The following is a 109762-nucleotide window of genomic DNA, read 5'->3' on the forward strand; positions in this document are numbered from 1 at the left end:
GAGCGGCGCGCCGCGCCCTCGGACGAGAGCTACCTGCGGGTGCAGACGGGCCGCCAGTTCGGCCCCTTTGCCGAGGCCGCGGGGCTGTCTTCCGATGAACATGGCGCGACCTGGCTCGGCTACGGCCTGACATGGCCGGTGCGGCTGGGACCGTTCTACGCGGAACTTCACCTGATGCCCGGGCTCTACTGGCCCGGCGACGGGTTCGACCTGGGCGGACCGATGGTGTTCCGCTCCGGCATCGAGCTGGGGGTGGAGCTGTTCGGCCACGGGGTGGGGATCGGCTACGATCACCGCTCGCATGCCGGGATCTTCGGAAGAAACCCCGGGATCGAGACCGTGATGCTGCGCCTGGGGCGCAGGGTCGACTAGACGCGACGCGTCAGGGTTATCATAAGTGTCCAGTCTTGTGACGGCGTACCTTTTGTATAATGGGTCATCGACTTGGTCTAACATGCAAGCTTAAGCCGATAGGTGTAGGCGCAGCGAAAGCGAGTCTTAATAGGGCGTCGAGTATGTTGGATCAGACCCGAAACCGAGTGATCTAGGCATGTCCAGGATGAAGGTTGGGTAACACCAACTGGAGGTCCGAACCCACACCTGTTGAAAAAGGTCGGGATGAGGTGTGCCTAGGGGTGAAAGGCCAATCAAACTCGGAGATAGCTGGTTCTCCGCGAAATCTATTTAGGTAGAGCGTCATCCGAATACCCCGGGGGGTAGAGCACTGGATGGGTAATGGGGCCCCACAGGCTTACTGATCCTAACCAAACTCCGAATACCCGGGAGTAGTAGATGGCAGACACACTGCGGATGCTAACGTCCGTAGTGGAGAGGGAAACAACCCTGACCTACAGCTAAGGCCCCCAATTCGTGGCTAAGTGGGAAAGCAGGTGGGACGACCAAAACAACCAGGAGGTTGGCTTAGAAGCAGCCATCCTTTAAAGATAGCGTAACAGCTCACTGGTCTAATCAAGTTGTCCTGCGGCGAAGATGTAACGGGGCTCAAGCCACGAGCCGAAGCTTAGGATGCGTATGCATGGTAGCGGAGCGTCGTGTGATATAGCACTTATCTTTACTGCCGCACTTCGGGTACCGGGCACGTTAAAACGTGCTCAAGTAGCCGATAGGCGGTAGCACAAGATAAAGTGCTTTCGATGAAGCCGGGGCGTGAGCCATCCGGTGGAGAGATCACGAGCGAGAATGATGACATGAGTAGCGACAAAGAGTGTGAGAGACACTCTCGCCGAAAGTCCAAGGGTTCCTGCTTAAAGCTAATCTGAGCAGGGTAAGCCGGCCCCTAAGGCGAGGCCGAAAGGCGTAGTCGATGGGAACCAGGTTAATATTCCTGGGCCAGGAGATGGTGACGGATTGTGGCGACGGGCGTGCCTTATCGGATTGGCGCGTCTTCAAGACAGTCCCTGGAAACAGCCCTCCATCAGACCGTACCCGAAACCGACACAGGTGGACTGGTAGAGAATACCAAGGCGCTTGAGAGAACGATGTTGAAGGAACTCGGCAAAATACCTCCGTAAGTTCGCGAGAAGGAGGCCCGGTGTTCGATCACCGGGGGCACAAACCAGGGGGTGGCGACTGTTTACTAAAAACACAGGGCTCTGCGAAGTCGCAAGACGACGTATAGGGTCTGACGCCTGCCCGGTGCCTGAAGGTTAAAAGGAGGAGTGCAAGCTCCGAATTGAAGCCCAGGTAAACGGCGGCCGTAACTATAACGGTCCTAAGGTAGCGAAATTCCTTGTCGGGTAAGTTCCGACCTGCACGAATGGCGTAACGACTTCCCCGCTGTCTCCAACATCGACTCAGCGAAATTGAATTGCCTGTCAAGATGCAGGCTTCCCGCGGTTAGACGGAAAGACCCCGTGCACCTTCACTACAGCTTCGCACTGGCATCAGGCACAACATGTGCAGGATAGGTGGTAGGCTTTGAAACCGTGACGCCAGTCGCGGTGGAGCCACCCTTGAGATACCACCCTTGTTCTGCTTGATGTCTAACCGCGGCCCGTTATCCGGGTCCGGGACCCTGCGTGGTGGGTAGTTTGACTGGGGCGGTCGCCTCCTAAATCGTAACGGAGGCGCGCGAAGGTTGGCTCAGAGCGGTCGGAAATCGCTCGTTGAGTGCAATGGCAGAAGCCAGCCTGACTGCGAGACTGACAAGTCGAGCAGAGTCGAAAGACGGCCATAGTGATCCGGTGGTCCCGAGTGGAAGGGCCATCGCTCAACGGATAAAAGGTACGCCGGGGATAACAGGCTGATACTGCCCAAGAGTCCATATCGACGGCAGTGTTTGGCACCTCGATGTCGGCTCATCTCATCCTGGGGCTGGAGCAGGTCCCAAGGGTACGGCTGTTCGCCGTTTAAAGAGGTACGTGAGCTGGGTTTAGAACGTCGTGAGACAGTTCGGTCCCTATCTGCCGTGGGTGTAGGATACTTGAGAGGAGTTGCCCCTAGTACGAGAGGACCGGGGTGAACGATCCACTGGTGGACCTGTTGTTGCGCCAGCAGCAGTGCAGGGTAGCTATGATCGGACAGGATAACCGCTGAAGGCATCTAAGCGGGAAGCCCCCCTCAAAACAAGGTATCCCTGAGGACCGTGGAAGACCACCACGTCGATAGGCCGGAGATGTAAGCACAGCAATGTGTTCAGTTGACCGGTACTAATGGTCCGACAGGCTTGATTTGATCCAGTAACAGCAAGGTTACTCAGGACAATAAGCATACACACCGTAACAGTGTCGCTCGGACAACGGCTCGAAAGAGTGTTGATTGAATTGCACCTGGAATGGACGGGTGTGGGGCCCGCGTTGTCGCCTTCGGCGAAACGCTACACCCCACCAGTCGCCCCTTCCGGGGCAACTTGGTTCTTCCTCGGTTTGGTGGTCATAGCACGAGCAAAACACCCGGCTCCATTCCGAACCCGGCCGTTAAGTGCCGTCGCGCCAATGGTACTGCGTCTCAAGACGTGGGAGAGTAGGTCACCGCCAAACCTAGTAAGAACCAAGAAAACACTCTCAATACGATAAAAAACAAACAAAACAAAAGGCCCCGCCAGAAAAACTGGCGGGGCCTTTTGACGTTTGACGTTCCAAACAGAAAACACCACCGCGAAACGCGCGATCCTTCCCGGGAAACCCGGGACAAGTCGGTGAACCGAAACCGTGCGCAACGCTCGGACCACCGGGGAACCGCCGGCGTCAAAACCGGGCGAGCGCCCGGGCGGGACACCGCCACATTGACCTTCCAAGAACCTCGGGCACGCACAACCCGGTTGCGCACGCGATTGCAGGGAAGGGTGCTGTGCCATGGCGGGCCTGTGTGGCTATCACCCACGCCCAAAGGACGATGGCCCCAAGGCCACCTCTCACGTGCAGAGGGGGCGGCCAACCCGGCTGCCCGGCTCAGTAATCCCGTTCGAAGAAGATCCCGATCCCGCTGTCGCCGTCCGAGCCCAGCCGGCCCCGGACCGTCACGTCGGAATTGATGTTCAGGTTCAGGTTGATCTCGCTCTCGCCCTCGGCATTTACCGTCACATCCGTGTAGATGTTGTCCGAGATGTACTTGCCCACGCGCGCCTGCGCCGTGCCGTCGGCATCCGTCCCGATATCGAGATCATCGACGCCCAGCCCGCCGCGCAGCTGTTCGGTCAGGCCAAGACCTCCTTCACCCGACAGGGTCCGCACCGCCGCGGCCAGCTGCACCGCCTGCAGGGCGGAGAGGCTCGACAGGTCCCGGCCGAACAGAAACAGCGCCAGCACCTCGTCCTGTGGCAGCGAGGGGGTCGAGGACACGATCAGCTCGGGTGCCGAGGCCGGCCCGGCGATGCGGATCTCGATGGCGACATCCTCGACCTCGGAACTGGCGAGGAAATCGATCACCGGGTCGAAGCTGCCCCGCAGGCTGACCGAGCCCTCGTCCAGCGTCAGCCGGCGGCCCAGAAGGTCCAGCCGGCCGCGGATCAGGTCGAACTGCCCGACCGGCAGGATGTCATTGGTCGTTCCCGTCAGCCGCAGGCTGCCGCCCAGCTCGGCATCCAGGCCCCGGCCGCGCACGAAGATCCGGCTGGGCGCGTTGACCAGCAGGTTCAGCGGATAGGCGGGGCCGCTTCCGGCCTCGGCCTCACCGCTCTCGGTCAGCCCCGCGAACATCAGCGTGCGCTGAACATCCGCCGGCGGGTTGCGGTGCTCCAGCCCGTCCAGCACCGAATAGGAGGGGCCGATCTGCGGGATGCGCAGCTCCACCGTGTCGAGATCGATCGCCCCGCCGATCCGCGCGCCCCCGGCCAGCCCGCCGGTGATCGTCACCCGGCCATTGGCCGTGGTCTCGAACAGGCTCTGCCGCCGCAGATCCGCCTCGACCAGACGCACCACCAGCTCGGACGTGAACGGCGGCGCCAGCCCGATCGGACCGGAAACCTCCACACGTCCGCCCGTCGACAAACGCCCCCCAAGACCAAGCCGAACCTGCCCGCCAGACAGACGCGCCTCACCCGACAGACCCGCAATGCTGAGATTGTTGGACGGGTCGGTCAGCCGTGCGCCCTCGGTGCGCAGCACGCCCGAGACCGAGCTCAGTGCCGGGGGACCGTTGACCGACAGATCCACGCGCAACGGCCCGCTCAGAGTGCGCGGCGCCAGCCGGCGATTGGCCAGCGACAAGGGCGCCGTGCCGGTGACCGAGAGGTTCAGCCGGCTGCCCGCGGTGCCCGCCACGTCCAGCGAAATGCCCCCCGGCCCGCTGCCCGAGAGGTCGATCCGCCACGGCCCGCCCGATTGCGTGGCGGTGCCGGTGACGGTTGCGCCGCCCGGCAGGTCCGAGGAGATCCGGCGCAGATCGGCCACCGACAGGCGAAAGTCCAGCGCGCTGCTGGTGCCGCCAATGCGGCCATCGACGCGCCCGTCCAGTTCGGGGCTGGCCAGCGTCGCGCTGGCAATCTCGATCACGCCATCGCTGCGCCGCGTGGCGCGTGCGTTCAGCCGCAGCGGCCCGCGCAGGAAGGGATCCAGCGTCGGGTTGTTAAGCGACAGGCCCGAGGCCGTCGCCTCGGCCGCCAGCGTCAGCGGCCCGGCCAGCGCATCGCCCTCGGCCTGCACGTCGAAATCGAGCCCTCCGCCCAGCCGGATTCCCGTCAGGCCGGACAGTGCCGACAGCCGCGCGATCCGCCCGGTGGCGCGGCCGTCCACGACCAGCGAGTCGGTGCCCCGGGACTCGAGCGTGCCGTCGAAATCCAGCACCAGCGTCCCGTCTGTCGACAGCCGGTCCACCACCAGCAGGCCCGCATCGTCGCGGCGTGCGGCAAGGTCGAAGCGGGTCGTGCCCTGCAGCAGCGGGTCGAGCTGCGGCACAGAGAGGCCCAGGTTCGTGACCTGTCCCTCGGCCGTGGCGTCGAAGCTCAGCGCCGCAAGGTCACCCTCGCCCTCGACGGTGACCTGCGCCGCGCCCGACAGGCGACGGTCGGCGAGGTTCGAGAACAGCGACAGCTGCGGCGCATCGGCAAAGAGCCGGCCCGAGACCGTTTCGGGCGTGGTGCCGCGCACCGTCAGCGCGCCATCGAAATCCACCGTGGCCGGGCCGTCGATGCGCAGCCGGTCCACTGTCAGCAGCCCGCCGGCATCGCGGCTGGCCGACAGGTCGATCCGCGCCTGCCCGCGCAGGATCGGGTCCACCTGCGGCACCGAGAGACTCAGCGCATTGGTCGTGCCGGTCGCGTCAATATCGAAGCTTTGCGCCAGCGCGTCGCCCGTGCCGGTGACACGCAGCGTGGCAGCACCGGACAGGGGCCGCCCGGCAAGGTCCGAGAAGACCTGAGCGCGCGAGATCTCGGCGTCCAGCTCGCCCTCGACGGCCAGCGCCTCGCGCCCGTCGCCGGTGAGCGTGCCGTCAAAGCGCAGCCGCGCGGCATCGGGCACCTGCCCATCGGCCACCACGGTCCAGACCGTATCGTCCTGCGTGGCGTCCAGCGCCAGCGTGCTGCGCCCCGTGACGCCGGGCAGGACCAGCCCGGTCTCGGCGATCTCGGCATCCAGCGCGATCCGGCTGGCGCCGGTGTTCAGCCGCGCGGTGCCCTCGATCCGGGCGGCTTCGGTGGCGATGCGGATCAGTTCGGCGGTCAGCCCGGCCTCGCTGCGCCGCGCCTCAACCCGCAACGCGCCGACGCCTGCCAGAAGCGGGTCGGCCTGCGGAATGCCGGTGGACAGCCCGCGCGTCGTGCCGTCGAGCACAAGGTCGAAGCCGCCCGAGACGGGCTGTACCTGTCCGGTGACGTCCAGCCGCGCGGCGCCGCCCAGTTCCACCCCGGCCAGCGGGGCGAAACGGCCCAGGTCCTCGGCGGTGACGCTCAGATCGGGGCGCACGTCCAGCTCGATCCGGCCATCCAGCCCGGCGATCTCGACCCGGCCCGTCAGGCCGTAATCCGCGCCGGCGAGGTCCATCTCCTCCAGCACGAAGGGTGTGCCCTGCTCCCAGTCGAAAGAGACCTCGCCGCGCAGCGTCTCTCCAAGCGCGGCGGCCAGCGCATCATCGTCGGGCACCACGCCGCCGGCATCCAGCGTCAAGGCGCCCTCGACGGCCCGGCTGTCACGCGACAGCGTGCCGGTGCCGGAAAAGACCACCTGCTCGATCGTGATGTCGTCGCGCTGCAGCCGTTCGACCCGCGCCTCGATCTGCCAGCCATTGCTCTGCGTTCCGTCGAAGCGCCCCGACAGGTCCACGCGGCCCACCCGGGTCGGCGTGCCGGGCAGGGGCAGCAGGACGCGTTGGCTTTCGGGCGGCACGATCTGCCCGTCGAGGTCCAGCCGCACCGGCCAGCCATCGGGCGCGAGCTCGGCCGCGCCCTGCAGGTCCAGCGCCTCGGCCGACAGCTCCAGCGGGTCGAGCGTGATCGCCCCGTCCGCGCCGCGCGCGCCCTCGGCGACCAGCCGCACGTCGCGGCCCAGGAATTCACGATAGGCGGGGGTGAAGACCGGGGCGAGATCGCCGCCGATATCCACGGCAAAGCTTTGCGACTGGTCATCGCCATCGGCCCGCAGCGTGACCGAGCCGGCCAGCCGTTCCTGCCCGTCCGTGTCCAGCCGCACGCGGGCCTCGAAATCGTCGATCGGCGCCTCGCCTTCGACGGAAAGCGCCAGCGAGGGGCGGCCGGGCAGGGTCAGCGCGTTGGCGACGATGCCGTCGGCGGGTTCGGTCAGCGACAGGTCCAACCCCAGCACGCGCGAGGCGTTGGAATACGCGCCGTCCAGCGTCAGCGCGCCGCCCTCGTCCAGCCGGTCGATGCTCAGCTGCGCATTGCCTTCGCCATCGGCCAGCTCGGCCGCGCCGCTCAGAGTGACCACCGCCGCCTCGCCAAACAGCGGCGCGCCCAGTTCGGCGCGCTCGATCGTCAGGTCGGCCAGCCGGATCGAGACCGGCAGCTCGGGCAGCGAGAAGGGGCTGCGCGCCTCGGGCGAGGGCAGCGGCTCGGGCCCCGCGACGGGCAACCGTGGCAGAGACAGCGTGCCGACCGAGATCTCGTCGATCTCGATCCGCCCCTGCAGCAGCGCGCTGCGCGTCCAGACCAGCGCCACCTCGTCCAGCACCAGCCATTCGCCCTCGGGATCGGTGACGACGATCCGGTCGATCGTGGCGCGCGAGCTGAGCGCGCCGGCAAACCCCTCGAGCCGCACGGTGCGGCCGGGGCCCGACAGCGCATCCTCCAGCAGGCCCTGGATGAAGCCGCGGTCGCTGTCCTGCGCCTGCGCGCTCAGCGAGCCGGGCAGAAGGAGAAGCAGGAGGGAAACCAGAAGATGTCGCATCAAAACGCCTGACCGATACCAAGATAGAACTGAACGCCGTCGCCCGTCTCGCCGGCCACCGGCCCGGCCACGTCGAGGCGGATCGGGCCGACCACGGTGTTGTAGCGCAGGCCCAGACCGGCACCCGCGTGCCAGTCGCCGCTGCCGTCCACAAGGCTTTCGGGGCCGACATAGCCGGCATCGGCAAAGGCCACGACGCCGAAGGTGTCGCTCAGCTTGACCCGTGCCTCGCCCGACAGGCCGGCAAAGCTGCGCCCGCCAAGCCGCGTGCCGCCGTAATCCACGTCGAGCGACTCGAAGGGCTGGCCGCGCACCGTGCCGCCGCCGCCGGAATAGAACAGGTAGTCGGGCGGGGCGTCCTGCGCCGAGGGCCCGAACAGCGCGCCCAGCTGCGCCCGCCCGGCAAGGACCAGCCCGTCATCCTCGCCGAAGGCCCGGTAAGTGCGGGCATCGAAATAGAGCCGCGCGCCATTCTCGCCGCTGTCGAACTCGGTGAAGGGCTCCAGCTCGGTGCGCAGGTAATAGCCCTCGGTCGGGTTCACCTGGTTGTCGCGCGCGTCATAGGTCAGCGCAAAGGGGATCGAGAAGACCGTCAGCTCGCGCGTGGGATATTCGCCATTGGGCAGCTTGGGCAGGTAGCGGTCGGTGACGCGCGAATAGCTGAGCGCGATACCCAGCTCGCCCTGCAGCCGGTCCGAGAAGGTACGGCTGACGCCGATGCCCAGGTTCGCCTTCTCCTCGATGAAATCCGGCTCGTCGCTATAGCTCAGCCCGGCCTCGGCATAGGCCAGCGTCTCGGCGCCGTAGACGGCGGGCTTCTCCAGCCGCGTGTTCAGGCTGTAATCCGGCCCGCTTTCGGTGCCGCCCAGCTGGCTGATCTCGGCATCGAAGCGGAACCGCTCGGCCCCGCCGAAGAAGTTCCGATGCAGCCAGAAGCCCGACAGGGTCAGCCCCTCGAGCGAGCTCAGCTCGATCCCGGCGCCGAAACGGCGCGGCTTGCGGTCGACCACGTCGATGCGGATGTCCATGCTGCCATCGGCGCCCACCGCCTCGCCCTCGGTCAGGTCGACCGAGCGGAAGGTGCCGGTGCGGCGCAGCCGTTCGGCCGCATCCTCGACCTCGCCCGGGGCAAAGACCGCGCCGCGCGGGATGCCCGCGATCTGGCGCACGCGGCCCGGTTTCACGTCGGTCTCGCCGGTCACCACCACGTCGCCGAAGCTGACCCGCGGCCCCGGGGAGACGTCCACCGCCACGTCCAGCCGTGCATCGCCATGCCGCGCCGTGATCGACTGGCCCGAGATCGCCGCCTTGGCATGGCCGGCCTCGCGCCATCCCGTCACGGCGCCCTGCGCGGCATCCCGCACCACGGTGGCCAGCGCCGGGGCGCCGCGGTTGAACTCGGACACCGGCGCATCCCCGGGGGCCAGCGGCGCGACCGAGACCTGGCCGAAGCGGAAGGGCCGGCCGGGGTCGATCACCACGTCGACGCGACCGATCCGGTCGGGCACGGACAGCGGCTCGATCAGCGCGGCCTCGCGCCCGTCGATCAGGATGCGCACCGAGGCCGAGTAGTAGCCCTGCGCGTAAAGCGCCTCGACCAGCCGGGTGTAGTCGGACAGCGCGGCGGCAAACACGTCCTGCGCGGGCTCGCTGCCATCCTCGGGCAGCTGCGCCAGAAGCGACGCGTCCCGCAGCCGCTCCAGCAGCGCTGGCCCCGAGGCGTTCTGCAGCCGGAAATCCAGCTTGTTCATCGCCCCGGCACCGGGGGCGCTGGACAGAAGCGCAGCGCCAATCACCACCAGACCCCACCGCCGCATGCCCGTCATCCTGTCAATAAAACCTGCTCGCATGGCCCGAATCGTAGTGCATGACTGCCCCGCCTGCCATGCAAATCACCGGCATCGCGCCCCGTTGGGCAGAAACCGGCAGGGCAGGGCGGGCGCCGGCGGCGCCCCCCCATGTCACAGGACACAGCGTTACCCCCGGGGCCCCGCGGCCGACACGATACTTGACGCTCCGGGGACGATGACATATCCCTTCCGTCAGCCCGAGCGGGCGTTGTGTAATGGTAAGACCCTTGCCTTCCAAGCAAGAGATACGGGTTCGATTCCCGTCGCCCGCTCCATCTCCTCGCCCCTGCACCGCCGCGGCCCGCGTCAACTGGGCGCTTGACCCCCGGGACAGGCGTGGCACAAACCGGCGGCGCAACAGGAGGAGGCGAGATGGCCCGCACCCAAGACACGTCCGGCACCAGGGACGAGCGCGCGAAATCGCGCAAGCTGGGATCGCTCGCGGCGTTGTGGCCGTTCATGCGCCCCTATGGCGCGCTGATGACGGCTGCGTTGGTCGCGCTGGTGGCGACCGCCTGCGTGTCACTGGCCCTGCCGCTGGCCGTGCGCCGCGTGGTCGACAATTTCCGGGTCGAGGACGGCGCCCTGCTGGACCAGTATTTCGGCGCCGCGCTGGGGCTGGCCGCGCTGCTGGCCCTGGGCACCGCGCTGCGCTACGCGCTGGTCTCGCGGCTGGGCGAGCGCGTGGTCGCCGATATCCGCAAGGGCGTGTTCGACAAGGTGATCGGCCTCAGCCCCTCCTTTTACGAGAAGATCATGACCGGCGAGGTGCTCAGCCGGATCACCACCGACACGACGCTGATCCAGTCGGTGATCGGCTCGTCGGTGTCGGTCGCGCTGCGCAACATCCTGCTGTTCATCGGCGGGCTGATCCTGATGCTGTTCACCTCGCCCAAGCTGACCGGGCTGGTGCTGCTGATCGTGCCGGCGGTGGTGGTGCCGATCCTCGTGCTGGGCCGCCGCCTGCGCCGGCTCAGCCGCGAGAACCAGGACTGGATCGCGGAATCCTCGGGCAATGCCTCCGAGGCGCTGACCAGCGTGCAGACCGTGCAGGCCTATACCCACGAGGCGCTGTCGCGCGCCGCCTTCTCGGACGTGACCGAGAAGAGCTTTGACGCCGCGCGCCGCCGGATCTGGACCCGCGCCGGCATGACGGCCATCGTGATCTTCCTCGTCTTCACCGGCATCGTGGGCGTGCTCTGGGTCGGGGCCTGGGACGTGCGTGCCGGCGGCATGAGCGCGGGCTCGCTGATCCAGTTCGTGATCTACGCGGTGATGGTGGCCGGCGCCGTGGGCGCGCTGTCCGAGATCTTCGGCGAGTTGCAGCGCGCCGCCGGCGCGACCGAGCGGCTGGTGGACCTGCTGCAGGCCGAGGACAGCGTCGAGGACCCCGCCACCCCGCGTCATCTGCCGCAGCCCGTGCGCGGCGAGATCACGTTTGACGACGTCTCCTTCGCCTACCCGGCGCGGCCCGACATCGCGGCGCTGGACCATGTCTCGCTGACCATCGCGCCGGGCGAGACGGTGGCGCTGGTCGGGCCTTCGGGGGCCGGCAAGACCACGATCATCCAGCTGATCCAGCGCTTCTACGACCCGGCCTCGGGGCAGGTCTGCCTCGACGGGGTGCCGCTGGCCGAGATGGAGCGCCCGGCCTTCCGCCAGCACCTTGCGCTGGTGCCGCAGGACCCGGTGATCTTTGCCGCCTCGGCGCGCGAGAACATCCGCTTCGGCCGCCCCGACGCCACCGCCGAAGAGGTCGAGGCCGCGGCCCGCGCCGCAGCGGCGCATGACTTCCTCGCCGCCCTGCCGCAGGGCTACGACACCTGGCTGGGCGAGCGCGGCGTCATGCTGTCGGGCGGGCAGAAGCAGCGCGTGGCCATCGCGCGCGCCATCCTGCGCGACGCCCCGGTTCTGCTTCTGGACGAGGCGACCAGCGCGCTGGACGCCGCCAGCGAGCGCGCCGTGCAGCAGGCGGTCGACCGGCTGTCTCAGGGCCGCACCACCATCATCGTGGCGCACCGTCTGGCCACGGTGAAGAAGGCCGACCGGATCGTGGTCATGGAAGAGGGCCGGATCGTCGCCACCGGCACCCATGGCGAGCTGGTGGCCGAGGACGGGCTCTATGCGCGTCTCGCCCGGCTGCAATTCACCGACGGGCTTGCCGCCGAGTAGGCGTACGTGCGGCCCGGTTTACAACCGGGCCAGCAGCTCCTGCTTCTTGGCGGTGAATTCCTCCTCCGAGAGGATCCCCTTGTCGCGCAGCGCGGCCAGTTTCTCGAGCTTGGCAAAGATCGCGTCGCTCTCCTCGCCCCCCGCCGCAGGCGCGGCCTGCACGGGCGCCGATGTCGGGACAGGGCCGGGCGTGGCCTGCGCGGGCGCGGGTTGAAAAGGCTCCGGCGCCGGGACAGGATCGAGCCGGTGCGCGGCGGGCGCCTCGTCCTGAGCCGGGGTCACGTCCGGAGCGATCTCATCCGGGGCCGCCGCGCCATCTTGTACCACTGGCAGGTCCGCCAGCCGCACGAGGCCCATCTGGCTGGTGAAGGTGACCGACTGGTCGCCGCCCTGCTGCTGCGACACGCCGCCGATCTGGTGCGCGCCGGTGTCATAGACCGTCAGGTCTCCGCCGATCCGGACGGCCAGCCGCCGCGTCGCCGGGAAATAGGCGTAATGCAGGTCGTTCTGGCTGCCCGAGGCGGCGGGCTGGCCCAGCTCCTCGGGCCACCACGCGGCACTGCTGCCCGGCACGAAGAGGCTCGCCCCGCCCGCTTCCGGTTGGAAGAGGGTACGTGTCGCCAGCGCACCCGACAGCTCGGCGCAGAGCGCATCGACCCGCGCCTTGAGCGTATTGTTGAACATGTCCCCGATCATGGTCATCCCGCCCGAGGACCACTGGCCCATGCCACCGAATTCGGGATGCGAGAACTGCGCCTGCGTGCCGCCGCCCTGCGCGACGGCCCGCAGCATCTGGGTGACCGCCTCGGGGCTGAACCCGTGCCGGGCGGCCACGTCCTCGACCAATGCCTGGCCGTCTTCCGTCAATCCATTCATGCGGGCCTCCGTGACCGGGCTGCGAGCGCTTCGCCTTGCCATGGCCCTAGCATGCCGCCCCTTGTCCCGACAGCGCAAACGCATGAAAAAAGGCGCAAGGGTTTCCCCCTGCGCCCGGTCCGCGAGATGTCGCGCGGCTCAGAGCTTGAGATTCGGGATGATCTGCTTCTTGCGGCTCATCACGCCGGGCAGGACCACCGTGTCACCGCCCACCGTGGCGCCAAAGCTCTTTTCGGCCACGGTCTTGACCAGGTCGTTGGGCACAAGCAGCGTGGCTTCCTCGTTGAGGATGTCGACCACGAAAAGCAGCACCTGGTCGACCCCGTCCTCCTGCGCGACCTGCGTCATCGATGCCATCAGGCTGTCCTTGCGGTCCAGCACCATGCGCGGCGCCGTGGTCTCCAGCACCGAGACACGGAACTTGGTGCCCTCGACGGCATATTCCTTGCTGTCCATGCGCAGCAGCTCGGCATCCGAGAAGGCCGAGACGTCGGACTTGGCGGCGAACATGTCGGCTGCATAGGCTGAGATGTCGACGCCCAGGTCCTCGGCCAGCGCATAGGCAATGGCCTTGTCTTCCTGCGTGGTGGTGGGCGAGCGGAATTCCAGCGTGTCGGACAGGATGCAGGTCAGCATCGCGCCCTTCACCGCCTTCGGGGCCTGCGCGAGGTCGTCGCCGATCATCTTGTACATGATGGTGGCGGTGCAGGCGAGCGGCTCGATCCGGATGTCAATCGGGCCCTTGGTCTCCAGCCCGCCGACCAGCTTGTGGTGGTCGATGATGGCGCGGATGTCGGCGGCGTTGATGTTCTCCGGCAGCTCGGCAGGGTTGTTGGTGTCCACGATCACGACCGGCGCATCGGCCTCGACGCCCGAGATGATCTCGGGCTTGTCCAGGCCCCAGTGGCTGAGCATGAAGGCGGCCTCGGTATTGGGTTCGCCCAGCAGGACTGGCTTGGCGGCCTCGCCCTTGATCTCGCTGAGATACCAGGCCCAGATGATCGGGCTGCCGGTGGAGTCGGTGTCGGGGGACTTGTGGCCGAATACCTGGATGGTCATGGGATGTCCTCGTTCAGGGAATATGATTTGCGCGCCTTCTAGCGATCCGCCGGCGGAATGTCACCCCGGCACGGGGGCAGTGCGACGCCATGGGCGCGGCGGCAAATTTCATGTATGAAATTTGCAAATTCCGTTCACGGAATTTGTCGCTCAGCGTGGCAGCGGGGTCGCGGCCCTGTTGTAGGGTGTCCAGTCGGTGATGTCGGGATAGTAGCGGCGCCGCCACGCCCGGACCCGGGGGTTCATGATCCGGCGCCAGAGCGGCGGGACCATGGCCGCGATCGCCATCACCGCGTAGCCATAGGGCAGCTGCGGCGCCTCGTCCTCGGAATAGGTCTGCAGCAGCGGGAAGCGGCGGTCGGGCTTGTAGTGGTGGTCGGAATGGCGCTGCAGGTTGATCATCAGCCAGTTCGTCGCCTTGTGCGCCGCGTTCCAGCTGTGGTGCGGCTGGACATGTTCGTACCGGCCCTCTCCGAGGTGCCGGCGGGTCAGCCCGTAGTGTTCCACGTAATTGACCACTTCCAGCTGCCAGATGGCGGTGCCGGCCTGCACGAGGAACAGCGTCAGCCCGGTCCAGCCGCCCAGCCCCAGCGCCAGCGCCAGCATCGCGCCCTGCAGCCCGGCATAGGTCCAGAACGGGTTCTGCCGGTGCCACCAGGGCCGGCCCCTGCGCGCCAGCATGGCGCGTTCGGCGCGGAAGGCCGAGATCAGGCTTTCGCGCAGCACCCGCGGGTAGAAGCGGTGGAACCCCTCGTTGTAGCGCGCCGTCACCGGGTCGCGCGGCGTGCCGACATAGCGATGATGCACCAGCAGGTGTTCCGAGCGGAAATGCCCGTAGAGCACCATGGCCAGCAGCAGGTCGCCCAGCAGCCGCTCGCGCCGGTTGCGCTGGTGCAGCAGCTCATGCGCGTAGACGATGCCCACCGTGCCGGTCATCACGCCGGTGCCGAAGAAGACGCCGAATTTCTCCAGTCCCGACAGGTGCGTGGCCCGACCAACATACCAGACCAGCCCGAACAGGGTGAGCGCCTGCAGCGGCACCCAGACCTGCGTCAGCGCCTTGTACCAGAAAAGCTGCGCCTCGGGCGTCTCGGGATCGGCATTCGCGGTGTTCAGCCCCACGGCCAGGTCGATGGCCGAGAACAGGTACCAGGTGCAGAGCGGCGTCAGCAGGATCCACCAGCCGCCCATGATCGCCCCGGTCCAGACCAGCGGGATCAGCAGGAAGGACAGCCCGAAGGGCAGGGCGGCGGTAAAGCTGGCGACCTGGCGCGCGGGGATCATGTCTGTCTGCGGTGTTCCTGTCATGGTCTCCTCCGCCTGCCAGCCTGCCGCATCCCGGTCTCAGCCGCCTTGCGCAAGGTCAAACGCCTTGCGCATCACCGTTGGCAGATCGGCGGGGCGAAAATCGGGCGGTTCGATGAATTCTCCGCGGCCGGGCTGGCGGTCCATGGGCACCAGCGCGGTCTTCACCGTCAGGCGCAGGTGGAAATGGGTGAAGGTGTGGCGCGCCTCCTCGGACAGGGTCTTCCACTCGGCGCGGATCGGCGGCGCCTCTTCCGGCGCCGCGCCCCAGTCCGAGCCGGGCCAGCCCAGCATCCCGCCCAGGAGCCCCTTGTCGGGGCGCCGCTCCAGCAGCCAGGCGCCATCCACCCGCCGCGCGAGATAGGCGATGCCCAGCCGCACCGGCTTGCGCGCCTTGGGCGCCTTCTTCGGCAGTTCGGCCATGGTGCCGGCGGCCCAGGCGGCGCAGGCGGTGCGCCAGGGGCAGAGCCCGCAGGCCGGGCGGCGCGGCGTGCAGATCGTGGCGCCCAGATCCATCACCGCCTGCGCGTAATCGCCGGGGCGCGCCTCGGGCGTCAGCCGCGCGGCATGCTCGGTCAGGATCGGTTTGGCGGCGGGCAGAGGGGTGTGCTCGTCGAAGACCCGCGCCATCACCCGCTCGACATTGCCGTCCACCACGGTCTGCGGATCGTCGAAGGCGATGGCGGCGATGGCGGCGGCCGTGTAGGGCCCGATGCCGGGCAGGCGCAGCAGCGTCGCGTGATCCCGCGGGAAGCGCCCGCCATGGTCCTCGCTCACCACGCGGGCGCATTTCAGCAGGTTGCGGGCGCGCGCGTAATAGCCCAGCCCGGCCCAGGCGGCCATGACATCGCCATCCTCGGCCGCGGCCAGCGCCTCGACCGTGGGCCAGCGCGTGGTGAAGGCGTGGAAATAGTCGCGCACCGCCGCCACGGTGGTCTGCTGCAGCATGATCTCGGACAGCCAGACCCGGTAGGGATCGGGCGCCACGCCACGTGCCCGCGCGGCCGGGCCGACGCGCCAGGGCAGGTCGCGCGCGTGGCGGTCATACCAGTCCAGCAGGTCCCCGGCATCGGGAATGTGGCAGGCGGTTTCACGCAAGGGTGAGGGTCCTTCCCGGTTTTGGGGGCTGGCACGCCCCCGGGCGCTGCCACTACAATAGCCTGTGACGAGAGGATTCAAGCCATGCCGAAACGCAGCACGACGACCTACGGCTTCGCGCGTACATCCAAGCTGCTCGAGAAGCGGATTCGCAACGCGTCCGAGAGCCGCGGCTTCGCCCAGTCGCGCGTGCTGACCCACTGGGAGGAGGTCGCCGGCGCCGAGATCGCCGCGATTGCCCGCCCGGTCGAGGTCAGCTATGCCCGGGGCGGCTTCGGCGCCACGCTGACCGTGCTGACCACCGGCGCCAATGCCCCGGTGCTGGACATGCAGCGCGAGCAGTTGCGCGACCGGATCAACGCGGTCTACGGCTACAACGCCATAGCGCGGATCCGCGTCACCCAGACCGCGGCCAGCGGCTTTGCCGAGGGGCAGGTGGATTTCGTCCACCGCAAGACGCCGGAGCAGCCGGCCGAACCCTCGCCCGAGGTGCAGGCCCGCGCCCGCGACGTGGCCGACGGGGTCGGCGATCCCACGCTGAGGGCGGCGCTTGAACGGCTGGCGGCAAACGTCATATCGAAACAGGGCCGGAACGGACCGGCCCAGTGATCCAGGCAGGAAAGAGGCTTACAAGATGAACAGGATGCTTCCCGCGGGCGCGCTCGCGCTGGCTCTGATCGGTGGCGGCGCATGGTACGTCACCCAAGGCAGCGGTGCGGCAAATGTCAGCCAGGCCCCCTTGCCCGGTGCGGCGCAGGCACAGCAGGCGGCGGATGTGGACACCTCGGGCATCACCGAGATGACGCTGGGCGATGCCGAGGCGCCGGTCGAGGTGATCGAGTATGCCTCCTTCACCTGCCCGCATTGCGCCACCTTCCACACCGAGGTCTTCAAGGATCTCAAGGAAGACTATGTCGACACCGGCAAGGTCAGCTTCACCTACCGCGAGGTCTATTTCGACAAGTACGGCATGTGGGCCTCGCTGATCGCGCGCTGCGCCGGCGAAGACCGTTTCTTCGGCATTGTCGACCTGATCTACAAGGGCCAGAGCACCTGGTCGCGGGCCGGCTCGGATGCGGCGATCGCCGACGAGTTGCGCAAGATCGGCCGGCTGGCGGGCATGGAGAACGACCAGATCGACGCCTGCCTGACCGATGGCGACAAGCTGCAGACCCTCGTCGCGTGGTACCAGCAGAACGCGACCGAGCACGGCATCCAGTCGACGCCCTCCTTCGTGATCGACGGCGAGACCTACTCGAACATGAGCTATGCCGATTTCTCGGCGATCCTGGACGAACGCCTGGGCGAATGACATCCGCGCCACGCGGGCCCCTCGAGGGGCTGAAGGTCATCGAACTGGCGCGCATCCTGGCCGGCCCCTGGGCCGGCCAGACGCTGGCCGACCTGGGCGCCGACGTGCTCAAGATCGAAAGCCCGGCGGGCGATGACACCCGCCGCTGGGGCCCGCCCTTCATCGACCGCGAGGGCGACCGCTCGGCCGCCTATTTCCACTCCTGCAACCGCGGCAAGCGCTCCGAGGTGGTCGACCTGGCCAGCCCCGAGGGGCAGGCGCGGATGCGCGCGCTGGTGACCGAGGCGGATGTGCTGATCGAGAATTTCAAGGTCGGCGGGCTGGCGAAATACGGGCTGGATTATGCCAGCGTCGCGCAGGTCAATCCCCGGCTGATCTACTGCTCGATCACCGGGTTCGGGCAGGACGGCCCCTATGCGCATCGCGCGGGCTATGACTACATCATCCAGGGCATGTCGGGCTTCATGTCGATCACCGGCGAGCCCGACGGCCAGCCGCAGCGCGCCGGCGTGGCGATCACCGACCTGTTCACCGGGCTCTACAGCGTCAACGCGATCCTTGCCGCGCTGCACCAGCGCGACCGCACCGGCCGGGGCCAGCATGTCGACATGGCGCTGCTGGACTGTGCCGTGGCGGCCATGGCGAACCAGTCGCTGAACTACCTCTCCACCGGCACGCCGCCGGGGCGGACCGGCAACTGGCACCCCAACCTGACGCCCTACCAGGTCTTCGACTGCGCCGACGGCCATATCATCATCGCCACCGGCAACGATGCTCAGTACCAGCGGCTCTGCCGCCTGCTGGGGCTGGAGGAGATGGCCGAGGCGCCCGAGTTCCTGACCAATTCCGACCGCATCGCGCATCGCGACGAGATGACCCGCCGCCTGACCGAGGCCACGTCGCGGCGCAGCGCCGCCGACCTGCTGGCCGCCTGCGAGGCCGAGGGCGTGCCCGCCGGGCCGATCAACGACATGGCGGCGGTCTTTGCCGATCCGCAGATCGTGGCCCGCGGCTTGCAGATCGCGCCCGAGGGCGTGCCGGGCGTGCGCGCGCCCTTCCGTTTCTCGGATGCGGATCTGGTGCTGGACCGGCCCGCGCCGCGGCTGGACCAGCAGGAGTGACCGGGCGCAGGTGACGGCGCCGCGGCGCCGTCACCCACCCTCTCAGATCGTGTGATCGACCACCATCAGGTGCTGGGCAAGGGCCTGCACCTCGTCCATCCAGCGTGTCACCAGCCGCGGATCCGACGGTGCGGCGCTGACGCCGGCCGGGATTTCGCGCGACAGAACCGCCTCCACCGCCAGCGAGACCGGGATCGAGACCAGCCGCGCCATGGCCGTGCCGCGCGCATCGCCCCAGGCATCCATCACGTAGGTCTTGTGCCAGATCGTGCCCGACGGCCCGTCGGCCTGCAGCGAGACGCAGAGCACCACGCGGTCGGGCTCGCCCGGCGCATAGGCGTTCTCCATCAGAAGCTGGTCGGCGATCTCCTGCAGGCGCGCCTCGTCGGCCTCGCCCACCTCGGCAAAGATCTCCTTCCACGCCTCGGACCAGCCGTTCAGCCGCAGCGTGCCGCGCACGAAATCGCGGATCTTCCAGCCGTCCATGCCATAGGCCTCGATGAAGGGCAGCGAATCGCGGTTCGGGTAGACCTCGAAGCTTTCGGGCTGCGGCAGCGGCGCGTCATAGCGGCTCAACGCGTCCCAGGGATGCGCCACCTCCAACTCCGAGAAATGCCGGATCGAGCGCGAGGGCGAGCGCAGCGCCTTCAGCACGCCCACCGGCGCCCAGGAGAACTTGTAGCGGAAGGCGTTGGGGATCTTCGGCACGCCGCCGCAATAGGAGGTGAACGAGATCGCGTTGTCCGGGTCATAGGCGGTCGAGGCGCGGTAATCGGCCACCAGCGCATGCGCCATCAGGTGGTCGATGCCCGGGTCCAGCCCGACCTCTCCCACGATCCGCGTGTCGGTCTCGCGCGCGCGGGCGTCCAGCCCCTGCATCTCGGGCGAGATGTAGGAAGAGCTGACGAAATGCGCGCCTGTCTCCATGGCCAGCTCGGCCAGTGGCACGTGCCAGTCCGCCGGCAGCATCGAGACGACGACGTCCCCCGCCGACAGCTGCGCTGCCAGCGCGCCCTTGTCGAAGACCTCGATCCGGTCGGTCAGGTCGCCGACCGCCACATGGGCCTTCTCCTTCGTCCGGTTCCAGACGGTTACGTCGCGCCCGTCCTCGATCAGCCGCCTCAGGCCGGGGACAGAGGACAGGCCGGTGCCACACCAATGGATCGTCATGGCTGCTCCTTCGGTTTGTGTGTCTCGTAATAGACCCGCGCGCGGCCCCAGACGCCCGCGTCAAGGTCGTCCAGCGTCTTCAGGTGGGGCAGAAGCTGCGCCGCGAAATCCTGCGCGCTTTCCAGCGGCAGCAGCGAGGGCAGGTTGTCGATCGCCATCACGTCCAGCGGCGGATCGGCAAAGACGCGGGTCACGGGGCTCTGCCAGTCGGTCTCGCGGTCATAGACCTTGACGGGCGAGAAATCGCTCTGCGGATCGCAGGCAATGTCGCCGATCACCCGCAGCCGCCGCGGCATCTGCGGCGCCGAGGCCGGCACGAAGACCGGGCAGCCGGGCCGCGCCAGGATGCAGTTGAAGAACAGGTCGTGCTCCAGCACCTCCGGGAAGGGGCCGCCATGCGCGGTCTCTGCCATGTCCCAGCCGGTCACCGGCAGCTCCAGCGCCGCGCAGAGCGCGCTGGCCCCGCGCCCCACCCGTCCCAGCGCGCCGATCACCAGCGCGCTCGGCCGGGCCGTGCCAAGGGCGCCGCGCAGATCGTCCAGCAGCGCCTCGGAACTGGCCCAGGTCGTGACCGGCGGGCAGATCCCGCCCGTCGCCTGCGCCGCATAGGCCAGAACCGAGACGGCCGCCCCCGCATAGCCCGCCCAGTAGCCGAAGGCGGCCACGCGCCGGCCCTGCGCATCCTCGAGATATTCCAGGTCGTAGAGCGTGCCGCCCCCGGCCGCGAAGCGCCGCAGCAGCCGCTGCCCGGATTCCTGCCCCTTGTAGGCATGGCCGAACATGATGTGGCGATGGGGCAGGGGCGTGTCGGCCTCGGGCAGTTCCTTCAGGCCCAGGATGATTGCGTCGCGCGGGGCGTCGTGCCAGCTGCCCTCGGCCGCGATCTCTGCCCCGGCCTGCGCGTAGTCCGCCGTGGGGATGACGCGGTGCGGGCTCTCCTCGACCGTCACGCGCATGCCCTGCGCGATCAGCTGAGCGACCCCCTCGGGCAGGATGGCGGTGCGCTGTTCGTTCGGGCGGCTTTCGGCGCGGATCCAGAGATGGGTCATGGGGCCTCGTGTCTTGGGCGCCGCCCGATGGCGGCGGGCGCGGCGTTACAGGTGGCTGCGGGCATGGCGCCGCGCGGGCGTGTCCAGGTGCGGCAGCGCGTTGAACTGGGTCATGGCCAGGCCGGTGGGCAGGGGCTGGATGCGGTGGACCGAGCTGTTCTCGATCGCCAGGCACAGATGCGCCATGGCCGGCAGGTCCAGCCCCATCACCAGCCGCATCGCCATGCCGATCAGCCCGCCCGAGGTCACGACCAGCGCGCGCCCCTCGCCACCGGCGATCTCCTGCAGCGCGTCGCGCACCCGGGTCTCGAAGCTCTCCCAGCGCTCGGGTGCCCCCTCGATGCGGCCGTCGCGCCAGTGGCGCAGCAGGGTCGGCAGGTGCTGCACGAACCCCTCGCGATCCTGCGGCACGGCGATGCCGTGCTCGCGCTCCAGCGCCTGCGCCATGTCGAAATAGGCCATCTCGTTCAGGCGGGGGTCCTGCACCGTGCCATGCAGGCTCTGCGCGCCGATGCCCTCGGCGGTCTCGACATGGCGGCGCAGCGTGCCGGTATGGATGCGGGCAAAGACGTCGCCGGCCTCGCGGAAATGCGCGCCCAGCCAGCGCGCCTGCTGCCAGCCCAGATCGCTCAGACGGTCATATTCGCCTTCGCTGCGCGCGCTGCTGTTGGCCTGCCCGTGCCGGACGAGGGTGATGAAGGACATGATCGCTCCCGATGCTCGACCCCGCTCATATCGGGGCCGCGCGCGGAAAGAAAGCCATGCGCGCCCGTCACCCCCGCTGCCCGTGCGGGCGGCCCCACTGGTCAATCCGCGGCACCTGCGTTAAACAGCCCCGATCCATCAGTGGAGGGTGACGTGAACCTAGATCAGGGCGGGCGGGTGACCCGCGACGGCATTCGGATCTATCAGCCGGCGGATTTCGCCGGCATGCAGGCGGCCGGGGAACTGGCGGCGCGGATCCTCGACGAGGTGGCCGCGCATGTCTTCGTGGGCCAGACCACCGGCGCGATCGACGATTTCATCCGCACCCGGGTGGAAGAGGCCGGGGCGATCTCGGCCACGATCGGCTACAAGGGCTACCAGCACGCCTCCTGCATCAGCGTGAACCACGTGGTCTGCCACGGCATCCCGGGTGACAAGAAGCTCAAGGATGGTGACATCCTGAACATCGACGTCACGGTGATCGTGGATGGCTGGTACGGCGACACCTCGCGCATGTACGTGGCCGGCAAGCTGTCGCGCAAGGCCGAGCGGCTGATCCAGGTCACCCATGACGCGCTGATGAAGGGGATCGAGGCGGTCCGGCCGGGCAACACCTTCGGCGATATCGGCGCCGCGATCCAGGAGTTCGTCGAGGCGCAGCGCATGTCGGTGGTGCGCGACTTCTGCGGCCATGGCCTGGGCCGGGTGTTCCACGCGCCGCCCAACGTGCTGCATTACGGCCGCCCCGGCACCGGCCCCGTGCTGGAAGAGGGCATGTTCTTCACCATCGAGCCGATGGTCAATCTCGGCCGCGCCGAGACCAAGGTGCTGGCCGATGAATGGACCGCCGTGACCCGCGACAAGTCGCTCTCGGCCCAGTTCGAGCATTCGGTCGGCGTGACCGCGGACGGGGTGCAGATCTTCACCCCCTCGCCCGCGGGCCGGTTTCACCCCACCTACGGCTGACCCGCCCTGATCCACCGGGGCGCGTGCCGCGCGCAGGTCGGTTCGCGTTCAGGCCACGCAGGCCTTGGGGAGGAGACCTCCCCAAACCCCTCCCGGCGCCCGGCCCGACGCGCGCGCCCTCTTTCATCTTTCCGGAAATACTCCGGGGGAGGCTCGCAGAGCCGGGGGCAGCGCCCCCATGCGACCGCACCGCCTGTGGCACCGGCCCGAAAGGCGGCCGCCCCCCCTGTCACCACTGCCAGAGCGCCGGCACGAAGCGATAGCTGTCGCCCTCGGCCATGACATGGCCCACCCCGGGGAAGGGGAAGTGGTAGCCCAGCACCGCCATCCGGTCGGTTGCCGCCATGTCCAGCAGGCGCCGGCGGGTAGCCACGGTCTGCGCCCCGTCCATGTCGAAGCTGTTCACCCAGTCGGGATGGGCGAAATTCATGTAGGCGTGGTTCATCGAATCCCCCAGCGCGATCAGCTGCTGCCCGGCGCTTTCGACCACCACCGCTATGTGCCCCGGCGTATGGCCCGGCGTGTCGATCACGCGGATGCCCGGCGCCACCTCCTGCTCATGCGCCAGCAGTTGCCATTCGGCGCCCTCGACCTGGATCGAGTTCACCGCGCCCACCACGAATTGCTGCAGATCGGCAGGCACGGTGCTGGCCAGCCCCTCCTGCATCCAGAAATCGCGCTCCGCCCGGCCAAGGAAATACTGCGCGTCAGGCAGGATTGCCTCGTCGAAATCGTCGCGCACCCCCCAGATGTGGTCGGGATGGGCATGGGTGATCACCACATGGGTGATGCTGGCCGGGTCGATGTCCGCCCGCTCGAGATTGCCCATCAGCGCCCCGGCGGTGGGCATGAAGCGATTGCCCGAGCCCAGGTCGACCAGCACCTTTGCCGCGCCCAGCTCGATCACCAGGTGGTTGGTGTGGGAATAATTGGTCTCGGTCGACAGGAAGTGACGCCGCAGGAAGGCCTGCACCTCTGCGGGATCGGCATTCACGCCCAGCCCGTCCGCCGGGATCTCGAGCCGCCCGTCCGAAACCACGGTCAACGCCGCCTCGCCCAGCGTGAAGCGGAAATGCGACGGGTTCGCAGAGGCCGGCGCCCCCAGCGTCTGCGCGCGGCCCTGCGCCGGCAGGGTCAGCGCGGGCATGGCGGCGGCCATGGCCAAGATGTCGCGGCGCGACGGACGGAAAGTCGACATGGGGTCCTCCCGATATTCATTCATTCGAATGAAAGGATATCAGGCGGGGCCGCGAAATCCAGCCCGCTCTCAGGGATCCTCGGGATTGGGCGGGCGCATCAGCAGGTGCAGCAGGGTCGAGCCGCCCAGCGGCGAGGCGCAATCGCTGACAAGCAGCGGGCCGCGTGGCAGCGGTGGCGGGGCGGGCGCCGGGGTGTCGCGCGGCTCGGCCCGTGCCGCGGGCAGGGACCAATTGAGAGATGCAGCAAACATGGGATCAGCATAGCAGATCGGCGCCCGCCGCGCAGCATCGCCGTGTCAGGTCGCGCCCCCGGACGCGCGCAGCAGCGTGACATGGGTGTCGCCGTAGCGCCGTGTCTCGACCGCGTCAAAGCCCGGCGGCGCGGGTTGCGGGGCGCTTTCCTCCCAGACGATCAGCGCGCCCGGGGCCAGCCAGCCTTGCGCCTGCGCCCCGCTCAGCGCGGTCTCGCCCAGCCCCGCGCCATAGGGCGGATCGAGGAAGACGAGCGCGCAGGGCGCCTCGGCCGGGGGCAGGCGCGTGGCGTCGCAGCCGAGGACACGCGCCCGGTCGGCACAGCCCAGAAGCTCGACATTCTGCCGCAACAGGCGCAAGGCAACGCGGCCCCGGTCGACGAAGCTGCAGGAGGTGGCGCCGCGTGACAGCGCCTCCAGCCCCAGCGCCCCGGTGCCGGCAAAGAGGTCCAGCACGCGCGCGCCCTCGAAGGGATCGCCGAAGCGCCCGCCGGCCAGCATGTTGAACAGCGCCTCGCGCACCCGGTCGGTGGTGGGGCGCAGATGCGCGCCGGCATCGCCCCTGCCCACGGCGGCCAGCCGCCGGCCGCGCCAGTCGCCCGCGATGATCCTCACGCCTTGAGCAGCGGCTTGAGATTGGCGGAGGGGTCGGCGACCACGGCGGGGTCGGCGCTCTTGCCCGCCTCGATCAGGCGTTTGCCGACCATGTAGGCGCGGCTGTCATTCATCGCGTCCACCGCAAGCAGCTTGTCACCGGCATAGTACCAATGCGACTGTGCGCCCTCGGCCTTGCGCGTGACGATCCGGTCATAGCCGGTGTTGAGCCCGGCGATCTGCAGCTTGCACTCATACTGGTCCGACCAGAACCACGGCTTGGCCACGTAGGCCCGGCCGGCCCCCATGATGTTGTCGGCCACCAGCTCGCCCATGTCGATCGCGTTGCCCACCGATTCCAGCCGCATCCGCGCATCGCCCGCCGGGAAGGAGGCGCAGTCGCCGGCCGCCCAGATCCGCGGGTCCGAGGTCTGGCCCAGCGCGTTCACGCTGATGCCGTTGTCGATCTCCAGCCCCGCCGCCTCGGCCAGCGCCGTGGCCGGCGTGATGCCCACGCCCACGATGGCGAAATCGATCTCGATCGTGCTCCCGTCGCCCAGCTCGGCCCCGGTCACATGGGTGTCGCCCAGCAGGCGGACCAGCCCGGTGCCCTCGCGGATGTCGACGCCCTGCGCGGCATGCAGATCGCGGAAATAGTCCGAGGTCTCGGGCGCGGCGACGCGTTGCAGGATGCGCTCGGCCGCCTCGACCAGCACGACCTTCAGGCCCAGTTTCGCGGCCACCGCCGCGGCCTCCAGCCCGATATAGCCGCCGCCCACGATCAGCACGCGCGCGCCTTTGGTGAAGCGCGGCGCCATCGCGTCCACGTCGCGCAGGGTGCGCACCACGTGCACCCCCTCCAGCTCGCCCCCGATGGCGGCGGGCAGGCGCCGCGGCACCGACCCGGTGCAAAGCGCCAGCTGGTCATAGGCAAAGCTGTGGCCCCCCGCCACGACCTGTTGGTCGGCGCGGTCGATCGCCACCGCCGTGTCCGACAGGTGCAGCGTCACGTCATTGTCGGCATAGAAGCTCTCGGGCCGCAGGAACAGGCGGTCCAGCGTCATCCTGCCCAGCAGGTAATCCTTGGACAAGGGCGGGCGCTGGTAGGGCACCACGGGTTCCTCGCCGATCACCGTCACCGGATCACGATAGCCCTGCGCGCGCAGCCGCGCCACGAGCGAGGCCGCCGCCTGCCCGGCCCCGATCACCACAACACCGCTCATCTGCTCCTCCGCCATTTGTTTGTTCCGCGGCTAGGCTATAGTCCCGTCATCAGGAAACGCAAACGCAAGGAGATACGGGACAATGGTGATTTCGGTGGGCGACAAGCTGCCCGAGGCAAAGCTGGTGCGGATGGGCGCCGATGGCCCCGAGACGGTCGATCTGGACAGCCTGACCAAGGGCCGCAAGGTGGTGATCTTCGCGCTGCCGGGGGCCTTCACGGGCACCTGCACCACGGCCCATGTGCCCAGCTTCATGCGCACCAAGGCCGATTTCGACGACAAGGGCGTGGACGAGATCATCTGCATCTCGGTCAACGACCCGTTCGTGATGGATGCCTGGGGCAAGTCCACCGGCGCGACCGAGGCCGGGCTGACCTTTCTCGGCGATGCCGATGCGTCCTTCACCAAGGCGATGGGCATGGATTTCTCGGCCCCGCCGGCCGGGCTGATCGACCGGTCCAAGCGCTACGCGATGTATGTCGAGGACGGCATGATCAAGCTGCTGCAGGCCGAGGACAGCCCGGGCACCTGCGAGGTCTCGGGCGGCGAGGCCATGCTCTCGGCGATCTGAGTCGGGGCGGGCGGCCGGTGCGCCCGGCCGCCCCCGTTTCACGTGGGCTCAGCTGAGCCCGTCCAGCTTGCGCGCCATCTTGGCGTCGAGCGAGGACAGCCCGCCCACGTCATGCGTGGTCAGCGTGACCTCGACCTTGTTGTAGACATTCGACCATTCGGGATGGTGATCCCATTTCTCGGCATAGAGCGCGGCCTTGGTCATCCATGCGAAGGCGGCCACGAAATTCTCGAACTCGAAGGTCTTGTGGATCGCGTCCTGGCCGTCGACCATGGCCCAGCCGGTGGCAAAAAGCGGCTCCAGCACCGTCTTGCGGGCGGTATCCGACAGTTTCTCGGTCATTCCTGTTCCTCCTGCCTGTCCTTGCGGAACGGCCCATAGGCGGTGAGGATCTCGATATCCTCGCCCACCGCGGCGCGTTCCGCCGTGAGATAACGGGCCACCGCGTCGCGGAACCCTGCATCGGCGAGCCAGTGCAGCGAATGGGTCTCTGCCGGCAGATACCCGCGCGCCAGCTTGTGCTCGCCCTGCGCCCCCGCCTCGACCCTTTTCAGCCCGTGTTCAATGGCGAAATCGATGGCCTGATAGTAACACGCTTCGAAATGCAGGCAGGGATGATCCTCGACGCAGCCCCAGTATCGGCCGAAAAGCGCCTCGCGGCCGATGAAGTTCAGCGCACCGGCCACATAGTCGCCGTCCCGCTCGGCCATGACCAGCGCGATGTCGTCGCGCAGCTCGGCCTGCGCGATCTCGAAGAACTCCCGCGTCAGGTAGGGCGAGCCCCATTTCCGCGCGCCGGTGTCCTGGTAGAAGATCCAGAACGCGTCCCAGTGCTCGGGGCGGATGGCATCGCCGGTCAGCATGTGGATCCTGCCGCCGAAATCTTGCGCGGTGCGGCGTTCCTTGCGGATGTTCTTGCGCTTGCGCGAACTCAGCGAGGCCAGGAAGGCGTCGAAATCGGCATAGTCGCGATTGTACCAGTGGAATTGCTGGGTCGTGCGGCGCAGCAGGCCCATCTCCTCGCCGGCCTCGGCCTCTGCCCGCGTGCAGAAGGTCGCGTGCAGCGAAGACAGCCCGTAATTCTCGGCGAACTGGATCGCCCCCTGCACCAGCGCCGACAGGCCCGTCGCCTCCAGCCCCGGCCGTGTCAGAAACCGCCGCCCGGTCGCCGGGGTGAAGGGCACCGCGATCTGCAGCTTGGGGTAATAGCGCCCGCCCGCATTCTCCAGCGCATGGGCCCAGCTGTGGTCGAAGATGTACTCGCCCTGGCTGTGCCCCTTGGCATAGAGCGGCGCCACCGCGATCACCTGCTCCTCCATCCGCGCCACGAGGTAATGCGGCTCCCAGCCGGTGCCCGGCCCGACCGAGCCGCTATCCTCCAGCGCCTTGAGGAACCGGTAGGTGGTGAACGGGTCGACCGGGCGCCCCTCGGCCGCCTCGGGGCAGGCGCAGGCATCCCAATCCGCTTGGGCGATCTGCGACAGGTCGGACAGCGCGTCGACCGTGACGATGGGGGCGTGGCTCTGATCGGTCATGGCACAAGGCAATCTGGCATGCCCGGCCCGGGGTTCAAGGCGCGTAGCCTTCGAAGGTGATGTTGTCCGCCACCCGCCGCGCCGCTGCCTCTTCCGCGGGCGAGCGGATCGTCCATGTCAGCACCGGCAGCCCCTCGGACCGGATCTCGGCCAGGCGCGGCGCGTCCAGCGCGCGGTGGTCATGGCTGACGAAAGAGCCGCCCACGCGCGACAGGTCACCGATCGCGGTCAGCGCGGCGCGCCGCTCCTCGGGCACCTCCGGCCAGTCCGCGGCGGCAAAGGCGCAGGTGGTCAGGCCGCGCGGGAGGGCGGGCACGGCCCGGCCCAGCGCGGTCATGCTGTGCGGGTTGAAGGACATGCAGGCCACCGGCCCGGCATAGCCGGACAGCGCTGCGGCCGCGGCCTCCTCCAGCGCGCCAACCCCGGGGCCCAGTGCGCCATCCTGGTCCTTGATCTCGACCAGCAGCGGCACGCGCCCGCCCACGATCTGCAGGATCTCGGACAGGGTCGGGATCCCCTCGTCGCCGCCCGACAGCGCGATTCGGGCCAGCGCGTCGGCATCCCGGGCGCGGACCGGCCCGCTCTCGCCGGTCAGCCGGTCCAGCGTCTCGTCGTGGAACACCATGGCCACGCCATCGCGCGACAGCTGCAGGTCGATCTCGATCCCGTAGCCCGCCTCGATCGCGGCCCGCACCGCGGCGCGCGAGTTCTCGGGCCGGCCCGCCGCGCGGTCATGCAGCGCGCGATGGGCCAGCGGGACGCTCAGGAAGGGCTCGGGCAGGGACGTCATCACGCGATCTCGAAGATGCCTTCGATCTCGACCGCCACGTTGAAGGGCAGGGCGCCCGCCGACACGGCCGAGCGCGAATGCCGGCCCGCATCGCCCAGCACCTCGACCAGGAGGTCCGAGGCACCGTTGATCACCTTGGGCTGGTCACCGAATTCGGGGGTGGAGTTGACGAAGCCGGTCAGCTTGACCACCCGGGTCAGCCGCGACAGGTCGCCACCGCAGGCCGCGCGCACCTGTGCCAGCAGGCTCAGCGCGCAATGCCGCGCCGCGTCGGCCCCGGCCTCCACGTCCAGCTCGGCCCCCAGCTTGCCGGTGATCAGCGCGCCATCGGACATGCTGACCTGGCCCGAGACGAAGACGAGATTGCCGCTGGTCACGTAGGGCACGTAATTCGCGGCCGGGGCGGGGGCATCCGGCAGGCTCAGGCCCAGCTCGCTCAGGCGGGTTTCGACGGCATTGCTCATGGCGCTCTCCTTGCAGGGCTGTTCGCGCGCGACGCTAGACGCCTGCCGGGGCAAAGGAAATCCCCCGCAGGCAGGAAACCGTGCCACGGGCGCGGCCCGGCGGCAGGGGCGTCAGGCCGGCCACGCGCGGCCGAGGCCGGCGGGCGCAGCCCCGCCGGACGAGAGGCCCTGCGCGCCGCAAGGCGCTCCTTCTGACAGGACACTGTGTCAGCTTTCGCGGAAGGCCTTGGCAAAATAGTCGGTGAAGGGCTTGACCAGATAGGCCAGCGGCGTGCGGTCCTCAGTGCGGATGAAGGCCTCCACCGGCATGCCGGGGATCAGGGTCGAGCCCTCGGGCAGCCGTTCAAGCTCCCCCTCGCTCAGCACGATCTCGGCCCGGTAATAGCGGATGCGCGAGGATTCGTCCTCGAACGCGTCGGCCGAGATCTGCACCACCGTGCCGAACAGCTCGGGCGTGCGCCGCTGGTCCAGCGACGAGAAGCGCAGCGACACCTCCTGGTCGACGAAAAGCTGGTCGATATGGATCGGCTCCACCTGCGCGGCGATCACCAGCGGCCGGTCCTGCGGCACGATGAACAGCACCGGGTCGGCCGGCCGGATGACCGAGCGTTCGGCAAAGACCGTCAGCCCGTAGATCACGCCCGAGACCGGCGCGGTGATCTCCATCCGGGTCAGCTGCTCCTTGATCGAACGGCGGCGCTCGGCCAGCTCGCGTTCGCGGAACTGCAGGTCGCGCAGCTCGGTGATGGCCTCCTCGCGGCGCCGCGTCTCGAGGCCGAGGATCTGGATGTCCAGCTCGGTGATGCGGCCCTCGGCCTGCGCCTTCTGCGCCGTCAGCTCGCCCACGCTGCCCGACAGGCGCGACTTCTCGCGCTGCAGCGCGAGCACCTCGCTGGCCCGGGTCAGCCCGCCGGCCAGCAGCTCCTCCTTGTTGACCAGCTCGGTCTCGATCAGCTCCAGCTGCTCGGACAGGGCGGTCTGCTGCGCCTCGATGCCCAGCACCTGGTCGCGGATCTGGTCGCCGCGCTTGTCCAGCTGCTCGATCTCGCGCGCCACCGAATCGCGCCGCGCGATGAACAGGTTGCGCTGCCCGTCGACCAGCTCGGCCACCTCGGCATCGGTCTCGGCCCGCTCCAGCAGCGCCTCGGGAAAGACGATCTCCTCCGAGACATCCCGCTCGGCCTGCAGCCGGGCGCGCCGCGCCATCAGCTCGTAATACTGGCCCTCGACGATGGTCAGCTCCGAGCGCAGCAGCGTCGGGTCCAGCTTGATCAGCACGTCACCCGCGGCCACCGTGTCGCCCTCGTCCACGAGGATCTCCGAGACGACGCCGCCATCGGGATGCTGAACCACCTGCCGGTTCTGGTCCACCTCGATCGAGCCAGAGGCGATGATCGCGCCCGAGATATTGGTGGTGGCGGCCCATGTGCCGAAGCCCCCCACCAGGATGGCCAGCGCGATCAGGCCCAGCGTCATGGGCGCGCGCAGGGAAAATTTCTGGGTCTCGCTCATCTCACCCCTCCCGGGCCGGCATTCTGCTGGATCTGCTGGTGGTTCTGCACCATCTTGCGCAGCACCTCGTCCTTGGGCCCGAAAGCCGCGCGGCTGCCGCCCTCGATCATCAGCAACAGGTCGCATTCACGGATCGCCGCCGGCCGGTGCGCCATGATCAGCACCGATTTGCCCTGCTCCTTGAAGCTGCGGATCGCCTTGTTCACCGCTTCCGAGCCCTCGTTGTCGAGATTGGAATTCGGCTCGTCCAGCACCAGCAGCACCGGGTCGCCATACATGGCGCGGGCCAGCCCGATGCGCTGCATCTGCCCGCCCGACAGTCGCCCGCCCGCGGCGGTGACCCGCGTGTCATAGCCCTGCGGCAGTTTCAGGATCATCTCATGCGCATCGGCCTTCTGCGCCGCCGCGACCACCTGTTCGGCATCGGGCTGCGGCGACAGGCGGGCGATATTCTCGGCGATGGTGCCGTCGAACAGCGTGACGCGCTGCGGCAGGTAGCCCACGTGCTGGCCCAGCACGTCCGGGCCGTACTGGTCCAGCGAGGCACCGTCGAGCCGGATCTTGCCGCCCGCCGGTCGCCAGATGCCGGTCAGCGCGCGCGCCAGCGTCGACTTGCCCGAGCCCGACGGCCCGATGACGCCGACGGCCTGCCCCGGGGCCAGGCTGAACGAGACCAGCCGCAGCGCCGCCTGCTGCTCGCCCGGCGGCACCACGGTCAGCTGCTGCACGTCCAGCTGCGCCTTGGGCCGCGGCAGCGCGGTGCGCTCCGCCTCGGGCGGCACCTCGCTCAGCAGCTGGGCCAGGTTGGCCCAGCCCTTGCGCGCCCGCTCGACCAGCGCCCATTGCCCGATGGCCAGCTCGATCGGTGCCAGCGCACGGCCCGTCAGGATCGAGCCCGCGATCATCGCCCCCGGCGTCAGCTCGTTCTGCAGAACGAGGTAGGCGCCCAGACCCAGCATGGCCGATTGCAGCAGCAGCCGGAAGGACTTGGTCATCGTGGTGAAGGTGCCGGTCAGGTCCGCGCTCTTGATCTGCCCCTCGAGCGAGGCGGCCCGCGCCTGCATCCAGCGCAGGAAGGCAAAGCGGCGCATCCCCAGCGCCTGCACCATCTCGGCCTCCTGCCGGATCTGCTCGGCGGTCTTCTCGGCCTGCATCACGGCCATGTTGGACTTCACCGCGGGCGCGCGGGTGACCCACTGGTTGACCACGGTGATCACCACCAGCACCGCGCCGCCGGTCAACGCCAGAAGGCCCAGCCACGGATGGAAGATCGAGATGGCGATCAGGAAGACCGGCGTCCAGGGGATGTCGAACCCGGCCATCAGCACGGGCGAGGACATCAGGCGCTGGATCGATTCGAGGTCGCGCAGCCCGGTCTGGGCCAGCTCGTCCGGCTGCACCGCCGAGCGGCGCACCACCGCGTCGAAGACCCGCAGATCCAGCGCGTTCTGGAACCGGGCCGCCACCCGGCCCATGACACGGCCGCGCACATAGTCGAGGATCCCCATCATCGAGTAGAGGAAGACCACCAGCACCGACAGCGCGATCAGCGTCGCCTCCGAGCGCGAGCCCAGCACGCGGTCATAGACCTGCAGCATGTAGAGCGGGCCGGTCAGCATCAGCAGGTTCACGAAGAAGCTGAAAATCGCGACGAACCAGTAATAGGGCCGGCTCTGACGCCGCGCCGCCTTCAACTCGTCGAGGCCGGTATTCTTTCGTGTCGTACTCATGAGCGCCTGTCCGCCTTCGATCGTGTTCCGGGCCGCCTGTCTGCCATGTGTGCTGGTCTTTCTTGTCGCCGATATGCCACAAGCCGGATTAATAAGGCATCCATGGATGGGTCCCGGGAATATGCTACTAAATCGTCTTGTAGGGAAATCGGCCGGTTTCCCAAAGCCATTTGATCAAGGAGCGCAGCAGATGCGTGCCATGCGTGCGGTTTTCGCAGCCAGCCTCGTCTCGGCCGTCGCGGCCTGCTCGGTCCCCGGGCCGGGCGAGGCGCCCGACGGGATCCACGACCCCTACGAGGCGACCAATCGCAAGGTCCACGCCTTCAACCGCAACGTGGATCAGGCCTTTTTCAGCGGCTCGCGGCGCGAGACACGCGAGCCCGGCCCCGTGGCGCAGGATTTCCAGCTGCTGGTCGGCAATTTCGCCGACACGGTCTCGCTGCCGCGCACGGTGGTGAACCAGGTGCTGCAGGGCCGGCTGGGGGCCGCCTCGCGCAACACGCTGCGCTTCTCGCTCAATGCCACGCTGGGCTTCGGGGGGCTGGGCGATTTCGCCTCAGAGCTGGGGCTGGAGCGGGACGAATCCGATTTCGGCGAAACGCTGGCGGTCTGGGGCGTGCCCGAGGGCGCCTACCAGACCCTGCCGCTGATCGGCCCCTCGACCGAGCGCGACACGGCCGGGCGGGTCGTGGATCTTTTCACCGACCCGCTGAGTTACGTTGTTCCAAGGCCGCAACGCTACGTGGGCACCGCGGCACGCGCGCTGGACACGGTCGGCGAGCGTGCGCGCTACTCTGGCGCGGTCGAGGATGTTCTGTATGACAGCGCCGACGGCTATGCCCAGCTGCGCCTGATCTACCTGCAGAACCGCCGGTTCGAACTTGGAGAGGATGCCCCGGGCGGCGAGATCGACCCGATGGCGATTGATACGGAAGGATTTTGAGATGACCCTGCAGCTGACCCGCCGTCATTTTCTGTACGGTGCCGCGGCCTGCGCCGCGCTGCCTGCCACCGCCCATGCCCTGACCGAGAGCCAGGCGCGCGGCATGGTCAACGGGCTGGTGGGCGAGATCAACCGCGTCATCGCCTCGGGCAAGTCCGAGCGCGCCATGTACGGCGATTTCGAGCGGATCTTCAAGAAATACGCCGATACCCGCACCATCGCGGCCTATGCGATGGGGGTCGATGCGCGGCGCGCCTCGAACGCGCAGCGCGCCGCCTTCACCGAGGCCTTCACCGGTTACATCTCGCGCAAGTATGGCGCGCGCTTCCGCGAGTTCCGCGGCGGCCAGCTCGAGGTGACCGGGGTCAAGCGGGTCAAGAACTACTACCAGGTGGGCACCACCGCCTACCTGCCGGGCGAGTCGCCCTTCGCGGTCGATTTCCACGTCTCGGACAACAACAGGTTCTTCAACCTTTATATCGAGGGGGTGAACATGCTGCTGACCGAACGCTCCGAGATCGGCGCCATGCTCGACCGGCGCCGCGGCGATATCGACGCGATGATCGCCGACCTGCGCAAGGCGGGCTGATCCCGGCCCGCAGGGTGGCTTGGCCATCCTGCGGGCGCCGGCGGCTCAGTTGCCGCCCAAGATGTCGCGCAGCACCTGCTGCAGCACGCCCTCGCGCACCCGTTCCCGACCACGATCATCGACCTGCGGCGCGGGCTGCGGCGCCTGCTGGCGCGGCTCGGGCGCGGCCACGGGGCGGGCCGGGGCCTCCATCGGCAGGGGGCGCACGGGCAGCCCCTCGTGCACCCGGGTCATGACCTCGCCCCAGATCTCGGCCGGCAGGCCGCCGCCCGTCACCCCGGTCAGCGGCGTGTTGTCGTCATAGCCCATCCAGACACCGGCCACGTAATCGGCGGTGAAGCCCACGAACCATGCATCCCGCGCCTCCTGGCTGGTGCCGGTCTTGCCTGCCGCCGGGCGCTCGCCCAGCCGCGCCCGCCGGCCCGAGCCTTCCGAGACAACCTTCTCCATCATCCAGGTCAGCTGCGCCGCCGCGCCGGGGCGGATCACCCGCTCGCCGATGCCGCCGCCCGCACCCATCAGCGCATCATTGTCGCCGCGCAGGCGCAGCTCGCGCAGCCCGTAGGGCGTGACCGACGACCCGCCGTTCAGGATGCCGGCATAGGCGCCGGTCATCTCGATCAGCGTGGCCTCGGACGTGCCGAGCGCCATGGCCGGCGTATCATGCAGATCGCGCACGATGCCGAAATCCCGCGCCACGCGCATCACCAGGTCGCGCCCCACCGATTCCGAGACCTTCACCGCGGGGATGTTCAACGAGTGTTTCAGCGCGTCGGTCAGCGTCACACGGCCCTTGTAATTGCGCGTGTAATTCTCGGGGCACCATTGGCCCGAACCGGGGATGTTCATGCAGAAGGGCTCGTCCACCACCGTGTCCAGCGGCGAATGCCCCAGCTCCAGCGCGGTGGCATAGACGAAGGGCTTGAAGGCAGAGCCGGTTTGCCGCACCGCTTGCGACGCGCGGTTGAACAGCCCCGTGGCATCCGTGTCGCGCCCGCCCACCATCGCGCGCACCGCGCCATCGGCGGTCATCACCACCACGGCCACCTCGGCCTCGGACCCCTCGCGCACCTTCTCCGAGAACACCTTGTCCACCGCCGCGGCCGTCGCGGCCTGCAGCCGGGGATCGAAGGTGGTGGCGATCACCACGTCCTCGGTCGTGTCGCGGGTGAAGAATTCCGGGCCCGACTGCATCACCCAGTCGGCGAAATAGCCGCCCTTCAGCCCGCCGGCCGCCTCGGACAAGGTGGCGGGCTGGTTCTGGTAGCGGGTCATCTCGGCCTCGCTCAGATAGCCCTGCTCGTGCATCAGGCGCAGCACCGTGGCCGCCCGGTCCTGCGAGCGCTTGAGGTTCGAGGTCGGAGCGAGCCGCGTCGGCGCGGTCAGAAGCCCCGCGATCATCGCCGCCTCGGCCGGGTTCAGCGCCGCGGCGGGTTTCGAGAAATAGCGCTGTGCCGCCGCCTCGGCCCCGTAGGCCCCGCCGCCCATATAGGCACGGTTGAGATAGATCGAGAGGATCTCGTTCTTGCTGTACTTGGCCTCCATCGCCATGGCGTAGATGGCTTCCTTGGCCTTGCGCGCCAGTGACGAGCGCCGGCAATCGGCGATGTAATCGGCCTCGCTGTCCCATTCCTCGGGATCGAAGACCGTGCCCAGGCAGAGCAGCTTGGCGGTCTGCTGCGTGATAGTCGAGCCGCCATGGCCCGACAGCGCGCTGCGCCCCTCGCTCAGGTTGATGCGGATGGCGCCCGCGATGCCGCGCGGCGAGACCCCGAAATGGCGATAGAAGCGCCGGTCCTCGGTGGCGACCACCGCGTTCTTCAGATGCGGCGAGACGCTGTCGGCGGTCACCACGCCGCCGAACTGGTCGCCGCGCAGGGCAAAGACCTCGCCCCGCCGGTCGAGCAGCGTGACCGAGCCGCGGGCCCGCCCGTCCACCTGCGCCGAGGCCTCGGGCAGGGTGGAATGCACGTACCAGACCGCCGCGCCGATGATCAGCGCCACGACCACTGTGGCCGACAGGGTGACGCGCCAGACCAGCCGCAGGATCCAGCGGACCAGCGCGGTGATCAGCCCGATCGGCCCCCGGCGTTGGCGGGCGGGCTTGCGCGCGGGTTTGCGCGCCGGCTTGCGCTTGGGAGCCGGCTTGGCCTGCCCCTTGCCCGCGGCCTTGGGGCCGGGGGATTTCGGATAGCGACGATCCGCGACAAGCCGCTTCGGCTTCCGTCCATTGGTACTCATGAGAAAACGCTGCCCGTACTTTTGTTGTCCCGACAATACCGCGTCTGCCGGGGAATGTTGACCATCCCCGACCCGCGCCAGGCTTTATTTTACGCCTAAAAAGTGGGCGACAATCAAATAATGCACAAAAATTATACGCAAACCCAGGATGAAGCCGGCCGGAAAGCGCGCTTTTCCTTCTATTTCCCCGCCTCCGGCCTCTTTTCTGCAGGGGCCAAGGCGGGGGCAGCCTCCGCGCGACCAAAGGGGACCAAGGTGAAACTGATCATTGCAACGATCAAGCCGTTCAAGCTGGAGGAAGTGCGGGAAGCGCTTACCGGGATCGGCGTGCGCGGCATGATGGTAACGGAAATCAAGGGCTTCGGCTCTCAATCCGGCCATACCGAAATCTACCGCGGCGCCGAATACGCCGTGAATTTCGTGCCGAAAATCAAGCTCGAAATCGTCGTGTCTGCGGCCATGGCCGATCAGGTGATCGAGACCATCAAGACCACTGCCCAGACCGGCAAGATCGGCGACGGCAAGATCTTCGTACTCGACGTGAGCCAGGCCGTGCGGGTGCGCACCGGCGAAACCGACGCAGACGCGCTCTGACGCGACCAGGGATACAAGAGGGAATCGCATATATGAAACTGCTCAAGACATTCGCGCCGGTGGCCCTGATGATGGCCGCTCCGACGCTCGGCTTCGCGCAGGAGGCGGCCGAGGCTGCCGAAGCGGCCGCGGCGCCGGACATCAACCCCTATATCTTCACCACGCTGCTCTTCCTGATCGGCGGCTTCCTCGTGTTCTGGATGGCCGCGGGCTTTGCCATGCTCGAGGCCGGCCTCGTGCGGTCCAAGAACGTGACCATGCAGCTGACCAAGAACATCGCGCTCTTCTCGATCGCGGCGATCATGTACTGGCTGATCGGCTTCGGGATCATGTATCCCGGTGAATGGCTGATCGAGGGCTGGCTGGGACCGTTCTTCGCGGTGACCTCGCTGGAGCCGGTGGGCCTTGCCGCCGAGGACGCCGCGCTCGACTACGCGTCGGCCGGGTCGGACTTCTTCTTCCAGCTGATGTTCTGCGCCACCACCGCCTCGATCGTCTCGGGCACGCTGGCCGAGCGCATCAAGCTGTGGCCCTTCCTGATCTTCGTCGTCATCCTGACCGGCCTGATCTACCCGATCGAGGCGTCCTGGCAGTGGGGCGGCGGCTGGCTGTCCGAAGCCGGCTTCTCGGACTTCGCCGGCTCGACCCTGGTGCACGCGGCCGGTGGCTTTGCCGCCCTTGCAGGCGCGCTCATCCTCGGCCCGCGGATCGGCAAGTACACCAAGGACAGCAAGACGGTCCCGATGCCCGGTTCGAACCTGGCACTGGCCACGCTCGGCACGTTCATCCTGTGGCTGGGCTGGTTCGGCTTCAACGGCGGCTCGCAGCTGGCCATGGGCACCGTGGGTGACGTGACCGACGTGTCCCGCATCTTCGCCAACACCAACATGGCCGCCGCCTCGGGTGCCGTTGCCGCGCTGCTGCTGACGCAGATCATGTACAAGAAGCCGGACCTGACCATGACGCTGAACGGCGCGCTGGCCGGCCTCGTGTCGATCACCGCCGGCCCGCTCGACCCGACGCTCTTCGGCGCGCTGTGGATCGGTGCCATCGGCGGCGTCATCGTGGTCTTCTCGGTCCCGATGCTGGACAAGATGAAGATCGACGACGTGGTCGGCGCCATCCCGGTCCACCTGCTGGCCGGGATCTGGGGCACCCTCGCGGTTCCGTTCTACACCGAAGGCACCTCCTTCGTGACCCAGATCATCGGCATCGCGGCCATCGGCGCCTTCGTCTTCGTGACCTCGGGCATCGTCTGGCTGATCCTCAAGGCCACCATGGGCATCCGTGTCGGCGAAGAGGAAGAGATCAACGGTCTCGACATGGCCGAGCTGGGCATGGAAGCCTATCCCGAATTCTCGAAGGGCTGAGTCCTCCTTCCACTCAGTCTGACAGAGCACTGGCCCGGGCGCACGCGCCCGGGTTTTTTGCTGCCCGGATCCCGGGTCTGATCGTGGCGGGCAGGGTGCTGCCCGAAATGACGAAAATCCGGCCCGTTTCGTACGAAACGGCGCATTCCAGAGCGCGGGTCTCAGCCCCGGTCGATCTCGCGGCGCAGCCGCTGGCGGGCGATCGCCTCGTTCGCCTCGGCCTTGCGATCGGCAAAGAGCGCCGCCTCGACATAGCCCAGATGCGCCTCCACCGCCGCCCGCGCCGCGCCCGGGTCGCGCGCCTGCAGCGCGTCGTTGATCGCCCGGTGCTGGTCCAGCAGCGCCTCGCGCGTGGTGCGCTGCTTGAACATGATCTGACGGTTGTAGAACACGCCCTCGCGCAGCAGCTGGTACATGGCGCGCATCATGTGCAGCATGATGACATTGTGGCTGGCCTCGATGATCGCCAGGTGGAAATCCGCATCCAATTGCGCCTCCTCGGCCGGGTTGCGCTTGCCATGGGCGATTTCCATCTTGGAAAACAGAGCGTTGATGACCTCCAGGTCGGTCGCCGTGCCGAGCTTTGCAGCGCGCTCGGCCGCCAGCCCCTCCATGTCGCGCCGGAAGGACAGGTAGTCGAACACCGCCTCGTCATGGTTGGCGAAAAGCCCGATCAGCGCCTCGGAGAAGGCCGATCCCAGCACGTCCGAGACATAGATCCCCGCTCCCGCCCGCGCATCCAGCAGCCCGCGCGCCTGCAGCTCGGACACCGCCTCGCGCAGCGAGGGGCGCGACACCCCCAGCCGCTCGGACAGCTCGCGCTCGGAGGGCAGTCGTTCGCCCGGGCGCAGCACGCCACGCAGGATCAACAGTTCGATCTGCTCGACAACGGCAGAGGAGAGTTTCTCGGGCTTGACCCTCTGGAACGGCATGGACGGATCCGGTGAAGCAACGCTGCGCATGACTTAGCCGCAATCGGGGCGCGGCGGAAAGGGGTCACCAGCGACGCAGCGCTGCCTCGTCCTCGTCCCGGGCCGCGACCCAGCCCGCGCCGTCCGCGCCATGTTCCTTCTTCCAGAAGGGCGCGCGGGATTTCAGGTAATCCATCAGGAAATCGGCCGCCTCGAAGGCCGCCTTGCGGTGCCGCGCGGCGGTGGCGACCATCATGATGCGCTCGCCCGCCTGCAGGGGGCCATGCCGGTGGATCACCAGCACCTCGCCCAGCGACCAGCGGGTCGCGGCCTCCTGCGCGATGGCCTCCAGCGCCTTCTCGGTCATGCCGGGATAATGCTCGATCTCCATGCGCTGCAGGTCACCATCCGCGTCGCGCACCACCCCGGTAAAGGTGACCACGGCGCCCAGATCCGTGCGCCCGGCGGCAAACCGGTCGGCCTCGGCGCCGAAATCGAAGGGCGCCTGCTGCACGACGATGCGGATGCGCGGCGCGCCCATCTCAGCCCCCGGTCATCGGCGGGAAGAAGGCGACCTCGCGCACGCCGTCCAGCGGCGCATCGAAATCGGCCAGCTCCTGGTCCACGGCCACGCGCAGCGCGCCCAGATCCGAGAAGGCCATGGCATAACGATCCTCGCGGGCGCGCAGCTCCTCGACCAGCTCGGCCACGGTGGCGGCCCCGGTCTCGACCCGCTCCTTCGGCAGGCCGATCCGCTCGCGGACCCAGGCGAAATAGAGCACCTCCATCAGCTCTCCTCCTTGAGATGCGGGGCGGCCTTGCGGAAATAGTCGATCCCGGTGATCAGGGTCAGCGCGGCGGCGATCCAGAGCAGCGCCAGCCCGATATGCCCGGCCCAGATCATGCCGGTATATTTCCAGCGCAGGCCCAGCTCGTCCGGGACGCGGCCGGCCATGACCTCGTCGAACATGGCCTGGTCCATCCCGTAGCTCGACATGCCGAGATAGTGTTCAAAGACGCCCTGCGCGAAGAGCACGGCGATCGCCACCATCTGCGCGGTGGTCTTCCACTTGGCCAGCTTGGTCACCTTCAGCGTGCCGGCCGTGTCGCCGAGGTATTCGCGCAGTCCCGAGACGAAGACCTCGCGGAACAGGATCACCGTAGCGGGCAGCACCAGCCAGGGCGACATCGAGGAATAGCCCACGATCACCATCAGCGCGATGACCACCATCGCCTTGTCGGCAATCGGGTCCAGCATTGCGCCCAGCTTGGTCTCCTGCTTCCAGGTGCGCGCCAGGTGGCCGTCGAACCAGTCGGTCGCGGCAGCGCCCACGAAGAGCAGCAATGCCGCCCAGTCGGCGAAGGGGCGCGAGAAATACAGGAACATCACCGCCACGCCGGGGGCGGCGAGCAGGCGCAGGACCGTCAGGATATTCGGCAGGTTCAGCTTCATCGTCTCCGTCCTAGCGGGTAACGACCGGCGGCGAAAGGTGTTCCGCGCGCGCCCCTCATCGGCGCGCCTGCCGGTCGAGCCGTTCGACGAAGGCGGCGCGCGCCGCGGGCAGCGGCCGGTCGCCCAGCGAGGCGGCAAGATGATGCGACAGGAAATGCCCCGTCACCCCCAGCGCCTGGACGATCTCGGCATCCTCGGCCGCGCCGTGGCCCAGCAGCACCTCGGGCAGGGGCAGCAGCCGGTCGGCCCAGGCCCCGGCGCCCGCCCGCGTCACCGCGCGTCCGGATTTCGGCGAGACATGGGTCAGCCCCTCGGTGGCGCCGGTGACGGCGCAGCATGACAGGTCCAGCCCGAAGCCCATCTCCTCGAGCAGGGCCAGCTCCCAGCGGAGGTAGGCCAGCGGCCAGAGCGTGACCTGGTCGAGCAGGTCCAGAAGGGTTTCGGTGCGGCGGTAGAGACCGGGATGGGGTTCGCGTTCCGGCAGGCAGAAGGTCAGCAGCGCGGTGACCGCGTTCAGCCCGGCCAGCGTCACCCGGTGGGACATGGCGATGGCGGCCCGCGCGCGCTGCGGCTCGGCCGTGAAGGTGCCCATGTGGTCCTCGAGCCGCGCGCGCCAGGCAAGGTCCAGCTGCGCGCCGGGCTGCAGCATCGGGGCCTGCCGGCGCGAGGCGCCGCCGCGCACGATGCCCGCATGCCGGCCATGCCCGGGCGTGAACACGTCGAGGATCAGGCCGCTTTCGCCATGTTTCCGTGTGCCCAGAAGGATCCCGGTGTCGCGCCACTCCATGGCGCTTAGATGGGCGGGGCATGGCGTGCCGGCAAGGTCATGCCAGCCCGTCCTCGTCCAGCAGGTGCCGCCCCTGCCGGTCCTCGACCTCGATCACCCAGAGATCGGGATCGGCGCGGCGCTGGCGGGCGATGGCCGCGTCGACGCCGGGCTCGTCGCCCGCGACCAGCTCGGACCAGCGGCGCGCGCCGGTCTCGAGGTCGAACCCGCGGGTGAAGGCCCGCGCCTGACCATCCAGCGTGGCCAGCTTGACCAGCACCGCGCCAGCCGTGTCATCGCCATGGGCCACGACGAAGGCCGGGATGTCCACCAGCCGTAGCCGCGCCAGGTAGGCGTCCACCCAGAAGCGCGCGGTCAGCCGGCTCATGACCGCCCCCGTCCCACAGGCGCGCGCAAATTTCGTTCACGAAATTTGCAAATTCCGTCCACGGAATTTGCCTGCGCGGGTGGAGAGGTCTCAGGCATTGCCGTCCCGGAAATCAAGGCCCATCTCGGAATAGCGCTCCGCCTCCTCGAGCCAGGATTCGCGTACCTTGACCTGCAGGAACAGGTGCACCTTCCGGCCCAGGAACTCCTCCAGCTCTTCGCGCGCCGCCTTCGAGATCGCTTTGATCGTTTCGCCCTTGTGGCCCAGCACGATTCCCTTGTGGCCGTCGCGGACCACGTAGATCATCTGGTCGACCCGGGCCGAGCCGTCCTTGCGTTCCTGCCAGCTCTCGGTCTCGACCGTCAGCTGGTAGGGCAGTTCCTGGTGCAGCCGCAGCGTCAGTTTCTCGCGCGTCATCTCGGCCGCGATCATGCGCAGCGGCAGGTCGGCGATCTGGTCCTCGGGGTAGAGCCACGGCCCCTCGGGCAGTTCCTCGGCCAGCCAGCGGCGCAGGTCCTCGACCCCGTGGCCCTTCTCGGCCGAGATCAGGAAGGTGCGCTCGAAGGCGTAGCGCTCGTTCAGAGCCTCGGTCAGGGCCAGCAGCGCCGGCGCCTCCACCCGGTCGATCTTGTTGATGGCCAGCGCCACGCGACGGCCCCGCGGCAGCTCGGCCAGCCCCTCGAGGATGCGCGCCACCCCGTCGGTCATTCCGCGATGCGCCTCGACCAGCAGCACCACGATATCGGCATCGGCGGCCCCGCCCCAGGCCGCGGCGACCATCGCTCGGTCCAGCCGGCGGCGCGGGCGGAACAGGCCCGGCGTGTCGACGAAGACCATCTGGCTGTCGCCCTCGATCGCCACGCCGCGGATCCGCGCGCGTGTCGTCTGGACCTTGTGGGTCACGATGGAGACCTTGGCGCCGACCATGCGATTGGTCAGCGTGGATTTGCCCGCGTTGGGCTCTCCGATCAGGGCGATGAAACCGGCCTTGGTGGTCATGTGTGCTCTCGTCTGGTGGCGCGCTGCAGTAGCGCATTTTCGCGTCGGACGCCATGGGGCATGACGGTCACGGGGTGCGCAGCCGTGCGGCCAAGGCAACGATCAGCAGGGCGAAGCCCGCCAGCAGCAGCAGCGCCACCTGCAGCGAGGTGGCCGCGGCGACGAAGCCGATCACCGGCGGGCCGAGCAGCATGCCGCCATAGCCCAGCGTGGCCACGCTGGCCAGCGCGCGCCCGGGCGAGACGTCGGGGTCGTTGGCCGCGCGCGAGAAGGCCAGCGGCACGATCACCGCGTAGCCCAGCCCCATCAGCGCGAACCCCGCCAGCGCCAGCCAGAACGTCCCGCCCGCGACCGCGGTCACCACGCCCAGTGCCGCGACGGCGCCGAAGAGCCGCGCGGTGCGCACCGGGCCCATCCATTGTACGGCGCGGTCGCCGGCCAGCCGCATCGCCACCATTGCGACCGAGAAGACCGCGTAGCCCAGGGCCGCCTGCGCCTCGGTGACCGAAAGCTCGGTGGCGAGAAAGACGGCGCTCCAATCCGCCATGGCGCCTTCGCCGATCGAGGCGCTGAAGGCGATCAGCCCGACCAGCACCAGCGGCCCGCGGGGCAGGGCGAAGACCGCGCCGCCGCCGCTGCGGGCCGAGTGCCAGGCGATCCAGGCGAAAGGCAGGGTCAGCACCGCCACCGCGCCACCGGCCAGCCAGAAATGCGCCACCGGTGCCAGCCCCGACTGCACGGCCAGGTAGCCCGCCCCGGCCCCCAAGCCGGCGCCAAGGCTGAACATGGCGTGGAAGAAATTCATCGTGGGTCGGGCAAGGTGACGTTCCACCTCGGCGGCCCAGCCATTCATCGCCACGTCCATCGCGCCATGGGTTGCACCGAAGAGCAGCAGGACCGCTGCCAGCACCGGCACGGAGGGCGCAAGCGGGAGCGCCAGCAGCGCGGCGAGATAGGCCATGGCCGTCCAGCGGGTGACACGCAGCGCGCCCAGCCGGTCGATCAGCCCGCCCGCCACCGGGAAGGACAGGATGGCCCCCAGCGCAAGGCAGAGCAGCAGCAGGCCCAGCATGTCCTCGCTCAGGTCGAACCGCGTCTTGAAGGCCGGGATGCGCGAGGCCCAGACCCCGAACAGCGCACCGTTGAACAGGAAGACGGCGCTCACTGCGCGTCTCGGCGTGCGCAGCGCCATCATGTGCGCAGGTCCATGACGGCGCGCGGGCCGGGGCGGAACAATCGGGGCATGGGCGGTCTCCTTTCCGGGACCGCGCTATCGCGGATCGCGACCCGATGCCAGAGGCCGGGCCCTGCGCGTCGCTCAGTCCAGCCGGTCCAGCAGGGCGCGGGCCGCGGCCTGTTCGGCCTGCCGTTTGGACTTGGCGCTGGAGGCGGCGCTTTCGCCGTTGGAGAGCTGCGCCTCGATCGTGAAGACGGGGGCATGATCGGGGCCCGAGCGGCCGGTCTCGCGATAGGCTGGCGGCGGCAGGCCACGCGCCTGCGCCCATTCCTGCAAGGCGGTCTTGGCGTCTTTGCTGTCCTCGTCCACATTGGCGATCCGCGCGCCCCAGAGCCGCAGGATCAGCGCCTTGGCCTCGGCAAAGCCGCCATCGAGATAGACCGCCGCGATCACCGCCTCGGTCGCGTCGCCCAGAAGCGCCATCTTGCGGCGCCCGCCGGACATCTGCTCGGACCGGCCCAGCTTGAGCGCGGCACCCAGGTCGACCTGCCGCGCGACATCGGCGCAGGTCTCCTTGCGCACCAGCGCGTTGTAGCGCGGGGCCAGCTGGCCCTCGGTGGCGCCGGGATCGCCGGCCAGCAGCGCCTCGGCCATCACGAGGCCCAGCACGCGGTCGCCGAGGAATTCCAGCCGCTGGTTGTCGTCGCGCCCGGGCCCCGACATCGAGGCATGGGTGAGCGCACGCCGCAGCAGGCGGGGATCCGCGAAACGGTAGCCCAGCCGCTCCTGCAGCGCGATCAGCTCGGCGGCGACCTTCATTCGATCTTCTTGAAGAACCGATCGCCGCGCCAGGTCCAGAAGAACAGCATGGACCGCCCGGCGGACGAGAACATGACGCGGCCGGCGCGGCCCACGAGATTTTCATAGGGCACGAAGCCGACACCGCCGGCGATATTGGGCACGCGGCTGTCCGAGGAATTGTCGCGGTTGTCGCCCATGAAGAAGTAATGCCCCTCGGGCACGGTATAGACCGGCGTGTTGTCCGAGCCCTGGCTGGCGATGTTCAGGATCGAATGGCTGTGGCCGTTGGGCAGGGTCTCGATGAATTTCTGCTTCTCGCAGACGCCGCCGGGGCCGACCGGCCCGTTCGAGCAGCGCGGGCGCAGGCGCTGCGGGCCTTGCGGTGCCGCGATCTCCTCGAAGATGCCGTCGGGCACGACCTCGACCGGCGCGTCATTGATGTGCAGCACGCCACTGCGGACCTGCAGCCGTTCGCCGGGCAGGCCGACCAGCCGCTTGATGAAGTCGCGCCCGGTGACCGGGTGGCGGAAGACCACCACGTCGCCGCGTTGCGGCTCGCCGCCGAACAGGCGCGTGTTGTCGCCATCGGCCCAGCCGCAGAAATCCTGCGCGTCGATGTCGATGCCGAAGCGCGGGATGATGATCGAGGGGCAGGAGGCGTAGGAATAGCCATAGGCCATCTTGTTGACGAAGAGGAAATCGCCGATCAGCAACGTGTCCTTCATCGAGCCGGACGGGATCCAGAAGGGCTGGAACAGGAAGGTGCGGAAGATGCCCGCGATCAGCAGCGCATAGACGATCGTCTTGATCGTCTCCAGAATGCCGCCCTTTTTCTCGTCACTTGCCATGCATCTGCCCCTTGCCCGCGCGATCCCGCGCTTCATGGGCGGCAGGGCAGGGCGTGTCAAGGCGACAGGTCGGTCGCGGGCGCGCCTGCCTCCGGCGATCAGCCAATCGCAGCCCCCGGGGCGACGGTGCCCTCGGGCAGCGCCTCGATCACCACGAAGGCCTGCGCCCAGGGGTGGTCGTCGGTCAGGGTGACGTGGATGATCGCCTCGAACCCGGCGGGCGTCATGGCGGCAAGACGCTCCTGCGCCCAGCCGGTCACGTGCATCACCGGCTGGCCGCTGCGCAGGTTGGTGACGGACATGTCCTTCCAGGCGATGCCCATGCGCAGCCCGGTTCCCAGCGCCTTTGAGCAGGCCTCCTTGGCGGCCCAGCGCTTGGCATAGGTGCCCGCCACGTCGGCGCGACGCTCGGCCTTGGCCTGCTCGGTCTCAGTGAAGACACGGTTGCGGAACCGGTCTCCGAAGCGCTCGAGCGTGCGCTCGATCCGCTCGATATTGGCCAGGTCGGTTCCGATGCCGAGGATCATGTGCAGATGGTCCGTCCGGTCACAGCAGCAATTCGCCGCGGATCTCGCCGGTGGCCTGGTTCAGGGTGAAGCTGAGCGTCGTCCAGACCAGCTGTTCATGGCCCAGCTGGTAGATCTGCACCGGCACGGCAAAAGTCAGCCCGGTGGCCGGGTCGTAGCTGGCGGTCAGCTCGTCGAAGCGCATCCCGGAAAAGCCCATCCCGTTCGTGCCGATCACCTTGCACTGGCGGTCGCCCAGCTCGGCGAAGGGGGGCGAGAGCACCAGCAGGTAGGCCCAGCCGGCGGCGGGCTCGATCGTGTCGAGAAAGGCGATGCGGGTCTTGCCGTTCGAGAAGGTGCGGCTGTTGTCCTCCCATGGCTCCACGATGTTGCGCGCGCTGGCCTGCCAGTCGCAGTCCGACACCTCGACCGAGGGCATGTCAGTGTCCGCCCAGCCGGCGCTGGCGGTGGCGAGCCCGAGGCTCAGGACGGCGGCAAGGCGGATCATGGCGGCGCGGTGCTCCGGCAGGGGGTGGATTCGCGGATCAGGTTAGCATGCGGTCGCGGGCAGGGAACGTCCCATTACTCAGCCCTCGGCGCGGGCCACGTCCATCAGGCGGCGCATCTCGGCGATGGCCGGCTGCAGCCCGCGGAAGATCGCCTCGCCGATCAGGAAATGGCCGATATTCAGCTCCATCACCTCGGGGAAGGCGGCGACGGGCATGACGGTCTCGTAGGTCAGCCCGTGCCCGGCATGGACCTCGAGCCCCAGCGAATGCGCCAGGGCCGACATCTCGCGCATGCGCTCCAGCTCGGCATCGCGGGCAGCGAGATCGCCCTCGGCGTGGAAATCGCAATAGGCGCCGGTGTGCAGCTCGATCACCTGCGCGCCGATCCGGTGCGCGGCCTCGATCTGGCGGGCATCGGCGGCGATGAAGATCGACACGCGGCAGCCGGCCTCGCGCAGGGGGGCGATGAAATGCGCCAGCCGGTTCTCTTCGCGGGCCACTTCCAGCCCGCCCTCGGTGGTGCGCTCCTCGCGCTTCTCGGGCACGATGCAGACCGCGTGCGGCTTGTGGCGCAGGGCGATCTTCTGCATCTCCTCGGTCGCGGCCATCTCGAAGTTCAGCGGCAGGGCCAGCGCGCCCATCAGCCCCTCGATATCGGCATCCGAGATATGGCGGCGATCTTCGCGCAGATGTGCCGTGATGCCGTCGGCGCCGGCTGCCTCGGCCAGTTTCGCGGCCCGGATCGGGTCGGGATAGGCGCTGCCGCGCGCGTTGCGCACGGTGGCGACGTGGTCGATGTTCACGCCAAGGCGCAGACGCCCCGCATACTCGGTCATCGGATGCCCTCCAGAGATTTGATCAAAACCTAGTCCGGCCCCGCGGGAAAGAAAACCGCCAAAGCGGCGCGAACAGCGGTCTCAGTCGGCGCGGCCCTCGGCCTTCTTTTTCTTGAGTGCGGCCAGCTTTTCCTTGAGCACGCCCTTGCGGCGGTTCTGGTAGGCGGTGATCAGCGGCAGCGAAACGTAATAGGCGATGATCCCGCAGATGATGCCGGGGATGATCCCGCCGATCATGTAGGGAAAGAACACCTCGTCATAGAAGATGCGCAGGTCGTTCCAGTTCGCGTCGCGCGCGGTGAAGAGCGCGCGCAGATTGTCCCAGAGATCCTCGCCCGCCTTGATGAATTTCCGGCCGAGGTTGCCCTTGTGGTCGGGCGGCACGCGGTCCTGCAGGCCCAGCAGCCAGTAGCCGGTCTTCATCGCGATGACGCCGATCGGCACGTAGGTCAGCGGGTTGCCGAAGAAGGTGGCCAGGATCGCCGCCAGCATGTTGCCGCGCATGATGAAGGCCAGCGCCGCCGAGATCACGAAATGCAGCCCGTAGAACGGGGTAAAGCTGGTGAAGACGCCGGCAAAGATGCCGCGGGCGATCTTTTCGGGCGGGTCGGGCAGGCGGTTCAGACGATGGCGCACATAGCGCGCGGCGCGCGCCCATCCGCCTTTCGGCCAGAGCGTCTCCCAGAGGATCTGCCAGACCGGTCGCCTGTCGCGTCGCTTGAAGACCACGTCCTGCCTTTCCTCGCGTCGTCACTCCGCCGCTGCGGGGGCCGCAGCCAACCCGGGATCGCGCCGCCTCTCGACCGAGGCAAGGTCGCTCTCGGCTTCGAGTGCCGAGATCACGGAATGCAGATGTTCCGCGTCGCGCAAGTCCACATCCACCAGAAGTCGGTAAAAATCCGGTTTCTTGTCTGCAAAGGTCATGTCCGAGATATTGGCCTTCCGCTCGCCGATCAACGTGCAAATATGTCCCAGAACCCCGGCATCGTTGGTGATCGTCAGGTCCAGCGTGACCGTGTAGACCGGCGGATGGGTGCCCGCGGCCCAGTGCAGGTCCATCCAGCGGGCCGGCTGGTCCTCATAATCGGCCAGCGTGGCGCAGTCGATGGCATGCACCGCCACGCCGCGGCCGCGATGCGCCAGGCCCACGATGCGCTCGCCCGGCAGGGGCTGGCAGCAGGGCGCGCGCTCGAATCCCTGGCCATGTTCCAGCCCGACCACGGCGCGCTTGACCTCGACATCGCCGTCCTCCTCGATGGCAAGGTCGGGATAGACCGCCTCGACCACCTCGCGCGCGGTGATCTCGGCGCTGCCCAGCCGCGCCAGCAGCGTCGAGCGGTCATCCATGCGCAGCGTCGCGGCGGCCTTTTCCAGCACCTTGTCGGTGGCCTTCTTGCCGTGATTCTCGAAGGCGGCGCGCGCCAGTTCGCGGCCCAGCCGGACGAATCGCTCGCGATTGGCTTCGCGCAGGGCGCGGCGGATCGCGGTCTTGGCCTTGCCAGTGGTGGCGATGTCCAGCCACGTGGCCTGCGGGGTCTGGCCCTCGGCGGTGATGATCTCGACCGACTGGCCGTTCTTCAGCCGGGTCCAGAGCGGCACGCGGATCCCGTCCACCTTGGCGCCCACGCAGGCCGAGCCGATCCGCGTATGGATGGCATAGGCATAGTCCAGCGGCGTGGCCCCCTTGGGCAGCTTGACCACGTCGCCCTTGGGGGTGAAGCAGAACACCTTGTCGGTGTACATCTCCAGCTTGACCGCCTCCATGAAGGCGTCGTGATCTTCCTCGGCGTCGAACTGTTCGGTCAGCGAGGCGATCCACTTGGCCGGGTCCACGGCAAAGGGGTTCTCGGCCCGCTCGCCGTCGCGATAGGACCAATGCGCGGCGACGCCGGTTTCGGCGACCTCGTGCATCTGGCGGGTGCGGATCTGCACCTCGACCCGCTTGCCGTCGCGCCCCGAAACGGTGGTGTGGATCGAGCGGTAGCCGTTCGACTTGGGCTGGCTGATATAGTCCTTGAAGCGCCCCGGCACCGCGCGCCAGCGCTGGTGAATGGCGCCCAGCGTGGCGTAGCAATCGGCATCCTTCTGGGTGATGATGCGAAAGCCATAGATGTCGGACAGCCGCGAGAAGCCGATCTTCTTCTCCTGCATCTTGCGCCAGATCGAGTAGGGCTTCTTGGCGCGGCCGAACACCTCGGCCTCGATCCCGGCCTTCTCCAGCTCGTGGCGCATGTCGTTGGTGATGCGCTGGATGACGTCGCCGGTTTCCTTCTGCAGTGTGATGAAGCGCCGGATGATCGAGGAGCGCCCTTCGGGATTCAGCACCCGGAAGGCGAGGTCTTCCAGCTCCTCCCGCATGGATTGCATCCCCATGCGGCCGGCCAGCGGCGCGAAGATCTCCATCGTCTCGCGCGCCTTCTGCAACTGCTTTTCCTGTCGCATGGCGCGGATCGTGCGCATGTTGTGCAGCCGGTCGGCCAGCTTGACCAGGATCACGCGGAAATCCTTGGACATGGCCATGAAGAGCTTGCGGAAATTCTCGGCCTGCCGCGTCTCGGAGCTGGAGAGCTGCAGGTTGGTCAGCTTGGTGACCCCGTCGACCAGGTCGGCGATCTCATGGCCGAAGCGTTCGGCGATCTCGGAATAGGTCGAGCGGGTGTCCTCGATCGTGTCGTGCAGCAGCGCGGTGACGATGGTGGCATCGTCCAGCTGCTGCTCGGTCAGGATCGCGGCAACAGCCACCGGATGCGTGAAATAGGGCTCGCCCGACTTGCGGACCTGCCCGTCATGCATCTGGCGGCCGTAATCGAAGGCCGAGCGGATCAGCGCTTCGTTCGTTTTCGGATTGTAGTTCCGGACCAGGACGATGAGGTCATCGGCCGAGATCATGGGCGATCATCCTCCGGTCCGGCGTGGCGGGTCACCCCTGGCCCTGCGCCTCCATGAGTGCGCGCAGCAGCTTCTCTTCGGACATGTCGTCTTCCTGAGGCTTGTCCTGCTCGGCACCCATGAGCAGTGCCATGGCATCGTCCTCGGGCTCGTCCACCTCGATCTGGGTCTGGTTCGACTCGATCAGGCGTTCGCGCAGCTCGTCGGTGGACTGGGTCTCCTCGGCGATTTCGCGCAGGGCGACGACCGGGTTCTTGTCATTGTCGCGATCGACCGTGATGGCCGCGCCGGACGAGATCTCGCGCGCCCGGTGAGCGGCGAGCATCACCAGCTCGAACCGGTTGGGTACCTTGTCAACGCAATCTTCTACCGTCACGCGGGCCATGTAAACGCTCCACCTATGTCAAGGATGCATTAAGGTGTCAGATGTAACGGGCATGGCGCGGATTTACAAGGCGATTCCCGGCAGCGGCACGGCAGAGGCCCGCTGCTCGGCGGGCAGGTGCGCCAGCAGGCTCGCGACATCCTGTCGCAGAAGCGGGTGGACCCAGCCCGGCGCGATGTCGGCCAGCGGCACCAGCACGAAGGCCCGGTCCTGCAGCCGCGGATGCGGCAGTACCAACTGCCCCGGCGTCGCGCTGCGCTGCGCATCAAGGGGCAGCTCGCGCCATTCAGCCTGCGTCTGCACATCGGGCAGAACCTGCGGCCCGGCGGCCAGCAGGTCGAGATCCAGCGTCCGGCTGCCCCAGCGCACCTGCCGCGCCCGCCCCAGCCCGGCCTCGACATCATGCAGGATCTCCAGCAGCCGGGCCGGGGAGCACGCCGCGCCTACCGCGGCGCAGGCATTCACGTAATCGGGCCCTGCACCTGTAGGGAAACAGGGGGTCCGGAAGAAGCGACTGACGCGGCGTAGCCTTACATCGCGGTTGCGCAATTCAACCAGAGCGGTAGAGAGGGTCGCGGCGGGGTCGCCCGCCTGCGAACCGAGGTTGGATCCGAGTGCAATCAAGAATTCTTGTACCATAGAGAGCGATCCGCTATCCTTGAGGATATATTGTGGTTCTTGAACAGGCCGGAAAAACCCTTACCCTCTGCAGACCGGGTCCGCCATTCCACTCACACTCACGGCGTTTTCGGCGGGCCATTTTTGGCGAAAGGACATTTGATGTTTTACAAGGACGAACGGCTTGCGCTGTTCATCGACGGGTCGAACCTCTACGCCGCCGCGAAGGCGCTGGGCTTCGACATAGACTACAAGTTGCTCCGGCAAGAATTCGCGCGTCGCGGGAAGATGGTGCGCGCGTTTTATTACACCGCCCTGCTGGAGAATGACGAGTACTCGCCGATCCGCCCGCTGGTGGACTGGCTGCATTACAACGGTTTCAGCATGGTGACGAAGCCGGCCAAGGAATATACCGACAGCCAGGGCCGCCGGAAGGTCAAGGGCAACATGGATATCGAGCTGACGGTCGATGCCATGGAGCTTGCGCCGCGCGTGGACCACATCGTGCTGTTCTCGGGCGATGGCGACTTCCGTCCGCTGGTCGAGAGCCTGCAGCGGCAGGGCGTGCGCGTCTCGGTCGTCTCGACCATCCGCTCGCAGCCGCCGATGATCGCCGACGAGCTGCGCCGCCAGGCCGACAACTTCATCGAGCTGGACGAGCTGCGCGAGGTCATCGGCCGCCCGCCGCGCGAACAGCAGGTGGAGCGCAACTTCGAGGTTGCCAGCAGCAAGTAAGGGGCAGCGTCCTTATGGGGATGAGGGCAACCTGCCATGTGGGGTGAGGCCGCCGCCTTGGGCGGCCTTTTCCTTGCCGCCTTCGGCGCGGCCACCTTCCTGCCCTTCCAGTCCGAGATCGTCTTTGCCGCGATGCAGCTGCGCGATGCCTGGCCGATCGTGACGCTGGTGGTCGTGGCCTCGATCGGCAACACGCTGGGCTCGGCGGTGAACTACGCGATGGGGCTGGGCGCCGAGCGCTTCAAGCACCGCCGCTGGTTTCCCGCCACCGAGGCGCAGCTGGCCCGCGCGCAGGCCTGGTACCAGCGCTGGGGCGTCTGGTCGCTGCTGCTGTCCTGGGCGCCGCTGGGCGACGCGATCACGCTGGTGGCCGGCGTCATGCGCACCCCGCTCTGGCTGTTCCTCGCGCTTGTCGGCTTCGCCAAGACCGTGCGCTACATCATCTTCGCCGCGCTGACGGCGGGGTTTCTCTAGTCGCCCAGCACGCGCGCGTTGATGTTGTTATGTGTCTCGATCACCGTGTCCGGCCAGGTGCTCTTGATATAGGCCAGCACGTTCAGGATCTCGTCCTGTGTCAGCGTGTCGCCATAGCCGGGCATGTTGGACCGGTAATTGCCGCCGATCAGCGCCTCGGTGCCCAGTGTCACGATCCGGACCAGCAGCGGGTCGGCATGGTGCCATGTGTGCCCTGTCTCGTCATGGGGCGGTGCGGGAAGATAGCCGTCCGCAGTCCGCTCGCGCCAGTTCGGCTCTCCTTCCAGTTCGGCACCGTGACAGGCCGCGCAATACGTCTCGTATAGCGCGGCCCCCTCGGCCACGCGCGCCGCATCCTCGTAGGGCAACAGCCCCGCGGCCACAGAAGACCCGGCCAGCATCACAAGGATCGTCGGGGTTGTCAGTCGTCGCATCGCTCTCCTCCTGCCGCGAACCCTTTTGAAGCACCCTCCAGCGCGGGAAGGGCAAGACAATTCCGCGCGGGGCTGGACGGGTCCTTGCGCAATCATTAGGTCGGACACCAAGGAGACGTGCCATGACTTCAGCCCTGACCCTCTACCTCGCCGCCCCGCGCGGCTTCTGCGCCGGTGTCGACCGGGCGATCAAGATCGTCGAGATGGCGCTGTCGAAATGGGGGGCGCCGGTCTACGTGCGCCACGAGATCGTGCACAACAAATACGTCGTCGACGACCTGCGCGCCAAGGGCGCCGTCTTCGTCGAGGAGCTGGAAGACTGCCCCGATGACCGGCCAGTGATCTTTTCCGCCCATGGCGTGCCCAAGGCCGTTCCGGCCGAGGCCGCCCGGCGCGAGATGATCTACGTGGATGCCACCTGTCCGCTGGTCTCCAAGGTCCATATCGAGGCCGCGCGCCATTCCGAGAACGGGCTGCAGATGATCATGATCGGTCACGCCGGCCACCCCGAGACCGTGGGCACCATGGGCCAGCTGCCCGATGGCGAGGTGTTGCTGGTCGAGACGGTCGAGGATGTGGCCCATGTCCAGGTCCGCGATCCCGAGCGGCTCGCCTTCGTCACCCAGACCACCCTGTCGGTGGATGACACGGCCGAGATCGTCGCCGCCCTGCAGGCCCGCTTCCCCTCCATCGTCGGCCCGCACAAGGAAGATATCTGCTACGCCACCACCAACCGGCAGGAAGCGGTCAAGGCCATCGCACCCAGGGCCGATGCGCTACTGGTCGTAGGCGCGCCCAACTCGTCGAACTCCAAGCGGCTGGTCGAGGTCGCCCGCCGCGCCGGCTGCGACTATGCTCAGCTGGTGCAGCGCGCGGCCGATATCGACTGGCGCGCGCTTGAGGGGGTGCACAGCGTCGGCATCACCGCCGGGGCCAGCGCGCCCGAGGTGCTGATCGACGAGGTGGTCGACGCCTTCCGCACCCGTTTCGACGTGACGGTCGAGACGGTCGAGACCGCAGAAGAGAATGTCGAGTTCAAGGTGCCCCGCGTGCTGAGACAACCGGCCTGACGCCCGACGGAGACCAAGTCATGACCCTTGCCTTCCTGCTGACCGCCTTCATCGTCTGCCTGGCACCGGGTCTTGGCGTCATCTACACGCTGTCGGTCACGCTGGGCCGCGGCCTCGGCCCGGGGCTCTGGGCAGTGGCGGGCTGCACGTTGGCCACGGCGGTGCATCTGGGCCTCGCGCTGGCCGGGCTTGCCGCGGTGCTGCATGCCTCGGCGCTGCTCTTTGCCGCGATCAAATATGCCGGGGTCGCTTACCTGCTCTGGATGGCCTGGGGCACTCTGCAGGGGCAGGGCGCGCTGGACGTCCAAGCCGAGACGCGCCCCGGGCCGGCATCGCGCATCATCCGGCGCGGCGTGCTGATCAACCTGCTCAACCCCAAGCTGCCCATGTTCTTCATGGCCTTCCTGCCGCAATTCATCGCCCAAGGCGACCCGGCCCCCACGGCGCGGCTGATCGAGCTGGGGCTGGCCTTCGTCGCCATGACCGGCGCGGTCTTTGCCGGCTACGCGCTGGCCGCAGGCTGGCTGCGCGCCCGCGTGGTGGAAAGCCCCCGCGCCATGGCCTGGCTGCGCCGCGCCTTCGCCGCCTCCTTCGCCGGGCTGGGGCTCAAGCTCGCGGCCGAGCGCGCCTGACCGCGGCATCGGGCGATGGCCTTTCCTTTCATCTTTCCCTAAATACTCCGGGGAGCGCGAGGGGCCGGCCCCTCGCTTCCCGACATCTCCTTCGGCGCAGAGGTTTCGCCCCGTGCACCAGATCCCCCGCTCCGCCCTGATCCTCGGCCTGGCCGGTGTGCTGCCCTTCGCCTGGGGCGCGCTGACGCTCCTCTGGGACGGGCTCGCCCAGTGGGGCCTGCAAACCCTCGGGCCGCGTTTCGTGGGGCCCTATGTGCAGCTCTTCTACGGGGCGGTGATCCTCTCCTTCATGTCCGGTGTGCTCTGGGGGTTTGCCACGCGGGCCGAGGGCGACCGCGCCGCGCTGGGATACGGGCTGTCGGTGATCCCGGCGCTCTGGGCCTTCTTCACCACCGGCGGCGGGCCGGACAGCGCGGGGCTCAGCCTGATCGCGGGCTTCGTGGGGCTGCTGGCGCTCGACTGGCAGTTCTGGCGCTGGAGGCTGGCACCGCGCTGGTGGCTGGCGCTGCGCCTGCTGCTGACCGCGCTGGTGGTGCTCTGCCTCGGCATCGGGGTGCTGATATGAGCGATCCCGAAACCATCCGCGTCTATGACAGCCGCGCCGGCGAGTATGCAAGGGTCACCGCAAGCGACGGGCCTGACGCTACGCTGCAGGCCTTCATCGCGGCATTGCCGCCGGGCGGCCGCGTTCTGGATCTCGGCTGCGGGCCCGGGCTTTCGGCGGGTCACATGGCGGCGGCGGGCCTGGAGGTCGAGGCGTGGGACGCCTCGGCCGAGATGGTGGCGCTGGCCGCCGCCCGGCCCGGCGTCACCGCGCGGCAGGCCGTGTTCGAGGATCTGCAGGCCGAGGCCGCCTATGACGGGGTCTGGGCCAATTTCAGCCTGCTGCACGCGCCGCGCGCTGCCATGCCGGGGCATCTTGCCGCGATCAAGCGTGCGCTGAAGCCCGCCGGTCTGCTGCATCTCGGCCTCAAGACCGGCGAGGGCGCGCGGCGCGACGCGCTTGGCCGGCACTACACCTATTACACGCAAGATGCGCTGTTCGACCTGTTGCGGGCCGCGGGGCTGCGTCCGGGCCCGGCCCGGCACGGGGCCGATACCGGGCTGGACGGGGTCGTGGCGCCCTGGATCACGGTGACCGCCCATGCCTGAGCTTTTCGCCTATACCGACGGGGCCTGTTCCGGAAATCCCGGGCCGGGGGGCTGGGGCGTGCTGCTGCGCGCCACCGAGGGCGAGACCATCCTGAAGGAGCGCGAGCTGAATGGCGGCGAGGCGCAGACCACCAACAACCGGATGGAGCTCCTGGCCGCGATCAACGCGCTCGAGCAGTTGGCCCGCCCCTCGACCATCACCATCGTCACCGACAGCGCCTATGTGAAGAACGGCGTCACCGGCTGGATCCATGGCTGGAAGCGCAACGGCTGGAAGACCGCCGCCAAGAAGCCGGTCAAGAATGTCGAGCTCTGGCAGCGGTTGGATGCGGCGCAGCAGCGCCACGACGTGACCTGGCAATGGGTCAAGGGCCATGCCGGCCACCCCGAGAACGAGCGCGCCGACGAGCTGGCCCGCGCCGGCATGGCCCCGTTCAAGCCCGCCCGCTCGGGCTGAGACGATGAGCTTCCTCGGCCTGCTCGACCATGCCTCGGTGCTGGTCTTCGCGCTGACCGGGGCGCTGGTGGCCAGCCGGGCGCAGCTGGACCTGATCGGCTTTGCCTTCTTCGCCAGCCTGACCGGGCTGGGTGGCGGGACCCTGCGCGACGTGCTGCTGGATCGCACGCCGCTCTGGATCGCGCAGCCGGGCTACTTGGGCGTCGCCTGTGCCGCGGCGCTGCTGGTTTTCTTCACCGCGCATCTGCTGGAAAGCCGCTACCGAGCGCTGCTCTGGCTGGATGCCGCCGCTTTGGCGGTCGCGGTGGCGGCCGGGGCGGGCATCGCGCTCGAGATGGGCCAGCCGGCGGCGATCGTTGTGGTCATGGGCGTGGCCACCGGCTGTGCCGGCGGGCTGGCGCGCGACGTGGTGGCCAACGAGGTGCCGCTGATCCTGAAACAGGGCGAGCTCTATGTCAGCTGCGCGGTGGCCGGGTCGGCCGTGGCGGTGGCGCTGTCGGCTCTGGACCAGTCGCAGCTGGTGTCCGGGCTGGCCTGCGCGGCCAGCACCTTCGCGCTGCGGGCGGGCTCTCTGGCGCTGGGATGGCGCCTGCCGGTCTACAAGCCGCGCCCGCCGCGCCGCTAGCCGCTACTGCAGGTCGGCAAAGACCTTCTGCAGCCGCTCGCCCGCCTCGACCACCCGCGCGCGCGGCGTGGCAAGGTTGAAGCGCAGGAAATGATCGCCCCCCGTGCCGAAAGTGGGGCCGCGATTGACGGCGATCCGCGCCTGTTTCTCGACCCGCTCCAGCGCCTCGGGCAGGGCCATGCCGGTGCCCTCGAAATCCACCCAGGACAGGTAGGTCGCCTCCAGCGGCATCGAGCGCAGGCCGGGGATCGCGTTCACCGCCTCGTCGAACACCTTGCGGTTGCCGTCGAGATAGGCGCAAAGCGCGTCGATCCAGGCCGCACCTTCGGGCGAATAGGCCGCCGTGGCCATGTGCATGGCAAAGGCATTGGGCCCCATGCCCATCGCCTGCATCCGGCGGGCAAAGCGTGCCCGCAGATCCTTGTCGGGGATGATGACATTGCCGGTATGGATGCCGGCGAGGTTGAAGCTCTTGGTCGTGGCCGACATCATCACCAGCCGCTCGGAGACGCGGTCGTCGACCAGCGCCATGGGCACATGGGTATGGCCCGGCATCACCAGGTCCTGGTGGATCTCGTCCGAGATCAGGATCAGGTCATGCCGGCGGGCGAACTCGGCCACGCCCTTCAGCTCGGCCCGGCTCCAGACCCGGCCGCCGGGATTGTGCGGGCTGCACAGGATGACCATGCGCTCTTCGCCGGTCATCAACGCGTCATAGGCGTCGAAATCCATCTCGTAGCGGCCATCGTTCAGGGTCAGCGGGCATTCTACCACGCGCCGCCCCGCCGCCTCGATCACCCGCGCGAAGGCATGGTAGACCGGCGTGAACAGCACCACGCCGTCGCCCGGCTGGGTGTAGGTGTCAAGGCACATCCCCACGCCGTTGACCAGCCCGTGGGTCGAGAACACCCAGGACGGGTCCAGCGCCCAGCCATGCCGCGTCTCGTGCCACCAGCGGATGGCCTCGAGATAGGCGCGGTCATCGCCGAAATAGCCGAAGATGCCGTGATCGACCATGCCCTGCAGCGCCGCGGTCACGCAGTCGGGCGGGCGGAAATCCATGTCGGCCACCCACATGGCCAGCCCGTCCGAGGCCGGCACGCCATAGCGCGCCTCCATCATGTCCCATTTCATGCAATGCGTGCCGACGCGGTCGATCTCTTCGTCAAAACGGCTCATGGTCTGTCCTTTCCTTTCGGGCCGGGGCCCGTCTCGGCCGCACGCTAGAGCGATGCGCGCGCAACCGAAAGGGGCCGCTTGCGCGACGGCGCGGCACGGCTTACATCGCGGACCATGAAACGGCCCATCATCCTGCACCCCGACCCGCGGCTCAAGAAGGTCTGCCCGCCGGTCGACGACCTGTCCGACGACCTGCGCGTGCTGGCCGACGACATGCTCGAGACCATGTATGACGCGCCGGGGATCGGCCTGGCCGCGCCGCAGATCGGCGTGCTGTCGCGGCTGATCGTGCTGGACTGCGTCAAGGCCGACGAGGCGGCTCCGCGCCCGCTGGTGATGTTCAACCCGCGGATCGTCTCCGCCTCGGACGAGATGAACGTCTACGAAGAGGGCTGCCTGTCGATCCCCGACCAGTATGCCGACGTGGAGCGCCCCGCCGAGGTCGAGGTCGAGTGGCTGGACCGCAACGGTGCCCTGCAGCGCGAGGGCTTCGACGGGCTCTGGGCGACCTGCGTGCAGCACGAGATCGACCATCTCGATGGCAAGCTCTTCATCGACTATCTCAAGCCGCTCAAGCGTCAGCTGATCACCCGCAAGATGGTCAAGCTCAAGCGCGAGAAGGCCCGCGCATGAGCCTGCGCGAGATCCTGCACTGGCCCGATCCGAGACTGGCCCAGCCCGCCGCCCCCGTGACCGACCCGGCCGAAATGGCCGAGCTGATCGGCGACATGTTCGAGACGATGTATGATGCGCCGGGCCGCGGGCTGGCTGCGCCGCAGGTGGGCGTTTCGGCCCGGGTCTTCGTGATGGATACCGGCTGGAAGGATGGCGAGATGACGCCCATCGCCTGCATCAACCCGCAGATCCTCTGGCGCTCGGATACGGTGGCCACGGGCGGCGAGGGGTGCTTGTCGGTGCCCGGCGTCACCGCCGAGGTCCCCCGCGCCACCGAGATCGTGCTGGGCTATACCGACATCAACGGCGCCGCGCAGGAGCGGCACCTGACCGGCGCCGACGCGATCTTTGCGCAGCATGAATACGACCATCTCGACGGCGTGATGCATTTCGACCGGCTCTCGGCTCCGGCGCGCGACGCGCTGCTGGCCGAGTACGAGTCTCGCGCGTGACCGTCCGGCCCTTCGTGCCCTGGCCCGATGCGCGGCTGCGCACCGCCGCCGATCCGGTGGAGGCCGTGACCGACGAGATCCGCGCCATCTGGCAGGACATGATCGACACGATGGAGGCGATGCCGGGCGTCGGGCTGGCCGCGCCGCAGATCGGCGTCCTGCTGCGCCTTGCCGTGGTCGATGCCTCCGAGGCGCGCGGGCAGGCCGTCCGCATGGCCAATCCCGAGATCCTGCATGCCAGCGTGCAGCTGCGCGACCACGAAGAGGCCAGCCCGAACCTGCCCGGCGTCTCGGCCAAGGTCTCGCGCCCCCGCGCGGTCACGGTGCGCTATCTCGACGAGAGCGGGACGCCGGTCGAGAAGGACTTCGTGGGGCTCTGGGCCACCTCGGTGCAGCACCAGGTCGACCATCTCGACGGGCGGCTCTATGTCGACCGGCTGAGCAAGACGCGCCGCGACATGCTGCTGCGCAAGGCGCGCAAGCTGGCCCGCTGAGCCCGCCCCCTTGGCGCGGGGCGGTGCAGCGGATATCTGGACGGTGACGCGGCAACAGGCGAGGCACAGGCGATGCGGGTGATCTTCATGGGCTCTCCGGACTTCTCGGTGCCGGTTCTGGACGCGCTGGTCGCGGCCGGGCACGAGATTGCAGCCGTCTATTGCCAGCCCCCGCGCCCCGCCGGGCGCGGCAAGAAGGACCGCCCGACCCCGGTGCAGGCCCGCGCCGAAGACCTGGGCCTCGAGGTGCGTCACCCTGTCAGCCTGCGCGGGGCCGAGGAGCAGGCGGCGCTGGCCGCGCTCAAGGCCGATATCGCCGTGGTCGTGGCCTACGGGCTGATCCTGCCGCAGGCGGTGCTGGACGCGCCGGCGCGCGGCTGTCTCAACATCCATGCCTCGCTGCTGCCGCGCTGGCGCGGCGCGGCGCCGATCCACCGGGCAATCATGGCGGGCGACGCGCAGACCGGCATCTGCATCATGGAGATGGAGGCCGGGCTGGACACCGGCCCCGTGCTGCTGCGCGAGGCCACGCCGATCGGGCCCACAGAGACCACGGGCGAGCTGCATGACCGGCTGAGCGCACTGGGCGCGCGGCTGATCTGCGAGGCGCTGGACCGGCTCGACACGCTGACCCCGCAGCCCCAGCCCGAGGCCGGCGTCACCTATGCAGCCAAGATCGACAAGGCCGAGGCCGCGATCGACTGGGCCCGCCCGGCGGCCGAGGTCTCGCAGCAGATCCGCGGATTGTCGCCCTTTCCCGGCGCCTGGACGCAGCATGGCGCGGCACGGCTGAAACTGCTGGGCGCCGAAATCGTGGCCGGGCAGGGCGCGCCGGGGACCGTCCTGGATGCCGGCTTCACTGTCGCCTGCGGCACCGACGCCCTGCGCATCACCCGCGCGCAACGCGCCGGCCGCGGCGCGCAGGATGCCGACAGCTTCCTGCGCGGCCACCCGCTGCCCGCCGGCACCATTCTGGGAGGATAGCCATGTTTCCGGTCATCATCGGCACCGTCGTCATCGCGGGCATCGTGGGCTATGCCTCGGAACGGACGGGCTTCACCCGCAACGGCATCCTGCCCAGCATCATCATCTGCGTCGGCGGCGCCTTCCTGTTCTACTTCGTGACGCTGATGTTCGGCTTCGGCTTTCGCTCGCCCGGGCTGAACGCGATCGTGGCCTCGATCGGCGCGCTGCTGATCGTGCCCACCCACTGGCGCGGGCGGCGCTGAGACGGATGGCCGCGCAGCCAGCATGTGCCGCCTGTGGCAGGCTGGTCCCCGGCAATAGGGAGACAGCGGCATGAGCATCGTCTGGCTGATCATCGTCGGCGCGGCAGCCGGCTTTCTGGCGACACGGTTGATGCGCATCGAGGCCGGCATCGTGCAGACCGTGGCCATCGGCATGGCCGGCGCGCTGATCGGCGGGCTGGTGATCCGGTTCCTGCTGGTCATCTCGGGCCTCCTGGCCGGGCTGGTGGGCGCGGTGCTGGGCGCGCTCCTGCTGATCTGGCTGTGGAAAACCGTCTTCGAGCGCTGATCCGCCGCCCGGTCTGTGCATTCCTGCGGGATCTCCTGCGCAGGCACGGGCGTTTGAGCGTCAGGGCGCATGGCCTAGCTATGTCCCAACGCGCAGGAGGATCACATGGGCCAATTGGTCAACGGAGAATGGAAAACCGGGCAGGTCGCCCCGACCTCGAAGGATGGCAGCTTTCAGCGGCAAGACTCGTCCTTCCGCAACTGGGTGACATCCGACGGCCGACCGGGCCCCAGCGGCGAGGGCGGCTTCGAGGCCGCGCGCGACCGCTATCACCTCTATGTCAGCTATGCCTGTCCCTGGGCGCACCGGGCGCTGATCTTCCGCAAACTCAAGGGGCTGGAGGATCTGATCGGCGTCAGCGTGGTGCATCCCGACATGCTCGACGATGGCTGGACCTTCGATCTCGACCGGCGCGGCGCCACGGGCGACCGGCTTTACGGGTCGCGCTTCATGCGCGAGATCTACACCCGGGCCGAGCCGCGCGCGACCACCAAGGTCACCGTGCCGGTGCTCTGGGACCGCCAGTACGAGACCATCGTCAGCAATGAAAGCGCCGAAATCATCCGCATGTTCAACAGCGCCTTCGACGGGCTGACCGGGAATAGCGACGATTACTGGCCGGCGCATCTGCGCGACGAGATCGAGCCGGTGAACGCGCGCATCTACGACACGGTGAACAACGGCGTCTACAAGGCGGGCTTTGCCCGCTCGCAAGAGGCCTATGACGCCGCGGTGGGGCCCCTGTTCGAAACGCTGGACTGGATCGAGGAACGCCTGTCGCGCCGCCGCTACCTCATGGGCGCACAGGTGACAGAGGCGGATTGGCGGCTCTTCACCACGCTGATCCGCTTCGACAAGGTCTATCACGGCCACTTCAAGTGCAACCGCAACCGCATCGTCGATTTCCCGAACATGTGGGGGTATCTGCGTGAGCTCTACCAGTGGCCGGGCGTTGCCGAGACGGTGGATTTCGACCACATCACGCGGCATTACCATTACAGCCACGAGACGGTGAACCCGCATCGCATCGTGCCGATCGGGCCCGCGCTGGACCTGACGGCGCCGCATGGCCGCGGGGCACTGGCCGCCGCCTGAGGGGGCTTACGGCGCGCGGGCGTAATGCTCGACCATCGTGGCGAGGTCCGATGGCGCCGTGCTGCTGGGCAGGAAGGCGCAGGCATTGGCGCAATGCCGGAAGATCGAGCCATCCGAGAAGAACGAGGTGTTCGTGACGAAGATCACGCGCGCCTCGGGCTGGCGGTACTGGGCGATATCCGACACCGCCAGCGCGCTGCCCTCATCCAGCACCAGGTCGAGGATGATGACGTCGAAATCCTCGCGCGCCAGCGCCGCGACGGCATCGTTCTGGGCGCGCGCCAGGCTCACGCGGGCGCCCATGCGCTTGAGGTGGCCCTGCCACAGCTGCGCCAGCGGGGCGCTGCTTTCCACGATCAGAACCCGCACGACCACCTCCATGAAGAGACACGGCATTTGACGCAACTTGTTCCGTTTTCGTTTACAATCGTTAAGGCCGGATTAACGGGGCGCAGGAAATTTGACCGGTCGGTCCAGCAGGCCCCCGCCCATCGGCGGAACTCGGCTTGCCCCGTCCGGCGGCTTCGTTAGGGTATGGCCGACGCGAACATACGAGGATCCCCCATGCGCCTTCCGGCACTCCTTCTCGGTCTCCTGGCCGGGACCGCGGCCTTCGCCCAGGATGTCCCCTGCGGCGGAAGCTTTGCGCAATTCAAGGCCGACATGGCCGACGAGGCCATCGCCCGCGGGCATGACCCGGCAACGGTGCAGCGCTTCTTCGCGCCGATCTCGCAAAGCGCCTCGGTGCTGCGGGCCGACCAGCGGCAGGGCATCTTCCAGGACCCGTTCATCACCTTCTCGCGCAAGCTGATCAGCCAGAACCGGCTGGATCGCGGCCGCCAGATGGCCAGCCGCTACGAGGCGGTGTTCGACCGCATCCAGCGCGACTACGGCATCGCGCCGGGCGTGCTGCTGGCCTTCTGGGCCTTCGAGACCGATTACGGCGCCTTCCAGGGTGATTTCAACACCGCCAATGCGCTGGTCACGCTGGCCCATGACTGCCGGCGCCCCGAGATCTTCCGCCCGCAGGTCTTCGCCGCGCTCTCGCTCTACGAGCAGGGCGATTTCGACCCGGCCACCACGACCGGCGCCTGGGCGGGCGAGATCGGCATGGTGCAGATGCTGCCCAAGGACATCCTCGAAAACGGCGTGGACGGCGATGGCGACGGGCATGTGACGCTCAAGACCTCCGCCCCCGACGCGCTGATGTCCGGCGCCAAGATGCTGTCCCATCTCGGCTGGCGCCCGGGCGAGCCGTGGTTGCAGGAGGTGGTGCTGCCCGCCGATTTCGACTGGTCGCAGGCCGGGCTGCAGGTCACGCGCAGCGTGGCCGACTGGGAACAGCTGGGCGTGCAGGCCCGGCAGGGCGTGCTGGATGACGGCCGGCTCGAGGCCTCGATCATCGTGCCGCAGGGCCGCGGCGGCCCGGCCTTCATCGCCTACCCGAATTTCCGCGTCTATTTCGAGTGGAACCAGAGCTTCACCTACGTGCTGACCGCCGCCTATTTCGGAACGCGGCTCGAAGGCGCGCCGGTCTATGACGCGGGCAATCCCGCGCCGGGCCTGTCGAGCGCGCAGATGAAGCAGCTGCAACGCAAGCTCGACGCCATGGGCTATGACGTGGGCGAGATCGACGGCATCCTGGGGGCCGGCACCCGCTCGGCCGTGCGCGACGTCCAGCAGCAGCTGGGCCTGCCCGCCGATGCCTGGCCCACGCCGGACCTGCTGAACCGGTTGTGAGCCGGCCGGGGTTCGCATGACGATCCACAGGCTCGATCTGCAACCGGGGGAGGGGATCCCCAACAACCCCTCCCTGCCGGTCCTTGTCGCGCCGGGCGCGGTCTCGGGCCCGCCGGAACGGATCTGCGCGCTGATGGAGGCCAATGGCTGGACCGGGACCTGGGTCTGGACCGTCTTCGATTACCACCATTTCCACCCCGACGCGCATGAGGCGCTGGTCTGCGCCTCCGGCACGGCGCGGCTGATGCTGGGCGGTCCGGGCGGCCCCTCGCTCGACCTGCACCCCGGCGACGCGCTGTTGCTGCCCGCCGGCACCGGCCACAAGCGTTTGTCGCAAAGCCCCGATTTCCGCATCTGCGGCGCCTACCCGCCGGGCCAGTCCGACTATACCACCCTGCGCGAAGGGCAGGGCGGTCCGGATATCGCCGCACAGATCGCCGCCGTCCCGCTGCCCGATACCGACCCGCTCACCGGCCCGGATGGCCCGCTCTGCCGGCTGTGGCATGCACCGTCCTGAGGCCCGGCGATCGGCGCTGCAGGGAAACACGCCCACCGCCCGTTCCTGACCAGCCGAGAACTGCGGCTCCCTGCCAAAGCGCCTGTCCACGAGCCACCCCGCCGGATCCGACCCCGGTGATCGCACCCGCGACGCGCAGATCGACAAGCATCGCCGCCGCAGCATTCAGCCCCTCCCGTCTCGCGCAGACAGCACGACACCGCGCGCCCGCTTTCATCTTTCCAAAAATACTCCCGCCGGAGGCGTCCTGCCCCCGCCACGGGCGCCCGGTCAGGCGATGATCTCGAACCGGGTCACGTCGACCATGCCGCGGTCGGTGATCTTCAGCGCCGGGATCACCGGCAGGGCGAGGAAGGCCAGCTGCAGGAAAGGCTCCTCCAGCGTCACGCCCAGCGACCGGGCGGCGGCGCGCAGCTCGACCAGCCGGTCGCGCACCGTCTCGAAAGGCTCCAGAGACATCAGCCCGGCCACGGGCAGGGCCAGTTCGGCCAGCACAGCGCCGTCGCGCACCACGACGAAACCGCCCTCGATCTCGCCCAGCCGGGTCGCGGCGCGGGCCATGTCGGCATAGTCCACGCCCACACAGGCGATGTTGTGGTGGTCGTGGCAGACGGTCGAGGCGATGGCGCCGGCCTGCAGCCCGAACCCCTTCACGAAGCCGCAGGCGATATTGCCGTTGCGCCCGTGCCGCTCGACCACCGCGATGCGGACAAGGTCGCGCGCCGGGTCCGGGCGCTTGTCGCCATCGGCGATGGCGATCTCCTCGTGCAGGTGGTCGGTCAGGATCTGCCCCTCGCGGATGCCGATCACGTCGGTCTCCTGTGCATTGCCGGTGACGCGGAAATCCTCGGCCGTCACCGCAGGCGCCCGGACCGAGCCGCGGCCCACCGGGGGAATCGTCGCGCGCGAGGCGAAGGCGGGGTCCGACACGTCCACCCCGCCGGCCAGCACCAGCTGCGCGTGGCAGCCTTCAAGGCTGTCCACCGCCACGATATCGGCGCGGCGCCCGGGCGCGATCAGCCCGCGATCGGACAGGCCGAAGGCCTCGGCCCCCGACAGGGACGCCGCGCGATAGGCGGCCAGCGGCGGCGTGCCCGCGGCGATCAGGCTGCGGATCATGAAATCCAGGTGCCCGTGCTCGGCGATGTCCAGCGGATTGCGGTCATCGGTGCACAGGCACATGTAGGGCGCCGTCCGCTCGGTCAGCAGCGGCTGCAGCGCATTCATGTCCTTCGACACCGAGCCTTCGCGGATCAGCACGCGCATGCCCTTCTGCAGCTTCTCCCGCGCTTCCGCGGCGGTGGTCGCCTCGTGCTCGGTGCGGATGCCGGCGGCGATATAGGCGTTCAGGTCATGGCCCGACAGAAGCGGGCAGTGCCCGTCCACGTGGCCGCCCTCGAACAGGCGCAGCTTGGCCATGGCGCCCGGCTCACGGTGGATCACGCCGGGATAGTTCATGAACTCGGCCAGCCCCAGCTCCGAGGGATGGCCGCGCAGATCCGCCAGCGCCTCGGCATCCAGCTCGGCGCCGGCGGTCTCCATATGGGTGGAAGGCACGCAGGAGGAGAGCTGCACCTTGATGTCCATCAGCGTGTGGCGGCTGGCCTCCTGGAACCAGCGGATCCCCTCGGCGCCGATCACGTTGGCGATCTCGTGCGGATCGCAGATCGCCGTGGTCACGCCGCGCGGCGTCACGCAGCGGTCGAACTCGAACGGGGTGACCAGCGAGCTCTCGATATGCAGATGCGTGTCGATGAAGCCGGGCACGAGGATCAGCCCGTCGAGGTCGATCACCCGCGCGCTCTCGTAGTCGCCCATGATGCCGACGATCATGTCGCCGCAGATCGCCACGTCCCCCTCCAGCAGCGCGCCGGTGACCAGGTCGAAGATCCGCCCGCCGCGCAGGACAAGGTCCGCCGGCTCGTCGCCGCGCGCCTGCGCGATGCGCCGCTCCAGTTCCGCCATGTCATCCCCCTGTGCTGATCCGCCTTGGCCAATTCTGGCACAGCCATCCGGGCGGGGCGAGCGGGATTCCGGGCCGGGGTGATGGTCCATGACACGAATCGGGCCGCGGGATAGACTCGCGCCACGATCGGGCCCCGGGGCGGCCCGAAGACCCGGGCGAAGGAGGCCGCGATGAGTTCCCATGACTCCGACAAGGTGGCGCGGCTGCACCGCGAGTTGCACAGTCACCTGCCCGCCGAGCCCGCTCTGCGGCTGAAGGCGCTCGAGACCGTGCTGGTCGAGCGGGGCTTCCTGTCACAGGATGCGGTGGATAGCTGGCTGGACGCCTATTCCGAGAATGTGGGCCCGATGAACGGCGCGCGCGTGATCGCGCGGGCCTGGACGGATCCCGATTTCGTGGCGCGGCTGGCCGAGGACACGCCCGCCGCCTTTGCCGCGCTGCTGCCCCATGTCGAGAAGGGCTACCCGATCAAGGCGGTGTTCAACACCCCGACCACGCATAACCTTGTCGTCTGCACGCTGTGCTCCTGCTACCCGCTGGGCATTCTCGGCATGTCGCCCGCGTGGTACAAGTCCACCGCCTACCGGGCGCGGGCGGTGCGCGATCCGCGCGGCGTGCTGGCCGAGTTCGGCACGCACCTGCCCGAGGGGGTCGACGTGCGGGTCTGGGATTCGACCTCGGACCGGCGCTACATGGTCGTTCCCGAGCGCCCCGCCGGCACCGGAGACTGGTCCGAGACGGAGCTGGCCGGGCTGGTGACCCGCAACGCGATGATCGGCACGGTGCGCGACCTGACACCAGCGCGGGGGGCGGCCTGATGGACACGGTGCATGATCTGGGCGGCCGGCAGGGCTTCGGCCCGATCCCGAACGTGGCCGAGGACGATTCGGCGCTGTTTCCCCAAGATTGGCAGGCCCGCGTCTGGGCCATCGCGATGATGTCCATGGGCAAGCTTCGGGCCGACCAGACGGGCTGGACGCTGGACTGGTACCGCCACGTGCTGGAGCGGCTGCCGCCCGATCTCTACCTGCGGCTGGACTATTTCGACAAATGGACGCTGGGCATGATGGCCACCGCCATTGATGAGGGCGTGGCCGGGCTGCCGGAATTCGTCGAGGGCCGCGCCGCGGCCGGGGAATATACCTATGACAGGCCCGTGCCGGTCCGGCCCGTCTCCGAACTCCCGCCGCGCTTTGCGCCGGGCGACCGGGTGCGGTGCCGCCGGGACACGGACAGCATGCACACGCGGCTGGCAGGCTACCTGCGCGGGCGTACCGGTGTGATCGACAGCGTGATCGGCCCGCAGCCGCAGCCCGACGCGGCCGCCACGGGGGTGCGGCAGAAGGAGCAGACCTACGTGGTGCGCTTTGCCATGGCCGATCTCTGGCCCGAGGCGGCCTATAGCGGCGACACGCTCTGCACCGACATGTGGGACAGCTATCTTGAGCCGGCCTGAGCCCTCGGCACGTGCCGCGCTGCGGCAGGGCCGGGGCGAGACCGCCTTTGCCGAGCAATGGCATGCCGAGGTGGTCGCCGTGGTCGAAGTGCTGGTCGCGGACGGGCGGCTGGACCCCGGCGCTTGGTCGCAGGCGCTGGGCGCCGAGCTGGAGCGTCGCGCCGCGGACGGGGCACCCGACAGCGACGCGACCTATTACGCCGCCTTCCTTGCGGTGTTGGAGCAGTTGCTGGACGGGCAGGATCTTGCGCCATCGGCGGAGGTCGAGCGGCGGACCGAGGAGTGGCGCAGGGCCTACCATGCCACGCCGCATGGCCAGCCCGTGCGGCTCGCCGGTCAAAACGACTGACAGGCCGAACGCGCCGCGTCAGGCGCGGATCAGCGTCTTGATGGCGGCGGCATGCTCGGGTGTCGCGCCCAGCGTGTCGGCGGCCAGGGCGCGGGCCTCTTCCAGCAGGTCGCCTTCGACGATGCGGTCGATCAGACCCCAGGCCTGCGCCTCCTCCACGCCGATCTTCTGGCCGGCCATCAGGATCATCTTGGCCCGGCTGGGCCCGACCAGCGCGGCGAGGCGGGCCGGGTCCGAGGGCTGCGGCAGGAAGCCCAGCTTCATCACCGGGTAGAAGACGCGCGCGCCAGGCACGGCGATGCGCAGGTCGCAGGCCAGCGCCATGCCCATGGCCCCGCCCGCCACCGTGCCGTTCAGCGCGCAGATGGTCAGGCCCGGCAGGCGCGCGATGGCACCCGAGAGCCGTTCCCACAGCGGCGAGGTCGCCAGCCCGGCGCGCGCCGCATCCAGGTCGGCCCCGGCCGAGAACACCTTGCCCGTTCCGGTCAGCACCAGCGCGCGGGCCGTGCGGGCCTCCTCGGCGATCTGGCAGAGCCGCTCCAGCATCTCGGCGGTCAGCGCGTTGGCCTTGTCGGGGCGGTCCAGCGTGACGGTCCAGAGCCCGTCATCCCGGTCCAGCCGGATCACGACAGGCCCAGCTTGGTGCGGATCGCCTCGTCGCGCAGCGAGATCTCGCCGCCCAGGTGGCCGTCGGCCTCGGCGCCGCACATCCAGACCAGGGCCTTGGCGACCCATTCGGGCGGGATGTGATCGGACCAGTCGAGCTTGCTGACCGGGTTGATGCCGCTGGCCTTGATGTCGCGCTGCATCTGCGTGGCCACGGTGCCGGGCGACAGCGACAGCGCGCGGATGCCGCGCTCGCGGTATTCCTTGTCGGCCATGCGGGTCAGCATCAACGCGCCGGCCTTGGAGGCGCAGTAATGCGACCAGCCCTCGACCGGGCCATGCGCCGCGCCCGACCCGATGGTCAGCACCGTGCCGCCGCCGGCCTCGAGCATCACCGGCAGCGCCGCGTGCATGCCGTGGAACACGCCCTTGAGGTTGATATCGATCACCTCGCCCCAGGCCTCGGGGTCGGTGTCGGCCATGTGCGAGATCGGCTCGATCACGCCGGCATTGTTGACCAGCACGTCCAGCCCGCCATGCGCGGTGACGCAGTTGCGCACCGCCTGCTCGAACTCCCAGTAGCGGGCCACGTCGCAGGGGATCGCCACCGCCTGCTGGCCGATCTCACCGGCCAGGTCGGCCACGGCGTCGGCCGATCGCGCCACCAGCGCCAGCCGGGCCCCGGCCTCGGCGAAGGCGCGCGCGGCGGCGGCGCCGATGCCCCGGCTTGCCCCGGTGATCATCACTGTCCTGTCTTTCAGATCCATTGCCATCCCCCGGACCAGAATTGCCGTGTCGCAAACTTCGTAATCGCTCACTAGTATGGAATCCAGTCCCTTGACCGTTGTCGGTACGCCCCTGACACTGGGGACAAATTCGGACCGACAGATTTCACAGAGAGGTGTACCATGTCACGGTTTGCAACAGTCTCGGCTCTGGCGCTCTGCGCGCTGGCCAGCCCGTCCCTTGCGGATGTCACCCCGCAGCAGGTCTGGGACGATCTCGAAACCTATCTCGAGGGGTTCGGCTATGCCGTGACCGGAACCGAGTCCATGGCCGGCGACACGCTCACCGTGTCCGACGTGGTGATGTCGATCGAGATGCCCGAGGCCGACGGCACGGTCGAGATCACGATGGCGCAGGTGACGCTGACCGATCGCGGCGACGGCACCGTTTCCATGACCTTCCCCGAGGTGATGCCGATCGCCATCGCCTTCGACGCCGAAGAGGGCGAGGATGGCGGCGAGATGGTGCTGGAATACGGCCAGCAGAATTTCGAGATGGTGATCTCGGGCGAGGCCGGCGCGCTGACCTATGACTACAGCGCCGATGCGCTGACCTTCACGCTGGCCTCGCTGACCGAGAACGGCGAGGAGATCGGCCGCGACGCGCTGAGCATCGATGTCGCCACCGGCCCGGTCGTCGGCCGGTCGAACGTGACCCGCACCGCGGGCATGCAGGCCGTCGCGCAGGAGCTGCAGCTGGGCGACATGGCCTATGACTTCACCTTCAACGATCCCGACAGCGGCGACAGCGGCCGGTTCTCGGGCACCTTCACCGGGCTCTACTCGACCGGCGAGACGGTGGCGCCCACCGATGCCGATTTCTCGGATCCCGCGGCGCTGTTCACCAGCGGGCTGGGCGTCGACGTGGTGATCGGCCATGCCGGCGGGCAGACCGATTTCGAGGTCACCGAAGAGGCCGGCACCACCACCGGCACGCTCAGCTCGGATTCGGGCGAGCTGGGCATCGCGGTCTCGGAGGCCTCGCTGACCTATGCGCTGTCCTCCACGGCGCAGACCATGGCGCTGAGCGGCCCCGAGATCCCCTTCCCGGTGCAGTTCGGGCTCGAGGATACCGGCTTCAGCCTCAGCATGCCGCTGCAGCCCGGCGACGGCCCGCAGCCGGCGGCGCTGTCGATCGTGATGGGCGGCTTCACCATGTCCGACATGCTTTGGGGCATTTTCGACCCGGCCGGCAACCTGCCGCGTGATCCCGCCACCGTGGCGCTGGACCTCGAGGCGCTGGTGACGCCCTTCGTCAACATCTTCGACCCCGAGCAGATGGAAGCGCTCGAGGACAGCAGCGAGCCGCCGGCCGAAATCAACGCGCTGACGGTGAACGAGCTGGTGGTCGATGCCGTGGGCGGCGTGATCCAGGGCAGCGGCGCGGTCACTTTCGACAATTCCGACCTCGAGACCTATGACGGCATGCCGCGTCCCGACGGCTCCATCACCTTCGAGGTCGCCGGCGCCAACGCGCTGGTCGACAAGCTGATCGCCATGGGCATGATGACCGAAGAGGACGCGATGGGCATGCGCATGATGATGAGCATGTTCACCGTGCCGGGCGACGAGCCGGACACCGCGAGCTCGGTCATCGAGTTCACGCCCGAGGGCCAGATCCTGGCCAATGGCCAGCGGATCAAGTGACGCACCTGCGATAGGCGGGACGGGAAGGGGCGGGCGACCGCCCCTTTTTCATGCGCGGCAGGTCCTGTGCGCGGGGTTCAGTCCGCAGGGGCGCGCAGCGCGGGCAGGCCGACCCCGGTGCTGTCGAACCCGCCATCAGCCGCCAGCACCTGCCCGGTCACGTAAGAGGCCTGCGGCCCGGCAAGAAAGACGATCACCTCGGCCAGTTCGCGTTCGCTGCCATAGCGGTTGAGCGGGATGGCTTCGTGATAGGCCTGGATGATCTCGGGCGTGTGCACGGCCATGGCCAGCTTGGTGCGCACCGGGCCGGGCGCCACGCAGTTGACCCGGATGCCGTGCTCGCCCAGCTCGGCCGCGTATTGCTTGGTCAGCTGGATCACCGCCGCCTTGGACGTGCCATAGGCGACACGCAGCGTCGAGGCGCGCAGCCCGCTGATCGAGGCGATGTTGACGATGGCGCCCTTTGTCTCTTTCAGCGCCGGGGTGCAGGCCTGGCTGCACAGGAACACCCCGTCGAGATTCGTCGCCATGACCCGGCGCCACGTCTCGAAATCGCAGTGCTCGATCGGGCCGAACTCGGCCACGCCGGCATTGTTGACCAGCGCGTCGATGCGGCCGGCCCAGCCAAGCGCCTCGCGCGCCATGGCCGCCACCTCCTGCGGGTTCGAGACGTCGCGCGCGATGGCCAGCACGTTGTCACGCGTCGCTGCCGCCTCGAGCAGGGCAGGGCGGTCGCGATCCACCATGGCGACGCGCCAGCCCTTTTCAAGGAACAGGTCCGTCGTGGCCAGCCCGATGCCGCGGGCCGCCCCGGTCACCAGGGCACAGGTCTGGGTCATGGAAATCCTCCGCTGTGATCCGGCGCCACTCTGTCACGGCGCCCGACCCGTTGAAAGCGCCCGTGCAGCCGGCTCAGCCGCGCATCAGGTCGGGCAGGTCGCCCGACAGCCCGGCGGCCTCGCGGATGATGCCGCGGCGCAGCCCCGGCGCGGCGTTGACCAGCGCCATGCCGAGGTCTCGCCCTGCCCGCAGCAGCGGGTTGTCGGTCGAGAAGAGCCGGTTGAACAGGTCGGTCGAGGCTGCCAGCGTGGCCGTGTCGAAGCGCCGCCAGCTTTGGTAACGGTCCAACACCTGCGGCGCGGCGATGTCCTCGCCCCGGCGGGTGGCATGGTCCAGCACATGGGCCAGCGCCGCCACGTCGCGCAACCCGGCATTCAGCCCCTGGCCCGCGATCGGGTGCACGCCATGCGCCGCGTCGCCCACCAGCGCCAGCCGCGGCGCGGTGAAGGCATTGGCGAGCGTCATGCCCAGAGGGTAGGCATAGCGCGTACCGGCAAGCGAGATCTCGCCAAGGAAATCGCCGAAACGCGGGCGCAGCACCTCGAGATAAGCCTCGTCCGGCAGCGCTTGGATCTCGGCCGCCGCCTCGGTGCTCTCGCTCCACACGATCGAGCTGCGATTGCCGGTCAGCGGCAGGATGGCCAGCGGACCGGGCGGCAGGAACAGCTGGTGCGCCACGCCGTGATGCGGGCGCTCATGCGCGATGGCGCAGACCAGCGCGGTCTGCCCGTAACGCCAGCCGGTGCGGCGGATCCCGGCGCGCGTGGCGGTGCCGCTCTGGCGCCCGTCGGCCCCCACAAGCACCCGGCCGCTCACTGTCGTGCCGTCCTCCAGCGTCACGGTCACGCCGGTCGCCTCGACCGCTTGCGCGGTAACGCGGGCGCCGTCGCGCAGGGTGATCCCGTCGGTGTCGTCCAGCGCGCGCAGCAGGGTCGGGCGCAGGTGCCGGTCCTCGACCATGTAGCCCATGGGCCCGCTCTCCAGCTCGGCGCTCTGGAAATGCAGTCCGAGAAAGACCTCAGCCGCGCCGACCCGCCCGTCGGTGACCTTGATCTCGTTCATGGGCTGGGCGTGCTCGGCCAGCGCGTCCCACAGGCCCAGACCGGCCAGCATCCGCTGCGAGGCCTGCGCCAGCGCGTAGGAGCGCCCGTCGAAATCCCCCGACATGCGCGCCGCCCGCGGCAGCGCGTCCAGAACGCAGGCCGTCAGCCCGGACCGGGCGGCCGCGAGGGCCAGCGCGGCGCCGTTCAGCCCGCCACCGACGATGATCAGATCATGTGTCATGCCGCGAACTATGGTGTCCGGGCCGGGATTGTCCATGCGCCGTGCTGCCGCTACCGTCCGATCCGACAATCCGGCCCGGCACCGGCGCGCCGTTTCGGCCTTTCGCGGGGCGCGGGGCCGCGCTAGGCAGGCAGGCCATGGACAAGGGATGAAGGGAGTGCACGCGATGACCGGGACAGAACAGCAGACCGCCGCCGAGCTTGGCCGCGCCATCGAGGCGGGCACGCTGGACCCGGTGACGCTGGCCGAGGACTGTCTTGACCGGATCGCCGGGCATCCCGCCGGGCCGCGCATCTTCGCGCGCAGCACGCCCGACCGCGCCTTGGCCGAAGCCCGCGCCGCCCGCGACCGGGCGCGCGCCGGGCTGCGGCACGGCCCGCTCGACGGGGTGCCGGTCAGCTGGAAGGACCTGTTCGACACTGCCGGTGTCGCGACCGAGGCCGGCTCGGCCCTGCTGGCGGGGCGGGTGCCCGAGCGCGATGCCGAGAGCCTGCGCATCGCCACCACGCGCGGCACAGTCTGCCTGGGCAAGACACACATGTCGGAACTGGCCTTCTCGGGGCTGGGCCTGAACCCGGTCACCGCCACGCCGCCCTGCGTCAACGATGCGGGCGCGGTGGCGGGCGGGTCCTCCTCGGGGGCGGCGGCCTCGGTCGCCTTCGGTCTTGCCCCGGCGGCGGTGGGCTCGGATACCGGCGGCTCGGTCCGGGTGCCGGCGGCGTGGAACGACCTTGTCGGGCTCAAGACCACCTCGGGGCGGGTCAGCCTGTCGGGCGTGGTGCCGCTGGCGGCGCGCTTCGACACGGTGGGCCCGCTGACCCGCAGCGTCGAGGATGCGGCGCTGATGCTGGCGGCGCTGGATGGCGGTCGCGCGCCCGATCTGCGCGGCGCGCCCGAGCCGGGCCGGCTGCGGCTGGCACGGCTGACCACGCTGGTCGAGGAGGACCTGCGCGAGGCGCCGGCCACCGCCCACGACACCGCGCTGGCCGCGCTGGAGCGCGCCGGGGTCGAGATCGTGCCGCTGGAGGTGCCCGAGATCCGCACGCCGCTGGAGGATGCGGGCATCCTCTACACGACCGAGGCCTGGGCGACATGGGGCGAGGCGATCGAGGCCGATCCCGACGCCATGTACCGCCCCATCCGCGAGCGTTTCGAGGCCGGGCGCCTGCCCGGCGGTGCGGACTACCTGCGCGCGGTCGCCCGGATGGAGGCGGCGCGTGCCGCCTGGGCCCGGGCCACGGCCGGGTTCGACGCCGTGCTCTGCCCGACCACGCCCAACCTGCCGCCGCAGGTGGACCGGTTGATGGAAGAGGCGGAATATTACGTCACCGAGAACCTGCTGACCCTGCGCAACACGCGGGTGGGCAACCTGATGGGCGGCTGTGCGATCACCCTGCCCACCGGCACGCCCTCCTGCGGGCTGTCGCTGATGGCGCCGCCGATGCAGGAACACCGCCTGCTTCGAGTCGCCGCGGCGGTCGAGCGCGTGCTGCGCTGAACGCCCTTCGCCCGGCGCGTCAAGCCCTTGCGGGGCGGGGCGGGCCGGGCTCGCACGGGGGGCGGTCGGGTTTCGCGGCCTTTGCGACTTTCGGGTCACATCGGGGCGGGATGCGCCGCGGATTCTGGACAGAGGGCCCCCCGATTCCGTATCCTGCCCCCAAACGGGGCAGAGAGATCCCGTATCCTTGAGGCAGTACCCAGATGTTCCCCGAGCGGTTTTCGAACCTACCGGCCTATGCGTTCCCGCGTCTGCGCGCCCTGTTGGACGTGCACGAGCCCGGCGGGCCGGTCATGCACATGTCCATCGGCGAGCCGAAGCACCCGTTCCCCGCGTGGATCACCGACGAGCTGGTCGCCCACGCGGCCGATTTCGGCCGCTACCCGCCCAACGAGGGCACGCCGGGCCTGCGCCGGTCGATCGCCGACTGGCTGCAGCGCCGCTACGGCGTCACGGTCGATCCCGACCGGCAGGTGATGGGGCTGAACGGCACGCGCGAGGGGCTCTACAACGCCGGCATGGCGCTCTGCCCTGAGACCGTGGGCGGGGCGCGGCCGGTCGTGCTGATGCCCAACCCGTTCTACCAGGTCTACATGATCTCGGCGATCTCGGTGGGGGCTGAGCCGGTCTTCTGCCCCGCCACCGCCGAGACCGGGCACCTGCCCGATTTCGCGGCGCTGTCCGATGACGTTCTGGACCGCGCTGCGCTGTGCTACATCTGCTCGCCGGCCAATCCGCAGGGCGCCGTGGCCGACCGCGCCTATTGGGAGCGGCTGATTGCCCTGGCGGAGCGTCACGACTTCCGCATCCTTGCCGACGAGTGCTATTGCGAGATCTACCGCGACACGCCGCCGCCGGGCGCGATGCAGGTGGCCGTCGAGATGGGCGCCGATCCCGAACGCGTGCTGACCTTCCATTCGCTGTCCAAGCGATCGAACCTGCCCGGGCTGCGCTCGGGCTTCGTGGCGGGCGGCCCCGAGAGCATGGCGCGGCTCAGGCAGCTGCGCGCCTATTCCGGGGCGCCGGTGCCGCTGCCGATCCAGCATGTCTCGGAACGGCTCTGGGCGGAAGAGACGCATGTGACCGAGAACCGCGCGCTCTATCGCGCGAAATACGAGATGGCGGACCGGATCCTGGGCGATGTGCCGGGCTACATGGCGCCCGAGGCGGGCATGTTCCTGTGGCTGCCGGTCGAGGATGGCGAAGCGGCGGCGCTGAAGCTGTGGCAGGAGACCGGGGTGCGCGTGCTGCCCGGCGCCTACCTGTCGCGCGACACCGAGGCCGGCAACCCGGGCGCGGGATTCATCCGGGTGGCCCTCGTGGCCCCGGCAGACGAGACAGAGGCAGGCCTGATGCGCATCAGGGACTGCCTGTTTGGATAAGAACAAAAAGACGAGGCAAGGCATGGCATCTTTTCAGGCACGGGGCCGCGACCCCCTGTTCGACGCGAATACGGCCGCCACGCTGGAAAAGCGCGGCCGGGAACTGATCGGGCTGCTGCTGGTCGCGCTGGGCCTGATGGCGGCGGCGATGATCGCCTCCTACACGCCGGACGACCCGTCCTGGGTCACCGCCACCGATGCGCCGGTGCAGAACTGGATGGGCAGCCCCGGCGCCTATATCGCCGCGCCGCTCTTCATGATCGTGGGGCTGGGCAGCTGGGCCATTGCACTGGTGCTGATCGTCTGGGGCGCCCGGCTGGCGCTGCACCGCAATGACGGGCGCGCGCTGTCCTGCCTCGTCTTTGCGCCGATCTGGATCGCGCTCTGCTCGGTCTATGCCTCGGGCCTGCCGGAAAGCACGGGCTGGAGCCATGATTTCGGCATGGGCGGTCTGTTCGGCGACATGATGATGGGCTCGGTGCTGAACCTGATGCCGGTCTCGCCGGCGCTGGCGCTGAAGATCGTGCAGCTGCTGATGGGGCTGGTGATCCTGGGCTTCGGCGCCTTCGTGCTGGGCTTCACCCGGCCCGAGCTGAGCGGCATCGCGCGCTTCCTGCTGATCGGCGTGGTGATGGTCTATGCCCAGCTGATGCGCCTTGTGGGCCGCGGCGCCGCCGGGGCGCTGTCCTCGGCGCAGAAGATGCGCGCCGCGCAGGCCGAACGCCGCGCCCGGGCCGAGGCGGAGGCCGCCGAGGCCGCTGCCTGGGTCGCCGCGCAGGAGGCCGTGCCGGCCCCGTCGCGCGTACGCCGTGCCGAGACCGCGCCCGACATGCCGCTAGTCGAGGATCCCATGGCCGAGGATGACCTTTTTGACCTGCAGGGGGGCGGCACGGCGCAGGCCGCGCCCGAGAAGGGCGGTTTCCTGTCGCGCATGCCCTCGCTGATGCGCCGCAACGACCCGATGCCCGAGCCCGAGCTGGTCGAGACGCCGGTGGCGGATCTCGACATGGAGGCCCCGGGCGAGGACCGGGTGCGTGCCAAGATCGCCCGCGCGATCAAGTCGCGCCGTCATAGCGTGCCGCAGGTGCCGCTGAGCCAGCCCGACCCGTCCAAGCCGCTGACCAAGGGCCGGGGCCATGGCCCGCAGCCGCTGATCTTCAAGCCGACGCCCAAGCCCGTGGACCTGCCGCCCGAGCCGCCGGTGACCGGGCCGCGCGCCATGCCGGCCGAGCCGCCGCTGACCGCCTCGCGCGCGATGCCCGAGGCCAGCGCGGCGCCGTCGATCCGCGTCTCGGCCGATCCCGCGCCGCAGCCGCGCATGGCCGAGCCGGCCGTCGATGCCGCGGCCGAGCCCTCGGGCCGGCCGCAATTCTCCACGCGCGTGCCCGAGACCGCGCCGGCCCCGGCCGCCGAGCCGCGCCCGCAATTCGCGGCCCGCGCGCCCGAACCCGAGCTGCGCCCCGAGCCGCAGATCCAGCCCGAGCCGGAGATGCAGCCGGAGCCCGACAGCTATGGCGACGACTACGGCGCGCTGTCGGATTTCGACGATTACGGCGACGAGCCCGAGGACCGCGCCGATGCGATGGTGGAGGATTTCGACGACGCGCAGCGCTTCGACAGCGCGCCCGAGGCGCCCGCCGTGCCGATCCAGCGCGGCGCCGTGACCCCCGCGGTGCCCGAGCCCAGGAAGGTGGTGCAGCAGCCCCAGCGCAAGCCGTTCCAGCCCTCGAAACGCGCGCAGGCCGAGGCCCAGCCGACGCTCGGCTTCGACGAGACCGAGGTCGAATACGAGCTGCCGCCGCTCAACCTGCTGATGTCGCCTGACCAGATCCAGCGCCATCACCTCAGCGACGAGGCGCTCGAGGAAAACGCCCGAATGCTGGAATCCGTGCTGGACGATTACGGCGTCAAGGGCGAGATCGTCAGCGTCCGCCCCGGCCCCGTGGTCACCATGTACGAGTTGGAGCCGGCGCCGGGTCTCAAGGCGTCCCGCGTGATCGGGCTGGCCGATGACATCGCGCGGTCGATGTCGGCGTTGTCCGCCCGCGTCTCGACCGTGCCGGGCCGCAGCGTGATCGGGATCGAACTGCCCAATGACAAGCGCGAGATGGTCTGCTTCCGCGAGATCCTGGCGGGCCGGGATTTCGGCGACGGCAACCACAAGCTGCCGCTGGCGCTGGGCAAGGATATCGGCGGCGACCCGGTCGTGGCCAACCTCGCCAAGATGCCCCACCTGCTGATCGCGGGGACCACGGGCTCGGGCAAGTCGGTGGCGATCAACACCATGATCCTGTCGCTGCTCTACAAGCTGACGCCGGATGAATGCCGGCTGATCATGATCGACCCCAAGATGCTGGAATTGTCGGTCTATGACGGCATCCCGCACCTGCTCTCGCCGGTGGTGACCGACCCCAAGAAGGCCGTCGTGGCGCTGAAATGGGTCGTGGGCGAGATGGAGGACCGCTACCGCAAGATGTCCAAGATGGGCGTGCGCAACATCGATGGCTACAATTCCCGCGTCGAGGATGCGCAAAGCAAGGGCGAGATGTTCTCGCGCACGGTCCAGACCGGGTTCGACGACGAAACCGGTGAGCCGGTCTTCGAGACCGAGGAGTTCGAGCCCAAGAAGATGGCCTATATCGTGGTCATCGTCGACGAGATGGCCGACCTGATGATGGTCGCGGGGAAAGAGATCGAGGCCTGCATCCAGCGCCTTGCACAGATGGCGCGGGCCTCCGGCATCCACCTGATCATGGCCACGCAGCGCCCCTCGGTCGACGTGATCACCGGCACGATCAAGGCGAACTTCCCCACCCGGATCTCCTTCCAGGTGACCTCCAAGATCGACAGCCGCACCATCCTGGGCGAGATGGGCGCCGAGCAGCTGCTGGGGATGGGCGACATGCTCTACATGGCGGGCGGGGCCAAGATCACCCGCTGCCACGGCCCTTTCGTCAGCGACGAGGAGGTCGAGGAGATCGTCAACCATCTCAAGGCCTTCGGCCCGCCCGACTACGTGGGCGGCGTGGTGCAGGGCCCCGACGAGGAGAAGGCCGACAATATCGACGCGGTGCTGGGCCTGAACACCGGCGGCAACACCAATGGCGAGGATGCGCTCTACGACCAGGCGGTGGGCATCGTGGTGAAGGACCGCAAATGCTCGACCTCCTACATCCAGCGCAAGCTGGGCATCGGCTACAACAAGGCCGCGCGGCTGGTCGAGCAGATGGAGGACGAGGGCGTCGTCTCGGCCGCCAACCATGTCGGCAAGCGCGAGATCCTGGTGCCCGAGCAGTAAGGGAACAAGCGGTGCGGGGGCGGTGTTGGGCGGGTGTTCGACCCCGCTCTCGAAAGGACCCGTCCCCATGAGCCAAGCCGACCAGCCCGTCGCCACCCTGCTGGACGGAATAGAAGAGGCCGCCGAGGGCCATGCGCAGGTGACGCTAGGCGAGCTGGTGGACCGGATCGGCCGGCGCGGCTTCGGCCCGATGATCCTTGTCCCCGCGCTTTTCGTGCTGACCCCGCTGGGCGGCGTGCCGCTGGTGCCCACCTTCTTCGCCGCCGTCGTCTCGCTCTTTGCGCTGCAGGTCGCACTGGGGCGGCGGTCGCTCTGGCTGCCCGAGGCGTTCAAGCGCCGCGCCGTGGACGAGGACAGCCTGACACGCGCCGCCGAGAAGCTGCGCCCGGCGGCCCGCTGGATGGATCGCCACGCCACCGACAGGTTCCGCGCGCTGACCAATCACCGCGCCGAGCGGATCGCCGCGCTGGTGGTGCTGGGGCTCTGCGTGACTATCCCTCCGCTGGAGATCGTGCCCTTTGCCGGCGCCGTGCCCAACGTGGGAATCGCCCTGATCGGGCTGGCGCTGACGGTGCGCGACGGGGCGCTGATGGTGCTGGGCCTGTCGGCGGCAGCACTGGGCTTGATCGGCGGGCCCTGGCTGCTGATATCGGGATAGACCGCGCCGCTATCGCATATCCGCACCGTCCGTGCCAAAGAGGCGGCGCACCCAGAAGCAGGGAAGACCATGATCAGAACCTTCATCGCCGCCATCGCGCTTGTCGTCGTGGCGCTGCCCGCGCAGGCGCAGAAGCTCTCGCTGAACGAGATCTCGCGCTATCTCAACTCCATCACGGCGGCCACCAGCAGCTTTACCCAGATCAACGGCGACGGCACGATCTCGACCGGCGAGATCGCGATCAAGCGGCCGGGCAAGGTGCGGTTCGACTACAACCCGCCCGAGCGCGCGCTGGTGCTGGCCACCGCCGGGTCGGTCTTCGTGCTGGACCGCAAGCTGAACGCGCAGCCCGAAAGCTATCCGCTGAGCCAGACGCCGCTGTCGATCATCCTGGCGCGCAATGTCGACCTGTCGACCGCGGGCATGGTGCAGTCGCATGGCTATGACGGCACCGCCACGATCGTCACCGCGCAGGACCCCAAGCGGCCGGAATACGGCTCGATTCAGCTGAAATTCACCGGCAACCCGGTCGAGCTGCGGCAATGGATCATCACCGATGGCGATGGCGGGCAGACCACCGTGGTGCTGGGCGGGCTTGAAAAGGCCAACCTGCCCAACAGCCTGTTCCGGGTCGAACCCGAACTGGAAAAGCTGCGCTGAGCCCTGCGATAAGTCCAGATTGATCCCGGCATGGGGCCAGACTAGGCTGGGCCCATGCCGATCCCCGTCGAGACCTTTCACCTGGATCCCCGCGCGCCCGGTACGTTGCAGGCCCGCATCCAGCAGGTCGTGGCCGAGGGCATCCTGTCGGGCCGCTTCCGCCCGGGCGAAAAGCTGCCCTCGTCGCGCCGGCTGGCCAGCCATCTCGGCGTCAGCCGCATCACCGTGACGCTGGCCTATACCGAGCTGCAGGCCAATGACTACCTGACCTCGCGCGGGCGCTCGGGCTATTTCGTCAGCGACAACGCCCCGGCGCCACCCGATTTCGGGCAGCGCGCCCAGCGGCAGGACAAGGTCGACTGGGGTGCCGCGCTGGCCCGTCGCGCGCAGGCCGAGACCCCCTTCGACATGGACCGGCCGCCGGACTGGGCGGCCTATCGCTATCCGTTCATCTACGGGCAGGCCGATCGCAGCCTGTTCGACCATGCCAACTGGCGGCTCTGCGCCATGCAGGCGCTGGGGGCCCGCGATTTCGACGCGCTGACGCAGGACCAGTTCGATGGCGACGACCCCGAGCTGGTGAGCTTTCTGGTGCGGCACACGCTGCCCCGGCGCGGCGTGCATGTCACGCCGGACGAGGTGCTGATCACCATGGGGGCGCAGAACGCGCTCTGGCTGGCGGCGCAGCTGCTGGCCGCGGGGCGGGCCGTGGCGGTCGAGGATCCCGGCTACCCGGCGCTGCGCCAGCTGCTGGCGCAGACCGGCAGCCGCGTCACGCCGCTGCCGGTGGATGCCGACGGGCTGTCTCCGCAGGCGATTCCCGGGGGGACGTCCGTGATCTTTGCCACGCCGAGCCACCATTGCCCGACCTCGGCCATCCTGCCGCGCGCCCGGCGCGAGGCGCTGCTGGCGCGGGCGGCGGCGCTGGATGCGCTGGTGGTCGAGGATGATTACGAGTTCGAGATGTCGGCGCTGGACCCGCCCAGCCCGGCGCTGAAAAGCCTCGATACCGAGGGGCGGGTGATCTATGTGGGCAGCTTTTCCAAGTCGCTCTTCCCGGGGCTGCGGCTGGGCTATCTCGTGGGGGCGGCGCCCTTCATCCGCGAGGCGCGCAGCCTGCGGGCCTCGGTGCTGCGCCACCCGCCCGGGCATATCCAGCGCACCGCCGCCTATTTCCTCAAGCTGGGCCATTACGACGCGCTGGTGCGCCGGATCGGCAAGGCGCTGGCCGAGCGGCGCGCCGCCATGGCCGAGGCCGTGGCGCGCCACGGGCTGGAGGTGGCGGGCACGCAGGGGCAGGGCGGATCTTGCCTGTGGATGCAGGCGCCGCCCGGCACGGATACCGGCGCGATGGCGCTGCGGTTGCGCCGGGACAGCGTGCTGATCGAGCCCGGCGCGCCCTTCTTTGCCGGCCCCGAGGTGCCGCGGCATTTCTACCGGCTGGGCTATTCCTCGATCCCGGCGGCGCGGATCGACGAAGGCATCGCGCGGATCGCGGCGGCGCTTGCGCCCGGCCAAGCGGGCGGATAATCCCCGCCCCATGCGGATCGTGCGAGATTATCAGTTCACCCGTCCCGAGGACCGCGGCGCCAGCGCCGCGATCGGCAATTTCGACGGGGTGCATCGCGGCCACCGCGCGGTGATCGAGCTGGCACGCGACGCCGCGCCGGACGCGCCGCTGGGCGTGATGACCTTCGAGCCGCACCCGCGCGAGTTCTTTGCCCCCGACGCGCCGCCCTTTCGCCTGATGGGCGCCGAGGCGCGTGCCGCGCGGCTGGAAAAGCTGGGCGTCGACCGGCTCTACCAGCTGAACTTCAACACCGCGCTGGCCTCGCTCAGCCCGCGCGCCTTTTGCGAGCGGGTGATCCGCGACGGGCTGGGCCTGCGGCACGTGGTGGTGGGGTCGGATTTCTGCTTCGGCAAGGGCCGCACCGGCACGGTGGCCGACCTGCAGGGTTTCGGCGCCGAGATGGGCTTTGGCGTGACCGTCGCGCCGCTGATGAAGACAGGCGGCGTGCAGGTCTCCTCGACCGCGATCCGCCGCGCGCTGAGCGAGGGCCGGCCCCGTGACGCCGCCGAGCTGCTGGGCCATTGGCACCGGATCGAGGGGCCGGTGGTGGGCGGCGAGCAGCGCGGCCGGGTTCTGGGCTATCCCACCGCCAACATGTCGATCGACGGGCTGCACAAGCCGCGCTTCGGCGTCTATGCCGTGCTTGTCGACGTCAAGACCGGGCCGCTGAAGGGCAGCTATCACGGCGCGGCCAGCGTCGGCGTGCGGCCCATGTTCGGCGAGAACCGCCCCAATATCGAGACCTTCCTGTTTGATTTCACCGGCGACATCTACGGCGAGACCCTGTCCGTCGCGCTGGTGGAATTCCTGCGCCCGGAAGAGAGTTTCGACGGGGTCGAGGCGCTGGTCGCCCAGATGGACCGCGACTGTGCCCGCGCGCGGCAGATCCTGGACACGGCATGAGCGATCCGATCGACCGCGCCGGGCTGGCGCCGCGTTTCTGGGAGCGCAAGCCCCTGCGCCAGATGTCCTCGCGCGAGTGGGAGGCGCTCTGCGACGGCTGCGGCAAGTGCTGCCTGAACAAGCTCGAGGACGAGGAGACCGGCGAGGTGGCGCTGACCCGCGTGGCCTGCCGGCTGTTCGACGACACCACCTGCCGCTGCGCCCAATACGAGATCCGGCACCAGTTCGTGCCGGAATGCATCGTGCTGACGCCGGGCAACATCGCGTCGCATGCCTACTGGATGCCGGAAACCTGCGCCTACCGGCTGCTCTACGAGGGCCGGCCGCTCTACGACTGGCATCCGCTGATCTCGGGCCGCGCCGAAAGCGTGCACGAGGCCGGCGTCTCGATGCAGGACCGCACCGTGCCCGAGTTCGAGATCGCCGAAGACGACTGGGAAGATCACATCATCGAGGAGCCGACCTGATGCATTTCGCCTCCGACAATGGCGGGCCGTGCCCGCCGCAGATCCTGCAGGCGCTGGCCGAGGCCAATAGCGGCTATGCGCCGGCCTACGGCGCCGACGCGGTCACGCAGGCCGCCACCGATCACCTGCGCCGCCTGTTCGAGGCGCCGCAGGCCGCGGTCTATTTCGTGCCCACCGGCACGGCGGCGAATGCGTTGGCGCTGGCGACGCTCGTCCAGCCCTTCCAGACGGTCTATTGCACCCCGATGGCGCATATCCGCGAGGACGAGTGCAACGCGCCGGAATTCTATACCGGCGGGGCGCCCCTGACGCTGGTGCCCGGCAGTGACCGCATGACGCCCGAGGCGCTGCGGCAGAGCATGGGCGCGCCGGGCCGCCGCGCGGTGCACCATGCCCAGCACGGGGCGCTGTCGCTGACCAACGTGGCCGAGATGGGCAATGTCTACACGGTGGACGAGATCGCCGCGCTCTGCGCCGTGGCGCGCGAGGCAGACATGCCCGTGCACCTTGACGGGGCGCGCTTTGCCAATGCCTGTGTCCGGCTGGGCTGTACCCCGGCCGAGATGACCTGGCGCGCGGGCGTCGACGTGGCGGTGTTCGGCGGCACCAAGAATGGCTGCCTCGGCGTCGAGGCGGTGATCCTGTTCGACTCCGAACGCGCCTGGGAGTTCGAGCTGCGCCGCAAGCGCGCCGGGCATCTCTTCTCGAAATACCGCTACCTCTCGGCGCAGATGATGGGCTACCTGCAGGACGACCTGTGGCGCGACCTGGCCGGGCAGGCCAATGCGCGTTGCGATGCGCTGGCGCAGGGGCTGGAGCGGCTGGGCGTCGAGATCGTGAACCCGACCTTCGCCAACATGCTGTTCATCCGCCTGCCGCGTCGCGTGCACACGGCCGTGATGGCGCGCGGGGCGGTCTATCACCTCTGGGAGGGGGCCGAGGGCCCGGCCGACGAGGTCGTGACCGGGCGACTTGTCTGCGACTGGTCGGTCAGCGAAGAGGCCGTGGCGGGCTTCCTGCAGGCGGTGGAATCCGAACTGTGACGGCCTGAGAGGTCGGGGCGTGGGCGCGTGCACGAAAGCGCTTCGCGCCCGGGCCTGCCTGCGCTAGGCTGGAGTCGTTGCGTCAGGCGAGGGCGGCATGGCATCGATCAATTTCTGGTTCTCCATCGGCAGCACCTACAGCTATCTCACGGTGATGCGCCTGCCCGCGGTGGCCGAGGCGCAGGGCATCGAGATCGGCTGGCGACCCTTCGACGTGCGCCGCATCATGAAGGCGCAGAACAACACGCCTTTCGTCGGCAAGCCCGAAAAGACCGCCTATATGTGGCGCGACATCGAACGCCGCGCGGCCGGGTACGGGATCGAGGCGGCACTGCCCGCGCCCTATCCGATCGCGAATCTCGCGCTCGCCAACCAGGTGGCGCTGCTGGGCCTGCGCGAGGGCTGGGGCGTCGATTACGTGCAGGCCACCTATCGCCGCTGGTTCCAGGACGGCCAGCCGGCCGGCGAGGCGCCGAACCTGCCGGACAGCCTGCGCGAGATCGGGCAGGATCCCGACGCGGTGCTGGCCCGGGCCGAAAGCCCCGAGATCGTCGCCGCGCTGGAGGCCGAGACCGAGACGGCCCGCGACCTCGGCATCTTCGGCGCGCCGAGCTTTGTCGTTGGGCACGAGCTGTTCTGGGGGGATGACCGGCTGGAGGATGCCATCGGCTGGCTGCGCCGCCACCGGCTCTAGGGCGCGGCCCGCAGGCGGGGCCGGCGCCGGATCAGTTCAGCTGGAAATGCAGCTCGTAGCTGCCATCCTGAAAGGCGCCGAACAGGTCGGGGATGTCGGGATGATCCACCGGCTCGCCGGAGTAGTCGGCCACCAGGTTCTGCTCGGACACGTAGGCCACGTAGAAGCTCTGGTCGTTTTCGGCGAGCAGGTGGTAGAAGGGCTGTTCCTTGACGGGACGCGAGTCCTCGGGGATCGCCTCGTACCATTCCTCGGTATTGCTGAATTCCGGATCAACGTCGAAGACCACACCCCGGAAGGGATGCTTGCGGTGCCGGACGACCTGACCCAGGTGATATTTTGCGCGCTGTCGTAGCATGGTGCACCTCTTTAGATCCGTTCTACCGTCAATTTGCATCGAATGTCCAACTTTTGCCCCCGAAACGGGGAGAAACACTCTGTGAAGGGCCATCCAACAGTGGCCTTGTCACGTGGCGACGCCGGCGGAAAGGCGCAAGGCCGGTTGCTGCAGGAAATGTGATTTTCTCCATATGCGCAATCGGGTAAACTGGCGCCAAACAATAAGCCGATAACGCGAGGGGCAGATGAGCAAGTGGCTTCGCGCAATGGTGATTCTGGCGCTCGTCGCCTCCTGCGGGGGCGGTGGGCCGGGTCAGGCACCGCGCAATCTCGACAATGCCTGTTCGATCCTCGAACAGCGTCCGACCTATTACCGGGCCTTCCGCGCGACCGAGCGCAAATGGGGCGTGCCCGTCCACGTCCAGATGGCCACGATCTACCAGGAAAGCAAGTTCATCTCGGATGCGCGCACGCCGCTGCGCTTCAAGCTGGGGGTGATCCCGATGGGCCGGCAGAGCTCGGCCTTCGGCTACAGCCAGGCGCTGGACGGCACCTGGGACGAGTACCTGGAAGACCAGAATAAGGGCCCGCGCACGCGCCGCGACGACATCCGTGACGCCACGGATTTCATGGGCTGGTACATGAACGACACCAAGGAACAGCTGGGCATCCCGCTCTGGGACGCGCGCCGGCAGTATCTTGCCTATCACGAGGGCCGCACCGGCTATCGCCGTGGCAGCTACAATGCCAAGTCCTGGCTGATGCGCGTGGCGGCCGAGGTCGGCGAACGCTCGCGGGTCTACCAGGCGCAGCTGGCCAATTGCCGCGCGGCGCGCTGAGCTGACCGCAGGGCAGCCGCGTCAGTCGTAGACGCGGTCGCCAAAAATGGCCGAGCCGACGCGCACATGGGTGGCGCCGAAGGCGATGGCCTGCTCGAAATCACCGCTCATCCCCATGGACAGGCCGGTCAGCCCGTTGCGGTTGGCGATCTTCTGCAGGAGCGCGAAATGCAGGGCAGGGGTCTCGTCCACCGGCGGGATGCACATCAGCCCCCGCAGCGGCAGGTCGAGGCCGCGGCACTCGGCAATGAAGGTATCCGCGTCCGCGGGCAGAATGCCGACCTTCTGCTCCTCCTCGCCGGTATTCACCTGGATGAACAGCTCGGGGCAATGCCCGGTCTCATCGGCCAGCCGTGCCAGCGTGCGGGCCAGTTTCGGGCGATCGACCGAGTGGATCGCGTCGAACAGCTCCATCGCCTGGCGCGCCTTGTTGCTCTGCAGCGGGCCGATCAGGTGGACCGAGACATCCTCGTAGCGCTCCTTGAAATCCGGCCACTTGCCGGCGGCCTCCTGCACGCGGTTCTCACCGAACAGGCGGTGGCCGGCCTCCAGCACGGCCTCGACCCGCTCCAGCGGCTGGATCTTGCTGACGGCGATCAGGGCGATCTCGTCGCGCGCGCGACCGGCCTCGGCACAGGCCCTGGACAGGCGGTCCTCGATCTCTTGCAGGCTCATGGTGTCACCTCCTCGACAGGGTGCTACAAACCCTTGCCCCAAAAGAAAAGAGCGGGCCGAAGCCCGCTCTCTCGATGCCGGTTGGCAGCAGTCCTTAGAAGGACATTGCCAGACCCAGCGAGTAGGTGTCGATGCTCTTCGACAGACCACCGCCGGCCGGGGTGCTGTACTCGCTGTTGCCGTAGCCGAACTGGGCTTCCAGACCGCCGCCCAGGTCGTAGTTGACCGCCAGGCCGTAGCCCTCGGCTTCGAGGTCATCAACGCCCAGGAAGTCTTCGTACTTGCCGTAGTTCACGCCAACGGTCAGCGCGTTCATGGTGTAGCCCAGAGCAAGGCCCAGGTGGGTCTCGGTCTCGTCGTTGGTGCCGGCCACGTCGGAGTACTGCGCTTCCGAGTAGTTCACGATGGCCTGCAGCCCATTGTCGAAGGTCGCGTCGAAGCTGACACCGATCACTTCCGAACGCACTGCCAGGGCCTGCCCGGCGAGCACGGCGGTGGCGAATGCACCGTCGTTGTCACCCGGGTTGTTGCCGAGATAGCCCGGAGTTGCGGCCACGAAGTTGACCGGGTCGGCAGGCGTGCCGTTGGCTGCCGCATTGGCTGCGGCCACGGCCGCACCGAAGGACGCGTTGGCTGCTGCCTGGTCGCCCGACTGGTAGCCGATGCCCATGCCGATGGTCGCGTTCGACACGTCGACCGAGTACTTCATACCGATGCCGTAGACCGGGTCGAAGGTGCCGGTGTCGTCGATTTCAGCCGACAGGTAGCCGGTGAAGGCGTCGAAGGTGTACGAAAAGGTCGCGATCTGACCGTCGTAGGAACCGTCGAGGCCGGCATTGCCGTTGTAGCCTGCGTGCTCGTGGTCGTCGGCGATGGCCGAACCGATGATGGCTTCGGTCAGGGCTGCGTCGAACGCGCCGTCGACGTCACCCATGTCCAGACGTGCGCCGCCGAATGCGACGAAATAGGTTTCACCGCCCTGGGTGGTGTTGCCGAATGCGCCGTTCTCATCGAGATCGACTTTTGCACCGAAGGTCAGGCCGTTGTCGGCTTCACCAGTCATGGTGAAGGTGACGTCGATGTCGGTGTGGAACTGGGTGGTTTCGTAGATGAAATCGCTGCCGCCAAGGATACCGATTTCTGCGGAGCCGGACAGAGCGATTTCTGCCGATGCTGCGCCTGCGGTGGCAACCAGTGCGGTGGTCGCGAACAGGATCTTTTTCATTGTTTCCCTCATGTGTTCAAAGGCACTACCAAGCCGGCTGCCCGGCCTTGATGAAGCTTCTATGCGCTTCCGGGCCCGGCCTTTGCAAGACGTCGGCAAATGTGGCGCCCAACAAGCGTTTTTGTGATGCGCAATTGCCACAAGGATTTCGGCCCCCCGTGGCGCGGCCCGGCAAAGAGCATGCGAAACCCCCGGAATCGGGCCGGATTGACGGCTTGCCGCGCCCTGCACCCGCTTGTATTCAGGTCTGCGAACGAACCCTTGGTGGGAGTCCCGATCATGCGCGCACCGCGAATCCTTCTGTGCACCGGTCTGACGGCCGTCCTGCTTGTCCAAAGCGGTTGCGGCGTGCTGGGTAGCCGGCAGAACCGTGCCCCGGTGGACACCCCGCCCGCCGAGGAGATCATGGACGATATCATCTACCAGGACCGGCGCCGCCCGCGCGGCACGATCTGGGACATCTTCCGGGCACGGCCCGATCAGGGTCAGGTCGGCGCAGTGAACAAGTATATCTGGAACGCCGCGCTCGAGACGCTGGATTTCCTGCCGGTCCAGTCGGTCGACCCGTTCACGGGGGTCATCACCACCGGCTTCGGCACGCCCCCGGGCGGTGGTCGGGCTTATCGCGCGACGATCTATGTCTCGGACCCGGCCCTGGATGCGCGTTCGCTCAATGTCGCGCTGATGACCCGTGGCGGGCCGGCCCCGGCCGCCACCGTGCGCGCGGTCGAGGACGCCATCCTGACCCGCGCCCGCCAGCTGCGCCAGCAGGACAGCCGGCTTTGATCCCAGCGTGGCACGGCGCCTGAGCGGCGCCCCTTTGCTGCTCAATCCCGCACCGGCCGCGGCTCCAGCGTGCCCAGCCGGGTGACCCAGTCGAGATGCTGTGGCAGGCAGACCGTGCGCAGGTCGTAATTCTGCTGCACGAAGGCCCGCGCGTTGGCGCCCAGCCGCTCGCGCGTTGCGGCATCGTCGAGCAGCGCGCAGAGCCGCTCGACCAGCGCGTCCCGGTCGAAGAAATCGACCATCCAGCCGGTCTCGTCCTCCTCCATCACCTCGCGCACCGGGGCGGTGCCCGAGGCCAGGATGGCGCATTGCGCGCTCATCGCCTCGAGCAGCGACCAGGACAGCACGAACGGGTAGGTCAGGTAGACATGCGCCCGGCTGACCTGCATCATCGACAGAAACCGGTCATAGGGCACGCGGCCGAGGAAATGCACCCGCTTCCAGTGCGGTGTGGGGATGCGGCCGCGCACCTCGTCGATGAAGATCTGCTTCCAGGTCTGCCCCTTGGGCGGCTTGGCGCCATAGCTGACCTCGTCGCCGCCCAGCAGCACCACATGCGCCTTCGGACGTCGCTTCAGGATCTCGGGCAACGCGCGCATGAAGACGTGATAGCCGCGATAGGGTTCGAGATTGCGGTTGATGAAGGTAATGACCTCGTCCTCGCGGGTCAGCACCTTGCCGTCGCCCACCTCCAGCCGCGCGGCGGGATTCGGGCGCACGGTCTCGGTGTCGATCCCGTCATGCGCCACGGTGATCCGGTCCTGCCAATGCGCCGGGAAGGTCGAGGCCTGGAACCGCGTGGGCGAGATGCCGGCATCCATGATCTCTTCGTGCAGGCGGTTGTTGAGATTCTTCATCCGGATCCGCAGCACGTCGCCCTGCGGGTTCTTCGAGGGGAATTCCGGGTCGAAATTCAGGAAGGGCGTCGCCGTCAGGTGATAGAGCTCGCAATAGAGGCCCAGCCGCGGCTCGGGCCAGACATCCTTGAGGAACATGCTCTCGCCCCAGCCGTGATGGGCGCAGATCACGTCCGGCACGAAGCCCTGTTCGCGCAGCGTCAGCGCGCCGCGATAGCACGAGGTGGCGCGCAGGATCTTGGTCTCGAAATCGGCCAGCCAGGGATGCACGCCGGGCGTGCTGGCGCCGCGGATTTCGTAGGGCAGGATCTGCACGCCCTTCCAGGTCTGCGGCGTCTTGACCTTGCAGGTCAGCGCCACGACCTGGTGGCCCCGCTCGACCAGGGCGGGGGCCAGGTGCTTGTATTGGCCGGGGAAATTCTGGTGGATCAGAAGGATCTTCATGCGCTGCGCCTTGGCCCGTCTCTGCTTGCGATTTTGTGCCACGCCGAACCCGGCCCGCCAAGGCGAGCCCCGCAAATGCCGGGCCCGGGTGGCCGAAATGTCGCCTTTCGCTGGACGCGCGGCGCGCGGGCCCCTATCACCCGGCCCGACACCCGCCCGTCAGAGGAAGATCCATGTCGCGTTACGACCCCGCATCCATCGAGCCGAAATGGCAGGAGGCCTGGGACAAGGCCGGGACGTTCGAGGCCCGTCGGTCCGCGGACAAGCCGAAATACTACGTGCTCGAGATGTTTCCCTACCCCTCGGGCCGCATCCATATCGGCCATGTGCGCAACTACACGATGGGCGACGTGATCGCGCGCTACAAGCTGTCGACCGGCCACAACGTGCTGCACCCGATGGGGTTCGACGCCTTCGGCATGCCGGCCGAGAACGCGGCCATGGCCAGCGGCGGGCACCCCAAGGACTGGACCTATTCCAATATCGACACGATGGTCGGGCAGATGAAGCCGCTGGGCTTCGGGCTGGACTGGTCGCGCATGTTCGCCACCTGCGACCCGGAATATTACGGCCAGCAGCAGGCGCTGTTCCTCGACTTCCTCGAGGCCGGGCTGGTCTACCGCAAGAACGCGGTGGTCAACTGGGACCCGGTCGACATGACCGTGCTGGCCAACGAGCAGGTCGAGGACGGGCGCGGCTGGCGTTCGGGCGCGCTGGTCGAGCGCAAGGAACTCACCCAGTGGTTCTTCAAGATCTCGGATTACGCGGGCGAGCTGCTGGACGCGCTGGAGGGGCTCGACGACTGGCCGGCCAAGGTCAAGCTGATGCAGGCCAACTGGATCGGCCGCTCGCGCGGGCTGCAATTCGCCTTCTCGACGGTGGACGCGCCCGAGGGGCATGACCGGATCGAGGTCTACACCACCCGGCCCGACACGCTGATGGGCGCCAGCTTCGTCGGCATCTCGCCCGATCACCCGCTGGCGCGACAGCTGGAGAAGGACAATCCCGAGCTGGCCGCCTTCAACGCCGAATGCCGCCGCACCGGCACCTCGGAAGAGGCGCTGGAGAAGGCCGAGAAGAAGGGCTTCGACACCGGGATCACCGTGCGCCACCCGTTCGACACGGCGTGGGAGCTGCCGGTCTACGTGGCGAACTTCATCCTGATGGATTACGGCACCGGCGCGATCTTCGGCTGCCCGGCGCATGACCAGCGCGACCTTGATTTCGCCCGCAAATACGGGCTGCCCGTGGTCTCGACCTATGCCTCGGCCGAGGATGAGGGACGCACCATGCCCGAGGATGGCGGCCCGGCCTACGTGCCGCCCAAGTCCGAGCCGGTGATCTACGTGCGCGGTTTTGCCGGCGAGACCGAGCAGACCGGCGAGGCCGCGATCGAGGCTGCCATCGCCTTCTGCGAGGAAAACGGCGTCGGGCAGGGGGTCACCAAGTACCGCCTGCGCGACTGGGGCCTGTCTCGGCAGCGTTACTGGGGCTGCCCGATTCCCGTCGTGCATTGCGACACCTGTGGCGTGGTGCCCGAGAAGAAGGAAAACCTGCCGATCGCGCTGCCCGACGATGTCAGCTTCGACGTGCCGGGCAACCCGCTGGACCGGCATCCGACCTGGCGCGATTGTGCCTGCCCGGTCTGCGGCGCCGATGCAAAGCGCGAGACCGACACGATGGACACCTTCGTCGACAGCTCGTGGTACCAGGCGCGCTTCACCGCGCCGCGGGCCGAGACGCCCACCGACCCGAATGAGGCCGGTTACTGGATGAATGTCGACCAGTATATCGGCGGGGTCGAGCATGCGATCCTGCACCTGCTCTATGCCCGCTTCTTCGCGCGCGCCATGATCAAGACCGGCCACCTGCCCGAGAAATGCGCCGAGCCCTTCTCGGCCCTCTTCACGCAGGGCATGGTGACCCACGCCATCTACCAGACGCGCAACGCAGAGGGCCGGCCCGTCTACCATTACCCCGAGGACGTGCAACTGCGCGACGGCAAGGGCTACCTTTCCGATGGCACCGAGGTCGAGATCATCCCCTCGGCCAAGATGTCCAAGTCCAAGAACAATGTGGTCGACCCGGTGGCGATCATCTCGACCTATGGCGCAGATACTGCGCGCTGGTTCGTGCTGTCCGACTCGCCCCCCGAACGCGACGTGGAATGGACCGCCAGTGGCGCCGAGGCGGCGCATAAACACCTGGGCCGGGTCTATCGCCTGGCTGCCGAGATCGCCGACAGCGACGCGCCCTCGACCAAGGAGGACGAACCGCTCCTGCGCGAGATGCACAAGGCGATCCACGACGTGACCATGGGCGTGGAAAGCTTCGGCTTCAACGCCGCCATCGCCAAGCTCTATGCCTTCACCAACGCGCTGGCCAAGTCGCGCGCGGGCGCCGAGGTCAAGCGGCAGGCGGCGCGCACGCTGGCCCAGCTGATGGCGCCGATGACGCCGCATCTGTCGGAAGAGATCTGGTCGATGCTGGGCGGCGAGGGGCTGATCGCCAACGCGCCCTGGCCCGTGGCCGACGAGGCGATGCTGGTCGAGGATACCGTGACCCTGCCGATCCAGGTCAACGGCAAGCGCCGCGGCGAGATCGAGGTCGCCAAGGACCTGCCCAAGGAAGAGGTTGAAAAGCTGGCCCTGGCGCATGAAGCTGTGGTGCGGGCCCTCGATGGGGGGCAGCCCAAGAAGCTGATCGTGGTGCCGGGGCGAATCGTGAATGTGGTTGTCTGATCGCAGAACGCTGCTGCTTGCGGCGCTGGCCCTGGGGGCCTGCGGGTTCACGCCCGTCTACGGCCCGCAGGGCAGCGGCGGGACATTGGTCGATTCGGTCCTCCTGCCCGAGCCGGGCCGGCCCGAATCCTACCTGTTCAACCGCCGCTTCGAGGAACGGCTGGGCCGCGCCCCGGCCACCGCGCCCTACCGGCTGACGCTGCAGCTGCAGACCACCGAGCAGGGAATCGGCTCCACCTCGGCGGGCTCGACCACGCGGTTCCGCGTGATCGGGCGCGCTTTCTACACGCTGACCGACACGGCCACCGAGGCGGTGCTGGCCGAGGGGCGTACCAACGCCTTCACCGGCTATTCCACCACCGGCTCGACCGTCGCCACGCTTGCCGCCGAGCGGGACGCGACCGAGCGGCTGATGGTGCTGCTGGCCGATCAGGTCATCGACCACCTGCTGCTCGAGACCGCGGCGGAGGCCGGATGAAGCTGTCGCCCCGCGACGCCGCCGCCTTCTTCCGCAAGCCCGACCCGAATGTCGCGGCGCTTCTGATCTACGGCGAGGACACGATGCGCGTGGCGATGCGCCGGCAGGAGGTCGTCGCCGCCATCATCGGCCCCGAGGGCGAGGCCGAGATGCGCCTGACCCGCATTCCCGGCCCCGACCTGCGCAAGGACCCGGCCATGCTGCTGGACGCGGTCAAGGCGCAGGGGTTCTTTCCGGGGCCCCGCGTCGCGCTGATCGAGGAGGCCACCGACGCGCTGAGCAAGACGGTCGAGGGGGCGCTGGCCGAATGGCGGCCGGGCGACGCGCAGATCGTGGCCACCGCGGGCCAGCTGACCGCGCGGTCCTCCTTGCGCAAGCTGTTCGAGAAGGCGCCCTCGGCCGCGGCGGCAGCGCTCTACAACGACCCGATGGGCCGCGCCGAGATCGAGCAGGAACTGGCCCGCGCCGGGCTGCGAGAGGTGGGCCGCGACGCGATGGGCGCGCTGGAGCACCTCGCCCGCGACCTGACGCCGGGCGATTTCCGCCAGACGCTCGAGAAGATCGCGCTCTACAAGCTGGACGATCCCGCGCCGCTGGACGCGGGCGAGGTCGCGCTGAACGCCCCCGCCTCGGTCGAGGCCGAGATCGACGACGTGTTCCACGTGCTGGCCGAGGGCCGCATGGGCGAGATCGCCCCGGTCATGCAGCGTCTGGAGGCGCAGGGCGTGGCCCCGGTCACCCTGCTGATCATGGGCGCGCGGCATTTCCGCATGCTCTATGCCATCGCCTCGGCCCCGGGCGGGCCGGCACAGGGAATCGGTGCGCTGCGCCCGCCGCTCTTCGGGCCGCGCCGCGACCGCATGCTGCGCCAGGCGCAGGGCTGGACGACGGACCGGCTGGAAGAGGCGCTGCAACTGATCATGGATACCGACCTCGCGCTGCGCTCGGCCGGGCAGCGGGCGCCCGCGCTGGCGCTGGTCGAACGCGCCTTCGTGCGGCTGGCCTACATGGCGCGACGCTGAGAGAGACAGGAAAGGGGCAGGGGATGACCTACACGCTATACGGATCGGTGCGCAGCCGGGCCTTCCGGGTGCTGTGGCTGATGGAAGAGCTGGGGCTCGACTACAAACAGGTGGATGCCGGCCCGCAATCCGAGGAGGTGCGCCAGGTCAGCCCGCTGGGCAAGATCCCGGTGCTGGTGGACGACACCGAGGTGCTGCGCGACAGCTCGGCCATCCTGACCTATCTCGCCGACAAGCACGGCGCCTTCACTGCGCCGGCCGGCACGGTGGCGCGCGCGCACCAGGACGCCTGGACCTTCCGCGTGCTGGACGAGATCGATTCGGTGCTCTGGACCGCGTCCAAGCACAAGTTCGTCCTGCCCGAGGGCGAGCGCGTCCCCGATGTGCTGGCCAGTTGCCAAGCCGAATATGCGCGCAACATCGCCCGGATCGGCGAGCAGATGGACGGCCCCTACCTGACCGGCGCCACGCCCGCCGTGCCGGACATCATCCTGTGCCATTGCCTGGGCTGGGCGCAGGTGGCGGGGTTCCCGAAACCGGGCGACAAGCTGGCCGCCTACATGGCGACGCTGCGCGACCGCCCCGCCTATCGCGCCGCGGCCGCCCGCTAGGCGGTCTGCGCGGCGGTCGTCTGCGCGGCCGTCCAGTCCATGGTCTCGAATCCCTCGCGGAAGGCGAAGCGCGCCAGGTGACTGTCGATCACGTGGCGCGCCCGGTCCAGCGCGTCGGCATCGGCGCCGGTCACGGTGACCGTCAGCGCGCCGTCCGCGGCCTGCAACCGCGCGGGCCCGGCCGGCAGCGCGGCCGTCCCGGTTTCCGAGTCAAAGCTGACCTCGACCTTGTGCGCGAAGTGTTTGCACAGCTGTTGCAGGTACTTGCTGGCATGGGCGGTCTCGAACCGGCCGGTCTGGGCAAGGGGCATGGAAGTCTCCGAGTTTTTCTGTCGGGAATGGCTTGCACCTTCTGAACCGGTTTGTCTAGAACGGCGGCGAAAATCCTGACTGATTTGATTGGAAACGCCATGATCCGCGCCGCCGCCCTCGGGGCCTTTGCTGCCCTTGTCACCGCCACCCCGCCCGCATGGGCCGAAGAGGTGACGATTCCCACCGCGACCGGTCCGGCGACGTTGCCGGCTGCGCCGCAGACGGTCGTCGCGCTAGACGTGGCCGCCATCGACACGCTGGAGGCGCTGGGCGTGCCCCTGGCCGGCATCCCGGCCCCGCATTACCTGGACTATCTCGACGACGTGGCCGCGCAGGCGCAGACGGTCGGATCGCTGTTCGAGCCGGATTTCGAGGCGCTGGCCGTGATGGCACCCGACTTGGTCATTGCCGGCGGCCGCTCCTCGGCGCAGGTCGACGCGCTGTCAAGGATCGCCCCCACCATCGACATGACGGTCTGGGGCGACGATCACCTCGTGCAGGTCTCCGAGCGCATCACCGCCTACGGCACGCTGTTCGACCGGGAAGACGCGGCCGAGAAACTTGTCGGCCGGCTCGAGGCCAAGGTCGCGCAGGCGGCCGAGGCCGTGCGCGGGCAGGGCGACGCGCTGATCCTGCTGAGCAATGGCGGCAAGGTCTCGGCCTACGGGGCCGGGTCGCGATTCGGCTGGCTGCACAGTGCGCTGGACCTGCCCGAGGCCTCTCCCGGACTGTCCACCGAGACCCATGGCGAGGCCGTGTCCTTCGAGTTCGTCGCCGAGGTCGATCCGGACTGGATCCTGGTCATCGACCGCGGCGCCGCGATCGGCCAGTCGGGCGAGGCCGCGGCGGCCACGCTGGACAATCCGCTGGTGGCCGGCACGACAGCGGCGCAAGCCGGGCAGATCGTCTATCTCGACAGCGGCCCGCTCTACATCGCGGGCGGCGGCGTGCAATCGGTCATGGGCACGCTGGACGAGCTGATCGGGGCCTTCGCAGGCGCGGAAGGCTGATCCATGCGGGGCTGGCTCTGGGGCGGTGCCGGGCTGCTCGGCCTCGTGGCGCTCAGCCTGTCGATCGGCGCGGCCTCGCTCTGGACCTCGGACCTGAACACCGGCTGGCTGATCGCGGTCAGCCGGTTCCCTAGGACGGCCGCGGCGCTCCTGGCCGGCGCGGGGCTGGCGCTGGCCGGGGTCGTGGTGCAGCAGGCCGTGCAGAACCGCTTTGTCGAGCCCGGCCTCTCGGGCACGCCCGAGGCCGCCATGCTGGGCCTGCTGGGCATCACGCTGATCGCGCCGGGCGCGGTGCTCTGGGTCAAGATGGCGGTGGCGGCGCTGGCCGCGCTGGCCGGGACGGGGCTGTTCCTGGCACTGGCCACGCGCATCCCCCGCACCGACCCGATGTTGCTGCCGTTGGTCGGGCTGATCCATGCCGGCATCCTTGGCGCCGTCGTGACCTGGATCGCGTGGCAGGCCGACCTGATGCAATATCTCGGGATCTGGCAGATGGGCGAGTTCTCGGGCGTGGTGCAGGGCCGGTACGAACTGCTCTGGGGCATCGCCGCCCTCGCCGCGCTGCTTTACGCGCTGGCCGACCGGATCACCCTGCTGGGGCTGGGCGCCGACGCCGCCCGTGCGCTGGGGCTGGATTACCGGCAGACCGTCGCGCTTGGGCTGACCGTGGTCGCGGCGATCACCGCGCTGGTCGTGGTGACCGTCGGCGCACTGCCCTTCGTGGGGCTGGTCGTGCCCAATGTCGTGTCGCGCTTTCGCGGCGACAACCTGGCGCGCAACCTGCCGATGGTCGCGCTGGGCGGCGCCGGGGCGGTGCTGGCCGCCGACATCCTGGGCCGCATGCTGCGCCACCCCTACGAGGTCCCGGCCGCAACGGTCTTTGCCATTGCCGGCGCCGGGATCTTCCTGTGGCTGCTGCACGCGGCGCCGAAAGCCGCGCATGGCTGAGCGGCGGCTGCTCCTGCTGGGCCTCGTGCTGCTGGCCGCCTCGGCCGCCTTCCTGCTGTGGAACCTGCGCGGGCCGGTCGGTTTCATCCTGACATTGCGCGCGACCAAGCTGGCCGCGCTGCTGCTGGTCGGACTGGCGGTCGGCGTGGCCACGGTGCTGTTCCAGACCGTGGCGCAGAACCGGCTGCTGACGCCCGGCATCGTGGGGTTCGATGCGCTTTTCGTCACCCTGCAGACCGGGCTGGTTCTGGGCCTGGGCGGCCTTGGTCTCGCGCAGCTGCCTGCGCTGGGACGCTTCGCGATGGAGGTCCTGCTGCTGGTGCTGGCCGCGCAGGCGCTGTTCGGCCTGTTGCTGCGCAAGGGGGCCGATGACGTGATCCGCATGATCCTGACCGGGGTGATCCTTGGCGTGATGCTGCGGGGGGTGGCCGGGCTGATGCAGCGCCTTCTGGACCCGTCCGAGTTCTCGGTCGTGCAGCAGGCGGTGTTCGCCAGTTTCGGCGCGGTGGACCGGGGCCTGCTGCTCATCGCGGCGGGCCTGCTGGCCATGGCGATGCTGGCCGCCCTGCGGATGGCGTCGGAACTGGACGTGGCAGGGCTGGGCCGGGTGCCGGCGCGCACGCTGGGGCTTGACCATGACCGTGTGGTCCGGCGCAGTCTGGCGCTGGTCTCGGCGCTGGTGGCGGTCTCCACCGCGCTGGTCGGTCCGGTCACCTTCCTTGGCCTGATCGCGGCCAGCCTCGCCCACGCGCTGATGCAGACCCACCGCCACGCCGTGCTGCTGCCCGCCGCCGGCCTGCTGGGGGCGCTGTTCCTCGTCACCGGGCAGTTCCTGTTCGAGCGGGTGCTGGGCCTGCAATCGACCCTCGCGGTCCTGATCGAGTTTTTCGGCGGGCTGCTTTTCCTTGCCCTGATCCTGTCACGGAGACGCCAATGATCGAGATCCGGAATGTCAGCCTGTCGCTGCGGGGCAGCGCGATCCTGCACGACATCACGGCAGGCCTGCCACAGACCGGGATCACCGCGCTGATCGGGCCGAACGGGGCGGGCAAGTCCTCGCTTCTGCATCTGTGCGCGGGGCTCTTGCGGCCGAGCGGAGGCGTGATTGCCGTCGACGGGGGCGACGTGACCCGGATGGCGCATCGCGACCGGGCGCGCCGGATCGCCGTGCTGACACAGGCGCAGGCGCTGGGCAGCCGGCTGACGGTGGGCGATCTGGTGGGCTTCGGGCGCTGGCCGCATCACCTTGGCCGACCGCGCGAGGCCGACCGGCAGGTCGTGGCCGAGGCGCTGGCGCTGTTCGATCTCGAGACGCTGTCGGGACGGCAGGTCGAGACCCTGTCCGGCGGCCAGAAGGCGCGGGCCTTCACCGCCATGGCCTGGGCGCAGTCGACGCCCTGGCTGCTCTTGGACGAGCCGCTGGCCGCGCTCGACCCGCGCTTTGCCCGCGACCTGATGGCCCGTCTGCACGCCATGTCACAGACCGGCCCGCAGGCGCGCGGCGTGGTGATCGTGGTGCATGACCTGAACGCCGCGGCGCTCTGGGCCGATCACGTGGTGGCGCTGCGCGACGGCCGCCTCTTCGCCGACGGCCCCGCCGCCGAGGTGCTGACCCCGGCGACCCTGGGCGCGCTCTTTGACACCGCCTTCGGCACCGTCGACACCCCGCGCGGTCGGCTGGTCTACCCGGCGTGAGGGATACTCAGGCGGCGGCCTCGCGCTTGCGGGCGGCGTCGCGGGTCAGGGCGGCCATGCGGTAGAAGCCATGCGCCATCTTGGAATATGGCGTGAGCAGGAACAGGGTCAGCACCGTGCCCAGATGAAGCGGCAGCAGCCAGCCGACGGCGGCAAGGCCTGTGGCGGCATAGAGGATCAGCCCGCTGGCCCCCACGGCAAAGAGCAGCAGGACAAAGGCCATCTCGCCACCCCAGGCCGCACGCGCGCCCAGGTCTGGATCGGCCTTGGTCTTGAGCCAGGCGAGGCCGCCGGTGCCGAGGCACAGAAGGATCCCGCCCGGCACGCCCAAGAGCTTGGGCAGGCTGTACCAGGCGTAGGGCGCTTCCAGCCCGAAGCCGTAATGCAGGATCGTCCCGCTGGAGGTCGAGGCGAAGCAGAGCAGGAAGCCGTAAAGCGTGGCCTGGTGGAAATGGCGCCGCGCATGGGTGAAGCGGTCCTCGTCCTCGAAATTGCAGCCATCGCCATGCCCGCCGTCGAGATTCTTCATCCGCCCGGCCGAGCGACAGGCCGCCGCGATATCGGACAGGCGCAGCGCCCCGCCCTCCACGGTGCGCCAGTAGCCCCGCAGCGACACGGCCAGCGCGGCCAGCGGCAGAAGGAAGGCGGGGGTGAAGATCGCGACCATCAGCCCGTGCGACATGTAAGCGTAGAACCCCTCGCCGCCGGTGGGCCGGACCGCCTGCGCCAGTGCGAAAAGAACCGCGAAGCCCAGCACCAGCCCGGCGGCGATGGCCACGCCGGCGCGGTCGAACAGCGCCGCGAAGCCGCGCGGCCAGGCCAGCGCCTTCCAGCTGTCCTGCCGCACCTCGGCCAGGGCGCGGGGCAGGTTCAGGTCGAACTCGTGCGGGGCGGTGTACTGGCAGGCGTAATAGCAGCCGCGGCAGTTGTGGCAAAGGTTCGCCAGCTGCGTGATGTCGCCATCCGAGAAGGCGCGCTCGGCATGCAGCGCCGGGAAAACCGAGCAATAGCCCTCGCAATAGCGGCAGGCATTGCAGATCTCGGCCTGGCGGCGGGCCTCGGCGATCAGGTCAGGTTGCGTTTGCATGGGCGGCGGCCTCCTTGCCTGCGATGCGACCGAAGACGGTCCCGATGGTCATGCCGAACCCGGCAAGATAGCCCTGGCCCAGGATCGAGCCGGCCATGGTCTCGCCCGCGGCCCAGAGGTTGGACACCGGTCGGTTGCCGGCGGTGCACTGCGCCCGCGCGTCGACCTTGAGCCCGAGATAGGTGAAGGTCACGCCGGTGCGCAGCGAATAGCCGTAGAACGGCGGCTGGTTGATGGGGCGGGCCCAATTGGTCTTGGGCGGGGTCAGCCCGGTCGTGGCCACCCCGTCCAGCTCGGTCGGGTGAAAGCCGCTCGTATCGCCGCAGGCGGCGTTGAACCCCTCGACCGTGGCGCGCAGCTTGTCGGGCGGCAGGCCCATCTTCCCGGCCAACTCCTCCAGCGTGTCGGCCTCGATCGGCGGGAAGACCGAGGGCATGAACAGCTTCAGCGACTTGGAATCGATGATGACATAGCCCACCTGGTCGGGCTGCGCGGCCACCAGCCGGCCCCAGATCGCGTAGCGCTTGGGCCAGACATCCTCGCCCTCGTCGTAGAAGCGCTCGGCCTCCTTGTTCACCACGATCGAGAAGGGCACGCAGTCCAGCCGCGTGACGATGCCGCCGTCGAACTTGGGCGCGCGCCCGTCGATGGCCACGGCGTGGCATTGCGTCGGGTCACCCACCTGCTCGACCCCCTGGTCCAGCAGGTCGGCCAGCACGACGCCGCGATTGTAGGGCGTGCCACGGATCAGGAAGTTCTTGGCCGCCGGCCCCCAGGCGCGGGCCAGCCAGTCCGTGTCGGCCTGGAACCCGCCCGCGGCGACGACCACGGATTTGGGCGACAGGCGGTGGCTTTGGCCCTCATGCGTGTAGTCCAGCCAGGTGATGCGGTCATCCTCGCGCTCGAGATGCGTGACCTCGGCCTCGTAGAGCACCTCGACCCCCAGCGCCTCGGCCGTTCGGTAATAGGCGTTGACCAGCCCCTTGCCGCCGCCCAGGAAGAAGGCGTTGGTCCGCGCCAGCGACAGAGTGCCCGAGAGCGAGGGCTGGAATCGCACGCCATGCGACTCCATCCAGGGCAGGCAGTCCTCGGAGGCGCGGATCGCCAGCCGCGCGAGATCCTCGTCGGTCTCGCCGCCGGTGACCTTCATCAGGTCGGCGAAATATTCCTCCTCGGTATAGCTGTCGACCAGCGGGCCGAGCGGGCCGTGATGCATGCAGCGGAAGTTCCGGGTGTGGCGCGAATTGCCGCCCCGGTAGGGCTTGGGCGCGGCTTCGAGGATGCGCACGCGCGCCCCGGCCTCGGCCGCCTCAATGGCGGCGCAGAGCGCGGCATTGCCACCGCCGATCACCACGATATCCGGATCTGTCGTCATTCTGGCCTCCACGTCTCCGCTTCCCGGATAGCAAGCGGGGCGCGATTTGACCAATGCAGGTTTTTCTGAAACTGATGCGGAATGCGCATCAATTTCGATTTCCACGATCTCGAAGCTTTTCTGGCCGTGTTCGAGACCCGCTCCTTTCACCGGGCGGCCGGGCAGTTGGCGCTGTCGCAGACCTCGGTCACGCGGCGGGTGCGCAAGCTCGAGGAGGCGCTGGGCACGCGGCTCTTCGACCGGACCACGCGCGAGGTGCGCCCGACGCTGGCAGCCAAGCGGCTGAAGCTGCGGGCCGAGGCGATCCTGCAGGACACCCAGGAAACCATGCGCGCCATGCGGGATGAAAGCGCGGCCTTCGCCCACCAGCGCGCCCAGACCGTGACGGTGGCCGCGATCCCCACGGTGATCGGTGCGCTGGTCGCGCCCGCGGTCGAGCAGTTGCGGGCCGAGGGGCATGCGCCGCGGCTGCGCCTGATCGACCTGGCCGCCAACGAGGTGGCCGAGACCGTGGCCGAGGGCGAGGCCGATTTCGGCATCGGCTCGATCCCGATGCTGGAGCCGGTGACCGAGTTCACGCCGCTGCTCGACGATCCCATCGGGCTGGCGCTGCCCTCGGGTCACCCGCTGTTGGCGCGCGAGACCCTGCGCTGGTCCGACCTGCGCGGGCTGCCGCTGATCCTGCCCGCCCGCGGCACCGGCAACCGGCTGCTGATCGACGAGGCGCTGGCGCGCGGACAGAGCCCCCTGCGCTGGTCCTGCGAGGTCGGGCGCACGACCACGGCGCTGGAGCTGGTCGCACGCGGCATCGGTCTGGCGCCGCTGCCGCGCATCGCGCTGGGCGATCCCCATGGCGGCCCTGTCCGCTGGCGGGCGCTGTCGGCCCCCGAAGTGATGCGCCCGATCGGCCTGATGACGCGGTTCGGCCAGGCCGACACGCCCATCGCCGCGTCCCTCAAGCAGGCCATCGTGACGCTGGCCGCCGCGCCGGGCGGCCTGGTGTGACGGGTGATCAACAGGCACCCGATCACGGGATCGTGAGCCGATCCGCCCCGGGTCAGGAAATGCAGCCTTGCCGGATGGCCTCCCATCCGGGCAAGCTTCCCCTGCGGCAAGTGCCGGCTCCGGGCGGGCCCCGCATCATTTTCACGGGGAGAGATCACTTGAATTTTTCAGATTTGACGCGCGGCATGATGCGGTGCGCCCGCACGCTGGTACTCGTGTCCGCATTGGCGGCCTTCGGCCCGGCGATCGCCCAGGCGCAGACCACCGAGACCTATCAGGTTCACGTATTCACCAGTGACATCGCAGGCGCCGGCACGGATGCCGAGGTCAACATCACATTCTACGGCACCCGCTCGCCGCGCGGCGTGAAGGCGCCCGTGCCGCTGGACAACAGCGGCAACGATTTCGAACAGCAGACCATGGGCATCTACCAGGTGTCCCTGACCGAGGACATCGGTTTTCTCGAGCGCATCAAGTTGGAACATGACAATTCCGGGCCCAGGCCGGGATGGCATGTCGATGCGGTCCATGTCTTTGACCCGGTGCATTCGGAATTCATCGTCTTTCCCATCAAGCGCTGGTTGGCCGATGACGAGGGCGACCGGCTGACCGAGGTGACCGTCGAGCGCCTCGATTATGACGCGTTCCGCGCCAACTTGCCCAACCGGATCGAGACACCCCGCGGCACCTGGGAGCGGGCCTGTTCCGGCGCGCAAAGCTGCGAAAGCCGTATCGAGCGGTCCCTGACCATCGGGCGCAGCGAGTCCGAGGAGTGGAGCAATTCAGTGACCGCCTCGCTGTCCATCGCGGTCGAAAGCGGGGTCGAGGCGCCGCTGCCCAAGGGCGGCTCGCTGAGCAACAAGACCACGGTGACCGCGGGGCTCGAAACCGGCCATGTGGAGGCGTCCAGCATCGTGCGCACCCGTCAGAACGGCTTCACGGATGTCTGCGCGACCAAGACAGACACCACGCAGTACAACATCCACACGGTCTGGCAGTGGGTGGTGACCACCAGCGTCGAAGGCGAGCCGGTGGTGATCAAGACCTGCCAGATCGCCTGCACGGCGACCGACGCACGGCCCTTCTACCTGCCCGGGGATCCGCGCCACGTCAATTCCTGCCTCGTCTCGCGCGAGTTCCGGCAGGTGCTGAATGCCGGCATCCCGGGCCATAACCGCGAGACGCTGGACTCGGTCTCGCTGGCGACCTGCCAGCAGGAATGCCGCAACCGCCCCTGGTGCAAGACAGTCGATTACGAACGCGGCCCGGGCACCTGCTTCCTGCAGGACGTGGGGCAGAACGAGGTCGCCCTGCGCCGCGACTACCCGGACAACCCCTACGACCACTACTACCTGCCGTCGCGCTGACGGCAGCGCTTGGCGCGGGAAGCCGCCGCCGGCGACAACAGGCCCCCGTACTGGCGTGCGGGGGCCTTTCCTGTCGGTGGGGACAGGGACGCTCAGGGGCCATGCCGCCGCGCCGCTTGACTCCAGGCACGATCCGGCTTGTGTGAGGGCGCGCGCTGGGCTCTCTGCGACACGCAACCACGGGGCATGACCATGACGGATCTTCTGCTTGGCCTGATCGGGGACAATATCGCGGCGTCGCGGGCGCCCGTGTTGCACCGGTTGGCGGGGGCGCAGGTCGGGGTGGAGGTGCGCTATGACCGGCTGGTTCCGGCGGAGCTGGGCAAGCCGGTCGAGCAGATCCTGCGGGAGTGCGCGGCGGCGGGCTATCGCGGGGTGAACGTGACCTATCCCTACAAGGAGCAGGTTGCCCAGCGTGTCACCATCGCCGATCCGCAAGTCCGGGCCATCGGGGCGGTCAACACGGTGATGTTCGGCGCAAGCGGCATGGTGGGGGAGAACACGGATTACACCGGGTTCATGGCAGCCTATCGCGCGACGCTCGGGACCGAGCCGCCCGGGCGCTGTGCGCTGATCGGTTGTGGAGGTGTCGGGCGGGCCCTGGCCTTTGCCCTGCTCGCGCTCGGGGCAGAGGAGATCCGGCTGTTCGACCGAGACATGGCGAAGGCGCACGGGCTGGCGCGGGACCTTTTGCAGGCGGACCCGGCGCGGCAGGTGACGGTGGCCTCCGGGGTGGCGCAGGCCACGCAGGGGGCGGACGGGCTGTTGAACGGCACGCCTTTGGGCATGGTCGGGATCGGGGGAACGCCCGTGGCGCGCGATGAGATGGCGGGTGCGCGGTGGGTCTTCGACGCGGTCTATACGCCTGTCGAGACGCCCTTCCTACGCGATGCCGCGGCGGCGGGTCTGGCCGTGCTGCCCGGCTATGAGCTGTTCTTCTACCAGGGCGTGCATGCGTGGCGGCATTTCTCCGGGATGACTCTGGACGAAGATGCGCTGCGACAAGCCTTGGCCGCGGCCTGAGACAGGGCTGGCCGGGCCGTGCTGTCGCTGGCAAGCTTGCGCTGTTGCAATGACGGAGGCCGTGGATGAAAGCGCTCTTGTTCGACGTGTTCGGGACTGTGGTGGACTGGCGTGGCGGGGTCGCCCGCGAGGTCGCGACGTTCTGCGCGCGGCACGGTATCACCGATGTCGATCCCGCGGCTTTCGCCGATGCGTGGCGGGCGCGGTACCAGCCGGCCATGGAGGAGGTGCGCGCCGGGCGGCGGCCCTTCGTGCGGCTGGACGTGTTGCATCGCGAGAACCTGGACGCCACGCTGGCCGCGTTTGATATCGAGGCTCGGCGCTTGGACTCGGTCGATCTGGACGAGCTGAACCGCGCGTGGCACCGGCTCGACCCATGGCCGGATGCAGTTCCGGGCCTGAAGCGCCTGCGGCAAGATCACATCATCGCGCCGCTGTCCAATGGCAACGTGGCGCTGCTGCTCAACATGGCGAAACGGGCGGGTCTGCCTTGGGACGCGATCCTTGGGGCCGAGGTCGTGGCGGCCTACAAGCCCGATCCCGCCAGCTATTTGCGCACGGTGGATCTGCTGGGGCTCGCACCGGAGGAGGTCTGCATGGTTGCGGCGCATAACGATGATCTGCATGCGGCGCGTGCCTGCGGGTTGAAGACGGCCTTCCTGCCGCGCCCGACGGAGCACGGGCCGGGGCAGTGCACGGACCTGGCGGCCGACAGCAACTGGACCTGGATCGCGGCCGATCTGGAGGACTTGGCCGACCAGCTGGACGCGGCGTAGGCGGGTCATGTCGGTTCCCGCGCCCTGTGCCAGGAGTCGAGCAGGAGCATCTCGCTGCCCGGCTGGGCGAGGGCAAAGACCTGCGCGCCGCTGCAGGACAGTTGCAGCAGCAGGTCGGCACCCTCGGGCGACAGGATGAGCAGGCGATCCCCGGCGCGGGGCAGGCCGGGGCCGTCGGGCAATGTGTCGAGATCCGGAAGCACCGTTTCGATCATCTCGGCCAGGTACTCCATCTCCGTCCCCTCCTCGGTCAGGGGATAGAGCATGTCTTCGGACAGCTGCGCTGCAGCCCGGAGGGCCGGGCCAGCCTGTTGCAGGAACAGGTCGAGAAATTCTTCGGGCTGAAGCGGCACGAGCGAAAGCCCCAGCGCCTGCGCCACCCGTTCGGCGGGCACGCCTGACGCGGTCGGGGCCGGCGCGGGCAGGGGAGCGGTGCGCAGGGTGATCCGATTGGCCCCCTTGGCGGCCCGATCCAGACGCCCGGCAAGATCCTGCAAGGCCTCGGACAGTTGTGACACCGCCTCGGGATCGTCCAACCGTGAGGCGGTCCTGTCATCCTCGGGCGTGCCGAAGGCCAGCAGGCGCCCGCCGGCCACGTCGCACCATAATCGCGGGACGTCATCCATGAGGAAGGTCAGCCGTCGCGGCAGGCGGGTCATCTCGATCTGGGTGCAGAGAAAACGCCGTGCCGTCGCGGCACCGGTCAGCGGGCACCCGGGCCGCGTGACGCCATGGGCGGCGGCCCGATCAAGGGCGGCGCGCAGTGCGGCCGGGCCCGCCATTACGCCTGCCGCCGGGAGGCGGGGCCCGATAGGGTCTCGCAGAGCTGCGCCATGCGCGGCAGGATCGCCCCCACCGCGGCCCCGGGGGCCAGCGTGCAGCACAGCGCCTCATCCGCGCCGGGGGCGACCCTCCGCAGGATGTGACAGCCCGTGGCCCCGGCCACCACGGCCTGTTGGCAGCCGGGCCCCGCGCCGATCCCACCGATGCCCAGCGTCGCCGTCGCCAGGTGGCAGAGCGCGTCGAGCCGTTCCTGCGGCAGCTTCACAGCCCCGTCCCATGCCAGCACAGTCCGTGTGGAGAGATCCACGAAGAGCACGCGTTCGCAACTGTCGAATTCGGTTCTGAGCGCGGCAAGGGTGTCGAAAGCCATCTGGGGTCCGGGACAAGGTCCCCATTGTTCTGGACCATGCACCTCTAAGAGCGCGTTAAGCCCGGCCGGTCACGCCCTCGGGGCGCGGGCGGGCCCGGATGCGCCGGGGGACGACGCGCCGCGGTACCACGCCCGGCGTGGCGACCGGCTCGGGCCGGGCCAGGGGCGCGGCTGGGGTGATCGGCTCGAACCCGTCATTCGCCTCGCCTGCCGGGGGCTGGCCCAGCGATTCGACCAGTTCGACCAGGCTCTCGACGAACAGGTCGGCGCCGCTGGCCTTCAGCGTGTCGGGATTGTCGGGATCGGCAATCGCCTCGGTCAGCGAGATCGGCAGGACCCGGGTGAACAGCCCGTCGGTCTCGCGGCGCAGGCGGGCCAGCACGCGGTCACGGTCGCCCGGCGCGTGCAGCTTGTCCATGCGGGTGATGAGCAGCAGGCTGCGCGCGTACAACCGGTGCGGCACCTGTTCCCACAGGGCGGCTTCGGATTGCCGCCAGGCCTGCGTTGCGGGCGTGCACCAGACCACGCCATCGACGCGACCCAGCATCCGGTCCCAGACCGCTTGCGGCATGTTCGGATCAGCCGTGCCCGGCATGTCGATCAGGTCGCAGAACTCCAGCACCTCGGTCTCCAGCCGGATCCGCACGGCCTGCGTCTCGCGATGCGAGATGCCATCCAGCGCCTCGGGCGGGATCGGCTCTTCGGTGCCGGAATTGTCGACGCGGTGCAGCGCGCGGGGGCCGTGCGCGTACCAGACCGGCGGCAGCTGCGTCGCGGTCACCTTGACCGGCGAGACATCCTGCCCCAACAGCAGGTTGGCCAGCGTGCTCTTGCCGGCGCTGAATTCGCCCATCAGCGCGATGCGCGGCCGGCGGGTCGGGGCGCTTTGCGCCGCGGTGTCATGCGTGGTCATGCGGTGGCCTCCAGGTTGGGTCGTGTCGGCAATAGCGTCTCGGCAGCGGGCGGCACGCCATCGGCGAGGTCGAGGAGGATCCGGCGGTTGGCGGCGAGGAAGGTGGCCAGCGTGTCGGCCACATCCGCCTCGAACCGCGCGGCATTCTCCGAGAGCAGGGCATTCAGGATCGGTTGGGTCTCCTGCTCGATCAGGCGGGCGAAATCCTCGGTGCAGGCCTTGTAGCCCCGGCGCCGGCGCCAGAACCGCGTCCACCACGAGGCGCGCAGGTCCAGCGCGATGGTCTGGCCCAGCACGATGGGCGGATCGGCCTGCGGCACCGGCGGCGCCTGCAGCGGCGGCAGGCTCAGGGCAAACGCCTCGGCATAGAGCGCGGCGATCTCCTGCGCGGCGCCGCTCAGCGCGTCCTCGCCAAGGCGGGTGACGCCGCGGACATGGCGTTGAAAGCTCGACCGCAGCAGAACGCGCAGGCCGCAGGGATCATAGCTCCACTGTTCCAGCTCGCCGTAATTCTCGAGATGCGCGATCACGGCGGCGGTGGCGCGTCCGACGAAGGTCTGGCGCGATTTCTCGATCCGCTCGACCAGCGCACGCTGCGCCATGGTCAGCCCGGTCGCCAGCCCCTCGCGGGCGCGGGCCTCGATCCCGTCCAGCGCCGCGACCAGCGTCTCGCGCTCCATGCGGCAGGGGGCACCGGCCAGCCCGTCCTGCGCCGACAGGCTGAGGGCGGCGGCAGCGCTCTGGTCGAGATTGTCGAGCTCGGCTGTGATCTCGCGCAGGATCTGCGCGCCGGCCCCGGCCTCGATCCGCGCGGCGATGGCGCGGCCGAGGGCATGCAGGCCCGACAGGTGCCAGACCATCTCGGGGACCGAGGCAAAGGGGTTGGCGGGGTCGTTCCGCGCCTCGGCCCAGTGCAGCAACGCCTCGGCGCTGTCGCGGCCGAGATTCTCGATCGCGCCGGTCACCGCCTCATGCGCCCAGACGCCACAGCCGAACAGGATCTCGACCCCCTCGGGCATGCCATGGGCGCGCAGCGTGGTCTCGATGCTGGCGCGGATCTCGGGCACGTCGCGCGCGGGATCGGCCAGCTCGTCGATGCGGTTAACAAAGATGATCACGTCGCGCGCCTCGACATTCGAGATCATGCGGATCAGCGCCAGATCGACCGAGGTCAGCGCCTGCGTCGCGGCCAGCACCATGACGCAGAGCCGGCTGCCGCGCAGCGCGTTCAGCGTGATCTGCTCGCGGATCATGAAGGTGTCGTTGACCCCGGGCGTGTCGCGCAGGCAGAGGCGCAAAGGCAGGTCCGGCTGGCTCAGCCACAGATCCGCCGTGCGCGTGATGTCGGCAAAGCGGCCGCGATCGGGATCGGCGTTCTGCGCGTCCCAGAAATCGTCGCCGAGGCAGACATAGCGTTCGACCAGCGCCGCATCGAAACGGTCGTAATCATGCGACTGGCCCAGCAGCAGCTCGAAGCGCCGGCCCAGCCGCTCGCGCGACTTGCGGCGCATCTCCTCCAGCTGGGCGCGCACCT

Annotated in this window: 111 protein-coding genes, 1 tRNA gene, 2 rRNA genes and 1 pseudogene (1 of these 115 cut by a window edge); 59 read left to right on the forward strand and 56 right to left on the reverse strand. The window is 68.7% G+C overall.

The window, feature by feature from the left end:
- Positions 1-174 precede the first annotated feature (174 nt).
- The 3 genes and pseudogenes from AVJ23_RS23570 to rrf all read left to right on the forward strand — a co-directional run.
- Positions 175-297 (forward strand): annotated as a pseudogene (locus tag AVJ23_RS23570) (acyloxyacyl hydrolase); the annotation flags it as partial.
- 32 nt (positions 298-329) lie between these two features.
- Positions 330-2694, forward strand: a 23S ribosomal RNA gene (locus AVJ23_RS22215).
- A gap of 190 nt (positions 2695-2884) precedes the next feature.
- Positions 2885-2999 (forward strand): 5S ribosomal RNA (rrf, locus tag AVJ23_RS07960).
- A gap of 411 nt (positions 3000-3410) precedes the next feature.
- Here rrf and AVJ23_RS07965 read toward each other — a convergent pair.
- Together AVJ23_RS07965 and AVJ23_RS07970 are read right to left on the reverse strand one after the other, a co-directional pair.
- A complete protein-coding gene (locus tag AVJ23_RS07965) occupies positions 3411-7799 on the reverse strand; it encodes a translocation/assembly module TamB domain-containing protein (protein ID WP_058861650.1) in 4389 nt (1462 codons plus the stop codon).
- Positions 7799-9616 (reverse strand): autotransporter assembly complex protein TamA, encoded by a 1818-nt coding sequence (locus AVJ23_RS07970; RefSeq protein ID WP_058861651.1) that lies wholly within the window; start codon positions 9614-9616, stop codon positions 7799-7801. Before AVJ23_RS07970 ends, AVJ23_RS07965 begins: the two co-directional genes overlap by 1 nt.
- 234 nt (positions 9617-9850) lie before the next feature.
- Between AVJ23_RS07970 and AVJ23_RS07975 the strand changes: the two genes are divergently transcribed.
- Together AVJ23_RS07975 and AVJ23_RS07980 are read left to right on the forward strand one after the other, a co-directional pair.
- Positions 9851-9924: transfer RNA gene (locus AVJ23_RS07975), tRNA-Gly, on the forward strand.
- A 97-nt stretch (positions 9925-10021) separates the two neighbouring features.
- Positions 10022-11821, forward strand: coding sequence for an ABC transporter transmembrane domain-containing protein (locus AVJ23_RS07980; protein ID WP_058861652.1), 1800 nt, complete (start codon positions 10022-10024; stop codon positions 11819-11821).
- 18 nt (positions 11822-11839) lie between these two features.
- On the opposite strand, the gene AVJ23_RS07985 is transcribed toward AVJ23_RS07980, so the two are convergent.
- The 4 genes from AVJ23_RS07985 to mutY form a co-directional block, all read right to left on the reverse strand.
- A complete protein-coding gene (locus tag AVJ23_RS07985) occupies positions 11840-12697 on the reverse strand; it encodes an SHOCT domain-containing protein (RefSeq protein WP_058861653.1) in 858 nt (285 codons plus the stop codon).
- 138 nt (positions 12698-12835) lie between these two features.
- Positions 12836-13756 (reverse strand): manganese-dependent inorganic pyrophosphatase, encoded by a 921-nt coding sequence (locus AVJ23_RS07990; RefSeq protein WP_058861654.1) that lies wholly within the window; start codon positions 13754-13756, stop codon positions 12836-12838.
- Between the two features lie 150 nt (positions 13757-13906).
- Positions 13907-15040, reverse strand: a complete 1134-nt coding sequence (locus tag AVJ23_RS07995; RefSeq protein WP_058861655.1) for an alkane 1-monooxygenase — start codon at positions 15038-15040, stop codon at positions 13907-13909.
- Positions 15041-15100: 60 nt separating this feature from the next.
- Positions 15101-16159, reverse strand: a complete 1059-nt coding sequence (mutY, locus tag AVJ23_RS08000; RefSeq protein ID WP_058861656.1) for an A/G-specific adenine glycosylase — start codon at positions 16157-16159, stop codon at positions 15101-15103.
- Positions 16160-16243: 84 nt separating this feature from the next.
- Here mutY and AVJ23_RS08005 point away from each other — a divergent pair, with 84 nt between their 5' ends.
- From AVJ23_RS08005 to AVJ23_RS08015, 3 genes are read left to right on the forward strand one after another with little or no spacing between them, the layout of a single operon-like run.
- Positions 16244-16768, forward strand: coding sequence for a DUF721 domain-containing protein (locus AVJ23_RS08005; RefSeq protein WP_058861657.1), 525 nt, complete (start codon positions 16244-16246; stop codon positions 16766-16768).
- Positions 16769-16793: 25 nt separating this feature from the next.
- Complete coding sequence (locus AVJ23_RS08010; RefSeq protein ID WP_058861658.1) at positions 16794-17471, forward strand: DsbA family protein; 678 nt, start codon at positions 16794-16796, stop codon at positions 17469-17471.
- Positions 17468-18592 carry a CaiB/BaiF CoA transferase family protein gene (locus tag AVJ23_RS08015; RefSeq protein ID WP_058861659.1) on the forward strand — a complete coding sequence of 375 codons (1125 nt, stop codon included), beginning with the start codon at positions 17468-17470 and terminating at the stop codon, positions 18590-18592. The genes AVJ23_RS08010 and AVJ23_RS08015 overlap by 4 nt, the downstream gene beginning before the upstream one ends.
- Before the next feature lie 42 nt (positions 18593-18634).
- On the opposite strand, the gene AVJ23_RS08020 is transcribed toward AVJ23_RS08015, so the two are convergent.
- Genes AVJ23_RS08020 through AVJ23_RS08030 form a run of 3 tightly spaced genes read right to left on the reverse strand, consistent with a single transcriptional unit; the run spans position 18635 to position 21516 of the window.
- Positions 18635-19762, reverse strand: coding sequence for a saccharopine dehydrogenase family protein (locus AVJ23_RS08020; RefSeq protein WP_058861660.1), 1128 nt, complete (start codon positions 19760-19762; stop codon positions 18635-18637).
- On the reverse strand, positions 19759-20811 hold the full coding sequence (locus AVJ23_RS08025) for a saccharopine dehydrogenase (protein ID WP_058861661.1): 1053 nt from the start codon (positions 20809-20811) through the stop codon (positions 19759-19761). The genes AVJ23_RS08020 and AVJ23_RS08025 overlap by 4 nt, the downstream gene beginning before the upstream one ends.
- Positions 20812-20856: 45 nt before the next feature.
- The gene (locus AVJ23_RS08030) at positions 20857-21516 is read right to left on the reverse strand and encodes a histidine phosphatase family protein (protein WP_058861662.1); all 660 of its coding nucleotides are present in this window, start codon (positions 21514-21516) and stop codon (positions 20857-20859) included.
- Between the two features lie 153 nt (positions 21517-21669).
- Here AVJ23_RS08030 and map point away from each other — a divergent pair, with 153 nt between their 5' ends.
- Complete coding sequence (gene map / locus AVJ23_RS08035) at positions 21670-22482, forward strand: type I methionyl aminopeptidase (protein ID WP_058861663.1); 813 nt, start codon at positions 21670-21672, stop codon at positions 22480-22482.
- Between the two features lie 229 nt (positions 22483-22711).
- On the opposite strand, the gene AVJ23_RS08040 is transcribed toward map, so the two are convergent.
- From AVJ23_RS08040 to AVJ23_RS08055, 4 genes are all read right to left on the reverse strand, one after another.
- Positions 22712-23680 carry an MBL fold metallo-hydrolase gene (locus tag AVJ23_RS08040; RefSeq protein WP_058861664.1) on the reverse strand — a complete coding sequence of 323 codons (969 nt, stop codon included), beginning with the start codon at positions 23678-23680 and terminating at the stop codon, positions 22712-22714.
- Positions 23681-23749: 69 nt separating this feature from the next.
- Positions 23750-23932 carry a hypothetical protein gene (locus tag AVJ23_RS08045; protein ID WP_058861665.1) on the reverse strand — a complete coding sequence of 61 codons (183 nt, stop codon included), beginning with the start codon at positions 23930-23932 and terminating at the stop codon, positions 23750-23752.
- 45 nt (positions 23933-23977) lie between these two features.
- Positions 23978-24547 (reverse strand): 16S rRNA (guanine(966)-N(2))-methyltransferase RsmD, encoded by a 570-nt coding sequence (rsmD, locus tag AVJ23_RS08050; protein ID WP_058861666.1) that lies wholly within the window; start codon positions 24545-24547, stop codon positions 23978-23980.
- Positions 24544-25749, reverse strand: a complete 1206-nt coding sequence (locus tag AVJ23_RS08055; RefSeq protein ID WP_058861972.1) for an NAD(P)/FAD-dependent oxidoreductase — start codon at positions 25747-25749, stop codon at positions 24544-24546. Before AVJ23_RS08055 ends, rsmD begins: the two co-directional genes overlap by 4 nt.
- Positions 25750-25831: 82 nt before the next feature.
- On the opposite strand from AVJ23_RS08055, the gene AVJ23_RS08060 reads away from it, so the two are divergent.
- Positions 25832-26320: a peroxiredoxin gene (locus AVJ23_RS08060; protein ID WP_058861667.1), complete on the forward strand. Its 489-nt coding sequence runs from the start codon at positions 25832-25834 to the stop codon at positions 26318-26320.
- Positions 26321-26368: 48 nt separating this feature from the next.
- Here AVJ23_RS08060 and AVJ23_RS08065 read toward each other — a convergent pair whose 3' ends face one another.
- The 6 genes from AVJ23_RS08065 to AVJ23_RS08090 form a co-directional block, all read right to left on the reverse strand.
- The gene (locus tag AVJ23_RS08065) at positions 26369-26662 is read right to left on the reverse strand and encodes a 4a-hydroxytetrahydrobiopterin dehydratase (protein ID WP_058861668.1); all 294 of its coding nucleotides are present in this window, start codon (positions 26660-26662) and stop codon (positions 26369-26371) included.
- Positions 26659-27855: a GNAT family N-acetyltransferase gene (locus AVJ23_RS08070; RefSeq protein ID WP_058861669.1), complete on the reverse strand. Its 1197-nt coding sequence runs from the start codon at positions 27853-27855 to the stop codon at positions 26659-26661. The genes AVJ23_RS08065 and AVJ23_RS08070 overlap by 4 nt, the downstream gene beginning before the upstream one ends.
- A gap of 34 nt (positions 27856-27889) precedes the next feature.
- Entirely contained in the window at positions 27890-28648 is a 759-nt protein-coding gene (locus tag AVJ23_RS08075) for a glycerophosphodiester phosphodiesterase family protein (protein ID WP_169795931.1), read from the reverse strand.
- Positions 28645-29109, reverse strand: a complete 465-nt coding sequence (locus AVJ23_RS08080; protein WP_058861671.1) for a RidA family protein — start codon at positions 29107-29109, stop codon at positions 28645-28647. Before AVJ23_RS08080 ends, AVJ23_RS08075 begins: the two co-directional genes overlap by 4 nt.
- A 207-nt stretch (positions 29110-29316) precedes the next feature.
- Positions 29317-30621 (reverse strand): HlyD family type I secretion periplasmic adaptor subunit, encoded by a 1305-nt coding sequence (locus AVJ23_RS08085; RefSeq protein ID WP_058861672.1) that lies wholly within the window; start codon positions 30619-30621, stop codon positions 29317-29319.
- Entirely contained in the window at positions 30618-32351 is a 1734-nt protein-coding gene (locus AVJ23_RS08090; protein ID WP_058861673.1) for a type I secretion system permease/ATPase, read from the reverse strand. Before AVJ23_RS08090 ends, AVJ23_RS08085 begins: the two co-directional genes overlap by 4 nt.
- A 190-nt stretch (positions 32352-32541) precedes the next feature.
- Between AVJ23_RS08090 and AVJ23_RS08095 the strand changes: the two genes are divergently transcribed.
- Both AVJ23_RS08095 and AVJ23_RS08100 read left to right on the forward strand, forming a co-directional pair.
- Positions 32542-33294: an MlaA family lipoprotein gene (locus tag AVJ23_RS08095; protein WP_058861674.1), complete on the forward strand. Its 753-nt coding sequence runs from the start codon at positions 32542-32544 to the stop codon at positions 33292-33294.
- 1 nt (position 33295) lies between these two features.
- A complete protein-coding gene (locus tag AVJ23_RS08100; RefSeq protein ID WP_205626843.1) occupies positions 33296-33883 on the forward strand; it encodes an MlaC/ttg2D family ABC transporter substrate-binding protein in 588 nt (195 codons plus the stop codon).
- Between the two features lie 45 nt (positions 33884-33928).
- On the opposite strand, the gene AVJ23_RS08105 is transcribed toward AVJ23_RS08100, so the two are convergent.
- The gene (locus tag AVJ23_RS08105) at positions 33929-36124 is read right to left on the reverse strand and encodes a transglycosylase domain-containing protein (protein ID WP_058861675.1); all 2196 of its coding nucleotides are present in this window, start codon (positions 36122-36124) and stop codon (positions 33929-33931) included.
- 255 nt (positions 36125-36379) lie between these two features.
- On the opposite strand from AVJ23_RS08105, the gene AVJ23_RS08110 reads away from it, so the two are divergent.
- Together AVJ23_RS08110 and AVJ23_RS08115 are read left to right on the forward strand one after the other, a co-directional pair.
- The gene (locus AVJ23_RS08110; protein ID WP_058861676.1) at positions 36380-36718 is read left to right on the forward strand and encodes a P-II family nitrogen regulator; all 339 of its coding nucleotides are present in this window, start codon (positions 36380-36382) and stop codon (positions 36716-36718) included.
- 32 nt (positions 36719-36750) lie between these two features.
- Positions 36751-38088 carry an ammonium transporter gene (locus tag AVJ23_RS08115; RefSeq protein WP_058861677.1) on the forward strand — a complete coding sequence of 446 codons (1338 nt, stop codon included), beginning with the start codon at positions 36751-36753 and terminating at the stop codon, positions 38086-38088.
- A gap of 161 nt (positions 38089-38249) precedes the next feature.
- Here AVJ23_RS08115 and AVJ23_RS08120 read toward each other — a convergent pair whose 3' ends face one another.
- From AVJ23_RS08120 to folK, 17 genes are all read right to left on the reverse strand, one after another.
- Positions 38250-39020: a FadR/GntR family transcriptional regulator gene (locus AVJ23_RS08120; RefSeq protein WP_058861678.1), complete on the reverse strand. Its 771-nt coding sequence runs from the start codon at positions 39018-39020 to the stop codon at positions 38250-38252.
- 64 nt (positions 39021-39084) lie between these two features.
- Complete coding sequence (locus AVJ23_RS08125; RefSeq protein WP_437176750.1) at positions 39085-39540, reverse strand: molybdenum cofactor biosynthesis protein MoaE; 456 nt, start codon at positions 39538-39540, stop codon at positions 39085-39087.
- Between the two features lies 1 nt (position 39541).
- Positions 39542-39787, reverse strand: a complete 246-nt coding sequence (gene moaD, locus AVJ23_RS08130) for a molybdopterin converting factor subunit 1 (RefSeq protein ID WP_058861679.1) — start codon at positions 39785-39787, stop codon at positions 39542-39544.
- Positions 39787-40452: a CDP-diacylglycerol--glycerol-3-phosphate 3-phosphatidyltransferase gene (gene pgsA / locus AVJ23_RS08135; protein WP_058861680.1), complete on the reverse strand. Its 666-nt coding sequence runs from the start codon at positions 40450-40452 to the stop codon at positions 39787-39789. Before pgsA ends, moaD begins: the two co-directional genes overlap by 1 nt.
- A 55-nt stretch (positions 40453-40507) precedes the next feature.
- Complete coding sequence (gene recO / locus AVJ23_RS08140) at positions 40508-41239, reverse strand: DNA repair protein RecO (protein WP_058861681.1); 732 nt, start codon at positions 41237-41239, stop codon at positions 40508-40510.
- A 37-nt stretch (positions 41240-41276) separates the two neighbouring features.
- A complete protein-coding gene (locus AVJ23_RS08145) occupies positions 41277-41606 on the reverse strand; it encodes a DUF1491 family protein (protein ID WP_058861682.1) in 330 nt (109 codons plus the stop codon).
- Between the two features lie 90 nt (positions 41607-41696).
- Positions 41697-42605, reverse strand: a complete 909-nt coding sequence (gene era, locus AVJ23_RS08150) for a GTPase Era (RefSeq protein WP_058861683.1) — start codon at positions 42603-42605, stop codon at positions 41697-41699.
- Between the two features lie 67 nt (positions 42606-42672).
- Positions 42673-43800, reverse strand: a complete 1128-nt coding sequence (locus tag AVJ23_RS08155; protein WP_058861684.1) for an MFS transporter — start codon at positions 43798-43800, stop codon at positions 42673-42675.
- Positions 43801-43923: 123 nt separating this feature from the next.
- Complete coding sequence (gene rnc, locus AVJ23_RS08160; protein ID WP_058861685.1) at positions 43924-44601, reverse strand: ribonuclease III; 678 nt, start codon at positions 44599-44601, stop codon at positions 43924-43926.
- Complete coding sequence (lepB, locus tag AVJ23_RS08165) at positions 44598-45431, reverse strand: signal peptidase I (protein WP_058861686.1); 834 nt, start codon at positions 45429-45431, stop codon at positions 44598-44600. Before lepB ends, rnc begins: the two co-directional genes overlap by 4 nt.
- Before the next feature lie 98 nt (positions 45432-45529).
- On the reverse strand, positions 45530-45958 hold the full coding sequence (gene acpS, locus AVJ23_RS08170; protein WP_058861687.1) for a holo-ACP synthase: 429 nt from the start codon (positions 45956-45958) through the stop codon (positions 45530-45532).
- Positions 45959-45977: 19 nt separating this feature from the next.
- Positions 45978-46445, reverse strand: a complete 468-nt coding sequence (locus AVJ23_RS08175) for a hypothetical protein (RefSeq protein ID WP_058861688.1) — start codon at positions 46443-46445, stop codon at positions 45978-45980.
- A 78-nt stretch (positions 46446-46523) separates the two neighbouring features.
- On the reverse strand, positions 46524-47282 hold the full coding sequence (locus tag AVJ23_RS08180; RefSeq protein ID WP_058861689.1) for a pyridoxine 5'-phosphate synthase: 759 nt from the start codon (positions 47280-47282) through the stop codon (positions 46524-46526).
- A gap of 81 nt (positions 47283-47363) precedes the next feature.
- Complete coding sequence (locus AVJ23_RS08185) at positions 47364-48011, reverse strand: DUF2062 domain-containing protein (protein WP_058861690.1); 648 nt, start codon at positions 48009-48011, stop codon at positions 47364-47366.
- 21 nt (positions 48012-48032) lie between these two features.
- Complete coding sequence (locus AVJ23_RS08190) at positions 48033-50171, reverse strand: RelA/SpoT family protein (protein WP_058861691.1); 2139 nt, start codon at positions 50169-50171, stop codon at positions 48033-48035.
- Positions 50172-50202: 31 nt separating this feature from the next.
- Positions 50203-50556 carry a DNA-directed RNA polymerase subunit omega gene (gene rpoZ, locus AVJ23_RS08195; protein ID WP_058861692.1) on the reverse strand — a complete coding sequence of 118 codons (354 nt, stop codon included), beginning with the start codon at positions 50554-50556 and terminating at the stop codon, positions 50203-50205.
- A gap of 63 nt (positions 50557-50619) precedes the next feature.
- Positions 50620-51195, reverse strand: coding sequence for a 2-amino-4-hydroxy-6-hydroxymethyldihydropteridine diphosphokinase (folK, locus tag AVJ23_RS08200; RefSeq protein ID WP_058861693.1), 576 nt, complete (start codon positions 51193-51195; stop codon positions 50620-50622).
- 141 nt (positions 51196-51336) lie between these two features.
- On the opposite strand from folK, the gene AVJ23_RS08205 reads away from it, so the two are divergent.
- Together AVJ23_RS08205 and AVJ23_RS08210 are read left to right on the forward strand one after the other, a co-directional pair.
- Complete coding sequence (locus tag AVJ23_RS08205) at positions 51337-51909, forward strand: LabA-like NYN domain-containing protein (RefSeq protein ID WP_058861694.1); 573 nt, start codon at positions 51337-51339, stop codon at positions 51907-51909.
- Positions 51910-51945: 36 nt separating this feature from the next.
- Positions 51946-52383 carry a YqaA family protein gene (locus tag AVJ23_RS08210; RefSeq protein WP_058861695.1) on the forward strand — a complete coding sequence of 146 codons (438 nt, stop codon included), beginning with the start codon at positions 51946-51948 and terminating at the stop codon, positions 52381-52383.
- Here the strand turns inward: AVJ23_RS08210 and AVJ23_RS08215 are convergent.
- Complete coding sequence (locus AVJ23_RS08215) at positions 52380-52817, reverse strand: c-type cytochrome (RefSeq protein WP_058861696.1); 438 nt, start codon at positions 52815-52817, stop codon at positions 52380-52382. The two genes, AVJ23_RS08210 and AVJ23_RS08215, sit on opposite strands and share 4 nt — an antisense overlap.
- A gap of 122 nt (positions 52818-52939) precedes the next feature.
- Between AVJ23_RS08215 and ispH the strand changes: the two genes are divergently transcribed.
- The 6 genes from ispH to AVJ23_RS08245 all read left to right on the forward strand — a co-directional run bounded on the left by ispH (position 52940) and on the right by AVJ23_RS08245 (position 56753).
- Entirely contained in the window at positions 52940-53887 is a 948-nt protein-coding gene (ispH, locus tag AVJ23_RS08220) for a 4-hydroxy-3-methylbut-2-enyl diphosphate reductase (RefSeq protein WP_058861697.1), read from the forward strand.
- A gap of 20 nt (positions 53888-53907) precedes the next feature.
- On the forward strand, positions 53908-54519 hold the full coding sequence (locus AVJ23_RS08225; RefSeq protein WP_058861698.1) for a LysE family translocator: 612 nt from the start codon (positions 53908-53910) through the stop codon (positions 54517-54519).
- A 112-nt stretch (positions 54520-54631) separates the two neighbouring features.
- Positions 54632-55084, forward strand: coding sequence for a DUF3429 domain-containing protein (locus AVJ23_RS08230; protein WP_058861699.1), 453 nt, complete (start codon positions 54632-54634; stop codon positions 55082-55084).
- Complete coding sequence (locus AVJ23_RS08235; protein ID WP_058861700.1) at positions 55081-55671, forward strand: class I SAM-dependent methyltransferase; 591 nt, start codon at positions 55081-55083, stop codon at positions 55669-55671. Before AVJ23_RS08230 ends, AVJ23_RS08235 begins: the two co-directional genes overlap by 4 nt.
- On the forward strand, positions 55664-56128 hold the full coding sequence (gene rnhA, locus AVJ23_RS08240) for a ribonuclease HI (RefSeq protein WP_058861701.1): 465 nt from the start codon (positions 55664-55666) through the stop codon (positions 56126-56128). Before AVJ23_RS08235 ends, rnhA begins: the two co-directional genes overlap by 8 nt.
- A gap of 4 nt (positions 56129-56132) precedes the next feature.
- Positions 56133-56753, forward strand: coding sequence for a trimeric intracellular cation channel family protein (locus AVJ23_RS08245; protein WP_058861702.1), 621 nt, complete (start codon positions 56133-56135; stop codon positions 56751-56753).
- Positions 56754-56756: 3 nt separating this feature from the next.
- Here AVJ23_RS08245 and AVJ23_RS08250 read toward each other — a convergent pair whose 3' ends face one another.
- Positions 56757-57932, reverse strand: coding sequence for a MalY/PatB family protein (locus tag AVJ23_RS08250; protein ID WP_058861703.1), 1176 nt, complete (start codon positions 57930-57932; stop codon positions 56757-56759).
- A 114-nt stretch (positions 57933-58046) separates the two neighbouring features.
- Here AVJ23_RS08250 and def (AVJ23_RS08255) point away from each other — a divergent pair, with 114 nt between their 5' ends.
- The 7 genes from def (AVJ23_RS08255) (at position 58047) to AVJ23_RS08285 (ending at position 62184) form a co-directional block, all read left to right on the forward strand.
- Entirely contained in the window at positions 58047-58565 is a 519-nt protein-coding gene (def, locus tag AVJ23_RS08255) for a peptide deformylase (protein WP_058861704.1), read from the forward strand.
- A complete protein-coding gene (def, locus tag AVJ23_RS08260) occupies positions 58562-59059 on the forward strand; it encodes a peptide deformylase (RefSeq protein ID WP_058861705.1) in 498 nt (165 codons plus the stop codon). The genes def (AVJ23_RS08255) and def (AVJ23_RS08260) overlap by 4 nt, the downstream gene beginning before the upstream one ends.
- Entirely contained in the window at positions 59056-59553 is a 498-nt protein-coding gene (gene def, locus AVJ23_RS08265) for a peptide deformylase (RefSeq protein WP_058861706.1), read from the forward strand. Before def (AVJ23_RS08260) ends, def (AVJ23_RS08265) begins: the two co-directional genes overlap by 4 nt.
- A gap of 72 nt (positions 59554-59625) precedes the next feature.
- Positions 59626-60537 carry a methionyl-tRNA formyltransferase gene (gene fmt, locus AVJ23_RS08270; protein ID WP_058861707.1) on the forward strand — a complete coding sequence of 304 codons (912 nt, stop codon included), beginning with the start codon at positions 59626-59628 and terminating at the stop codon, positions 60535-60537.
- 2 nt (positions 60538-60539) lie between these two features.
- The gene (locus AVJ23_RS08275) at positions 60540-60782 is read left to right on the forward strand and encodes a hypothetical protein (protein WP_058861708.1); all 243 of its coding nucleotides are present in this window, start codon (positions 60540-60542) and stop codon (positions 60780-60782) included.
- Positions 60783-60852: 70 nt separating this feature from the next.
- Entirely contained in the window at positions 60853-61089 is a 237-nt protein-coding gene (locus AVJ23_RS08280; RefSeq protein ID WP_058861709.1) for a GlsB/YeaQ/YmgE family stress response membrane protein, read from the forward strand.
- Positions 61090-61194: 105 nt separating this feature from the next.
- On the forward strand, positions 61195-62184 hold the full coding sequence (locus tag AVJ23_RS08285) for a glutathione S-transferase family protein (protein WP_058861710.1): 990 nt from the start codon (positions 61195-61197) through the stop codon (positions 62182-62184).
- Between the two features lie 6 nt (positions 62185-62190).
- Here AVJ23_RS08285 and AVJ23_RS08290 read toward each other — a convergent pair whose 3' ends face one another.
- Positions 62191-62553 (reverse strand): response regulator, encoded by a 363-nt coding sequence (locus AVJ23_RS08290; RefSeq protein WP_058861975.1) that lies wholly within the window; start codon positions 62551-62553, stop codon positions 62191-62193.
- Between the two features lie 195 nt (positions 62554-62748).
- Here AVJ23_RS08290 and AVJ23_RS08295 point away from each other — a divergent pair, with 195 nt between their 5' ends.
- Entirely contained in the window at positions 62749-63924 is a 1176-nt protein-coding gene (locus AVJ23_RS08295) for a lytic murein transglycosylase (RefSeq protein ID WP_058861711.1), read from the forward strand.
- A gap of 16 nt (positions 63925-63940) precedes the next feature.
- A complete protein-coding gene (locus AVJ23_RS08300) occupies positions 63941-64441 on the forward strand; it encodes a cupin domain-containing protein (RefSeq protein WP_058861712.1) in 501 nt (166 codons plus the stop codon).
- Between the two features lie 270 nt (positions 64442-64711).
- On the opposite strand, the gene ade is transcribed toward AVJ23_RS08300, so the two are convergent.
- Positions 64712-66406, reverse strand: coding sequence for an adenine deaminase (gene ade, locus AVJ23_RS08305; protein ID WP_058861713.1), 1695 nt, complete (start codon positions 66404-66406; stop codon positions 64712-64714).
- A 171-nt stretch (positions 66407-66577) separates the two neighbouring features.
- Between ade and nthA the strand changes: the two genes are divergently transcribed.
- Genes nthA through AVJ23_RS08320 form a run of 3 tightly spaced genes read left to right on the forward strand, consistent with a single transcriptional unit; the run spans position 66578 to position 68212 of the window.
- A complete protein-coding gene (gene nthA, locus AVJ23_RS08310) occupies positions 66578-67225 on the forward strand; it encodes a nitrile hydratase subunit alpha (RefSeq protein ID WP_058861714.1) in 648 nt (215 codons plus the stop codon).
- Positions 67225-67863, forward strand: coding sequence for an SH3-like domain-containing protein (locus AVJ23_RS08315; RefSeq protein WP_058861715.1), 639 nt, complete (start codon positions 67225-67227; stop codon positions 67861-67863). Before nthA ends, AVJ23_RS08315 begins: the two co-directional genes overlap by 1 nt.
- Complete coding sequence (locus tag AVJ23_RS08320; RefSeq protein ID WP_058861716.1) at positions 67850-68212, forward strand: hypothetical protein; 363 nt, start codon at positions 67850-67852, stop codon at positions 68210-68212. The genes AVJ23_RS08315 and AVJ23_RS08320 overlap by 14 nt, the downstream gene beginning before the upstream one ends.
- A gap of 18 nt (positions 68213-68230) precedes the next feature.
- On the opposite strand, the gene AVJ23_RS08325 is transcribed toward AVJ23_RS08320, so the two are convergent.
- Both AVJ23_RS08325 and AVJ23_RS08330 read right to left on the reverse strand, forming a co-directional pair.
- Positions 68231-68839 (reverse strand): enoyl-CoA hydratase/isomerase family protein, encoded by a 609-nt coding sequence (locus tag AVJ23_RS08325; RefSeq protein ID WP_058861717.1) that lies wholly within the window; start codon positions 68837-68839, stop codon positions 68231-68233.
- Positions 68836-69585 carry an SDR family oxidoreductase gene (locus AVJ23_RS08330; protein ID WP_058861718.1) on the reverse strand — a complete coding sequence of 250 codons (750 nt, stop codon included), beginning with the start codon at positions 69583-69585 and terminating at the stop codon, positions 68836-68838. The genes AVJ23_RS08325 and AVJ23_RS08330 overlap by 4 nt, the downstream gene beginning before the upstream one ends.
- Positions 69586-69726: 141 nt before the next feature.
- Between AVJ23_RS08330 and AVJ23_RS08335 the strand changes: the two genes are divergently transcribed.
- Positions 69727-71250 (forward strand): DUF2125 domain-containing protein, encoded by a 1524-nt coding sequence (locus tag AVJ23_RS08335; RefSeq protein ID WP_058861719.1) that lies wholly within the window; start codon positions 69727-69729, stop codon positions 71248-71250.
- A 77-nt stretch (positions 71251-71327) separates the two neighbouring features.
- Here AVJ23_RS08335 and AVJ23_RS08340 read toward each other — a convergent pair whose 3' ends face one another.
- On the reverse strand, positions 71328-72089 hold the full coding sequence (locus AVJ23_RS08340; protein WP_058861720.1) for an SDR family NAD(P)-dependent oxidoreductase: 762 nt from the start codon (positions 72087-72089) through the stop codon (positions 71328-71330).
- Between the two features lie 73 nt (positions 72090-72162).
- The gene (locus tag AVJ23_RS08345; protein ID WP_084794386.1) at positions 72163-73410 is read right to left on the reverse strand and encodes an FAD-dependent monooxygenase; all 1248 of its coding nucleotides are present in this window, start codon (positions 73408-73410) and stop codon (positions 72163-72165) included.
- A 130-nt stretch (positions 73411-73540) separates the two neighbouring features.
- Here AVJ23_RS08345 and AVJ23_RS08350 point away from each other — a divergent pair, with 130 nt between their 5' ends.
- The 10 genes from AVJ23_RS08350 to AVJ23_RS08395 all read left to right on the forward strand — a co-directional run bounded on the left by AVJ23_RS08350 (position 73541) and on the right by AVJ23_RS08395 (position 85547).
- A complete protein-coding gene (locus AVJ23_RS08350; RefSeq protein ID WP_058861722.1) occupies positions 73541-74872 on the forward strand; it encodes an amidase in 1332 nt (443 codons plus the stop codon).
- Positions 74873-75075: 203 nt separating this feature from the next.
- A complete protein-coding gene (locus tag AVJ23_RS08355) occupies positions 75076-76254 on the forward strand; it encodes an aminotransferase class I/II-fold pyridoxal phosphate-dependent enzyme (protein ID WP_058861723.1) in 1179 nt (392 codons plus the stop codon).
- 22 nt (positions 76255-76276) lie between these two features.
- Positions 76277-79552, forward strand: coding sequence for a DNA translocase FtsK (locus AVJ23_RS08360; protein WP_058861724.1), 3276 nt, complete (start codon positions 76277-76279; stop codon positions 79550-79552).
- A 67-nt stretch (positions 79553-79619) separates the two neighbouring features.
- The gene (locus AVJ23_RS08365) at positions 79620-80210 is read left to right on the forward strand and encodes an exopolysaccharide biosynthesis protein (protein ID WP_058861725.1); all 591 of its coding nucleotides are present in this window, start codon (positions 79620-79622) and stop codon (positions 80208-80210) included.
- Between the two features lie 69 nt (positions 80211-80279).
- The gene (locus tag AVJ23_RS08370; RefSeq protein WP_058861726.1) at positions 80280-80870 is read left to right on the forward strand and encodes a LolA family protein; all 591 of its coding nucleotides are present in this window, start codon (positions 80280-80282) and stop codon (positions 80868-80870) included.
- A gap of 54 nt (positions 80871-80924) precedes the next feature.
- Positions 80925-82400, forward strand: a complete 1476-nt coding sequence (pdxR, locus tag AVJ23_RS08375; RefSeq protein WP_058861727.1) for a MocR-like pyridoxine biosynthesis transcription factor PdxR — start codon at positions 80925-80927, stop codon at positions 82398-82400.
- 10 nt (positions 82401-82410) lie between these two features.
- Positions 82411-83343 carry a bifunctional riboflavin kinase/FAD synthetase gene (locus AVJ23_RS08380; protein ID WP_058861728.1) on the forward strand — a complete coding sequence of 311 codons (933 nt, stop codon included), beginning with the start codon at positions 82411-82413 and terminating at the stop codon, positions 83341-83343.
- A complete protein-coding gene (locus AVJ23_RS08385) occupies positions 83340-83810 on the forward strand; it encodes a YcgN family cysteine cluster protein (RefSeq protein ID WP_058861729.1) in 471 nt (156 codons plus the stop codon). The genes AVJ23_RS08380 and AVJ23_RS08385 overlap by 4 nt, the downstream gene beginning before the upstream one ends.
- Positions 83810-84853 carry a threonine aldolase family protein gene (locus tag AVJ23_RS08390; protein WP_058861730.1) on the forward strand — a complete coding sequence of 348 codons (1044 nt, stop codon included), beginning with the start codon at positions 83810-83812 and terminating at the stop codon, positions 84851-84853. Before AVJ23_RS08385 ends, AVJ23_RS08390 begins: the two co-directional genes overlap by 1 nt.
- A gap of 97 nt (positions 84854-84950) precedes the next feature.
- Positions 84951-85547: a 2-hydroxychromene-2-carboxylate isomerase gene (locus tag AVJ23_RS08395; RefSeq protein ID WP_058861731.1), complete on the forward strand. Its 597-nt coding sequence runs from the start codon at positions 84951-84953 to the stop codon at positions 85545-85547.
- Between the two features lie 31 nt (positions 85548-85578).
- Here the strand turns inward: AVJ23_RS08395 and hspQ are convergent, their stop codons facing one another.
- A complete protein-coding gene (gene hspQ / locus AVJ23_RS08400) occupies positions 85579-85905 on the reverse strand; it encodes a heat shock protein HspQ (protein ID WP_058861732.1) in 327 nt (108 codons plus the stop codon).
- A gap of 226 nt (positions 85906-86131) precedes the next feature.
- Here hspQ and AVJ23_RS08405 point away from each other — a divergent pair, with 226 nt between their 5' ends.
- Positions 86132-86725 carry a transglycosylase SLT domain-containing protein gene (locus AVJ23_RS08405; RefSeq protein WP_058861733.1) on the forward strand — a complete coding sequence of 198 codons (594 nt, stop codon included), beginning with the start codon at positions 86132-86134 and terminating at the stop codon, positions 86723-86725.
- 21 nt (positions 86726-86746) lie between these two features.
- Here the strand turns inward: AVJ23_RS08405 and AVJ23_RS08410 are convergent, their stop codons facing one another.
- Together AVJ23_RS08410 and AVJ23_RS08415 are read right to left on the reverse strand one after the other, a co-directional pair.
- Positions 86747-87400 carry a YggS family pyridoxal phosphate-dependent enzyme gene (locus AVJ23_RS08410; protein ID WP_058861734.1) on the reverse strand — a complete coding sequence of 218 codons (654 nt, stop codon included), beginning with the start codon at positions 87398-87400 and terminating at the stop codon, positions 86747-86749.
- A gap of 94 nt (positions 87401-87494) precedes the next feature.
- Positions 87495-88625 carry a porin gene (locus AVJ23_RS08415; protein WP_058861735.1) on the reverse strand — a complete coding sequence of 377 codons (1131 nt, stop codon included), beginning with the start codon at positions 88623-88625 and terminating at the stop codon, positions 87495-87497.
- 279 nt (positions 88626-88904) lie between these two features.
- Between AVJ23_RS08415 and AVJ23_RS08420 the strand changes: the two genes are divergently transcribed.
- On the forward strand, positions 88905-89411 hold the full coding sequence (locus AVJ23_RS08420) for a DUF3576 domain-containing protein (RefSeq protein ID WP_058861736.1): 507 nt from the start codon (positions 88905-88907) through the stop codon (positions 89409-89411).
- 41 nt (positions 89412-89452) lie between these two features.
- Here the strand turns inward: AVJ23_RS08420 and AVJ23_RS08425 are convergent, their stop codons facing one another.
- The gene (locus AVJ23_RS08425; RefSeq protein ID WP_058861737.1) at positions 89453-90712 is read right to left on the reverse strand and encodes a glycosyltransferase; all 1260 of its coding nucleotides are present in this window, start codon (positions 90710-90712) and stop codon (positions 89453-89455) included.
- Positions 90713-90885: 173 nt separating this feature from the next.
- Here AVJ23_RS08425 and leuS point away from each other — a divergent pair, with 173 nt between their 5' ends.
- Genes leuS through AVJ23_RS08445 form a run of 4 tightly spaced genes read left to right on the forward strand, consistent with a single transcriptional unit; the run spans position 90886 to position 95564 of the window.
- Complete coding sequence (gene leuS, locus AVJ23_RS08430) at positions 90886-93453, forward strand: leucine--tRNA ligase (protein ID WP_058861738.1); 2568 nt, start codon at positions 90886-90888, stop codon at positions 93451-93453.
- Complete coding sequence (gene lptE, locus AVJ23_RS08435) at positions 93440-93931, forward strand: LPS assembly lipoprotein LptE (protein WP_058861739.1); 492 nt, start codon at positions 93440-93442, stop codon at positions 93929-93931. Before leuS ends, lptE begins: the two co-directional genes overlap by 14 nt.
- The gene (gene holA, locus AVJ23_RS08440; RefSeq protein WP_058861740.1) at positions 93928-94953 is read left to right on the forward strand and encodes a DNA polymerase III subunit delta; all 1026 of its coding nucleotides are present in this window, start codon (positions 93928-93930) and stop codon (positions 94951-94953) included. Before lptE ends, holA begins: the two co-directional genes overlap by 4 nt.
- A 23-nt stretch (positions 94954-94976) precedes the next feature.
- Positions 94977-95564: a glutathione S-transferase family protein gene (locus AVJ23_RS08445; RefSeq protein WP_058861741.1), complete on the forward strand. Its 588-nt coding sequence runs from the start codon at positions 94977-94979 to the stop codon at positions 95562-95564.
- On the opposite strand, the gene AVJ23_RS08450 is transcribed toward AVJ23_RS08445, so the two are convergent.
- Positions 95561-95875, reverse strand: a complete 315-nt coding sequence (locus AVJ23_RS08450) for a DUF2218 domain-containing protein (protein WP_058861742.1) — start codon at positions 95873-95875, stop codon at positions 95561-95563. The two genes, AVJ23_RS08445 and AVJ23_RS08450, sit on opposite strands and share 4 nt — an antisense overlap.
- A gap of 99 nt (positions 95876-95974) precedes the next feature.
- On the opposite strand from AVJ23_RS08450, the gene AVJ23_RS08455 reads away from it, so the two are divergent.
- From AVJ23_RS08455 to AVJ23_RS08470, 4 genes are read left to right on the forward strand one after another with little or no spacing between them, the layout of a single operon-like run.
- The gene (locus tag AVJ23_RS08455) at positions 95975-96886 is read left to right on the forward strand and encodes a siderophore ABC transporter substrate-binding protein (RefSeq protein WP_058861743.1); all 912 of its coding nucleotides are present in this window, start codon (positions 95975-95977) and stop codon (positions 96884-96886) included.
- 3 nt (positions 96887-96889) lie between these two features.
- Positions 96890-97834, forward strand: a complete 945-nt coding sequence (locus AVJ23_RS08460; protein WP_058861744.1) for an iron chelate uptake ABC transporter family permease subunit — start codon at positions 96890-96892, stop codon at positions 97832-97834.
- Positions 97827-98771, forward strand: coding sequence for an iron chelate uptake ABC transporter family permease subunit (locus AVJ23_RS08465; protein ID WP_058861745.1), 945 nt, complete (start codon positions 97827-97829; stop codon positions 98769-98771). The genes AVJ23_RS08460 and AVJ23_RS08465 overlap by 8 nt, the downstream gene beginning before the upstream one ends.
- Complete coding sequence (locus AVJ23_RS08470; RefSeq protein ID WP_058861746.1) at positions 98768-99529, forward strand: ATP-binding cassette domain-containing protein; 762 nt, start codon at positions 98768-98770, stop codon at positions 99527-99529. Before AVJ23_RS08465 ends, AVJ23_RS08470 begins: the two co-directional genes overlap by 4 nt.
- A 7-nt stretch (positions 99530-99536) precedes the next feature.
- Here AVJ23_RS08470 and tcuB read toward each other — a convergent pair whose 3' ends face one another.
- Both tcuB and tcuA read right to left on the reverse strand, forming a co-directional pair.
- Entirely contained in the window at positions 99537-100616 is a 1080-nt protein-coding gene (tcuB, locus tag AVJ23_RS08475; protein ID WP_058861747.1) for a tricarballylate utilization 4Fe-4S protein TcuB, read from the reverse strand.
- Positions 100600-101991, reverse strand: a complete 1392-nt coding sequence (tcuA, locus tag AVJ23_RS08480) for an FAD-dependent tricarballylate dehydrogenase TcuA (protein WP_058861748.1) — start codon at positions 101989-101991, stop codon at positions 100600-100602. The genes tcuB and tcuA overlap by 17 nt, the downstream gene beginning before the upstream one ends.
- 81 nt (positions 101992-102072) lie before the next feature.
- Between tcuA and AVJ23_RS08485 the strand changes: the two genes are divergently transcribed.
- The 4 genes from AVJ23_RS08485 (at position 102073) to AVJ23_RS08500 (ending at position 106162) form a co-directional block, all read left to right on the forward strand.
- Entirely contained in the window at positions 102073-102996 is a 924-nt protein-coding gene (locus tag AVJ23_RS08485) for a LysR family transcriptional regulator (protein WP_058861749.1), read from the forward strand.
- Positions 102997-103181: 185 nt separating this feature from the next.
- A complete protein-coding gene (locus AVJ23_RS08490) occupies positions 103182-104363 on the forward strand; it encodes a PLAT/LH2 domain-containing protein (protein WP_169795932.1) in 1182 nt (393 codons plus the stop codon).
- A gap of 192 nt (positions 104364-104555) precedes the next feature.
- Entirely contained in the window at positions 104556-105386 is an 831-nt protein-coding gene (locus AVJ23_RS08495) for a shikimate dehydrogenase family protein (protein WP_240484567.1), read from the forward strand.
- Positions 105387-105451: 65 nt separating this feature from the next.
- Positions 105452-106162, forward strand: coding sequence for a haloacid dehalogenase type II (locus AVJ23_RS08500; RefSeq protein ID WP_058861752.1), 711 nt, complete (start codon positions 105452-105454; stop codon positions 106160-106162).
- Between the two features lie 5 nt (positions 106163-106167).
- Here the strand turns inward: AVJ23_RS08500 and AVJ23_RS08505 are convergent, their stop codons facing one another.
- The 4 genes in view from AVJ23_RS08505 to AVJ23_RS08520 are tightly spaced (at most 55 nt apart) and all read right to left on the reverse strand, a layout consistent with a single transcriptional unit that may run on beyond the window.
- On the reverse strand, positions 106168-106944 hold the full coding sequence (locus tag AVJ23_RS08505) for a hypothetical protein (protein WP_058861753.1): 777 nt from the start codon (positions 106942-106944) through the stop codon (positions 106168-106170).
- Positions 106944-107315: a hypothetical protein gene (locus AVJ23_RS08510; protein WP_058861754.1), complete on the reverse strand. Its 372-nt coding sequence runs from the start codon at positions 107313-107315 to the stop codon at positions 106944-106946. The genes AVJ23_RS08505 and AVJ23_RS08510 overlap by 1 nt, the downstream gene beginning before the upstream one ends.
- Positions 107316-107370: 55 nt before the next feature.
- Positions 107371-108228: a dynamin family protein gene (locus tag AVJ23_RS08515; RefSeq protein ID WP_058861755.1), complete on the reverse strand. Its 858-nt coding sequence runs from the start codon at positions 108226-108228 to the stop codon at positions 107371-107373.
- Positions 108225-109762, reverse strand: the 3' portion of a protein-coding gene (locus tag AVJ23_RS08520; protein ID WP_058861756.1) for a dynamin family protein. It continues 442 nt past the right edge of the window; the window shows 1538 of its 1980 coding nt (coding positions 443-1980); its start codon lies off the right edge, out of view — the gene reads right to left on this strand; the stop codon is at positions 108225-108227. Before AVJ23_RS08520 ends, AVJ23_RS08515 begins: the two co-directional genes overlap by 4 nt.

It is taken from the genome of Pseudoponticoccus marisrubri, assembly GCF_001482405.1.
Taxonomy (GTDB): Bacteria; Pseudomonadota; Alphaproteobacteria; order Rhodobacterales; family Rhodobacteraceae; genus Pseudoponticoccus; species Pseudoponticoccus marisrubri.

Bases quoted from the DNA above. Each gene is read 5' to 3' on its own strand.
- folK (WP_058861693.1), bottom strand. From the start codon at position 51,195: ATGGTACAAGAATTCTTGATTGCACTCGGATCCAACCTCGGTTCGCAG.
- tcuB (WP_058861747.1), bottom strand. From the start codon at position 100,616: ATGCAAACGCAACCTGACCTGATCGCCGAGGCCCGCCGCCAGGCCGAG.
- AVJ23_RS08155 (WP_058861684.1), bottom strand. From the start codon at position 43,800: ATGATGGCGCTGCGCACGCCGAGACGCGCAGTGAGCGCCGTCTTCCTG.
- AVJ23_RS08045 (WP_058861665.1), bottom strand. From the start codon at position 23,932: ATGTTTGCTGCATCTCTCAATTGGTCCCTGCCCGCGGCACGGGCCGAG.
- AVJ23_RS08055 (WP_058861972.1), bottom strand. From the start codon at position 25,749: ATGAGCGGTGTTGTGGTGATCGGGGCCGGGCAGGCGGCGGCCTCGCTC.
- AVJ23_RS08385 (WP_058861729.1), top strand. From the start codon at position 83,340: ATGAGCGATCCGATCGACCGCGCCGGGCTGGCGCCGCGTTTCTGGGAG.
- hspQ (WP_058861732.1), bottom strand. From the start codon at position 85,905: ATGCTACGACAGCGCGCAAAATATCACCTGGGTCAGGTCGTCCGGCAC.
- AVJ23_RS08470 (WP_058861746.1), top strand. From the start codon at position 98,768: ATGATCGAGATCCGGAATGTCAGCCTGTCGCTGCGGGGCAGCGCGATC.
- AVJ23_RS08390 (WP_058861730.1), top strand. From the start codon at position 83,810: ATGCATTTCGCCTCCGACAATGGCGGGCCGTGCCCGCCGCAGATCCTG.
- AVJ23_RS07970 (WP_058861651.1), bottom strand. From the start codon at position 9,616: ATGCGGCGGTGGGGTCTGGTGGTGATTGGCGCTGCGCTTCTGTCCAGC.
- AVJ23_RS08355 (WP_058861723.1), top strand. From the start codon at position 75,076: ATGTTCCCCGAGCGGTTTTCGAACCTACCGGCCTATGCGTTCCCGCGT.
- AVJ23_RS08415 (WP_058861735.1), bottom strand. From the start codon at position 88,625: ATGAAAAAGATCCTGTTCGCGACCACCGCACTGGTTGCCACCGCAGGC.
- rnhA (WP_058861701.1), top strand. From the start codon at position 55,664: ATGCCTGAGCTTTTCGCCTATACCGACGGGGCCTGTTCCGGAAATCCC.
- AVJ23_RS08460 (WP_058861744.1), top strand. From the start codon at position 96,890: ATGCGGGGCTGGCTCTGGGGCGGTGCCGGGCTGCTCGGCCTCGTGGCG.
- moaD (WP_058861679.1), bottom strand. From the start codon at position 39,787: ATGGAGGTGCTCTATTTCGCCTGGGTCCGCGAGCGGATCGGCCTGCCG.
- era (WP_058861683.1), bottom strand. From the start codon at position 42,605: ATGACCACCAAGGCCGGTTTCATCGCCCTGATCGGAGAGCCCAACGCG.
- fmt (WP_058861707.1), top strand. From the start codon at position 59,626: ATGCGGGTGATCTTCATGGGCTCTCCGGACTTCTCGGTGCCGGTTCTG.
- AVJ23_RS08455 (WP_058861743.1), top strand. From the start codon at position 95,975: ATGATCCGCGCCGCCGCCCTCGGGGCCTTTGCTGCCCTTGTCACCGCC.
- AVJ23_RS08380 (WP_058861728.1), top strand. From the start codon at position 82,411: ATGCGGATCGTGCGAGATTATCAGTTCACCCGTCCCGAGGACCGCGGC.
- AVJ23_RS08300 (WP_058861712.1), top strand. From the start codon at position 63,941: ATGACGATCCACAGGCTCGATCTGCAACCGGGGGAGGGGATCCCCAAC.
- def (WP_058861705.1), top strand. From the start codon at position 58,562: ATGAGCCTGCGCGAGATCCTGCACTGGCCCGATCCGAGACTGGCCCAG.
- nthA (WP_058861714.1), top strand. From the start codon at position 66,578: ATGAGTTCCCATGACTCCGACAAGGTGGCGCGGCTGCACCGCGAGTTG.
- AVJ23_RS08420 (WP_058861736.1), top strand. From the start codon at position 88,905: ATGCGCGCACCGCGAATCCTTCTGTGCACCGGTCTGACGGCCGTCCTG.
- def (WP_058861704.1), top strand. From the start codon at position 58,047: ATGAAACGGCCCATCATCCTGCACCCCGACCCGCGGCTCAAGAAGGTC.
- AVJ23_RS08395 (WP_058861731.1), top strand. From the start codon at position 84,951: ATGGCATCGATCAATTTCTGGTTCTCCATCGGCAGCACCTACAGCTAT.
- AVJ23_RS08445 (WP_058861741.1), top strand. From the start codon at position 94,977: ATGACCTACACGCTATACGGATCGGTGCGCAGCCGGGCCTTCCGGGTG.
- AVJ23_RS08510 (WP_058861754.1), bottom strand. From the start codon at position 107,315: ATGGCTTTCGACACCCTTGCCGCGCTCAGAACCGAATTCGACAGTTGC.
- AVJ23_RS07980 (WP_058861652.1), top strand. From the start codon at position 10,022: ATGGCCCGCACCCAAGACACGTCCGGCACCAGGGACGAGCGCGCGAAA.
- acpS (WP_058861687.1), bottom strand. From the start codon at position 45,958: ATGATCCTCGGCATCGGAACCGACCTGGCCAATATCGAGCGGATCGAG.
- AVJ23_RS08040 (WP_058861664.1), bottom strand. From the start codon at position 23,680: ATGTCGACTTTCCGTCCGTCGCGCCGCGACATCTTGGCCATGGCCGCC.
- AVJ23_RS08340 (WP_058861720.1), bottom strand. From the start codon at position 72,089: ATGACCCAGACCTGTGCCCTGGTGACCGGGGCGGCCCGCGGCATCGGG.
- recO (WP_058861681.1), bottom strand. From the start codon at position 41,239: ATGGAGTGGCGCGACACCGGGATCCTTCTGGGCACACGGAAACATGGC.
- AVJ23_RS08275 (WP_058861708.1), top strand. From the start codon at position 60,540: ATGTTTCCGGTCATCATCGGCACCGTCGTCATCGCGGGCATCGTGGGC.
- AVJ23_RS08235 (WP_058861700.1), top strand. From the start codon at position 55,081: ATGAGCGATCCCGAAACCATCCGCGTCTATGACAGCCGCGCCGGCGAG.
- holA (WP_058861740.1), top strand. From the start codon at position 93,928: ATGAAGCTGTCGCCCCGCGACGCCGCCGCCTTCTTCCGCAAGCCCGAC.
- AVJ23_RS08210 (WP_058861695.1), top strand. From the start codon at position 51,946: ATGTGGGGTGAGGCCGCCGCCTTGGGCGGCCTTTTCCTTGCCGCCTTC.
- AVJ23_RS08025 (WP_058861661.1), bottom strand. From the start codon at position 20,811: ATGACCCATCTCTGGATCCGCGCCGAAAGCCGCCCGAACGAACAGCGC.
- AVJ23_RS08405 (WP_058861733.1), top strand. From the start codon at position 86,132: ATGAGCAAGTGGCTTCGCGCAATGGTGATTCTGGCGCTCGTCGCCTCC.
- AVJ23_RS08105 (WP_058861675.1), bottom strand. From the start codon at position 36,124: ATGAGTACCAATGGACGGAAGCCGAAGCGGCTTGTCGCGGATCGTCGC.
- AVJ23_RS08090 (WP_058861673.1), bottom strand. From the start codon at position 32,351: ATGAGTACGACACGAAAGAATACCGGCCTCGACGAGTTGAAGGCGGCG.
- AVJ23_RS08060 (WP_058861667.1), top strand. From the start codon at position 25,832: ATGGTGATTTCGGTGGGCGACAAGCTGCCCGAGGCAAAGCTGGTGCGG.
- AVJ23_RS08095 (WP_058861674.1), top strand. From the start codon at position 32,542: ATGCGTGCCATGCGTGCGGTTTTCGCAGCCAGCCTCGTCTCGGCCGTC.
- AVJ23_RS08145 (WP_058861682.1), bottom strand. From the start codon at position 41,606: ATGAGCCGGCTGACCGCGCGCTTCTGGGTGGACGCCTACCTGGCGCGG.
- AVJ23_RS08345 (WP_084794386.1), bottom strand. From the start codon at position 73,410: ATGGACAATCCCGGCCCGGACACCATAGTTCGCGGCATGACACATGAT.
- AVJ23_RS08030 (WP_058861662.1), bottom strand. From the start codon at position 21,516: ATGTCCTTCATCACCCTCGTCCGGCACGGGCAGGCCAACAGCAGCGCG.
- ade (WP_058861713.1), bottom strand. From the start codon at position 66,406: ATGGCGGAACTGGAGCGGCGCATCGCGCAGGCGCGCGGCGACGAGCCG.
- AVJ23_RS08515 (WP_058861755.1), bottom strand. From the start codon at position 108,228: ATGACCACGCATGACACCGCGGCGCAAAGCGCCCCGACCCGCCGGCCG.
- rnc (WP_058861685.1), bottom strand. From the start codon at position 44,601: ATGAAGGTCGCCGCCGAGCTGATCGCGCTGCAGGAGCGGCTGGGCTAC.
- AVJ23_RS07985 (WP_058861653.1), bottom strand. From the start codon at position 12,697: ATGAATGGATTGACGGAAGACGGCCAGGCATTGGTCGAGGACGTGGCC.
- AVJ23_RS08500 (WP_058861752.1), top strand. From the start codon at position 105,452: ATGAAAGCGCTCTTGTTCGACGTGTTCGGGACTGTGGTGGACTGGCGT.
- AVJ23_RS08080 (WP_058861671.1), bottom strand. From the start codon at position 29,109: ATGAGCAATGCCGTCGAAACCCGCCTGAGCGAGCTGGGCCTGAGCCTG.
- AVJ23_RS07990 (WP_058861654.1), bottom strand. From the start codon at position 13,756: ATGACCATCCAGGTATTCGGCCACAAGTCCCCCGACACCGACTCCACC.
- AVJ23_RS08245 (WP_058861702.1), top strand. From the start codon at position 56,133: ATGAGCTTCCTCGGCCTGCTCGACCATGCCTCGGTGCTGGTCTTCGCG.
- lepB (WP_058861686.1), bottom strand. From the start codon at position 45,431: ATGGCAAGTGACGAGAAAAAGGGCGGCATTCTGGAGACGATCAAGACG.
- AVJ23_RS08350 (WP_058861722.1), top strand. From the start codon at position 73,541: ATGACCGGGACAGAACAGCAGACCGCCGCCGAGCTTGGCCGCGCCATC.
- AVJ23_RS08125 (WP_437176750.1), bottom strand. From the start codon at position 39,540: ATGGGCGCGCCGCGCATCCGCATCGTCGTGCAGCAGGCGCCCTTCGAT.
- AVJ23_RS07965 (WP_058861650.1), bottom strand. From the start codon at position 7,799: ATGCGACATCTTCTGGTTTCCCTCCTGCTTCTCCTTCTGCCCGGCTCG.
- AVJ23_RS08065 (WP_058861668.1), bottom strand. From the start codon at position 26,662: ATGACCGAGAAACTGTCGGATACCGCCCGCAAGACGGTGCTGGAGCCG.
- lptE (WP_058861739.1), top strand. From the start codon at position 93,440: ATGTGGTTGTCTGATCGCAGAACGCTGCTGCTTGCGGCGCTGGCCCTG.
- AVJ23_RS08010 (WP_058861658.1), top strand. From the start codon at position 16,794: ATGAACAGGATGCTTCCCGCGGGCGCGCTCGCGCTGGCTCTGATCGGT.
- AVJ23_RS08360 (WP_058861724.1), top strand. From the start codon at position 76,277: ATGGCATCTTTTCAGGCACGGGGCCGCGACCCCCTGTTCGACGCGAAT.
- AVJ23_RS08335 (WP_058861719.1), top strand. From the start codon at position 69,727: ATGTCACGGTTTGCAACAGTCTCGGCTCTGGCGCTCTGCGCGCTGGCC.
- AVJ23_RS08225 (WP_058861698.1), top strand. From the start codon at position 53,908: ATGACCCTTGCCTTCCTGCTGACCGCCTTCATCGTCTGCCTGGCACCG.
- AVJ23_RS07995 (WP_058861655.1), bottom strand. From the start codon at position 15,040: ATGATCCCCGCGCGCCAGGTCGCCAGCTTTACCGCCGCCCTGCCCTTC.
- AVJ23_RS08370 (WP_058861726.1), top strand. From the start codon at position 80,280: ATGATCAGAACCTTCATCGCCGCCATCGCGCTTGTCGTCGTGGCGCTG.
- AVJ23_RS08485 (WP_058861749.1), top strand. From the start codon at position 102,073: ATGCGCATCAATTTCGATTTCCACGATCTCGAAGCTTTTCTGGCCGTG.
- AVJ23_RS08425 (WP_058861737.1), bottom strand. From the start codon at position 90,712: ATGAAGATCCTTCTGATCCACCAGAATTTCCCCGGCCAATACAAGCAC.
- AVJ23_RS08120 (WP_058861678.1), bottom strand. From the start codon at position 39,020: ATGCCGTTCCAGAGGGTCAAGCCCGAGAAACTCTCCTCTGCCGTTGTC.
- AVJ23_RS08215 (WP_058861696.1), bottom strand. From the start codon at position 52,817: ATGCGACGACTGACAACCCCGACGATCCTTGTGATGCTGGCCGGGTCT.
- AVJ23_RS08100 (WP_205626843.1), top strand. From the start codon at position 33,296: ATGACCCTGCAGCTGACCCGCCGTCATTTTCTGTACGGTGCCGCGGCC.
- AVJ23_RS08175 (WP_058861688.1), bottom strand. From the start codon at position 46,445: ATGATCCGCCTTGCCGCCGTCCTGAGCCTCGGGCTCGCCACCGCCAGC.
- AVJ23_RS08330 (WP_058861718.1), bottom strand. From the start codon at position 69,585: ATGGATCTGAAAGACAGGACAGTGATGATCACCGGGGCAAGCCGGGGC.
- AVJ23_RS08250 (WP_058861703.1), bottom strand. From the start codon at position 57,932: ATGAGCCGTTTTGACGAAGAGATCGACCGCGTCGGCACGCATTGCATG.
- AVJ23_RS08465 (WP_058861745.1), top strand. From the start codon at position 97,827: ATGGCTGAGCGGCGGCTGCTCCTGCTGGGCCTCGTGCTGCTGGCCGCC.
- AVJ23_RS08005 (WP_058861657.1), top strand. From the start codon at position 16,244: ATGCCGAAACGCAGCACGACGACCTACGGCTTCGCGCGTACATCCAAG.
- AVJ23_RS08505 (WP_058861753.1), bottom strand. From the start codon at position 106,944: ATGGCGGGCCCGGCCGCACTGCGCGCCGCCCTTGATCGGGCCGCCGCC.
- AVJ23_RS08285 (WP_058861710.1), top strand. From the start codon at position 61,195: ATGGGCCAATTGGTCAACGGAGAATGGAAAACCGGGCAGGTCGCCCCG.
- AVJ23_RS08495 (WP_240484567.1), top strand. From the start codon at position 104,556: ATGACGGATCTTCTGCTTGGCCTGATCGGGGACAATATCGCGGCGTCG.
- AVJ23_RS08450 (WP_058861742.1), bottom strand. From the start codon at position 95,875: ATGCCCCTTGCCCAGACCGGCCGGTTCGAGACCGCCCATGCCAGCAAG.
- tcuA (WP_058861748.1), bottom strand. From the start codon at position 101,991: ATGACGACAGATCCGGATATCGTGGTGATCGGCGGTGGCAATGCCGCG.
- AVJ23_RS08070 (WP_058861669.1), bottom strand. From the start codon at position 27,855: ATGACCGATCAGAGCCACGCCCCCATCGTCACGGTCGACGCGCTGTCC.
- AVJ23_RS08015 (WP_058861659.1), top strand. From the start codon at position 17,468: ATGACATCCGCGCCACGCGGGCCCCTCGAGGGGCTGAAGGTCATCGAA.
- AVJ23_RS08315 (WP_058861715.1), top strand. From the start codon at position 67,225: ATGGACACGGTGCATGATCTGGGCGGCCGGCAGGGCTTCGGCCCGATC.
- AVJ23_RS08280 (WP_058861709.1), top strand. From the start codon at position 60,853: ATGAGCATCGTCTGGCTGATCATCGTCGGCGCGGCAGCCGGCTTTCTG.
- AVJ23_RS08365 (WP_058861725.1), top strand. From the start codon at position 79,620: ATGAGCCAAGCCGACCAGCCCGTCGCCACCCTGCTGGACGGAATAGAA.
- pdxR (WP_058861727.1), top strand. From the start codon at position 80,925: ATGCCGATCCCCGTCGAGACCTTTCACCTGGATCCCCGCGCGCCCGGT.
- AVJ23_RS08295 (WP_058861711.1), top strand. From the start codon at position 62,749: ATGCGCCTTCCGGCACTCCTTCTCGGTCTCCTGGCCGGGACCGCGGCC.
- ispH (WP_058861697.1), top strand. From the start codon at position 52,940: ATGACTTCAGCCCTGACCCTCTACCTCGCCGCCCCGCGCGGCTTCTGC.
- AVJ23_RS08190 (WP_058861691.1), bottom strand. From the start codon at position 50,171: ATGATCTCGGCCGATGACCTCATCGTCCTGGTCCGGAACTACAATCCG.
- AVJ23_RS08115 (WP_058861677.1), top strand. From the start codon at position 36,751: ATGAAACTGCTCAAGACATTCGCGCCGGTGGCCCTGATGATGGCCGCT.
- AVJ23_RS08205 (WP_058861694.1), top strand. From the start codon at position 51,337: ATGTTTTACAAGGACGAACGGCTTGCGCTGTTCATCGACGGGTCGAAC.
- leuS (WP_058861738.1), top strand. From the start codon at position 90,886: ATGTCGCGTTACGACCCCGCATCCATCGAGCCGAAATGGCAGGAGGCC.
- AVJ23_RS08085 (WP_058861672.1), bottom strand. From the start codon at position 30,621: ATGAGCGAGACCCAGAAATTTTCCCTGCGCGCGCCCATGACGCTGGGC.
- AVJ23_RS08410 (WP_058861734.1), bottom strand. From the start codon at position 87,400: ATGAGCCTGCAAGAGATCGAGGACCGCCTGTCCAGGGCCTGTGCCGAG.
- AVJ23_RS08180 (WP_058861689.1), bottom strand. From the start codon at position 47,282: ATGACCGAGTATGCGGGGCGTCTGCGCCTTGGCGTGAACATCGACCAC.
- AVJ23_RS08020 (WP_058861660.1), bottom strand. From the start codon at position 19,762: ATGACGATCCATTGGTGTGGCACCGGCCTGTCCTCTGTCCCCGGCCTG.
- pgsA (WP_058861680.1), bottom strand. From the start codon at position 40,452: ATGAAGCTGAACCTGCCGAATATCCTGACGGTCCTGCGCCTGCTCGCC.
- AVJ23_RS08490 (WP_169795932.1), top strand. From the start codon at position 103,182: ATGATGCGGTGCGCCCGCACGCTGGTACTCGTGTCCGCATTGGCGGCC.
- rpoZ (WP_058861692.1), bottom strand. From the start codon at position 50,556: ATGGCCCGCGTGACGGTAGAAGATTGCGTTGACAAGGTACCCAACCGG.